Origin of the sequence: Nesterenkonia haasae (assembly GCF_010119385.1) — a bacterium.
GTDB classification, from domain to species: domain Bacteria; phylum Actinomycetota; class Actinomycetes; order Actinomycetales; family Micrococcaceae; genus Nesterenkonia; species Nesterenkonia haasae.
Map to the genome: position 1 here is coordinate 1 of NZ_VFIE01000023.1, position 115343 is coordinate 115343.

The following is a 115343-nucleotide window of genomic DNA, read 5'->3' on the forward strand; positions in this document are numbered from 1 at the left end:
GTCGGTCGGATCAGTGCGGATCTGTCCAGCTCAACCGTGCGGACCCTGCACTGCCGCGGACTCAGGCCCTCGTGCGGTGCGCTTCTGGGGCGGCGGCGTGGTCATGCGACTATCTCCTCAGGCTTCGCTAAGGGTTAAGCGCAGCGTCCCAAGCGTCCGCGGTACCGCCACCCAGATCAGCAGACCCATCCCAGCTTGCCAGGGCTTCAGCGTCGGACCGTGTTGAACTCACTAGCATCCGGGTTGACGACGTTATCCACCAGATTCATGTATTGAACCCACAGGGTGTCTGCCCACGCGGCACCATCAGTGACCTCGTAGTAGAGGATTGAGGACACCATCTGCATCACGAACATGATGACTGGCAGAACAACGATGCCGCCTGCCGAGCTGCGCAGCACCACACCCAAGCCGAAGCCCAGCAGCGCCGTGAGTGCCACCGTGGCCCAGTTGGCGATGTACATTGCAGCGATCTCGCCGTCGAACATGTCTGCCGGACTCAATAGCACACCAATGATGCTAGTGAGCAAGTGGCCGATCAGGATCAAAGCCGCCGCCACCACTGCAGCCCATACCACTAGCGCCAAGGCATTGGCGCGGAGCAGCAGAAATCTCTGCGGCACAGCGGTGAGGTTGGAACGAATAACCCCGGTGGAGCCTTCCGTAGTAATCGCAATCACACCAAGAGAGCCCAGAAGAATCATGGCGAAGTAACTGCCGGGCACCTGCGAGCATCCTCCGTTCTAGCACCCGACTCCCGTTCCAACGGTTGCTCCACCTGGGGACGGCCCTGAGCGAACCGAAGACATGCGGAGAAATCTGTGCCGGCTGCGCCCGCAGCTTTCAAACCTGGTACTCAATGGTGTCAATGAGCTTTTCCCGAAGAGCAGCCCGTGCTGCAGCCAAAGGATGCTCATGCGCGGGCCAACGGGTTCGACCGTACTACGGTAGGCGCCACGCCAGTGATGGTGGCGGACTTTCATTAAGTCCTCTCTCCGTAGCATTGCTCAAATGGCAATAGGCGCATCAACCTGCCGGAGCCCGTCGCGGTGCTCCTGCGGGGTTAAAGATTTGCCCCTAGGCTCGCAAAACAGATTGACTCAGTAAGAGCGGGGCATCCCGAGGACTTTAGTGGCAACAAACGCTTTAATGAGGTTGTTGTTGACCGGAGCGACTTGGTACATTCGGGTCTCGCGAAACTTCCGCTCCACATCGTACTGGTCCACGAAGCCATAGCCGCCGTAAGTATTTAGACAAACGTTTGCAGCTTCCCAACTGGCGTCAGACGCCAGGTGTTTGGCCATATTAGCCTCAGCCCCGCAGGGCTGTCCAGCGTCAAAGAGGCGGGCCGCCTCCTTACGCATCATGTCGGCTGCCCGGACTTTCATATAGGCGTCTGTGATGGGAAATTGCACGCCCTGATTGATGCCGATCTGGCGACCGAACACCTCACGTTGGTTGGCGTAGGCCACAGCGCGGTCAGTGAACCAGTACCCGTCACCAATAGCTTCAGATGCAAGGAGAATCCGTTCGGCGTTCCAGCCGTCGATGACGTAGCGGAACCCGTTACCCACTTGGCCCACCACCGCTGATTCTGGCACGCGCAGGCCGTGGTAATAGAGTTGGTTAGTGGCGTAGTTGAACATGGTGCGGACCTTGACGGCCTCCAACGCTTCGGGTTGTTCAGCGCGCACCTGGCGTAGGTCCACGAGGAACAGAGTCAGGCCCCCGCTTCGAGCGGCCTCGTCCTTGCCAGCGGTGCGAGTTAGCACCAACAGCAGGTCGGATTCGTCGATGCGACTGGTCCAGCTTTTGTGGCCGGTAATCAGCCATTCGTCGCCGTCCTTGACTGCTCGAGTCTGAATACTCGAGGTGTCGGACCCGGCGGCGTCCTCGGTGATAGAAAAGGCTTGCAGACGCAGTGAACCGTCAGCGATACCGGGCAGGTACTGCTGTTTCTGCCAAGCGGAGCCGTGGTTCAGGACGGCCTTCATTGTGTACAACTGGGCGTGACAGGCCGCGGAGTGGCCGCCTGACTTGTTAATCTCTTCCATGATCACCGATGCCTCGGTCAGCCCCACGCCCAGTCCGCCGTACTGGGTGGGGATCAAGGCCGAAAGCAGTCTCGCCTTCGTGAGAGTGTCGACGAATTCCTGGGGGTACTCACGCTTGAGGTCCAGTTCCCGCCAGTACTCGCCTGGGAACTCCGCGCACAGCCGACGCGTCTGCTCCCGCAACTGCTCTGCGGTTGGGACTGGGACGTGAATGTCGCTGCGTTCGGGCAACTGAGTGGGCAAGGTGACTCCTCTGAAGAAGGTGCAAAAAGCTGGTAATCTCCGAGCTTACGAATATATTGGCTCATTCACAAGAGCCTTCGTTTTTGGATGATACGCCGGGAACCCTTGTATATCAGGCTTAGAAGGGTCAAACTAGTGAATATATTTAGCATTAGCTCCGAATGGCCTCCGGGTCACTAACACAGAAGGGTTCCACGATGACGGAGACTGGTTCAGAGGCAGCACCGAGTCGAGAGGTCGCAGGTTGGAACGGGCGACTATTCGAAGATTTCAACGTAGGGGACGTGTATTACCACCCGTTCGGCAAAACGGTCACCCAGTCGGACAACCATCAATTCACACTAATGACGCAGAATGTAGCTAAGACGCACGTAGATGCGCACTTTGCCGCGGGAAGCGAGTTCGGCCGCCCGCTAGTGAACTCCACGCTCACCCTTGCCCTTGTGACCGGCCAATCCACCATCGATCTGTCCATGAACGTGTTCGCGAACATGGGCTGGGACGAGGTGAGGATGCCGGCCCCCGTGTTCGAGGGAGACACTATCTACTCCCGCTCCAAGGTGCTGGCCGTGCGGGGGGCCAATTCCCGTCCGAACCTTGGCCTCGTGACTGTGGCGACCGAGGGGTACAACCAGGACGGCGTCGTGGTTATCAGCTACCGTCGGACATTCATGGTCTATCGCCAAGGAGAACTTCCCTCTGTAACGCACTCCCGTCCGGACGAGTCGAGCCTGCCAGCCGTACCGGAGAAGGCATGAGCACCCCGGGTGTGAGCCCTGCTGCGCATACCGGGGAGATAGGCACGGTCCGCCCATCGGCTCCGCAAGCAGTCGCCGGTGCCCTGACAGCCATATTCGTGCCCGGTGATCGTCCCGAGCGCTTTGTTAAGGCAGCCACCTCGGGGGCCGACGTCGTCGTCATCGATCTCGAAGACGCCGTCGCAAAGGGGGACAAGCAGCAAGCACTTGAGCACGTCGTGCGGGCCCTATCTCCCGGTGGCAACGATGGGCTCAACGCTGTGGTGCGGACCAACGGGCTGGCCACGACCTGGTTCGAGGCTGAGGTCGAGGCCCTAGTTGAGATCGCCTCGGCAGCCGGCCACGGGGTGCTAGGGCTCATGTTACCCAAAGCCGAGGACGCCACCGCGGTTGCGGCCATAGGACAGCGACTCCCCGACAACTTCGCTTTCGTGCCCCTCATCGAGAGCGCCGTGGGGATCGTCAACGCGGTGGAGATCGCGCGTGTGCCGGAAGTCAACCGTCTGGCGTTCGGCGCTGTCGATTTCGCCCTGGACATTGACGTCGGCGCGGACTCCCCTACTGTGGACCGCGCACGCTCCATGGTGGTGCTGGCCTCCCGCGCGGCAGGAATTGCTGCGCCGCTGGATGCGCCCTCTACAGCTATCAGGGACCTCGAGCACGTCGCCACCTACGCGGCCCGGGGCCGGTCCTTGGGTTTCGGCGGGAGCCTATGCATCCATCCGGTGCAAGTAGCGCTGGTCCGGGACGCCCACCTACCCACGCAGAAAGAAATCCAGTGGGCGCAGAAGATTATGGCCGTCGCCGACGCAGGCGCGAGCCAAGTAGATGGCGCGATGATCGACCGCCCCGTGATCGATCATGCGCGGCGCGTGATTGCCCGGTCCGGAAAGGTGAAGACATGAGCGCACTTCCTCTTGAGGGGATCACGGTCGTCTCCTCGGAACAAGCGGTTGCCGCCCCGTTCGCGAGTCGCCAATTCGCCAACCTCGGCGCCCGAGTGCTCAAGGTCGAACGGGACACGGGTGACTTAGCCCGCGGCTATGATGAGTCGGTACACGGCATATCCAGCTACTTTTGTCTGGCTCAACCGCGGCAAAGAATCCGTGGTCCTGGATGTGAAGTCCGAGGACGGTATCGCCACCTTGAAGGGAATTGCGGCAGAGGCCGATGTATTCCTCCTGAACCTGGCCCCTGGCGCCGCGGAGCGTCTCGGCTTGGGCCCATGCGAAGCGTTAGAGCTTAACCCCTCCCTGGTCCACGTCTCTGTCTCGGGCTAACGCCGCGGCGGGAGCTACGAGGCGAATAAGGCCTACGACCTTCTCGTACAGTGTGAGGCGGGTCTGCTCTCAGTGACCGGGGCGCCGGATGAACATACAAAGGTCGGCATCTCCATCGCCGACATCAGCGCCGGAATGTACACCTACTCGGACATCCTGACGCCCCTCTACCAACGCCGGGACTCCAGCCGCGGCGATGTCCTGGAGATCTCGATGCTCGAAGCCCAGCACGTCACGAGCGCCCCTTATGGACCCTTTGATGCCGCCGATGGGACCGTGTTCTTCGGCATTCAGAACGAGCGGGAATGGGTTGTCTTCTGCAGCACGGTCCCCGGGCGACCGCAGTGGGCCCGGGAGAAACGATTCCTCAACAACACCCAACGGGTCGCCCAGCGCGAAGAATTGCACGCCGAGATCAACACGGTTCTCCCCACTCTTTCCGTGCAGCAGGTGCTGGTCCGCCTGGACGACGCGGGTCTTGCCAACGCCCGCATGCGGAACCTCCAGGAACTGTCGGCTCATCCGCAGTTGGCGGCGCGGGGCCGGTGGCGCGACGTCAACTCACCGGTCGGTCCGCTGCGGAGCCTCGTTCCTCCGGTCACCTCCCGCCAGGCCGGAATCCTGATGGCTCCGGTGCTTGGGCTCGGCGAGCACACCGGGCGCGTCCTGGCCGAGTTCGCCCGTTGAGTCCCGCGCATCGCTAAGGTGGGGTAGGCTCCATTCCCCCGACGACGGAGGAGAAATGACATCGCAGCGAAAGCCCCAGCTCAGTGCGGAGGCAGCCGCCCACGTGCGCGCTCTGGTGATCTCCGGGCAACTACCGCCGGGGACACAGGTTCGACCGGAGGTGGTCGGCAAGGAGCTGGGCATCTCCACGACCCCGGCGCGGGAAGGGTTGCAATCCCTGCGCGTGGAAGGCTTCCTTGAACTCGTCCCTCGCAGGGGGTTCCAGGTCGCCCCCTTAACCGGAGATGACATCCGTGACCTGTTTTGCGCCCAGGCTCTGCTGGCCGGCGAGCTGGCCGCCCGGGCCGCGTCCAACCGCGGAGCCGAGGATTTGGCCGAGCTCGAGGCATTGCACCATGAACTCCTAGCGGCGGCGGCACGGAAGGATACCGACCTTCTCGAGGAGAAGAACCACGCATTCCACCGCCAGATTAACCACCTGGCCCGGTCCCGGAGAATGCTGTGGGTACTCGGGTTGACCACCCGGTATGTGCCACGGCGCTTCTATGCCAGCATCGAAGGGTGGCCCGAGGCGACGGCCGCTGACCATGCTCAGATCATCTCCGGCATCAGAACCGGAGACCCGGACGCCACGCGCCGGGCGGTACAAGACCACGTGGTCCACGCCGGCGAGCTACTTGCGGAGCACTTCGACGCCCGGGCGACGGATGTCCCGGAACGAACTGCGTAGGGGTTGTTGTGGTGCCCCGTGGCATTCAATTTCTGCTTCAGGAGGCGAATGTGCCGGGTCCCGGCACATTCGGTAGGTCTCACGTCGGTAGGGGTCTGCAGATGGCCCAGCGTGCGCGGCAGAATCCAATGCTCTGGTAACAAGATGCAGGCACTTCAGTGTGTCTGCCTCGTTCGGGAAGTGCCCTCGGGCTTTGACTGCTCTGCGGTAGCGGGCGTTCATTGACTCAATCGCGTTGGTCGAACAGATCACCCGGCGGATCTCAGCGTCCATATTCTAGGGAGGGCACGAACTCGTTCCAGGCGTTGGCGCAGAGCTTACTTATCGCTGGGTACTGCTTACCCCAGGTGGCGTCGCATTTAGCGAGCCGTTCGGTGGTACCGCTTCCGAAGGCGCAAAGGTGTCAGATCAATAATCACGGTGACCTGTTGGTACCCGTTGCCATCTTCTTAGCCCCTTCTTAAGGATAAGATGCGGGAGTGCTGGCCGGAAGGCCCCGGCATGATTACTACCCTCCCCCAGTTACTCATGAGCCGGGGGTGATGTCACCGGGGCCTGAAGGTGCCGGAGACACCGCTACTAGGAGTCGGGCAGAAGTAGTTCAGGCCCTTCAAAACGTAGATGCCCAGCTCTGACACCGCTGCTGGGCCAGCACGTTGGAGCCCGCTTCTTACACTAGATAAACAGCTATGATCAGCAACCACCAAGAGGTCGATGTTTTCCTCGGGATCGACGAGGGCAAGAGCGAACACCGCACAGTTGCGCTGGACCGGACGGGACAGAAACTTGACAACACGGCCTTGCCCAGCGACGTGACCAAAATGCGGGCCGTCATTTCCGCCCTGGCCCGACACGGCAAAGTCTTGTTCGTGGTGGACTAGCCGGTCATCATCGGCTCACTGCCGTTCGCGGTCGTCCAGGCCTGTTGGGTCCCGGTACGCTACCTGCCGGGGTTGGCGATGCGCCGAATCGCGGACCTGCCCCCGGGCGAGGCCACGACCGATGCCAGAGATGCCGTGATCATCGCCGAAGCCGCTCGCACCATGCCGCACACCCTGCGTTCGATCGAGGTGACCGAGGAACTGGTCGCCGAGCTCTCGACGCTCTGCGGTTTGGTGGCCCATCGTAATTTGGAGTGTAGATGGGCTCTGAATCGTCCGGTGTCTAGCAGCGATCTGGTGACGTAGTGGGTGAGGTTTCGGAAGCCCAGAGCGGTACCGCGTAGATGTTCGAGGCGACCATTTATCGCTTCAGTGGGGCCATTGGATGTGCCGGGCCAGTCGGAATAGGCCAGGATGTCCGCCGCGCGGCTTGAAGGTCCGCCCCAGGCTGATCAGCTCGGTGAGCTGCTTTGGGACTGCGCGGCTGAGCGAGGTGATGACTTCCCGCAGTTGTTTCCTGCCCTCCGTTTTGGAGGGGCTGCGGTAGGCGGCGGCGATCTTCTGATAGATCCTCCAGGTTGCTTCGACTTCGACGTGGTCGTCGCTGGTGAAGACCTTCTCCAGCCGGTGTTGCTGCCGATCAGTGAGAAGATCAGCGCTAGTTCGCAGGGTTCTTCGTGCCCGGTAGAGGGGATCGCACGAACGGCCGCGATGGCCGAGAGTCTCGCGCTGGATCCGTTGTCGAGCACGGTCCAGTGCGTCACCGGCGATGGCGACGACGTGGAGTGTGGATCCATCACCGCAACAGCTTCTGGGAGTTCTTCGGCGGTGACTGTTTTGAAGCCGGTGAATCCGTACATGGCCACCGTCCTCGACCATATCCAGCAGTCGAGAGGGCCCGGTCCCATTGCGCACTGGGGGAGGTCGATGATCACCGTGACGTCGTGACTGCCCACCCCGATGTGACGCCAACAATGTTTGTCAACCCCGATGACGTCGACGCCATTGAAACGATGGGGGTCGTGGATCAGCAGTTGCCAGCCTGCCTCGAGTACTGCAGTTTTGACCGTGTGCCAAGAGGCCGCCAGAGATTCGGCGATCCGGGCGATGGAGAGCTGGTCGATCACCACCGATTTCAGCGCCCACAACACTGCGTGCCGAGACAACTTTGCCTTCGGTGCCGCGGCACCGATGGTGTCTTCACGCCATACTCGGGCGCAGTCGGTGCAGCTGTAGCGACGGACCCTGACCCACAAGGTGGTCGGCCGCCGGCCCAGCGGCACATGGGCCAGCTTTCGCAGCAGCGTGTCTCACGGCAGGGCCTCGGCGCCACCCTCACGGCACCATGGATCAGGTTCTCGGACGCGGCACTCCAACACCGCCCGGTCTGGTTCCAAGCGTTGGCCGACCGCCGTCAATCTCAGCTGGTCCATCAGGCAGCAGCTATCAAGGCCAGCGGCAGCGAAGGTAGCATCGACGCCTTTTACCTCATCGCCACGCTGTAAACCACTACACCCCCAATTACGAAGAGCCAGCTAAGGCCGCGTCAGAATAGGCGCCTAGGGAGGGAGCCAACATGGCTGAGGTGCGAAGGCACTACAACCCGAACAACAAGGATGAGGTCTTTTCCGTTCTGCGCAGAGAGATCAGTGCTGCTCGTCTGAAGGTCGCACTGGATCGGGCGCTGAGGCGTCCGACGTCTGAGATTGTGCCGAGATCGGCGAACATGGCTATGCCACCTGTTGGGAGAAGCTCGTTCAGATCCGGTTCCCGTCCCTGCCACGAGTCGAAATGTCACTGCACCTGCATGAAAGCGCAAGTAAGGTGACATCTGGTCGGAAGTGACGAGAGCCAGCTGAGAAACCGTAGGACCCATCTTCCCGCACGAGCACCTCTTCGGTGCCCCATGAGCTCGTCGCACAGAGAGTCCGTTCTGCAGCGCACCTGGGGGCACAGCCAGCAAAATGGCCAAAACACGATCCGCATGTTTCCGGGGATCCTAAGGCGCACCGAAACCAACACGAATTGATACCCAATGCTATTTTGGCGCTATCAATGATAGTTTCACAACGTTTGACCGCCAGAAACGAAAGAGCCCTTCTCCTGTTCAGGAGAGAGGCTTTGACCTGGGGTTTCTCTTATTTCTGGTACTTTCGCCGGCTCTCGACCGGCTATTCCAACAGTGGAGCGGCTGACGGGAATCGAACCCGCGTCGTCTGCTTGGGAAGCAGAAGCTTTGCCATTAAGCTACAGCCGCTGGACCGCCGCCATGAGTGCGAGTGATCCCACCGTGGCGGCGTGCTGATCAGTCTACATCGCCACGAATAGACTCTGTGCACATGACGAATACAGCATCAGCTTCCGAGATCACGTTTGTCCCTCTTCGCCCTGAAGATGACGACGACGCCGCAGCACTGACCGATTTCCTCACCACCCAGAGATATCCGTTCCACGTTCGGACTGCACTGAACGCAGCCCACGTCCGCGAAGCCATCAACGACGGCCGGTACGGGTACAACCCGGAGCACTACGCCACCGCAGCAGCGGCCGACACAGACCACAGGGGCTGGTGGATCTGGGCAGGGGCGGTGCGTCTGGGCGTCGTCGTTCTCGAAGACCTCACTGAAGGTGCGCCTCTCTTTGATCTCCGGCTGGCAGATGATCACCGGGGCCGCGGGCTTGGCGTGGCGGTGCTGCGCGGCCTGACGTGCTTGGTGTTCGACACCTACCCTGAGGTTGATCGGCTCGAGGGGCAGACTCGCGAGGACAACATCGCAATGCGAAAAGTGTTCCTGAGGGCAGGGTTCATCAAGGAGGCGCACTACCGGAGGGGATGGCCAGTGGAGGGACGCGAGCCGGTGGCGTCAGTGGCGTACGCGATCCTCCGGCAGGACTGGGTCTCTGGGCGGACGACCACCTTTGAGTGGGAAGACCTCCGGGTCTGATCGGCGGCGGCAGGAGGCAGTGGGTGCGGAACTGCATTGCCGGAGCCCGCTGCCTCCTAGGGCTACCGCGCCAAGAACGGAATCAGAGCCGCGTTGAACTCGGTGGCGTGGCTGACGTTGAGCCCGTGGGGTGCACCTTTGATGAGGGCCAGTTCGGAGTCCGCGAGCGCTTGGTGAGTTCGTTCGCCGGATCCTTCGAATGGGACCGTGGCATCGCTGTCCCCATGGATCACCAACGCCGGGACCGTCACCTGGTCAAGGTCTGACCTGAAATCAGTGGTGGCCCAGGCGTCCATGCAGGCCAGAGCCGCAGTCTGGTCGGATAGGCGCGCCATTTGCATGGCCTCTTGCCGCTGCTGTTCGCTGACCACCAGCTCATCCCCGACGGAGAAGAACCCGGTGGTGAAATCCTCAAAGAATCCCTCACGGTCCTTCTCCAGGGAACTGCGAAGACCCTGGAATGTCTCATCATCCAGCGGGCCATCAGGGTTGTCGCTGCTCTGCTTGAGGAATGGTGGCACCGCCGCTGCGAAGACGACTGAGTGGACCCGATCCAACCCGTGACGGGAGGCGTAGCGTGCGACCTCTCCGCCGCCCATGGAGAATCCCACTAGGGTGACATCCTTCAAGTCGAGTGAGTTGATGACCTCGGCGAGATCATCAGCCAGAGAGTCATAGTCGTAACCGTCGTCGGGCTTTTCAGATTGCCCGAACCCGCGCCGGTCGTAACTGATCACGCGGTGCCCTGCGTCCTGCAACGGCCCCGTCTGCTCGGACCATGAATCTGCGGCAAGGGGCCAGCCGTGGATGAGGACCACTGGCCTGCCGGAACCGCCGGTGTCATCAATGTGGAGTTTGACTCTTTCAGCGCTCATTGTTTCCTCTCACACAGGGTGTAGGGGGCGAAAGACCGGTGTCTCCACCCCGGGGATATTCACTCTATTAGTGGTTCCCGAATACCGGGTGAACGTCGGTTGAACAGGGAAGATCACCTCACTCCAGAAGGTGCCGGAGGTAGCGTTCAGGCGCTTCTAAGAACCGGCGGTGGGACTGCACGACCTCGAGCTGGTCCCACGTGGTCTCCCGGATGCCCCATGGGCCCAGCTCCAGGATGGTGGCGCCCGGGAGTGCTGCGAGGATCGGAGAGTGGGTGGCGCAGATGACCTGGGTTCCCCGCGATTGCATCCGGTCCAGTGCGGCCAACCAGCTGAGCATGGAGGTGAAGGACAGCGCGGCCTCGGGCTCGTCTAAACACACCAGTCCTTGGACGAACTGCTCATGGTCCAGGTGTGATTCCAGAAGACTGTTGAACGACTCCCCGTGGCTCATACGGTGCAGATCCGGACCCGGACCGCCGATATCCTGCCGCCAGGTGTAGTAGTTGTGCATGGTCTCGGAGCGGAGGAAGAACCCGAATCGCGGTGCCCCCGGCCCACGGATGATCCGGAGCCACTGGCCTAGTGGGGACTCCGTCCTCCGGGTGCTGGCTCCGCCGTGGGGCGTGCCGCCCTCTGCCGGGAGACCGAAGGCCTCCGCGATGCCCTCCACCAGAGTGGACTTCCCGGACCCGTTCTCTCCCACCAGAAAGGTCACACCGGCTTGGAAGTCGAACCCGTCGGAGCCTGCGTGGCATTGGTCCAGAAAACTGGCGACGGCGGGCACTGTGGCAGGCCAGGCGGTGTGCTCTATATCCGCATCACTGAACACGCGGATGCCGCGGATGGGACGTTCGTCATATAGCCAGCTCGTGGTGGTCACGACATCAGCCTAAGTGGAGCCACCGACCCGGGAGCGGTCAGCTGCGCATGATCTTCTCCATCGCTTTGCCCCGGGCGAGTTCGTCGATCAACTTGTCGAGGTAGCGGATCTCCTGCATGGTCGGCTCTTCGATTTCCTCGACCCGGATTCCGCAGATGACCCCGGTGATTTTTCGTCTCTGAGGGTTGAGCTCCGGAGCCTCAGCGAAGAACGTCTCAAAGTCCTTTTCAGCTTCAAGCAGCGCCTCGAGCTGTTCCTGGGTGTACCCGGTTAACCAACGGATGATGTGGTCGACCTCGTCCTTGGTTCGGCCTTTACGCTCAGCCTTGTTCACGTAGTGCGGATAGACCTGCGCCACACTCATCGTGTAGATCCGGTGCTTGGCCATCATCCGTTCCTCTCCCTGGTGGGTCAGGTGGCAACCGGGGTGGTGCTGGCGTCGTCGTCATCAGTCTGGGGCGCCTTGGGGCGGCGTGATCCCCAGAATGAGGCCAACAGGCCTCCGGAAATGTTGTGCCATACCGAGAATATCGCACCCGGCAGGGCGGCCTCGGCTGAGAAATGGGTGCCGGCCAGGCCCGCGGCGAGCCCGGAATTCTGCATGCCAACTTCCACCGAGACCGCACGCCGGGTGGGGATGGGCGCTTTGGTGAGCATGGCGGCGCTGTAACCGATGGCGTACCCCAGCAGGTTGTGCAGGATCACGCCGACAAGCAGCAGAGCTCCGGCGGAGGCGAGCACATCCTGGGAACCCGCCACGACCGCCAGCACCACGTAAGTGATGCCCAGTACCGAAATCCAGGGCAGGGCCGGTTGGATGCCCTGAACGATTCTGGGCAGCAGCAGCCGGAGGACCAGACCAGCGACCACTGGGATCAGCACGATCTGGACAATGTCCCAGGCCATAGCTCCGGCGGGGACGGGGAGGTACTGGCCGGCCAGCCAGAGCGCCAGCAGCGGGGTCAGGAGCGGGGAGAGCAGGGTGGAGATCGAGGTCATGGTGACAGAGAGGGCGACGTCGCCCCGGGCCAGATACGTGACCACATTGGAGCTGGTGCCCCCGGGCACTGAGCCGACCAGGATCAGCCCAGCTGCCAGCGCTGGAGGCAGCTGCAGGGCCCATGCAATGCCGAAAGCCAGTAGCGGCATGAAGCCGAACTGGAAGGCCACACCTGCCAATACAGGCAGTGGCCGCTTAATGACGAGCAAGAAGTCCGGGATGGTCAGGGTCAGGCCCATGCCGAACATGATGATCATCAGGGCATAGGTGATTCCGACGCCCAGAGGCGCGAAGGCGCCAGGCGTCAGTAGTGCGAGACCTGCGCCGGCAACGATGAGCAGGGGAAAAACCGTGACAGCAAGTTTTGCGCTGCGCGGTGACTGATCGGCCGGGGTGGACGGCTGAGTCTGAGGTGCGGATGCGTGGGCCATAGTGCTCATGCTCTGGGCCGTCTGTTCGACAAGGAAAGCCGACTGGCAGCGGTCTTAGCATGTGGACCTCAGCCTCCTCGACGTCATACCCAAAGATGTGATAGGGCAACACGAAAGTGGGAGTTAGCCTTAAGTTAACTTAAAGAAACCTGGACACGACCGCCTGGTTGGTGAATACTGTGTGGGGTGTTTGTGGCTCACAACACAATTCCAAGCGGAACCTCATGGGGGAGGATGTTTGCCAGTATGGGCTCAACGTTGACTGAACACTCGGGGGCTGCGCCCCCTCCGAAGAAGCGCGCGAGGAGCATATTTCGCAAAACACTAACTTTGACTGGGATCGCCGCTCTGTTATCCGGGGCGCTGTTCGGCGCGGACGCGGTGACCAGCTCGACACCCGCCTCGGCCGCTCCCGGGGACCCCTTCCCGGCGAATGAACCGGTAGTTTTCATCTCTCAGGGCTTGGGGGAAACCACTCTCTACCAAGCCACGTTGGCTCCGGATGGGTCCGAATGGCAGTTCACAGCTGACGGCACCTCTGACGTCGAGTACAACGGCATCGGTTGGAACCCTGCGGACGGTTACCTCTACGGGTTCGTCACCGAGACTGGCGGCCCGATTCCACAGCACAACGTGGTGCGCATAGGCCAAGAGGGCGCCGTAGAAGACACCGGCATTGCGGGAGTCCACGACTCAACGGCATGGTCGGGGGACTTCAATACTGACAATGGTCTGCTCTACGCCATCAATGCTGCGGGAACCAGCATGACCACCTATGACGTAGACAGTGGTGAGAGTAACCACATCACCGTCACAGGGGTACCGGACGCGCTGAACATATTCGACTTCGCGTACAGTGACGGCTACTTCTGGGCACTTCACGACGGCACTATCGTGCGTATTGATCCGAACTCCGGGCAAGCCTCCACCTTCGACGCAGGTTTCGACACCTCGGGAACCATCGGTGCTGCCTGGCGATTCGGCAATGGAAACCTCGGGTTCGGCGCTAATTCTGGCACTATGTTCCAGGTTTCGGTGGAGAATCCCGGTGGGGCTTCTCCTACTTTCGAACTCATTACCACTCAGACCACCCCAGACCATGCGCGCAACGATGGAGCAAGCGTCCCGGGTGCTCCCACCGATTTGAGTATGGAAAAGACCGGTGACACCAACTTCGTCCCTGGTGAGGAATTCGAGTACCAGCTGACCGTGACCAATAACGGGCCTGGTGTCTCCAGCGGCTGGACCATTACCGACGAACTTCCCGACGGCATCACCTTGGTGAATGTCGAAGGGGCGCAGCCAGCCAGCGAGGCCACGCAGGGAATCGTTTCGATGTACGGCGGCCGACTGGCAGTGGGAGACCAGAGGGTCATCACCCTCACAGTCCGGGCAGATGATGTCACTGACACATGCGTCACGAACTTCGCGACCGTACTCGGCAACGAAGAAGAGGGAAATTCGGACAATATCTCCGACACCACAGAGTCCTGTATGTCGCAGCTCGATATCGAGAAATCTTCCACTGCCACTGCAGAAGCTCGGGTCGGCGACACGATCGAGTACACCGTCACCGGGACCAACAGCGGGGAGGCTGACTTCACCGAAGAGACCCCCGCAGTCCTCTTTGACGACCTCGCTGGTGTTCTGGACGATGCCTCCTACAATAATGACGCCGTGGTCACCATCAATGGCGAAACGGTCGAGGGGCTGGGGTACGAACAGCCACTGCTCAGCTGGGCTGGGCCTCTGGCCGCAGGCGCATCGGTGGAGCTGACCTACTCCGTCACCCTTGAATCGGGTGGAGACGGACAGGTCCGCAATGTGGCCTGGCAGCCAGATGACCCGGAGGACACACAATCCCCCGAGTGCGACCCCGCAACTGAGGAAGGACTGGACCCGGTCACAGGTGAGCCCTGCGCCACTGTTCAGTACGAACTTCCACGCTCCAGTGTCTCCAAGTCAGTCGACCGACTTGACCTGCCAGCTGAGGGCGAAGATGTCACCTTTACGGTGACTATCACGGGTGAGGGGCCAGGTTCCTTTACTGAAGACAACCCCGCGACCTTCACCGACTCACTGACTGACGTGTTGGATGACAGCGACTTGGTGGAAGGCTCACTTACCTGGACCAGCGGGTCTGCGGAGTTCGACGCAGATGCTGAGGAGATCCAGTGGAGCGGCGCGCTCCCGGCCGGTGAGACGGCCACCGTGGAATACACGCTGAGCTACACCGGACAAGGCAATCAGCAACTCCGTAACTTGGTGTGCATCCCCGAGGATGATGGGGTCCCAGGCGACAACCTCTGTGACTTCGTCGAAGTCCCCGGCTCAGGCCTTGAACAGTGGAAGAGCGTGGAGACCGATGATGACCCTGTGGTCGCTGGCTCCGAGCTGACGTACACCCTGTTCTTCTCCAACTCCGGTCAGTCCGAAGCCACAGTCAATGCGGTCGATTACCTGGAGCATGTGTTGGACGCGGCAAGCGTGACGACCGAGCCCAGCTCGACAGTCCTTGACACGCAACGGGACGGCGACCGCATTGACATCACGGGTACTGTACAGCCGGGAGACACCGCTACGGTGAGCTACCAGGTCACGGTCGCTCCAGATGAGGACCGGACCAGTGACGTCGCGGCGAACTTCCTTCTCGACCCCTCAGAGGATCCTCCTGAGGAGCCGGTCTGCGAGCCCGAAGATGGCGAGTTCCCTGACTGCACCTCCACCCCTGTGGGTGCCATCGGCTACGCCAAGTCGGTTGAAGCATCGGATAGCCCGGTCGAGGCTGGCTCTGTACTGACGTACACCGTCACGGTGGACAACACCGGTGGTACGAGCATGGACGTCGGACGAGAGGACGTCCTCACTGACGTTCTCGACGATGCGACCATCCTCGACGCACCCACCTCTGACACAGAATCAGTTGTGGTCAGCGAAATCGTTGATGAACGTTTCAGTATCACCGGTGAACTGGCGGCCGGTGAGACGGCTACCGTGACATACACGGTGGTCGTCAACGATGAGGACGATCGGGGCAACAACTCCGCCAACAACTTCCTCGTCGAAGAACCGGGTGGCCCGCCACCGGAGGAGTGCCCGGAAGACGACCCATCATGCACCGAGACCTCAATGCCTCAGATCGGGGCGGCGAAGTCTTCGGACCCAGAGTCCGGTGCTGTTGTCGAAGCTGGTGACGATGTCACCTACACCCTCACCTTCACCAACGAAGGTCAGGCAACGGGGGAGATCGACTTCACCGACCACCTCGAGAATGTGCTGGACGACGCATCACTGAGCGCTGCACCGACGTCGGATACGGATTCGGTCACCGCGGAACTCAGCTCTGATGAGACTCTCCAGGTCTCAGGCACGTTGGGCGCAGGTGAAACGGCCCAGGTGACGTACACGGTGACTGTCCTGCCGGACGAGCAGCGTGGCGGGGAGTCCAACAACAGCCTGGGCAATGTGGTGACACGCACGGGCGAAGACCCTGCAGAGGAGTGCGAAGAGGACGACCCGCTCTGCACTGAGCATTCAGTTCCACTGATCGATTCGTGGAAGAGTGTCGAGGCTGATTCCACTCCCATTCAAGAGGGAACCGTGCTGAGCTACACACTGTTCTTCGAGAACTCGGGGCAGGGCAGCGGTGAGGTCGCCTACGTTGATGACCTCACACATGTCCTCGACGATGCGACGGTGACCTCAGAGCCCTCCGCCGATGAAGAACTCACTGTTGCACGAGACGGGCAGCGGATCTTCATCGACGGTTCAGTACCAGCAGGCGAAACCGTGCAAGTGACCTACGAGGTCACCATCAGCCCGGATGGAGAGCGCGGAGACGACATTGCCGCGAACTTCCTGTTGGAGAACCCTCCAGGAGATATCCCACCACCTCCGGAAGAGCCAGTCTGTCAGCCTGAGGATGGGGAACGCCCCGACTGCACAGTCACTCCCATCGGGCAGCTGTTGCTTTCAAAGAGTGTCTCTGCGGATTCAGATCCGGTCGAACCCGGGACTGAACTGACCTACACCATCACCTTGGACAACCAGGGCGAGGGGGCGGCGTCCGTTGACCATGAGGATGTTCTCAGCGATGTACTGAACTCCACCGTCGTAGCAGATGAGCCGGTCTCTGACACAGAGTCAGTGGTGGTCAGTGAGATCACAGATGAGCGGTTCACCATCACCGGTGAGCTAGCTGCGGGAGAGACGGCGACGGTGACGTACGTCGTTGTCGTCGGCGAGGAAGCTGATCGTTCGAGCAACACGGCGACCAACTTCGTGGTTCGCAGCGGTGAGGACCCGCCCGAGGAGTGCCTCGAGACGGATCCGCTGTGCACCTCGACTCTCTTGCCGGATGTTGCGGTGGAGAAGTCCTCCGACCCTGAGTCCGGTTCAGAGCTGGCGGCAGGCGAGGACGTCACCTACACCCTCTCCTTCACCAACACCGGTGAAGACGTGGGGTCGGTCGACTTCACCGATGATCTTGAGGGAGTGCTGGATGACGCCTCAGTGACGGACTCTCCGGTCAGCAGTGACCCTGAGGCCCTTGCTGTGACCTCAGGTGCTGATGGACTCGTGCGCGTCACTGGAAACCTTGAGGCAGGTCAGACGGTGACGGTTTCATACACTGTCACGGTCAACGACGACGGCGATCGCGGTGACAACGTACTCGGCAACGTCGTGGCCAAGACTGGTGATGAGGATCCGGATTGCGATGATGAGTATGTCTCCTGCACCGCGCACGTCCTGGGCGAGTTGGAGTCATGGAAGTCTGTGGATCCGGCATCAGGATCAACTCTGATGGCGGGCGACGAGGCAACCTACACGCTCCACTTCGAGAACACCGGTGAAGCGCCAGTGGGAGTCTCCCACGATGACGTCCTCACTGATGTCCTTGACGACGCTGAGGTCACCTCGGCTCCTGAGGCTTCGAGCGATTTGCTCTCAGTCTCGGAGATTTCTGACGACCGATTCACCGTCACCGGTGAGCTGGACGCTGGAACTTCCGCCACAGTCAGTTACACCGTCACGGTGCGGGAAGATGGTGAACGCGGTGACGACCGTCTCGGGAACTTCGTCGTCAACAGCGGTGAGGAACCGCCGGAGGAGTGCGTACCGTCCTCGGACGAACGTGCGGACTGCACTGTGAACCATGTTTCTGATGTGGCTGCTGTGAAGTCCAGCGATCCGGAGTCGGGCAGCGTGGTGAACCCGGGAGACGAGGTCACCTACTCGCTCACCTTCACCAACAGGTCCTCAAACGAGGACGCCGACCCGGCTGCCATCGACTACACCGACGTGATGTCGGAAGTGCTCGATGATGCGGAACTGACCGGCGGACCGGAAGCATCCTCGGAGAATCTGGAGGTCTCGTTCGCAGATGAGACGCTTCGGGTCACCGGTCAGGTGCCTAGCGGTGAGTCCTACACGGTGACCTACACCGTGACGGTGCTGGATTACAGTGACTTGTCCGACGGGCAACTGGCGAATGTTCTCACCGTCACTGGTGAGGAGCCGGTCTGCCCTGAGGGCTCGCAGCTGTGCACGTCTCATGACGTTCCACCAGAGCCGTCCGATCCTCCGGTATCACCGGAAGAGGATGAGGATGAGCCAGAGTCGACTCCCCCGGGCCTGCCTGTCACAGGCGCTCAGGTCGGGATGATCGCTCTCGTGGCCGCAGTCCTGGTCATGATCGGTTTGGCGCTGATAATCGCCAACCGTCGCCGCGCTTCTGCTGTGGCTCAAGGGGGAATTGAATAGTCGGAAAGTATCACTAACAGTGAGGGCGTCGGTTTGGACTGCATGCAGTCGGAACCGACGCCCTCCGTTTGTGTAGGACTCGCAGCGTCACTACGTCAGTTGGCCTGCTCTACGCCTATTATCGCGAGTGACCTGCCACCAGGTGGCTGCCCCTGCGGTGAGCGCCATAGCAACCCGCGGGGCGGGAATACGCAGCTTGCGGACCACATTCTCTGCAGCAGTATCTGACCAGAACGAAAGCCGCCAGCTGGCGTACATTGCGGCCCCCGCACCGATCGCCAGTGCTGTTCGAGCCATCGGGGTGATCTCCGGAAGCTGCACCGCGGCGGGATCCTGGCCCTGCCACGTGCGGAGCTTACGCAGTTCAGAAGTAGGAGCCCCTGGAGTCGCGATGATTGCGACGACGCCCGCCGTCGGTCCCCACACCAGCGCTCGTTTCAGCCAGGCCGGATATTTCCGCGCCGGGATAAGTGTCAGCGCGCTGACAAGAGCAGCCTGCCCCCACGGATCCGCAGATAAACGGTAACCAGCACTGCCCTGAGAATCATAGTTTTTTACCATGCATTCAACTTAGGGAGCACGACGCCGTCACGCATCACCCCTGGGGATGACCGAGGAGACCAGCGGTGCCCGCGCTCGGCTCAAGCAGGCGCGGGGGTTCTGTCCGCGACCGGATCCACGGTGCGCTTTCTCCCCCGCCAGCGCGGAGTGCGCCATTGCACGATCCCCACACCGATCAAGCAGATAGCGCCACCAATGATCGCCAGTACCGGCGGAACTTCGGACAGGAAGACCCAGGCCATCACCACCACAATGGCGGGGACGCTCAGCGTACTGGCCGCCACCCGCCCGGCGGGGAAGTGCATCATTGCGTAACCCCAGAGGATGAAGGCAATTGCGGTGGGACCGATCCCCATATACACCGCCCCGACAATGCTGCCGACCGAGGCGTCACCTATTTCCCCCACGGTCTGGGGGATGAACGGCAATAGGGCCACCACGCCCGCGGCACAGGCAATCCACGTGGCAGTCAGCGGGTCCGTGTGCCGAAGTGTCAGCTTCTGCACCATCATGCCCACCGCGTAGAGCACGGCTGCTGCTAATGCAATGAGCAGGCCAGCAAGTGAGAGGCGGCCGGTGGTGCCAGCGAATGTGATCAGTCCGATCCCCGCCAGTGAGACTGCCATACCTGCGAACAGCTGGCGTGGAAAGCCCTCCCCGAAGAATAGTCCACCGCCCAGGGCGATCAACAGCGGTGCCAAATTGACCAGCATTGCGATGGTTCCAGCATCCAAAAAGTGTCCGGCCCAGTTGAACACCAATGTGTAGACGGCGAACCACACCACCCCGAAAACCGCACCCAGCAGCAGGCCGCGGCGCCCCGGCAGCCGCAGTTTGCCACGGTGCAGCCACAACAGCAGAGCAGACAGGGTGACCACTCCGGAGAGCAGACGCAGTACCGCCAGAGGGCCGGGTGACAGGTCCTCCGCGAAGGCCCGGATCACAACGAACGACGAGGCCCACATCACCACGGTGGCGACAATCGCGCCTACGGCCAGTTTCTTCTCCACATTGGTGGAACCTCAGCAGTGCGCAGTATGTTCCCAGTCACTCCAAGGATCCGGGACACGGATATCAAGCAAACATGGAGGTTATGTCCCCGGCAGGTTGAGCTGACCCTCCTAGATTGTCCACGAAACGAATGTTGCACCCGTTCACTCAAGGAGGACTCACGATGGCTGACACTTCCATTCCTGGAACCAAGATTGCACTGCTGACAACGAAGGGTGTGGAGCAGCCAGAGCTGACTGAGCCGATCGCTGCTATCGAAGCCGCCAATGCGACTCCCGTGATCGTCTCTCCTGATGAGAAGCAGATCCAGGCGATGAAGGGTGACTGGGAGCATGCGGATCACTTTGATGTGGACGTGCACCTCCCGTCCGCGAACCCTGAGGACTATGCGGGTCTGATTCTGCCTGGTGGCACTCTCAATGCAGATACTCTGCGCATTGATGAGGACGCCCAGCGGTTCGTGAAGGCATTCTTCGATGCGGGCAAGCCAGTGGCGGCCATCTGCCACGGTCCTTGGATCCTCACCGAAATTGGTGTTCTCTCGGGTCGCACCGTTACCAGTTTCCCATCGTTGAAGACCGATCTCACCAACGCAGGGGCCAACTGGATCGACGACGCCGCTGTGGTCTCCGATGGTCTGGTCACCTCTCGCAACCCCAATGACCTCGACGACTTCAACCGTGCATTCCTGGCTCTTGTCGCCGACTCTGTGGAGTCCTGAATAGCAGCATGTAAGCCCGCGGTGTGGGAGCCTCTAGGATGTCCAACGGGGGCTGAGGGAAAGGTCCTCTCAATTCGATCGCCCTGACATCTTCGAGGACCTTGCATGCGCACCTGGCCGACCACTCCGCGGATTCCCGCGTCACAGCGAGGCGAGAGTTTCGGACCGCGAAACAGAATCGGGCGGCAACCGCACCGGCCTATCGTTGCGGCGGTTGGCCCCTTTTGGGTGACCCTGCTGGTCTCCAGCGCAAGGACCGCAGCTTTAGCACTGGCCTTTCCATGGCTAGCGCTGCAAGAGACAGGGAGCCCGACGCTCATCGGCGCTCTCGGTGCCGTGACGCTCATCGGTAGCGCCTTGGTCGCGCCGCTTTTCGGCCCTCTGATTGACATGATCGGACGCTGGCGGGTGGCTGTATGCAGCGATGCGCTCCTTCTGATTCTGTGCGTGTTGGCCGCTGGCTTGGCTTTCAGTGGTGTGCTGGGCATCTCAGTGATGCTGGTCCTCGCGCCGCTGATGGCCTTAGCCCGGGGCATCAGCTCGAGCTCACGGAAGGGAATCGTTCCGGACCTGGCAGAAGACCTCGGAATCCGCTATGCGACAGTCTCGAATGGGCGGGAAGCCACAATAGTGGCAGGGTTCATTGCCGGACCGCTGATTGGCGGATTCCTGCTTCGTGATGGCGCTGACGGCTCGTTAGTGTTCCTGCTCGGTGCTGGTCTCTCCGTTGTCGGTCTCGTTGGGATGTTGTCCCTCCCGCAGGGTGTGCGGCGTCCTCGCGAAAATGCGGTGTCCTCAACAGAGGATGAGGCCGCCATCCTGGCGGTAGCGGGCAGTCGATTGCGCCGGATCCGGAGCATCGTGCCTCACCACCCCGAGTTGCGCAGGGCGGTGTTGATGACTGCTGCCATCGCCGGGGTTGTCACGGTCTTTCAGAACGTCGCGGCTCCCGTAATCGCCGAGCAAGCCGGTGACGCTGAACAGTTGGGTTACGCGGTCGCGGGTTACGCCGTCGGTGGGGTGACCGGAGTCCTTATTCACGTCTTGCTGTCCCGCAAACTCAGCCGCGCTCAGATCGTCCGCCTCAGCATAGGTGTGGCGGCGGTGGGCTTCGTCGCGGTCCCGTTCCTGATCGCACACTCCTCGTTGTTCTTCCTCGGCACTCTCGTGGGTCTCGCACTCGGACTGACAAACCCAATCTGGGCTGCGGTCACCGCGGAGTATTCCCCCTACCGTGTCAGGGCTTCGATTACTTCTGCTCAAGCTCTGTTGAGTTCGTTCGTTGGTGGAGGCCTGAGCCTTCTGGCGGGACTTATGACCGAGCATATGGGGCCAGTGCCGGTAGTCCTCGGGGTCGGGATCTTCTGGGGTTCTTGTTCTCTCCTCTGGCTTTGGCGTGCCAACGGAGAGAAAAAGCCCGTACCGGTGCGAAGGGGGAGGACGCACCGGTACGGGTAGTTGGGAGGGACCCATTGCTGGGACCGACGGAGGGCCCAAGCTCAGGTGGAACCCGAGCCCTCCGTTATTCAGCGCTCAGACTCAGCTGTCCAGTTCTGAGATCTGGCGACGGGAGCTCCATGTGCGGAACATAAGCCCCGAGCCCAGGAGTGCCAAGGCCGCCAGCACCGCCAATCCAACTGAGACACCGGTTGTGGCGAGCGTCTTGCCACTCGCAGGGTTTCCGTTGCCGGAATTCCCCTGGCCGGGGTGCTCACCGGCTTCATCTGAATCTGATGACTCAGGTTCAGAAGTTTCGGGGTCAGTCGGCTCCGAAGGTTCCGGATCAACAGGCTCCGATGGCTCGGGCTCAGCAGGCTCCGACGGTGCTGGTTCCGACGGCTCCGGGTCAGCAGGCTCCGATGGCTCGGGCTCAGCAGGCTCCGACGGTGCTGGTTCCGACGGCTCCGGGTCAGCAGGCTCCGAAGGTTCCGGATCAGCAGGCTCCGGGTCAGCAGGCTCCGATGGCTCCGGGTCAGCAGGCTCCGATGGCTCGGGCTCAGTCGGCTCCGATGGCTCCGGGTCAGCAGGCTCCGATGGCTCGGGCTCAGTTGGTTCCGATGGTTCCGGATCTGCCGGTTCCGACGGCTCGGGCTCAGTCGGCTCAGAAGGTTCCGGATCTGCCGGTTCCGAAGGTTCGGGCTCAGTCGGTTCCGATGGCTCCGGGTCAGCAGGCTCCGAAGGTTCCGGATCAACAGGCTCCGATGGCTCGGGCTCAGTCGGCTCAGAAGGTTCCGGATCTGCCGGTTCCGATGGCTCGGGCTCAGCAGGCTCAGAAGGTTCCGGGTCAGCAGGCTCCGACGGCTCGGGCTCAGTTGGTTCCGATGGCTCCGGATCAGCAGGCTCGGTTGGCTCAGGCTCGTCTGGTTCACGGAGGATCACACCGGCATCCCATGTGGGGTCGATACCTTCGCTGGCCTGGAAGTCCTGGAACTCATAGTCCCGGGTCAGGTGAGGATTGTCGTCCCCCAACCTGAACCGGATGGTCAGCCCGTTTGTGGTGTCAGCGTCAGAGTCGCCAGTCGAATCCTCATCGGAGTTCTGCACAGTGAACTCGTAGATCTCCGCCTGCTCCTCAGTGAGCTCGAAGCGAATCTGGTACACACCTTCGGGCAGCTCGTCGAAGATGTAGCGTCCGTTCTCATCAGTTGTAGTCCGGTCGAGTTCTTCGCCGTCGCCGTCGAGCAACACCACAGTGACGCCTTCGAGGGGGTCCTCGTCCTCGTCCTGGATACCATCACGGTTGGTGTCGATCCACACGTAGTCACCCACCGCGTATGTGGGGGTCTCTTCCTCAACTTCCTCTGGGTAGTTGAGGATTGTCACGGTCTCGGTCTCGCCGTTCTCACCGACATGGACGAGGATCTCTTCTTCAGAGAGCTCGTAACCTTCCGGTGCGACCACTTCACGTACCGAGTAGGTCCCTGGTTCCGGCACGAGAGCGCTTCTGCCATGGCCCTCCTCGTCAAGCACGCGCAGGAATCCGTTCTCCACATAGGCGTTGCCAACGATGACGTTACCGTCCATGTCGCGGATTTCGAAGACTGAGTCGCGGTCGTCAATCACCACGTTCTCATCGGTAGCGTTTGTCTTTGCGATCGACAGTGGGTAACCGTCCGAAGGTGTCAGCCCTGCGCTGGCGTCGCCGATGACATTCATAATCGGCGTGTTCAACTCAAAGTCGGTGATGCGCACCAGCACGTTAGCGCTGATGTTGTTCTCCTTAGTGAGTAATTTGCCCTCCTGGCTGGAGATCGTCACCCGGTGGTTTTCTGCATCGTACGACGCTTCCAGGTTGCCTCCGATATCCACCGGACCGTCGACTGCGCCGTCACCGGAATCAACGTTGTCGTGAGAGACGAAACCGAGGAACTCAACCTCTGCGGGTAAGTCATCAATGACCGGGATGATGGTCAGACCGTGGTAGTTGCCGTGGGGAATGAACTCGATGTTGTACACGTACTCGTCTTGGACAAGCTCGCCGTCTTCATCTACTTCCGCGCGCAGGTGCGTGGTCCACTCTTGGGCACCAGAGTCGCGAATCCATTTGCGAACCTGTGCCTCATCACCGTACGACGTGGCCTCGCTGCGCACTTCGGACCAGTAGGTCGCTTCTTCGTCCTCGCCGAGAATGCTGGCGCGGTTAGTGATACTCACTGTCTGCCGGGCGGCATCAAAGGGATGCGTAGTCAACGCCACATTGATCTCGAGGCGGTCAGTGGGGCTGTCCTTCACAAGCTCGATACCAGCCTCGCTCAGCCGGATGATGAGATTGTCATCATCATCTACTGTGACGTTGAAATGCGTGGAATCTAGATCCCTCCAGTGCTGGTACTTTCCGGTGATGCTCTCAGCGACCGCGTCGAGGTCGGATAGGTCGAAGATTCGGGAATCGACATAATCAACGATGTGGCTCTTTGTCAGGTCAAGACCACTGACGAGGAATCCGTATTCGACAGTCGCAGATTCACCAGGAGCTACCGCAATCCTTGTGTCAGTGAGGGTGGTCTTGTTGAACTTGTCCGGGTCATAGCGACCATCGTCATTGCTCTCCCAAACTATGACGTCCACGCGTGCCTCCCGTTGATGCGGAGCAGCGTCCGAATAGGTGAATTCAGCCACGTTGGAGACCGGGTAGTGGAAGGAACTGTTGTTGGGGTTCTTCCACTCGTAGAGATCAGCAATGCTCGTGATCTGCGCCTTGACCTTGAACGTCGCGGATGTCTCAGCGTTCTTTCCCACGTTGATCAACAGGGTCTGTCCGAGCACGGCATACTGTCCGACGTACTCGTCGGCAGCGAACTGTTCGGCCGTTCCTGAGAACGTTGCCGCATGTGTCAGTTCCAGCCCCTCTGAGGTGAGGAAAGCGGCGTCGTTGGTGTTCCACTGCGCCTGTGCTGGCAGTTCGTCGGAGACCACGACGTTGCGGTTCAGTGTGTGGTGCTCGTCGCGACCATCCCACTGCGAGAGGTTGGTGCGCAGGGTGTACGTGATGTCTGCGGGGGGAGTAATCGTGCCGTCTTCGTCAACGGAGACGTCCTTACGGTCCCAATCTGCAGTCTTGCTGAAGGCTGAGTTCAGGTTGGGCAGGACAACACCTGGGGCACCTTGGATGGTGCCTCCAATGCGGAAATTCGCCGTACGTTCGGCCTGTCCCAGCTGGGCGGTGTTGGTGAGTGTCACCCTGAATTCGCCTGTGCGGTCCTCGCTGACCAATTGGTCGTAGCGCTCCTGCAGCTGAGCCTCGAGCGCGGCTCGGGCGTCTTCGTCACGGATCTGTGCGTCGTACGTGATCCGCAGCTGGGAGGGAGATGGCAGGTCCATGGTGGCACTGAAGCTGGTGTTGTCTCCGGAGAATGTGGCAGGAACCTCTACTGTGGAGGTTTGCCGGTTCCGCCCGTGCTCATCCCATGTGGTCAGCTCAGCGGTAAAGGACTCTTGGTTATAGACCATGTGTTCAGGCAGCTGATCTGAAATGGCGAATCCGTCACGGGACTGATCCCGGGCGGTGTCCACCACCAGTGCGTAGCGAATGTTCCGTCCGATCACTGATTCGCGCAACGAGACGTTTCCGGCCTCGTCTACGGTCACGATGTTTCCCCAGCCCGGGTTGTTGACGCCTTTGGCTAGACGGTCGTTGACGTTCTCAAACTGGTCACCCGGCGCGCGGACAATGAGGTCCACGGAACGCTCTTCGCCATCGACGCGCCATGTGACTGTGCGGCTCTCACTGCGTTCAATTTCCTGGACCGTGTAGTCAAGGGCCCAGACTCCTTGATGCACGTCATCTGGGAAGGGGTCGGCGAAGGTGATGAAGATGCTGCCGTTGGACTCAGTGACGCTGTCGATGGCGGTGTTACCGGAGGGTACGACAAGAGACTGAGGGTCGATTGACGTAGGGAGTCCTCCGAGTTCAACCTCTACAGTCGATCCAGGAATCACGTCCCCTGTGTACTGGATGTTGACACGGAGTGCATCGCCGGGATTAACGACGGCACCAGGGGCGGCAGCCTGACCGTTGAGTAAGAGGGTGGTGCTGACTCCTGGTGTTTGCGCGTGAGCGGCGGGGGTGAGCGCTACGACCCCAGTAAACGCGATAATAGCGGCGAGGAATATTGATAAGAGGCGGGCCACTGGCGTGCGCCTTTCTCGTTCCCCCTGTGCGGTTTTTTTCATAAAGGTCCCATCCCTGAACATGCGAATGCAGGTTGTGCACTTTCAAGTGCGAAGAAATGCAGCCCTCAGAGAAGTTTCGGAGTGGGGCTGCCTGTGATGAACAGTCCAACCGTACGGATCGGTCTGGGAGCACGGCCATCCAGGAGAGGGTGAAAATAGACTTTAACCCTCAGTTAGCCTCCTGATTGCACCTAGTCAGAGGCCAAACAGGTATGGGAAGTGCCAGCGGCAGCGGAAACGTTCAGTACCCTTCCGAGTGCTCCTGATCACTGTTTCTTTCCAGCATGTGATGTGAGTAGGCGAACTCGAGTGCGGCATCACGAGAGTGCACACCAAACTTCTTATACAGGCGATTCAAATGGCTTTTGATTGTATTGACCGATAGGTAGAGCCTATGGGCGATCACTACGCGGGAGCCCGTGTGAGCGAGTTCTTCAAGGACTCGTATTTCTGCATCCGATAGTTCTGGCACCGTCGGTTGGTGCGCCGACGCCTCACGTTCTCGCCCGGCGGCCGCGAGACGTTCATCAATGGCGGTGAGGAGGTCTCTCCGATCCGGTGCGTAATCCTGTAGCAGCGACCGGGTTAGGGATGGACTGTAGATGAGCACCTCATATGGTGTGCCGCACTCGTTGGCCAGCGCCAGTGCGGCGCGCAGCTGATCACCGGCCACCAAAGGGCTCGCCTGTGTGTCTCCGTCCTGTCTCAGCAGGGCGTATTCAGCGAGCGCCCAACTCAGACGGAGCGTCATTTCTTGATGAGGGGTCAGGTTTCGGCTTTGCAGCAGCGCTTCTGACCGCTGCCTCGCGCTCGCAAAGCGTTCGGAGCAGACCTCGACCATAATCTCGTGCTGTTCCAGGGTCGCGCTACGTCGTGTCGGGTAGTCGATTTCACGGGCTTGGTGAAGGTAGCGCTCTGCCGTCGGCGTCATCCCTGCCGCCGCCGCGGTCGTTGCCATGCGGCTGAGCAACGTCACCTGCACATATCGGCTTGTCGGCGGGCGATCATGGCGCGACTCTAATTCCGTCGCGAGGAATCCGACTTCTCCATGTTTTGGAAAGTGCATGGCTATCTGGGCTCTGAGTTCCAGGATAAAGCCCCAGAGGTCAATTGTGGGGTGGTTTAGCCACACTTTGTCCAGCTCGGCGCGTGCGGTTTCTGGGCGCCCATCAGCCAGCGCGACTCGTGCTTGGGCAATGACGGCCGGCGCCCCCGCATACGCCTGGTCCCAGCCGGGTGGGAGGTCGAAGCTCTGAATCCATTCCAAAACCCTTCGTGCCTGGATGATGTTCCCGCTGTGGGCGAGAATCATCGCCTTCAGACCGCAAGCGAAGAGCTTTCGCCAGTTGAAAACCCCGTGCACATCAACTGGAGAGACCACCATCGGCTCGATCAGGCGCAGCGCAGAGGCGGTATCACCGAGGAACATTTTGGTAGAGGCTGCATAGGTACGCAGAGCTCTTGCGATCCAACCGCGCAGGGCAGTAACAAGTACCTTCTGCTCTGGGGGGAGGAACTCGACGTCGCCACCTACCAGTCCCTGGAGTTGCTCGACGGCGGGCAGCAACGTTTCAAGGAGCGTCTCAGCTTTTTGGTACTCGCCGAGCACCCGGTACGTCGCGAACGTGACGGCCATGTTGACCAGTTTCGTCAAGCCTTCAGCCTCAGGATCGAGGGCCGCGATAATTTCTGCGGCGGCTGACTCCATGGCAGGTCGGGTCGCCACTCCGAACATGAAGAGCATGCGGTACCAGCCCAGATGTGGATGTCGGCGCATCACGTCGGCTGGCACTTGGCTGAGCATGTGGCGAAATGCGGATTGAGCGCTTCGCGGGAAGGTGGTCACATCGAGGAGCACAATCTTCGCGACCCGCTCCCAGTCGCCGGCCCTCTCAGCGTGGAGAGCTGCCTCCCACGGCCGTTCATTCTGTAGGAACCAGTCTGAAATGACACCGTGAGCGCGCTGGAGGTGCTCAAGAGTGAGTCGCTCTTGAGCAAGTTCTTTAAGCCCTGAAGCGAGCGTGGATTCTAATCGAAAAATGTCCCCGTCGTCGTGGGTGCCGATGCCCAATTGCTCAAGATGCTGCAGCATGGTGCAGGACTGCTCGGCGGTGAACCCGAGGAGTGGCGTCAGCAGACTTGGTGTTGCTATTCCGACCAGCCCGATCAGCAGCATGGCCTCTCCGTCGGCGCCCAACACCGCGTTGGCGAGCACACGTCGCGTGGATTGTGCGCGTAAATCTGTGCTGAGCTGCTCAGCCTGCGCGGCCGTGACCTGGTTTTGATCTGCGCGCCGGGCGTAGCTAATCAATGAGCGAACCATCAGCGGTGAGGTCACGCTTGCCATCACAGACTCATCATCTGTGGTCAGGCCAGCAGCTCCGAGCGCTTGTTCAACCTCGTCGCCCGTGAGCTGGAGCTCCTCTGCGGGGAGGACCTGCGCGTCGAGCCTCGCCTTCGCAGTTGAAACGAAGGAGGGGTCGAGGTGGGTCGCCAGGATCAGGAACCTGACGTGGGGGCAGCGTTCTGCGATGGCCGCGATGAGTCTCAGGCTACTTTGGGATAGGTGTTCTGCCTGGTCCACGATGATATCTACGGGGAGCTTTCTACGGTTCAGGACTCGGGAGAGAACAGTTCCCATTCTGCGCAGGGGGCGGGGTTCTTGGCGGTCGCCGACGGAGTCGGAGAAGTCGACGTCCAAGACGTGCTCAAGTTCTTCGATGAGATCCGTAAAGAAACTCCAACTGTCGCCCTCAGAGTCTTCGCCATCAAGCCAGAGGACTGGACCAGGGGGCCACTCGCGGGACCATTGTGCAGCCGCTGTAGTTTTCCCTGCTCCGGAGGGTGCGAGAATCACCGCGAATCCCGAAATGGCCACATGAGCCTCGATGTGTCTGGTCAGTCGGGGACGGTGCGGGATATCTGGGGCTAACGCTGGGATATGGAACGTCAAGTTCTGGCGTTGACCTGCGAGGTCGTTGCTCGGCTCTTTGGGTGAAGGAGCCTCTACAGCCGATGCTGTGTCCATACCGTGTGAGTGACCTCCCTGACATAGCCGGAGGGCCCTGGATTTTCACCCTTTGGAAACTCCGGCGGACTCTCGCCTAGTCTCATCATGAACTTTTGGCGCGTCAATGTCCGGGCTTCTGTTTTGGACCCCTCAATAGTCCCTCCAGCATATAGTGGCGCGCATCGCACCCACATGAAGACGAAGCCCGTACCGGCGCTGTTCTGGGGGAGCCGGTACGGGCTTCGATCAGGGTGATCTCCTCCTGCGTGTGGTGGTCGGTATGCACCTGCAGGAAAAGGTCTGACCCAATTGTCACCCGTTCGACGCCGTGACGCTGACTGGGACTGTGTGATTGGTCCGTGTTCTGGTCCCTACTTGTGGGAAGACAGAAGTGGCCCGGCGTTCCGGAGCTGCGCTCCAGAGCCCGCCGGGCCACATCCTTTATTCAGTTATGTCAGAACTTCATCCAGCTGGTTCGCTCATCTCACTCGAGGTTGGCGAGTTCCCGCCGGTGACGGCTGATCATGTAGATCGCGCCCCCGATGACCAACAAGCCCAGAGCTGCGGCAAGCAGGCCGAGGATAGTAGCACCGGTGATTGCGAGGCTTCCTCCAGGTTTACCGGGTTCAACCGGTTCACCCGGAGTACCTGGCTCGCTGGGATCAGCAGGAGGCGCTGGCGGCGGATCGGACACAGTGGTGCTGGTGCACTGAGTGTTGGTCTCATCGCAGCTTGGCGGTGGGCCATAGCCCTCCGGAACCACGTAGTTGACCAGCTGGGAGTCGCCAAGGTCAGCGTAGTCATTGATCTGAACCTTGTATGACACCTTGCCAGTAGCACCTGCCTCAAGCTCACCTGAGATCAGCAGTTGATCTTCCAGCGGCCCAGCAACGCTGAGTCCACCAGTTGCTTCAACTCCACCGATCCAGGTGGCGTCATCGAGTACATCAGCCATGTAGTCCACGAAGGAGACCTCCGCTGTACCTGCGCCAGTGTTCTCAAACTCCAGCGTGTAGGTCAGGACATCTCCGGGATCCACGGTGTCATCTTCGGAGACGCTCTTCTCCACCACAATGTCACCGATGGGGTTGCATGTCCCGTGAGCAGAGGTCTCTTCACATGGTCCTGTGGGATCCTCGGGTACTTCTTCACCCGGGTTGAGCACGAAGTTCGCGATGACGTCGTCGCCACGATCCCCGTCCTTGACTACCACTGTGTAGGACACTGTGGCGCTCTCTCCTGCTGCGAGGTCACCGGTAATACTGATCCGGGCCCCGTCACGAGTCACTTCGAGACCACCTGTTGCGGTGGGCTCGACCACAAGATCAGCGTCGTCGAGAACGTGGGTCAAATCATCAACCCTGTTCACGGTGCCCGTTGCTTCACCGGTGTTTTCGAACTCGATGGTGTACTCCAGTTCCTGGCCCGGTGTCACCGGGGTCCCGGAAGCGGGATTCACCGATTTAGCGTCCACCAATTCAGGAATCAGCGTTGAGGTGTTGCAGTCAAGATCCTCACCAGGATGCGGAATCCACACCCCTCCATCACCAGGGACTTCTGGGTCATGCGGTTTCACCACAGCGTTGGCGAGTTCGTTATCGCCACGCTGACCCTCGGGAAGGACCTCCACCGTGTATTCGATGAACGCCTCGTCACCGGCACCTAGCTCACCAGTAATCAGCAGAACACCATCAACGATCTCGGCCAGCACACCTTCACTATCGGTGACAGTAGGCCCATCAACGAGCTCGGCATCATCAAGGACACCGGAGAGATCATCAGCGAAGAACACTGATCCTGTTGCCTCACCAGTATTGATTACACCGATCCGGTAGGTGACCTGATCGCCAGTTTCAACAACACCAGCATCTTCGACTTCACCGTCGATGATGGCTTGCTTACCAGCAGCAATATTCGGCAGATCAGTTTTGGTGCACTCCTCACAATCCTCATCCTCACCCGGAGGTGGTGGTGTGTCACCAGGGGTGACCAGGAAGTTCGCAGCACTGTTGTTGCCACGCTCAGTTTCAGCGTTGACCACCACGGTGTAAGTCACCGTCGCAGTCTCACCTGCTGCGAGTTCACCGGAGATGGAGAACCTCTCATCCTCTACCTCACCCACCAACACAGACTCTGTGTCAGAGACAGGAGCTACAGTCAGTGCCGCGTCATCGAGGACATCGGTCAGGACATCCTCTCGGGCCACCACACCGGTAGCAGCACCAGAGTTGGTGATCGTCACCGTGTACGCCAGCTCCGTACCAGCCTCAATCGGAGAAGTGCTGGCTTCAACGGACTTTTCGTATGAGATTTCGGATACTGGGTTACATGTGGAGGTTTCTGTGTCCTCACATGGGTCTTCCGGGTTCGGTGGCGGTGGGAACTCCGGATCCTCAGGATCCTCAGGTGCTTCCAGCACATGGTTGACGAGTCGGTCATCGCTGCGGTCATCAGCACCACGGACCTGAACCTGATACGTCACCTCACGGGACTCACCTTCAGGAATAGAACCAGTAATCAACAACTGGTCCCCCTCACGAACAGCAGTGAGGCCCTCACCTACAGAAAGAGAATCTTCCAAGAAATCAGCATCATCAAGCACATACGCAAGATAATCCAGGTGATCAACATCAGCAGCAGCCTCACCGATGCTGTCAAAGGTGAGCGTGTACTCAACGATCGAACCAGTCACCAAAGGCGAATCTGATGGCGAAGATGACTTACTGAAATCCAGCAGAGCAGCCGGAACCGTGCTACTGGCACAATTCTCATCCTCTACCGCAGGATCCGGAATGCATGCCACATTGATCAGCATCTGATCACCATCACCGGTGTATTCCACCGTGTAAGTGATCTCCGCTGATTCACCAGCAGCCAACACACCAGACCATGAGAGCTCCTCACCATCAATGCTTGCCTCACCCACAGTGGCAGAAAGCGAACCATCCACCACCACAGCATCATCAAGCACATCAGAGAGATCATCACTCATCGTCGCTGGGGCATCAGCAGTGTAGTCACCAGGACCCACGTTAGTGACTGTCACCGTGTAAGAAAGTTCCTCACCCACAGCAGGCAACTCAGTAGAACTAGCTGCCTTCTCCACAGTCAGACCAGGAAGATCAAACTCTTCACAAACAGCCCCATCCTCACCACAAGGAGGAGTCGGCGGCGGATCATCAGGAGTATCACCAGGGAAGGCCACGTTACGGACCTCACGGTCACCACCAGCAGCCAACTCCACCTCATACGTGATTACTACAGTCTCACCCGAAGCCAACGGCCCAGACCATGCCAATAGATCACCGATCAGCGACGGAGCCTCAACTGCTTCCCCATCAACCGTAGCCACCCACGACCCATCAACCAGTGCACCATCATCAAGAACACCGGAAAGATCATCGAAAACTACGGCAGGATATTCATCAGTAAAGTTGCCTGTACCGGTATTAGAACCTTCAACAGTGTACGTCACTGTATCGCCGAAACGAGTATTTGTCGTAGCATCTGAAGTTTTTACAAGCTCAAGAATTCGGGGTTTGACCGTGTTTGTTATGACGCAACGAATCGCGTCACCGGTGTTCACAACTTCTACGCCAGCTTCGTAGCCGACCCCTCCTTGAGGTAAGTTCGGATCCACTGTTCCGTTGCGGGTGCATTCCCACGAGGCATCATAGGCATCAAGGTTGGCGCCTTCCTCAGCAAAGACGAATTCACCACCTTCGAGTATGTTTCTGGGTCCAGTCGTCACTGAATCATTTTCAGGTCCGGTGCTCACCGCCGCCGCAGATCGTCCTGTAGGAGTCGTAATAGACAGGTCAAACGAATCGTCAGCCGAGGCTCGGGAATCAACTGCTTTGACAAATTCATATGAAGATGTCATGACACCAAAAGCAAACCCAGACCTCTGCTGCTGCCGAAAACCTGTCAAAGTCTGAGATACCCACGTTGGAGAATCAGCGCCAACGATCAAGTGGCCTCCCGAACCCTCATTGTCCTCCCCATCCGGACCTGAGGGTGTCTCACAAACCAAAGTCGTGGTCCCAAACCCTACAGCGGTGTCACCACATCCGAACGCTAAATCAGGCGAAGGCTGGTCCACCAACTCGATCGGTGCGCTAGCCTCCCAGGCTAGTATTTCTCCATTGTTAACGTTCTGGGTATCTACCATTACAAACTTGTAATCGTCTATTGGATGCCCGTCGGAGGAAGTAACTACAATATCTTGAAGCGTAACTTGAATACCAGGATTCGGGATACCTAACTCATACTGAAATAGGTTCGGATTCCCGCCTATGCCGGTGTAGTTGTCACCACCAAAATGCTGAGCAGCCGTCGGAACGGGCTCAGCACGAACGTCTTTACGGTTAAATCCAGGAACGTCGTTCGTCACTACGTTGTATGTAATGACATACCCACCTGGCAAGGTAATGTTCATGGGCTGCCCGCCGGGTTGACGCGCGAGGTCATTATCGTACTCAGTCATGTCTAGCCAGCAGATGGTCTCAGCGTAGAGCCCTGAGCCAGCGTCAGCGTAGTCACAGCCTTCGGGGTCGCCATCAGCAAGGGTTGCGATGTCGCCGTTAGCTACCGGAGCAGCGTACGCGCTGTCTACATCCGCAGCCAGCGCCGCGCCCATGAAGGTGCTGACCAGAACAGCAGCAGTCGCAGCCAGTGCAGTCAATTTTCGTAGCGTGTGTCTACCCGCTCTAGCTCCGCCTCGCTTACCGCGTGGCGGCGGAAACTCGGGGTGGTGAATGAACGCTCTAGGCACGCTCCACTCCTTCTTTTGTTTGATATGGGTGGGCCCCGAGATCTCCGACAGCAGGTATGTGACGAGAAATACGAGTCCACTGCCAATCCTTGGTACAGCCTGTGAGAACTGCTAGTGGGAGCTGGATCTATGGGCCTCTGAATGGTCCCCCTGCCGCTTCACCGCATCGATACAGCTCTACCCGTTGAGAAGACCTAGTTCGTGAGCTTTTTGAAGAGCCGCCTCACGGGAATTCACCCCGAGCTTGCGGTAGGCCGCCTGAGCCTGTTTCTTCACCGTGGAGAGTGCCCGGCATTCCGCCGCTGCGATCTGCTGCATCGAACAGTTGCTCCTCAGACTCTTGAGGACTTCCATCTCCCGGGACGTCAGGTCGACCATGGTGGCCTGAGACGGGAAGACCGACCGTGCGCCGAGCACACGTTGACGTAATTCCTCCGCGGTCAAACTCCCGCGCGGGTCGCGCGATGCTATTTCCTCCCAGAAAGGATGCTCCGCCAGGATGCGTAATGCCTCGCGGCGGTACCTGTCGGGGAGCAACGCTAGGGGCAGCACGGTTCCTACCGCTGCACAAATCTCGGCGCCGGCAGCAAAGTCTCGCTCTGCTTGTTTGTGATCGGATCCTTCGGCCCAGCGTGCGGCGGCGGCGAGCAGTCTGAAGTGTGCCCGGGCTCTCACGGGCATCTGCATGTCGTAGGTGTACTTTTCGGCTACATCTATGGCTCGTCCAAACTCCCCTGCCATAAGCCAGATCCTGGCCTCTACCAGCTCTATCCCCCCGAGACCCGCACCCCCCTCAGTCACAAGTGCCTTCGCCTGCTGAAGTCGACCTCGTGAGAGCAGGAGCTCACCGTGCATATAGCGGGTCGCCTGGTGGCCCAAGCCCTTACCGCGCAAATGCGAGGTGCGTTGCCGTTGAAGGTCTGTAAATCGCCGATTCCACCATCGGTCATCCACCTTGAGCAGTGAGATCCAATGCTCGATCACCACCATCAACGGCCACAGCGAGGTCACCGTCACAGAATCCTCGAAGGGTGCGATACAACGTTCTGCCTCATCGGTTTCGAGCAGGTCCAAACTCCGCAACGCCCGCAGGTATCCTCCCGCGGCTGTCACTGGTGGCTGCAGAGATTCCCTACGGACGGTCCGGTCTCCGCTCATCAGCCCCCATATAAGGGCTTCATAGTCCGCAGCCAGCTGCGGAACCGTTGGACGCTTTGCGGAGAGGTCCGGCGCGGATACCAGATCGAATTGTTCAGCACCTGCGGTGAGACTCCCTCCCAGGCACAAGGCAACCCCTCGGTGGAAACGGAAGAAATCGTCCGCTTGTTTGCTCAGCTGATTGTCCTGCGATGCCAGCACACTCAACCTGCGTTGGGCCTCATGCCCTAAATCCACTGCCTCTTTAAAGCGCCCCTGGGCACAGTAGGCGAACATCATGTACCCGGCAGTGACTGCGGCCTCATTGCTTGTGCTGAGCTTAATAAGGAAGTCCGGTCTAAGGGACTGAACACCCATCACCATTTCCGCGGCCACTGCCGGTAATCCCTGGATCGTTGCAGGTCTCGTTGCGGAGACTCGTGGCTGGGCATGAGACCGGAACAAGTAGGAAATGTGTAACCGGATGAATCTCAGGAGTGGTGCCTGCTGTTCCACGCTGCGCGGCAGCCGGTCCAGCGCCACGAGTGCCTGAGGGCGGAAGTCTGTCAGGACCTCGTGATATCGGCTGGCCACGAGTTCCACCAAGTACTCCCACCGAGCCGCTCGGCGCGCCTGGATCAGCTGCTCACCCAAGAGATCCCTCCGATCCGCCAGACAAGCCAGCAAGGCGGCTCGGTACTTTCGATAGCCAAAACCTGCAGGGAAGTGCAGCTTCAGACCTTCAGCGATCGCCTGAGGCACCCGCCAACCCTCTCCAGGAATATGAGAGAACCCCTTCGGCGGCTCAACAGGAACCAGAATCCCCAGCCCTAACAGCTCCAGAACGAGTTGTTGGGGGTCAGCTTTCGCGGCGCCACTGGGCGTCTGGTCTCCAACAGTAAAAGCCTGGAGTGCGGCAGCTAACGCGGAGGGGGTGACGGTGTGCAAAGTCGAAGCGCATAGTGCGGCCTGCTGTAACTGCTCAGTACCGAGACGGTCCCACCAGCGTGTTATCTCCCGCCCCAAAGCCGCGGTCACGGCCCTGCCGCTCACCAGGTCACGCAACCCGTGAGGCCCGGTCACGTTTAAGATTGTTCGCGCAAGACTGAGATATCCGCAGGTGAAGGAAAACAGAAAAGACTGTGCCTCCTCTGTAAGCTCCCACTTCTCCTCCGCGAGCGTGGTCAGGAACGGCTCCCGAGGCAAACGGCGAAATCTACTGCGTGGACCTTCCACCGGGAAAGGATCGAGACCCAGCGGGCCCTCAAGGTCGAAGAGCCCTGCTCTGCTGTGTTTGTCCTTCACCCAATCATCTGCTCTTGAAAACCACGTCATATATCGCGCTTGTCCCCTCGGTGAGCGAGCAAAAGCCTGCTTTCACCCTCCCCCGGGCCAAGCAGTGCCTCTGACAATAAGTCCAGCGGCCGTTCACAGGCTCTGAGTGACAGAAGAAATGGTCCGCTGAATGGGTCCTCTTCTGGACCCGCATCACCACTCTCTACGGACCGCTAGAGCGATTCCGAGCGCAGAGGGGGTGAAACTGACAATTCACCCCCGTCAGCCGATAGTCTGAATGCATGACCACCAGCACACCGGAACCCACTCACCTGGGTCAGCTGCGCCGGGAGCGCCTGCTGTCCTCGCGGCTCTATATATGCACTGACCTGCAGCGATTCATTTCCTACCCCGGCGCCGGACCGGTCGAGGAACTCGGTCTGGAGGCTCTCCGCACGTTTTACGCGGACGCTTTCGCGGGCGGAGTGGACATCATCCAGGTGCGGGACAAGAGCGTCTCCGTCCAGACTGAGATCGCGGCCTTGACTCTGTTGAAGGAGGTCGCCGATGAGTACGGCGGGCTGGCCGCTGCTAATGATCGGGCGGACCTGGCGGCGGTCACCGGGGTGGATATTTTCCACGTGGGCCAAGAGGATCTCTCCCCCGAACAGGCCCGTTCAATCCTGGGCGACGACGTGCTCATCGGGCTCTCCTGCCGCACTTTTGACCAGGTCCGCGAGGCCGATTCGGACATCGGGATCGATTACTACTGCACTGGTCCGGTGTGGGAGACCCCCACCAAACCAGGGCGCGCGGCTGTAGGTACCGAGCTGGTGACGCAGGCGGCCGGGCTGGAGACGGCTAAGCCGTTCTTCGCCATCGGTGGCATTAACGTAAACAACATCGGCGAGGTCACGGCCGCCGGCGCTGACCGTGTGGTCGTCGTCCGGGCGGTCACCGAAGCAGAGGACACTACGGCTGCGGCCCACGCCCTGCGGGAGAAACTCCCGGCTTAGCCAGTCAGCGACGCCGCGGTTTCCGCGTCCGGCCCGGTTTCGCGGCGCGTGCCGGGGGCCGCGACCGCGTCTTCTGCTCTGGGGCTTTGCGCTTCGGGCTCGGGGAGGACTTCTGCAGGGAGGACGCGGTCCGGGGGGATCCGGCTTTGCGTCCCCGGGCAATTCCGATGAACTCCTGGATCAGCTCGGAGTCCTGCTCCCGCAGCCAGGCGAGCCCGGTTTCATACCCTGCAGTTCCCGTGATGCTGCGGATGACAACATCTTTGCGGCTGAGCATCCGCGCCACCGAGTTCGGCAGTACGACGACGCCTGCACCGCTGGCAGCCACCTCAAGGGCCATTCGTTCAGCGCCTGCTACATCTGCGCTGCCGGCAGCCCAATCCTGGAGCATCTGCGCTGAGTCCAGGAACGTTTCACCGGCGAGTTCGGCGGCGTCGACGGATTCCTCGGCCGCAGCGATCCAGTGATCCGCGGCGGCACACACCACCGGATCCTCCCGGTACAGCAGCACCCGGTGGTAAACGTCGGTGTCTACCTCCACCTCATGCTCCCGGAAGCGGACGTAGCCGATATTCACCGTGCCTTCGCTGATCCGGGTGAGTTGTCCGGCGTCGTCGTAATACTTCACCTCGAGGGCGTGGTCGGGGAACCGTTCACGCCACCGCGCTGCCCACTTGTCCGGGGTGGCTCCCGGTATCGCGCCTAGAATCACGGTCAGGCGACCTTCTTGCGCAGAAAGTCCACGCTGCGGCCCCAGGCAAGCTCCGCCTTCTCTTGGTCGTAGGTCCCGATCCGGTTCTCGTCATTATGGAAGGCGTGGCCTGCCTCGTAGTAGAAGAACTCGACCTCCGCGCCGGACTCTTCGCGGATCTGGGCCTCCTGACGGCGGGCGTCAGCCTCCGGGTACATCGCATCCTGGGTGGCGTAGTGGCCTTGGATGCTGGCCGTCACACCGGAATAGGTCTCCGGCACTGCCTGCCCGACCCCGTAGAACGGCACTGCTGCGGAGACTTTATCCCCCTGCTGCGCGGCCAGTGCGAGCACGAAACCTCCGCCCATGCAGAATCCGATGGCTCCGACTGTCCGGGAGGTGACATCATCATGGGCCAGCAGAAAGTCGGTAGCCCCTGCCAGCTGACGTGCGCCCTCCTCGGCGGGCAGCTTCGACTTCATCTCACGGGCTTCCTCCCCGTCGTGGGCGACCCACCCCCCGTAGAGGTCTGGCGCCAGAGCCACAAAGCCCTGGGCGGCCAACCGGTCGGTGACCTCTTTGATGTGGTCAGTCAGGCCCCACCACTCTTGGATGACGATCACTGCCGGTCCTGATCCGCTGGGCGGGGTGGCGAGATATCCGTGCCCAGTGTCTGTCACCTCTGCCTGTGGAAGCGGGAACGTGATGTTCTGATGCGGGGTTTTTTCAGCCATGCGATCCTCCCTAAAAGACGTCGGCCCTCCCCAGCGTACTGAAGACCAGCGTGCTGAGGAGGGCCGACGCCGTCAAAGCGAGGTGATCAGCCCTCGATCTCGTCTGCCAGGTCAGTTTCGTAGAGGGACTCAAACTCTGATTCCACCCGTTCCATCTCCTCGCGCACGTCATCGCCGGAGGTCAGCAGGCTCTGCAGGGTGGTGGCCAGCTCGAGGTCAGCACCGGGCAGGAATACTCGGGCGAAGTCCTGGACCCGTGCGCGCTCCAGCTGGTCGACTGCGGTCTCAAACTGCGGGGTCTCCTCGTACACCTGTGACATGTCCGAATCCTGGTGGGAGGGGACGTACCCTGTTTCCTCTGAGAATCTCGCCTGGGTTTCGGCCGAGGTCATGTGGCCGACGAACATGGCCGATGCCAGCTGCTCCTCAGGTGAGGAAGCGGAGGCGAGCATCAGACCTGCACCACCAGTGGGGGTTTCACCTTCGGCCACGGGCCCGTCCGGAAGGAACGCGGTGCCGACCTCGAAGTCTGCTGTGTCCATGATCCCGCCGAGGGATCCGGTGGACTGGATGGTCTGGGAGGCGACGCCTGAGGAGAAGTCATCGGTCTGGGAGGTGGCAGCGACGTTGGCCCACCCGTCTTCGACGCCGGACTGGGCGAACTCGAGCGCTTCCACGGTCTCGTCGGAGGAGACTGTGGAGAAATCCCATTCGTCAGACCAGGCTCCGCCGTAACCCCAGACGAGGTTCGCCATGCCCCAGGCTGGGTACTCATCTGACGGTGGGAAGGCGTAGCCGAACTGTGCGACGTCTTCGTCGACGATGGTCTGGGAGATTTCGGCGACTTCCTCCCAGGTCTCGGGGGGACCGTCGATTCCGGCTTCGTCGTAGTGTTCCACGTTGTAGTAGAACAGCGGGGTGGACCGGGCGTAGGGGACGCCGTAGTGGTTGCCTTCGTAGAGGTAGTCCTCGTAGAGAGCTTCCACATAGCCGCTGACGTCGATGTCGGCGGCTTCGAGCACATCGTCTACGGGGATCAGGGCGTCATTGAGGTAGTTCGGGAACCAGGTGGCGTCGGAGAGCACGACGACATCGGCGTTGGAGCCGCCGCCGGTCTGGAACCACTGGGAGGTCTCCTCATAGTTGGCCCCGGAGGTGATGACCTCCACCTCGATGCCGGTCTCTTCGGTGAACTCGTCGATGAAGTCGGCCTCAATATCCTCTGAGCCGCCGGGGTGGTTGGTGGCGAAGACGATGGAGTCGGCGGGCTCCACATCTGCCCAGTCGGTGTCCTCTGCCTCCTCAGCGGCGTCGCCTCCATTGGTGTCGGGGCCGCAGGCGGTGACTGCTAGGGCGGCCACGCTGAAGGCAGCGACGCCCTTCCAGCTGAGGCTGATGGTGGACTGTTTCATCATGGTGCTCCTTTGTGGGTGATTCGCGTGATTCTGGGCAGATAGGTCTGGAGTGTGGGCCTCGGCAGGACTCACTTCACCGCGCCCTGGGTCAGACCAGAGACGATGTAGCGCTGCAGCATGGCGAAAATGATGAGCATGGGCACGATCACCAGCACGGCGCCGGCCATGAGAATCCCGTAACTGGAGACCTGGTCCTCCACACTGCGCAGCTGGTTCAGCGCCACCGGCAGGGTCATCCGGTCCCGGCTGTCGGTGATGATCAGCGGCCACAGGAAGCTGTTCCACTCGTTGACGATGGTCACCAGGGATACCGTGGAGATCGCCGGCAGGGAGACGGGAACCGCGATCTGGAAGAGCTTCCGGAAGTGCCCGGCGCCGTCGAGTTCGGCGGCTTCGAAGAGTTCCTTGGGCAGTGATTTGAAGTGCTGCCTCAGCAGGAACGTCCCGAACGCGGTGCCCAGCCCGGGCAGGATGATCCCCCAGAGCGTATTGCGCCCGCCGAGGGCCTCAATGGTCATGAAGTTCGGCAGCATCGACACCTCAGGCGGGACCATGAGTGCGACCAGGATGCCGAGGAAGATCAGGTTGGCGCCGGGGACGCGGATGAAGACCAGGGCGTAGGCCGTGGTGATGGCCAGCAGCACTTTGATGATCGAACCCACGGAGGTGACGATCACGCTGTTCTGCAGCACGGTCATCAGCGGGATCCGGCGGTCCACCGTGACGTAGTTTTCCGTTGTGGCATCCTGCGGGAGCAGCTGCGGAGTCAGGGTGACGATCTCATTGACCGGTTTGAAGCTGGAGGAGACCATCCACACCAGGGGAAGCACAATAATGATCAGTGCGATCAGAATCGGCAGGTAGCCCGTGAGCATGGTGTCGGCGAGGTTCCGCGGGCTGAAAGCCTTGGTCCACTCCGGTGAGCTGCGGCGCTTGGCGCGGCGGGCCGGCTTGGGGTCCGCCCAGGGTTGTGGCGGCGTCGTCGTGGTGCTCACTGGTAATGCACCTTCCTCTCCACGAAGCGGAGTTGGACGGCGGTGATGATGAACAGGGTGAAGAACAGCACGACCGCGATAGCTGCGGAGTACCCGGCCCGGTTGAACTGGCCGAAGGACTGCAGGTAGATCTCGAAGATGATGGTGTTGGTTCCGTTGCCGGTGGGGGTCATGACCCGCAGGATGTCGAACGCGTTGGTCATGGAGAAGATGATGTTGGTGACCAGCAGGAAGAACACTGTGGGTGTCAGCAGCGGCAGCACGATGGAGAAGAATCGGCGCACTGGCCCGGCCCGGTCGATGGTGGCCGATTCCAGCAGGTCTTTGGGGATCGACTGCAGCCCGGCCAGGAAGACCACTGCACAGTAGCCGAGGTTCTTCCAGACGTAGACGATGATCACCATCAGCAGGTTCGCGTCCGGGTCCAGGAACCATTGGGGTGCTTCGATCCCGAAGCGGTCCAGGATGAACATCAGGGCACCGCGCTGCGGGTCAAAGATGAACATCCACACCAGCGCCACACCGACCCCGGAGAGGACATAGGGGCTGAACACGGCGGTGCGGGCAAAGGTCCGGCCCGGGATCTTCTTGTTCAGCACCAGGGCGATCAGCAGCCCCAGGATCATGGAGCCCAGCACCGCGCCTGCGGTGAAGATACCGGTGACCCGCCACACCTCCAGGCCGGACGGTGAGGTGAAGAACCGTTCGTAGTTGGCCAGACCCACCGGGTCCGCGCGGGGCGCTCCGAGCCGCCAGTCCAAACTGGAGAAGTACATGTTCATGGCCAGCGGGTAGTAGATGAAGGCCAGAATCAGCAGAATGTTAGGACCGGCGAAGAGGAGGAACAGCGACCAGTTCTTGGAGTTTTTGCGCCGGTGGGCTTTCTTCCGGGCTGCTGCCAGCTGCGCGTCGTCCGGAGGGGCGGAAGCCTCAGGCCGATCCTGCACCACATGCGCAGGACGCGATTCGGTGGTCGTCAAGCTTCCCCCTCAAGGTGTCTCATATGCCGTACCGCCCACACCATCGTGGGCTTCCCTCCCGACTCGCAGGTGTACTCCAGGTGAACCGCAGTTGAATCTCTCCTGTGACGCACGGCACAACTGGAACGCTCCACATATCGTACCTGTCAGGGGGTCCCTTCTTCGGGGAATGTGCAGGTGAGGCTGGGAAGTTACCCGTAGGGGCCACACTTACTGCACCATGAGACTCTGCGACTATGAGACCGAGCCGATGAGGAGGGCCGTGCATGGACCAGGTGATGATCGCTGTCGCCGCCACCTGCCTGATCGTGCTCCTGCTGAACATCGGCATCGCCGTTTTCGCGTTTGTGCGCCAAGGGTTCAATGAGAACTGGCTGCTGGTGGTCCTGCTCGCCGGCACCACAGGTGCAGCAGTGGTGGCCCTGCTCATAGTCCTGGCACCGCTCATAGGGGACACTGCCGAACCGCCGTTGCGACTGATGGATGTCGCGGTGATCCTCACCGGCACGGCCGCACTCACCGCCGCAGTGCGCGCGGCTGCCGGGGCCAGAACTCGCGACGATGCTCGCGCCGGTCACGATGTCAGCGGTACTGCCACTCCCAGGGGTGACCAGAGGTGAGCCTGACTTTGGACATCATCGCTGCTGTGCTGATGATCGCCGGCGCGTTCTTCTTCTCCGTCGGGACCCTGGGTCTGGTCAGGTTCCCCGAGGTCCGTTCCCGCCTCCATGCGCTGACCAAGGCGGATAACCTCGGACTCGGCCTCATTCTCAGCGGCGCGGCCCTCTGGTTGGCCGACTGGGCGGTGGCGGCGCTGATGCTGCTGTGCTGGCTGTTCGCCCTGGCCGGTGCCTCCGTGTCAGCCCACGTGATCGCCGGCCTGGAGGCGGATCACGCGGAGCGACGCGAGCCGGTCCACCACACCGGAGAGCACCCTGTGGTGGGTAACACTGGCGAGGACGACGCCGCGGCCACCCCCGGAGCGGATGGTCGCCCGTGATCTCACTTATTGACGTTGTGCTGGGCCTGGGGGTGTTGGCGGTGACCGGACTCAGCCTGATTCCGCGCTCACGTCTGGTGATGACCCTGGGCTTCCTGGTGCTGGGGGTGCTCATCGCCCTGGTGTGGCTGCGCCTGGATTCCCTGGATGTGGCGCTGGCAGAGGCGGCGATCGGCACCGGACTGCTCTCCGGTCTCATGGTGTGGCTCGCAGTGCGCAGCCCTCTGCCGCCGGGGGCCGGTGCCATGGAGACCAGCCCGCGCATTCCGTGGTTGCGGCCGGTGGTGGGCACCGCCGCGGGTGTGTCCCTGACCCTTGTGCTCGCTGCGGTGTGGCTGCGGGCCGAACACCGACTCCCTGAATGGCGCGACGCCGCTGAGGCGCAGCTGCCGGACACCGGCGTGGAGCACCAGATCACCGGGGTGCTGTTGGCCTTCCGCGCCTACGACACCCTGTTGGAGTCGGGGATCCTGATGCTCACCGCGGCGGCCGTGCTGGCACTGTCCCGCGACGGCGGGCTGTCCGCTGAGGGGTCTCACCGGCTCGGTGTCCACCAGATCGCAGCACCGATGCCGCCTGTGCCCTCGGCGCTGAGCTGGGCTGCGCGCCTGCTCGCCCCGGCCCTGGTGCTGTTGGGACTCTGGTTGCTGTTCGCCGGGTCCACCGATTCTGGTGGCGCGTTCCAGTCCGGTGCGGTGCTGGCGGCTGCGCTTATTCTCTTGCGGGCCTCCCAGGTGGATCTCAGCGGTTTCACCGCCTATTGGCTGCGGCCACTGCTGGTGGTCGGCGTCGTCGTGTTTATCTGTGCTGGTCTGATAGGTCCGGTGCTTGGCCTGCCCTGGCTGTCCTGGGAGCCGGAATGGGCGTTCGCTGCGGTGCTCTCCGTTGAGGTTCTGCTGACTGCGGGCATCACCGCCGGGCTGTACACCCTGTTCCTGGCTCTGGAGAACCCAGAGGGGGTGCGCTGATGGACTTCGGCATGGACACCATCACCTGGTACCTGCTGATCGCTGCGGTGATGGTCATCTTCGGGATGGTGCGCCTGCTGCTGGTGAGGGATCTGCTGGCCCGGCTGATCGCCTTGGATGTGACCGGCATCGGTGTGCTGCTGACCCTGGTCGCGCTGGCGGCCCGGTCAGATGCCACCGACCCGGTGCTGCAGGCGCTGGTGATCACCGGATTGGTGATTGCGGTGGCGTTCACCGGGCTGGGGGCGGTGCTCATCCGCAGGATTGAGGGCCAGCAGGATGACCCTCCAGGCGGTGACGCGCCGTGACTTTCCCCCAATTCGCTCTGGGCGCGTTGACGCTGCTGCCGCTGCTGGGCGCCGCCGCGGCCGTGGTGCTCCCCCACCCTGCGCGGCGCATCACCGGGGTGGTCACAGCCGTGGTGATCGCTCTGCTGACCGTGCCGGTGCTGGTCACAGTCACCTCTGGGGAGCTTCCGGAACTGGTGCTGGGCGGGTTCGATGCCCCGCTGGGGATTCATCTGCGCGGTGACGGTCTGGCGGCGGTGTTTTTGGGGGTGACCTCTCTGGTGGGACTGATCCTCACCGGCTACGCAGCCATCCTGCCGAAGTCCACCGGCACCTTTCTGAGCGCGACCGCGTGGGTGCCGGGACACCCGGGGTTCTGGCCGCTGTGGCTGGGCTGCTGGTCAGGGCTGAACGCGGTGTATCTCTCCGGAGACCTGTTCAACCTCTATGTGGCCCTGGAACTGGTCGGCCTGACGGCGGTCGCACTAGTGGCCCTCGGGGGGCGGAAGTCCTGGGAACCGGCACTGCGGTATTTGTTCGTGGCGGTGCTGGGTTCGCTGCTGTTTCTGGCCGGGGTGGGGCTGCTGGCCTCAGTGACCGGAACCCTGGACCTGCAGCAGACCCGTGAGGCCCTGGGGGGGTTGGAGGACCCGACCCCTGCGCTGCTGGCGCTGACCCTGATGACCATTGGTCTGGGTATGAAGGTCGCCCTGCTGCCGATGCACCGCTGGTTGGTGCCCGCGCATTCTTCGGCCCCGAGCGTGGTCTCCCCCATCTTGTCCGGTTTGGTGCTCAAGGCCGCGCTGGTGGTGCTGCTGCGCTGCTGGCTCTGGGCGGTCCCGGTGCTGGCAGGTGCCGAGTGGCTGACCTGGCTGCTGGGTGGCTTGGGGACCGCCGCGGTGCTGGCCGGTTCGGTGCTGGCGCTGCGGCAGGACAGGTTGAAGCCCCTGGTGGCGTATTCGACCATCGCGCAGATCGGTTACTGGTTCCTGGCGTTCCCGCTGCTGCTTCCGGGTGAGAACGACGACGCCGAACTCGCCTCAGGTGCCTACGGTGCTGTGGTCGCGTTGGCCGCCGGGCACGCGATCGCCAAAGCCGGACTCTTCACCGCCGCAGGATTCCTGAAGGACCGCTGCGGCACCGATGAGATTGCCGCGCTGCGCGGGGCCGGAGCCCACCACCCCACCCTGATTCTGGCGATGGGCCTGTGCGCTGTGGGGCTGCTGGGGCTGCCGATCAGCTTGGGGTTCACCGGCAAATGGCAGCTGGCCACGGCCGCGGTGGGGGCCGAGCACTGGTGGCTGTTCCTGGTGCTCGCCGCGGGCACACTGCTTTCGGCCGGGTACCTACTCCGCGGAATCGCCCCGCTGCTGATGCAGGCTGAGGTGGATGACAACACCCCGGCGGCGAACCCAGTGACCGTCCGCGAGCGCACCGGGGAGCTGGCCGTGCTGCTACTGGGTGTGGCGACCCTGGCCACAGGCCTGCTGGGCGCGTGGGTGAGCACCATGCTGGAGGTGGGCTCATGGTGGTGAACGACCTGATTCCGCTGGGACTCGTGCTGCTCTCGGTCGTGGTGGCCGCCATTATCTTCCCGCTGCCGCAGCGTGTGGCGCGGCTGCGCAGCACAGTCAACCTGGTCGGCGCGGTGACCAAGCTGGTGTTGGTGGTGCTGCTGGTGCCACCTGTGGTGGCCGAGGGTGCCCGCCCAGAGTTCTCAGTGCCGTTTCTGCCCACCGGCGGTGGGGAGGCGATTTCGCTGGTGCTGCGGGTGGATCCGCTGGCCCTGTTCTTCGCCGGGCTCTCTGCGGTGCTGTGGCTGCTGACCACGATCTACGCGATCGGGTACCTGAAGGGCACCGCGTATCAGAGCCGGTTCTTCGGGTTCTTCAGCCTGTGTGTGGCGGCGACGGTGGGCATCAGCTTCTCCGGGAACCTGATCACGTTTTTGGTGTTCTACGAGCTGTTGACCCTGGTGACCTACCCGCTGGTGGCGCACTGGGGAGATGAGAAGTCCCTGAAGGCAGCCAGGCTGTATATGCGCTACGCGCTCGGCGGCGGCGTCGCTGTGCTGGTCGGTGTGGTGTGGCTGACCATGGAGGCCGGGCCAGCCGACTTCGCTGAGGGCGGCGCGGCTGATGTGGCCGATTTCGCCGCCGGCTCCCCCACTGTGGCGGTGATCATTTTCGCCCTGCTGGTCGGCGGACTGGGGGTGAAGTCTGCCCTGGTGCCGCTGCATTCCTGGCTGCCGGCGGCTATGGTCGCCCCTGCTCCGGTCTCTGCCCTGCTGCATGCGGTCGCGGTGGTGAAGGCTGGCGTGTTCGGCATTGTCCGGGTGGTCGATGATGTCTACGGCATTGAGGTCGCCTGGGAGCTGGGGGGGCTCACTCCGCTGCTGATTCTGGCCAGCATCACCATCATTTACGGGTCCTATCAGGCGCTGCGCCAGACGGAGATCAAGCGCCGCCTGGCGTTCTCCACGGTCTCCCAGGTCAGTTACGTGGTGCTGGGGGTAACCATGTTCTCCATGGCGGGCACCGCCGGCGGGGTGGTGCACCTGGTGCATCAGGGCATCATGAAGATCACCCTGTTCTTCTGCGCCGGACTGTTCGCCGAATCCATGGGTGCACATAAGATCTCTGACCTGCGCGGGGCCGGCCGTCGCATGCCCTGGACCTCTGCGGCGTTCACGGTGGGCGCGTTCGGGATGATCGGCCTGCCACCAACGGCGGGGTTTATCTCTAAATGGCAGTTGGGGCTCGGCGCTCTGGACTCCCCGCACCCGTGGGTGCTGGTGGTGCTGGTGGTCTCCTCACTGCTCAACGCCGCATACTTCCTGCCTGTGGTCTACAGCCTGTGGTTCGGCCAGAAGGAGGATGAGCAGGACAGTGAGCAGGAGTACGACGGCGCCGACGCACCCGAGCCTGGCACAGCGCGGACCGGTGATGATGCGCGGGTTCATGAGCCGGCGCTGCTTCTCATACCTGCCCTGTGCACTGCCGGGTTCACGCTGATAGTGGGCCTGGCGGCGTCGTTACCGTTCTCTCCGCTGGAAATCTCGCGGTTCATCGCCGAGGGGGTGTTCAGCTGAGGTGCGTACCCCTGAGATCCTCATAGCGCTGAGCCTGCTTATCCCCCTGGTGGTGACCGCGGTGATTGCCCTGGCCGGAACGCTGGGGCTGGCCCGTGCCCGCCGGGTGCGCCGGGCGGCTGCGATGTTCTCGCCGCTGACGGTGCTGCCCGCGGTGTTGCTGACCCTGGTGGGTCCGGAGGCGGAGCTTGAGGTGCCGTGGCTGCTGCTGGGCACCGCGTTCAGCATGGATGCTGCGGCACGTGCGCTGACGCTGATTGCCGCACTGCTCTATGGGGCCGCACTGATGGCGGTCACCTGGGTGAAACTCCGGGATGCCGAGAGTGGGTCCGGGGCGCTGAGCGCGTTCCTGATGGTCTGCTTTGCGGGCAATATCGGCACCTACCTGGCCGCCGATGCGGTGAGCTTCTACCTGGCGTTCGCGATCATGAGCTTCTCCGCTGCCGGGCTGGTCATCCACTACCGGCACCAGGCGGCTCGCCGGGCCACAAGGATTTACCTGGTGATGTCAGTGATCAGTGAGACGGCGATCCTGGCGGGCCTGATTCTCACTGCGAGCGCAGGCGGGTACCTGATCGCGGATGCTCCTGCCGCGGTGGCCGCCTCGGACCACACGGGCCTGATAGTGGTGCTGCTACTGATCGGATTCGGGGTCAAAGCCGGAACGGTGCCGCTGCATGTGTGGCTTCCGTTGGCGCACCCGGCTGCTCCCCCGGCGGCCTCGGCGGTGCTCTCCGGGGCGATGGTCAAGGCCGGGCTGATGGGCTGGATCCGGTTCCTTCCACTGGGCGACCCGGCCATCCCGGCTGCGGCGGGCCAGACCCTGTTGGCACTGGCGCTTATCGGCGCGTTCGCCGCGGTGGTGGCAGGTGTTCTGCAGAGTGACCCGAAGGTGGTGCTGGCCTATTCGACGATCTCGCAGATGGGGTTCATCACCGCCCTGGTGGCGGTGGCGATGCTCGTGCCCGAGGTGACCGGTGCGGCTACTGCGGCCGCGGTGCTCTACGCCGTCCATCATGGGCTGGCGAAGGGTGCGTTGTTCCTAGGCGTGCCCGTGGTCAAGCACTATGCCGGTGGTCGGACCGGGATCCTGGTCGCCATCGGCATGGCCGGTGCGGCCCTAGCTGTGGCGGGCGCCCCCCTGACCTCGGGCGCCTACGGCAAGTATGTCTCCAAGGAGGCAGTCGAAGGCATCACCGTGCTGGGTCTGGGACTTGATCAGATCCTGCCGCTGGTGGCTACCGGCTCCACCCTGCTGCTGATGCGCTTCGGCTGGGTGATCACCCGGGCCGAACGAGCCCCGCGCCGGAGGCCCGATGGTGAACTGTTTTCCTGGCTGGGCGTGTGTGCAGCCGGAGTGGCAGTGCCGTGGATAATCGGCCTCCGGTGGATCCCTCAGGCCGGGGACTTCAGCTGGACGGCGAGCGCACTGTGGGACGCCACCTGGCCCATCCTGCTCGGTGTCGGCTTGGGTGCTGCCATCGCGTTCGCGGCGCGGCGGGACCTGCTGCCGCAGTGGCTGAGCGCAGATGGCCAGACTGTGCCACCAGGCGACATTGTGGTCGCGGAAGAATCTCTCTTGGTCCGTGGTGGACGTAGCACCTCCGCTGGACTGGACGCCGCCCATGGCGTGACTGCGCGTGTGCGCTCACGTGGTGCAAGCGGTGGGCACCGTTTGGCTGAATGGACCCGCCGTGGTGCTTCCCGTGCTGAAGCTGCCGTGGGCAGCTGGGAGGGTTCAGGTGTGGTCATTGTGGCGCTGACTGCGGTCACTGTCGTGCTGGTGATGTGGGCAGGAGGTCTGTGGTGATGAGCAGCGTGGTGATGCGTTGGATAGTGGGTGCGGTCCTGCGCGCTGTCATCCTAGGTGTGCTGTGGGCGGGGTTCACTTCCGCTTCTATGGACTACGCGGTCTATGGGCTGGTGTCCGTGCTTGCGTGCACGGCGCTGAGTCTGCTGCTGATGCCGCCGGAGTCTCCGGTGCGGCTTGCACGGTGGCCACGGCGAATTTGGTTCGCTGGCGCGCTGTGCCTGTGGTTCCTGTGGCAGTCAGTGCTCGGCGGGGTGGATGTGGCGGTGCGCTCGCTGCGCCGCCCGGTGCGGATTGACCCGACCGTGGTGCGCGCCCCGATCGACCTTCCGGAGGGTCACGCCCGCCAGCTGGCAATGGTGCTGATGAATCTGATGCCGGGCTCCATGATCCAGCGCACCACTGATAGTGAGGGCGCCACAGCGCTCGTCACCACGGACCCAGACGCGGCGGCAGCGTGCGCGGAACCCCAGCAGGTGGAGCTCCACACATTGGCCCCCGAGCTAGACCCCGCCCGCCAGTGGAGACACCTCCAACACCGCGTCTCCCGCGCCTTCGACTGATCTCCTTGCTCTGCTGGGAAGCAATTCGTCCCACGCTGGTCGACCCGAAACTAGGAGACCTAATTCAAGGGATCACCCCGCCCTGGAAGAAGCACCTCTTCTATCGCTCCCACGCTTGCTGACGCTCGCACTCGAAGTGTGGGGACGTATCTTGCGCGGTAATCATTGCCGTATATGGGGTCCGAGTCGTCCCATTCATGGGCTACTACGCGCAGGGTGTTGGTCAACCGTCCGATGAGAAGCGCAAGGGGGAACGGGCACCGCAGCAGGAGGTGCACCTCGGCGTTGGAGTTGTCGTTCGACAGGGCACGGATATGCGCGGCGAGGTCGGCGGCGATCAGGCCCGCGTCAGCGGGGTCGAGGAGCGTGCCGCTCGCACTTGTGAGATGACGCCAGGCCGCGAGAAACGGCCTATGGTCTTCGATATAGCGGGTGAAGGCGGTGTCGCTGCGTTGGGGCAGGAGATCGACATATACCGCTACGGAGGGGCGCCCGGCTGTGATCGCAGACGGATTGCCCCCTTCATCTGCGATTTGCACTTGCGGTTGCGTGACGAACCGCGCTTCGCCATCGCTCGCCCAGGTGGCGCCCTGTTGGTCGATCACGTCCATGTGTCCGATTCGAGACGAAGGCAAGGCCGCCCCGACTGCGAAGGCCACCGAGAGATGAGCGCCGCCAGCGACACGGAGCCGATGGGCCCCGGAACGGGTCACGGCATCGGGGAGGAGACCGATGGTGTCCTTGAGGTCTCGGAGCCCGTCGGCGCTCGGAAGTCGTTCGTGATCGGAGGGTCTGAGGCGGATGTCCAGTTCGTCACCGGTTCGGTCATAGACCTGTGGCGTGTTCCTGGTCTGGAGGCTTAGGCGGAACGTCTGGTCGGTTGCCTCGATTCGCTTGCGAAGAGACGCGATTCTGTGCCAGACCACACCGCGGATCAATGCCAGCAGACCATCGCGCTCGGCGGAGTGCTGGTCTACACCGCTTAAGGTGCCGGGTCGAATCTCTAGGAGCCGGTCGGGAGCGTCGTAATCTGTTCCGTCGTCTTTTGTCTTCACTGAGTTGATGATTCCGAGTGCAAACACGTCGTAGTCGCGGTGTAGCTGGAGGAGATGGGGGGCTTCCAGCGTCTTCACGACTCTGCTGTTCACCACGTCCGGTGTTGTCACGAGAACGCCGCCGGAGATGCCGGCCTCTATCGCTTGCTTGAGTCGGGCCTCGGTGTCACCTGGTGGCAGATCGTCTCGGTCCCGCCAGACAGGGATGCCGGCGGCACGGAGGAGCCAGGCGAGTTCGGCAGCAACACCCGTACCGTCCTTCTGGCGATACGAGATGAAGACAGGGTCTGCTGGGTCAGGAGTGGCGGAATCGGATGTCATGGCGTCTCCTTGTGTTCTTCAGCTATGGAGGCGGCGTGCTTCACCGCGTCACTGGCGTATGGACTGTCTCCAGCAGGCGCAATAGGCAGCCTCTCGGGTACCACCGCCCAGATTCGGTCCCGTTCTACGAGCCAAGTTGCAACGACTACACGTGCCGATGAATCGAAACCAGCGATGATCGCGACGAACTTGTCGAACCCCAGTTCAGGGTCGTGCAGATGGCGCATGTAGGAGTGGAGATCAACCTCGCTCGGGGAGAGCCCTCCGGTCGGGTGGGTGTGCCATTCGCCTATCCACTGACTACGGTCCTCCGACCAGGCCGAGTCCGCGAGACGCCGGGCATGGTCGAGGTCTCGCATAAAGGTGCGTTCGCCGCGGGTGGCGTTGGGTCCAGGTCCGCCGGCGTGTCGGATGTCGAGTCCATCAGTCGCGTCCTCCCCGAGCAAGATGCCGCCAGTTTCGAGTCCATCGACGGACCGCAACGCCTCGCGCTCGATCGCGCTGAGTGCGACGTCAGTGATCGTCACCGGAGGCACCTCTCTCCAAGCTGTCATCCTGGCGAACAGGTCGGGCACGATGCGCGAGGTCTGGGGATAGACGACCACCGAACATCGCCGGCTTGGCTGAGGTCGAAAGGGGCCGCGAGATCACCTGCTGGTCTGAGACCGATGATGGCGTGCTCGCCGGGAACCTGCTGGGTGTGGTCACCGTGAAGCGATTCCAGCAGTGTCGCGATCGCCACTTTTGCGGCGAACATGCCGACGTATCGGAGATCAGGCGGCACAGCCGTCATAGGCTGATGGACGCGCCCGGTGCCGTAATCCAACTCCTGATCCGCCTCAGCATCCATCGCCCCCTGATCCGCAAGCTGCTGCCGTAGACAGAGGAGACATCCGAACCGGGGCGTGGGACGCAGCCGGATGACCTCTCCGATCGAGCCATTGTCGAGCACGCACGCCAAGACCGCCGCCTTCCGTGCGCGCCTGGAGAGGTGGCTGACGACGCGTCTGGGAGCAATACCGTCTGCGGCACAGAGCACCAGATCGACGCGGTCGACGAGGGGCCGAATGTAGTGGGCCTCGGCAACCACGTCACGTCTGTGAGCCACCACTGTCTGCTGCGGCCAGTGCTGGGCGAGGTGATCCTTCATCGCCGCCACCTTGAATCGCCCAACGCTTTCGGGTCCGAGAGCGTGGCGGAGCATGTTGTGCCAGAGGAATCGGTCCGGGTCGACAAGTTCCACACTTCCGAGTCCGTATCCTGCGAGCGCCTCTGCCGCGGCGCTCCCGATGCTGCCGCAGCCCACAACCATGACGCTATTGGCGGCGAGCTGTTCGATCGGCCATCTCCCCGTCAGTTGAGCCAAGCCGACGACCGCCGGTTCAGCTTCGATCGCGATGGCACGAACGCCCGTGCGGTGTACGAGCCATCCGGCGAATTCAGCGGCGCCCGCTTCCGTGGCTTCGGATGGAATCTGCGGATCGTGGGTGATGAGGAGTCCAAGCTTGCCGCCGGGGTCTGAGACGCCTGGGAGCATCTTCCGGAAATCGTCGAATGGAATGCTCGCGCCTGGACGTCGCAACAGCATTAGGTGGTTTAGGTTGATGTGTTCCGTTGTCGGACGCATCCACTGTGCGCTGTACAGCGGGTCGCCCCAATGCAATGCGGTGTACTTGCGGGGTATTTCCACCTGTAGGCGAATGTCTCTAGCGGTCTCGACGGTGGTAACCACGTAAAGGTCTTCCGACGGGACGTGACGTATGTTCAGCGAACCGAGGGACAACTTTGACTCGGCCATCTTGGCCGCCCCTTCGAGTGTGAGCACGATGTACGGGTCACTGGATCGCATCGGCTTCTGTTTTCTTTTCGGCGCGCACGTCCTTCTTCGCGCGTTCAGCTGCCTCGGAGATGAGGTGGTCATATGAAGGGTCAGAGACGATGCCATTGACCGACATCTCATCGATGACGCCAGCCTTCATCAGGGCGTACTCGATCCGCCATCCCGATGCCTTAGCCAGAAGCTCGGTGAGGCTTGCTTCGGGCTGCCAGCCGCCATCGCTCTGGAGCAGACAGAGCGATCCTCCTGGGGCTACGTGCCATGCGGACTGCGTCTGTTCCCAGATCGACGGCTCCGGATCAAGGGAGTAGATGGTCGGCGGAACCATCGGGTGCGCCGCGGAGTAGATGACGAGCACTCGCAGTTCCTGGTCCCCGAGCAGCTCATCGAGAGCTTCGGGCTGGGGCCGCTCGAACGGCCAGCGGGGGAGTAAACCGATCCATCCGCCGTGCGGCATGCCGTCGTCTGTGGGGCTCTGGTATTCGAGCAATGGCGCGTACGCCTGGACCTCATTCTGATCGCGCCTCAGTCGCACGGGTTCACGCTCAGTCCAGAGGACGGGGTTGAGCGCCGTGGTGCCCGCGCCGCGATCTGGCCCTGTTGCGCGAGTCATCCTTGCGGAGTGTCCTTCACCGGCCGGGGCACAGCGGGCACGACCGCGGGCGCCGGGTTGCCAGTGGAGGCAGGAGGCTTCGGGAAGTCGTCCCCAAAGACCTCACCCCAGTGCTTGATCGCAGCCGCAGTGTCATTGTTCGCCTGTGCCTGGAACGCCTTGATGGCGTTGTTTCGTGCGGTCCGCAGGGTGTCGGCGAACGCCTCGTAGTCGATGTCGGGCTGAATCGGTCCGCAGAGTCCAGCGGGATCGGCGACGTCGTTCCCGCCCTCGATGTGGTAGCAGGCGCTCACGAAGAACTGCTTGATCGCAGCGGGTTGGTTGACGTCCGTCGGCAGGAAGTCGAGCGCGAGGACCTCCATGACGAGAGACTTGATCTTGGTGTCTTGCTCGGCAGCCCACCACTTGAGCATCCGAACAGTGCTGGCGAACTTGTTCCACAGGGCGTGCCTCTCCGCAACCTTGGCGATTAGGAACTCGGGGTCGCAAGTCACCCAATCTTCCGAGGCCGCTTCCGGAATAAGGAGCCGCCCATCGCGGCGAATCGCTGGCATGGCATCAACGGTGAACGCGTCAGGATCGTCTGGGTCATCCAGGAAGCACTTGACGGCATGGTTGCGCCACCGCGCCAGCCGGACGGCGTGATTATAAGTGCCATTCGTCGCCCCGAGCAGCGTGTTGACACGCTCGCGCGTGTAATCGAGAGCGTCCGCGGCGGAACCTCCCGGCGCGCCCCAATCCGGATGCTCGTCCTGATCGAAGACGACGATCACATCGACGTCATGGATCGGATCCTTATGCGTCCCTCGCGCTAGCGATCCAGACGCGACAACTTCCTCCACATCGTCCTCGGCAACGAAGGCCCCTTTAAAGAGATCGCGGCGAGCACGGGCTTCTCGGACTTGAATAATGTCGGCATTCACGACGTCCTGAAAGGTCTTGAAGGCGTCAGTCAAGCTCATGATCATTCTCCTCCTTGGTTGGGCTGTTCAATTCAGCGTAACCGCCACCACCGACATTGCTGTTTAGGCCGGGGCCCCGAAGAGGGCATGATCCGCCGAGTGATAGCAGGTTCAGATTGTGTCGTTCCGACAAAGTGGCCTACATGGGGCACTGCGCCTGATCCGGTGCGTACGGGAAGTCTCATCCCCTGCCCCGGCGGACCACTCGAAGTCGCGAATGAGACTTTTCATCCCGCCATTACCGACTACTGGCTGCTGCACTTTCCTCTTGTGATCGCTGGCAAGCTCGAGGCAACGTTGCCCGTGCCTTCGACTGATCAACTTGTTCTGGCCTCCACCGACTTGTCCCTCGTGGTAAACGCAAGACGATTGATACCACCCCAAGACGAATGCTGAACCTACCAGGGCACTGCGAATCACCCGACCTGGCCACCCAATCGCCCTGGCGCTCTTCATTGGGTTTGTTCTTCCTGATGCTGGCACTGCCGGGCATCAAGAAGAACAAACCCCGCGACTCACATAACGAGTGGACCTACTCCCGGCGGCACACCAGCTGCATCGCTGTAGCCACTCAGTTGCAATCTGGGTCCGTTTCTCAAGGGACATTTTCTTCTTGGGTGGAATGCGTGGTGGTTCATGTGGCGTGTTCGGAGTTCCTACCACGGTCTCTTAGTCCTCTGGTGGTCAGTAGAGTCTTACTGATCTCGAGCTTGGAATGTGACCTGACCAGCTACGGCCGGGCAAACCATTGTCGACCAGTGCTATCGGGCCATCCGACACTATGGTCGACATAGCAGAGCTGTTATTACGTACGAGTCGTGGTCTCGCGCCCGAAAGAGCCACGGCGACTAATCCGGTCCGTCTTCATAATGGGCGTCGAAGGACCACGCCTGGACTCCGTTTTCATTGAGCCCTGCAGCGCCAAACACGTTTAGGCGGTTGCCGGTCGGCTCTCCGCCCCTCCACGTGATCTTCTCGCCCAACACCCATGACCACCAAGTTAGCCCCACCCGCTCGAGCGATTCGTGGAGGACTGAGGCCCGGACGTAAAGTGCCGTTGGAGCACCCCATTCAGGTCCCCCAGTAGCAAACATGACGATACCCTCGGCGTTACTCCAACTGAACTCTCTCTCAAACCCGCCGAGTTTGAGAGCGGGCTCGGAGTTAAACCCCTGAGCAGACGTGTGCGACGCCCCCAAAATTTGGAGCAGCATGGGTGAGGGGAGGACACCGGAGGACAGGTCCTTGCTCGACATGTCGTTTTCGGATGTCGTATTACTCCCGAAAGTAGCCAGTGCCTGAGGGTATGCAGGGAACTCGTGGTCCGTCGGCTGATACCACCCGTCAGAGACTCGGAACAGTTGCGTCTCCGCCGGGGCGTTCTCGCCTTGCCAGCCTGACGTGTGTTCGCGTTGGATTTCCTGGAACCAGCTTGCCCACGGTTCGGTGTGCGGATATTGCCGGTAGAACCCTTCACCGTGGTCGGGTGGGGTTCGCATCCACAGGCCCATCCAGTTCTTGCCTTTGGACCACGCCCGGACATCCTGGATCGACTCTGTGCTAGTCAAGTAGGACTGGGTTCTGAACCACATGTCTCGTCGGTCTTGCCGAAAACTCTCAACAGGGCCGTCATTATTAATTTGCCATTCCACGTGACACTCCAAGGCGACCCACTCGTCCCCTGCGGGGTCCGTTGCCGCCAACATGCGACTCACGAGCGGTAAGTCTGTCGTGGACTGCAGCCAAGCGTCACCGTTCGTGGCCTCGGTGTCAAGTGGTGATGCGAAACCGCGCAGCCACCAAGCCTCATGAAGTTCATTGGCGCGGAGTCGTTGGCGCATTCGCGAACTTGCGGACTCAAGCGGAGGACGGTCGCCGAATAGAGCAATCGTCGGGTCGATGTCCACGCTATTCCGAAGCTGCCACACTGACTGGTATGGCGACGGTTCGTCGGATGACCATACCAAGACTTCACAGTGTTGCGTGAGTCCTGCCTGTAGTTCTCGGAGGGCAATCCAAAGGTACTTCTTTCCCAGGCGCTCGATCTTGTCCTCAGCACCTTCAAGCTGGCGGTTTATCAGATGGTTGTACTTCTCACCCGGACTGTTTGGTGTCCAGCCGAGGTCGAGCACGCGATTCACTAGCCATCGTTCGATCACGTCCATCGATGGTCCGATGCTCTTGGGCAACCTTAGGTTTGTTTCTGCTTGGCTGATACGGCTGGTCTCGGCGGGGTACTTGGTACGAAGGCGCTCCCCTTCGGTCTGGGCCGGGATTGCGCCATCCTGCTTCGCCTCTGAAGCATCTGCACTTCGCCTTGTACGGGGCGCTCGATAGCTCGCGATGATCTCTTCGAGTGATCGGTTGTCTCGCGGCTCGTCGAGCAGGTCTGCAATGTACTCGAGTGTCGTTGCCTCTGCTTTGGCAATCTTCGTGAGAGCTCGGCGTCGACGCTGGTGGGAGTTTCTTCGAGCACGTCTCTGGAGATTCATCTGGTTCGGTAGCGCAAAATTCTTCACAACGCCGCGCTCGAGTGTGTATGTGTGGAAGTCGTACCCTATGGGTGATTTGCCGAGAAACCTGTGGTCGGTTTCGTCGCCGAGCCGGACGGCGAGGTCAACCCGCGACGGTGGGTCGAATGGCCACGAACACTCGGGTTCTTGATAGGACCGGAGATCTAAGCCGGGTAGTCGCACCGTCAATTCGCGAGTCAACTCGCGCATGTAGTGGGTGAGTAGGATGCTTGGCATATCTGCTTGCGATGCCATCTCTACGGCCAGGACGTGGACAGCTACGGCATCATCGCGCTGTTGGGCGTCTCGGAGGGTGAAGGGCAGACGTGCCGCGTAGCCGAAGGCAACGGCCGCGAGACGTTCCCTGATGTATGGGTCGTCGACGCTTTCCATTTGCTGGAGCACGTGGAGTAGCCCGTCGGGAGTCCGGTCGGTGAGCTTGACTAGAACCTTTGTGGCAAGATCTCGCAGGCGGCGACTGTTGCTGGACAGGAACCAAGATAGAACGAGCATGGAGTCGCGACGGGCTTGTGGCAACAAGGTCTCATCGTTGCTGGCGAGCCAGTCGAGTATTCGGGCTATCGAACTTTCCGATTCGAGCCAGATGTCTTGAACAGGCAAAGTCCAGACGTGGTCGCGTTCAATCATTGAACGGTCGACGAGTCTTTCGTGAAGGTACCTCACTCCGAGGGGGTGGTCAGGGATGCATGCGAGACCCAAGAGGGTGGATAGCCAATCGTTGAATTCGATGATCTCATCGTCGATTAACTCATTAGCCAGCGCCGACGTTCGCTCTGTCACCGTTGCCGGCGGCCGCCACGGAAGACTGTCGAAGAATGCTTGACCCAGGGTGTACTTCGCACGATCAACCCAGGAGTCTCCGTTCACGATGTCTAGCAGTTCGAGGCCGTACCTGACGGGCACCATAGAGGACAACGATTCCAGGAGGCCGCTGTCAACCCAACCGCGATGCTCGTGAGACTCGAGAAGCTTTGTTTGAACACCGGCGGGATCGTCGCAGCCGTCGAGGAACGTGCGCGTTCGATAATGGTCCGACATACGTTGGTAGGTGAACCGGACTACCTCGCCCTGGGCGTCGTTCCTGGGTTCTCGGAGGAGGATCCCTTCGCGCTCGAGAACGCTGACGAGTCGTCGGCTCTCTCGGCCTCCGTCCGGCAGGATGGTGTTTCCGATGTCTGCTGCGATGTGACGTGGCAGAGTCTCGGACTTCGCATCTACCATCGCTGAGGCCAGAGCGCGAATGCCTTTCTGGACAACCTGGTCCGCTGGGTCGAGGTCGAATTCGTTGATGTCGGAGATCTTGTCGTTCACCGCTTTCAGGAGCCCGTCGAAGATCCAATCTTCTCCCATCGAAGTGTCCGGGATGGTCATGAGGCCTTGGGCTTTCGCGGACCGACACATCGACCGGAGCAGGAGAGGGTTGCTGAATTCAGGGTTCAAAGCTGGCACGTGCGGTGCCAATAACCCTGCCTCCTGCGCATACAAGTGAACCGCTTCGCTTTCGTGCCCTGCCAACCCCCGATGCACATGTTGGACCAATGCCTCTTCGGCTGCGGGACTTACGATGCTCGACTTGTAGCTGTCACGAACGGATAGGACCAACCCAATCTGCGGTGCTCTAGCAAGTTCACTCAACAGGCCTGGGAGGCGCTCCCTCCACAGTTCGCGCCCCGGACCTTCGTTGATAGCGTCAATGGCGATAAGGGCTTTGCCCTGACCAGAGAGCCGAGCTGCGACCTGCATCCCGGCTATGAGTTCGTCCCAGGAGCCAAGTCCGACGAAGCGCGATAGCTCATCGGTCAAAGATGTGTTCAGTAACAGATGATTGCCAAGGACTAGCAACGTGGGAGCCCCTACTTTGGTTCTAGAGACAGCAACGTCAGCGAGGCTGTGACTCTTACCGATGCCCGCTGCCCCGACCACCAACAGTGACGCGTCACCGGAAAGCCGGAGTGCTTTATCGCTGAGCAGAGCGCCAAGGTCGAGGAGTGCTCTGTGTGCTTCATCAAACTCTCGGTGCGGGTTAGGGACCCTGCGGTCGTTCTTTCTCGCGCTGGTTCTTTCAAAATTGGTCCAGTCTGCGAGCACCGCATCCTGGCCTTTTCCTGCGGCAGTCCCAAGCGCCTTCAGGGCCGTCCCGTCGTCGGTTGCAAGAAATTCCTCACAGCGCACTCGAGCGGCAGCGAACGTCCTGGCAGCTGCAGCCGCGTTCGGAGCCGTTCCGTTAGGCCGGGTGGTGAGCGCGTGAAGAAGGCGCTCGAGGGCTAGGTCGGCTTTAGCGGAGAGATCGCGAACTTGAGCCTTGAAGGACGGAGTCAGGCAAAGTGCGTCAATGACTGAAGGGAACTCCGTCTCCACGTTAGTTGTAGGCAGGTACCGGTCGCCCAGGTTCTTCGCGGACCGTTCGACCTGATGGGCGAAGCTGTTCGGCGTAAGGAAGGTTGAGTCGAAGAAGTAGCGAAGCGCACCGACATGTTGGGGCTGTACTATCGCTTCGAGAACTGCCGAGTGACCGTGGTACTCGAAGAAGACCGTGACGCCTTTCTGGGCGGCTTGGTTGGTCCAGTCTCCGACCTTTTTGTCCCACTTCTTCATTGCGCTAGTACCTCGCGCTCCCGCTGGCCGGTCAATGGGAAGAATGAATGTATACCGGCTGAGGTCGGGCAGGTTGGCCAGAGCGCTTTCGAAACTTTCGGTCATTTGGTCGAGGGCACTCTTCGAGAGCTCGAACAAGTACTTAGCCTGCCAAGCCCAAACTCCCTCGCCTGAGGGCGCATCGCAGTGGAACTCAATGCCGCCGTCAGGGGTGCCTCGACGAACAAGTTTGGATTCTTCAGGTAGGCGGTCGAGGGTCGGTGTCAGGATGAACGCGAGTTCTTCCCAGGCCCTGTGTTGAGATCCGGAGTGCTCGCGAATATTTTCGAATTTGACCCTGTTGAGCCCGACTGCGTTCACTGAGAAGTCCTCTCAAAGGGGTTTGTAACGGTGATTCTAGTCGAGCAGAAATTCCACCGTGGTCGAAGGGGAGTTGACCTGGACGAAAGAGAATAGTCTCCGGGACGGTCCGGCGTCTGCACAACCACTTGCCGGGAGCAGGGGTTCATCCGCTCATCTGCCAACCGGCCCGTGTGCCTTCATGATGTTCTTCTGGAGAGAACCTTTGAGCCTCTGGTAGAGCCTAAATTCCAAAGAAATGCAGATACTTCTAGGACCTCGTCGGTAGATTTCTGGTTCACGGGAAGTTCGCCGAATTTGAACCAAGGCTCGAGTGGGCTCCCCCAGCGACAGAAGTTCCGAAGGCTTGCCTCGGGGAATTCAGTTCCCACCGACTTGCAGCTCGTAAGCGCGTCGCAGTCGATTGACCCTCGATGAGGTCGCGTGTCCAGTGTTCAATGTCGTCTCCATTCGCCAACGTCTAGGACCCCTTTATCCGTCGCCGCTTCGATTAGTGGTCCGGCAACGGTATCGCCGATCGCCCCTCTTATCGCCTCGACCAGTTCCCGCACGCGGCGAGTCATCATGTAGTCCGAAACGGTCGTGCTCCGGACGCGCTCGGCGAAGAAAGCAACGAGCTCGGGGCCATGGGAGGTGAGAACGCCATCCGCAAACTTCCGATGCAAGAACCGCTCGCCGAGGCCGATGCCGTGTCCACTGAGAAGCATCGCTGCGGCAGGGACGAACTTACCGACGAGAGGGACGACGTCCGCCCAGCGCGCAAGCTCTTCGACGGATGCAACACGCGGCTGCCCGTTGATGCGGCGTTCCAGATGCTTGCCGAGCCACCGGTGCCAAACCTCGGCCCCGTCTATGCCGTCCTCACGGAGAAATCGGGCCACTGTTTCAGCGAAGTCGGCGGCATGCGAACCGTCTGACGCGAGCACCGTCTGATGAAGGAGGCGCCTCCGGTCGGTACTCGTGATGCCCGCGTATGACACCACAGAGGCGACGAACCCCAGGAAGATGAGATGCTGCTGGCGACCTGGCAAATCGCGGAGACGGCTAAGCTCGGCAACCATGCTGCCTAAGAGGCCCGCTGCGAGAAGCCGGTCGTTCCACCTGGGACGGTGCAGGAAAGGACCCCAGCTAAAGACATGCCGCTTTGGGTCGTTGAAAAGCGGAAGCAGGTGCGCTGCCGCGAAGTTTTCATCTGCGGCGAAATAGAAGAACAGCTTGCCAGCAATCCCAGGCTGAGTAGCATCCAACGCATCCTTGTTGTCGTTGAGTAGCCCGATGAGCGCATCCGACTCCTCGTCACTCAGGCCAGCCCATTCCTCACGCGAGTGCCGCCAGCGACGATCAACCTCACTGGCCCAATACTGGGCCAAGAGACCCGGCCACGAATTGAGGTGCGCCGCCGCGAACGACACGGGGCTCGCGTCTGCACGCCGGGTGAAGCCTGAACCCTGTGCGTGCCATAGCACACTCGCCAACTCGCGCATGGATGCGAGCATCGGCGATTCATCCACATCGAGCTGCTGTTGAACCTGATCAAGCAGGAAACGCCCGACCGAATAGGCGGACTCCTTGTCCTCCCGAAGTGCGTAGAGGCGCTCGACAACTACGAGCCCCGCATCTCCAAGGGCCGCCTTTCCCCACCCTTCGGCAATCGCACGCCACAGATCGACCTGCTTCTCGTCGAGGTCGTCACGGCCAAGGATCGCGTCCCAGAGCTGAACCCCAAGGTCCGGGCGTCGCTCAGCAGCCTGCTGCACTATTCCGAGTGCATCTCGCCATTCGGGTTGATCGAAGTGACGTTCGGAGTAGTCGTGGGACAACAGGGCCTCGAGTGCAGCGTCCACGTTCTGAGCGAGCGTCTGAATGAATTCCTCGATATCTATTGGTGGCTTTCCGCCCCAGGTTCCGCTCGTCATCCACGTGTCGAAGTCAGGGTGCTCTCGGACTTCAAAACTGGGGTTCTCAGACTGGACCGCGTCGAACGTGATTCGTGCCTCAGCCCAGTCAGGATCGGCCTGCTTCAGCCATGCCAGCAGGTTGTACTTCAAGTACGCTATGTGTCCATCACGATCGGGAATCTCTTCGAAGTAGTCGGGTCCGATAGCGGCCGCGTCCAGGACTCGCCGCTTGAGCGATGGCGACGCGGTGCTGGTTGCGGAGGCGAGTAACTGATACGTCTCATGCTTCAAATTGTCGGCATAGAGCCCGGCGCGACCGAGGAGCCACGAGAGCTTTTCGTCCGCACTTCGTGCCGGATCGTTAGCCACCAGATGCAGCGCGAGGCGTTGCGTGAGCGCTCGGTCGAGACTCCACCAGCGCTCGGGAAGTCCCGGCCATACGTGCAGCGCCTTGATCCCGTAATCTCTGAGACCGTCGATGACCGCATCGAACGGCTCGCGGAATTCATCCTGGGCGTGTGCCTCGATCGCGAACCGTTGATGCGCGAGCAGGTCCCATTCTCGCTCGCCGTGATACGCGTCAAACAGGTCGTATGCCGCCATTATGACGTCCTCCAGGAGTCCGCCAAGAGAACGATCTCCAGGGTCGGATGCCTGCACCACGAGTCGAACCTGCTGGGTCAGCGCGTAGTCCTCCGCGTGCCAGGTGACCTTCGCATTGGGATGGGTCGTGCGCACGGCGGACTCCTCGACGAACCAGCGTCGTTCCAGCTTTAGAAAAGGCCGCAACGCCGTCCGCAGCACCGCCATGCTGAGTGGCGTCGAATTGTCCAGGAACGGCATGAGGAGGTCGGTTTCGAGCGGTGCCGACTGTCCATAGATCGAGGTGGCGAGGAACGCCTGCCACCGCTTTCCTGCAGACGTATCCTGCTCACTTAAAGCGTTGGCGAACCAGGTGGCAGTCCGGTAGAGCGAAGTGGTCATGGACTGACCGAGTCGTTGCGCGGTCTGGAGCGCTGCAGCGTTCAGAGTCGCCGACCCGATGAAGGTCTTTGCGAACCAGTTGCCTAGGATTGCCGTCGCTTCTGAAACATTCGATGGCGAGAACAGGGCTTTGAACTCGGGGAATTCCTCCAACCAGGTCAGCCACTCGAGTTTGTCATCGTCGGGAAGCGACCCAGTCGCAGCCGCAAAGTCGCGGGCGCCGTCGGTAGTCCGGAGACGAGCATGGAGATAGTCGCGGTCGGGCCATGGCAAAGCGGTTCCGCCGCCAACAATCACCCGTAAGCGCGACTGGTGGTCGGTCTGTCCCATTTTGGCGCGATCGCCCCACTCGCTGAGTGCCGCCAAAAGGGCTCGATGATCGCGCCCGAAGACCGGGTAGGCGATTGGTCGGATCCCCAGGTATCCCCACTTGCTGTTCAACGGGTCGGTCGTGAACGCGAACCGTTTAGGGGCCGAGACCTTGCCGCTCGAGGGCAGCCCGAGCGCGAGGTATCGCATGATCGCGTCATCGTGGCTGTAGCCGATGAACACCACGGTGAATCGATCGAACATTGGGAGGAGAAACCGTGCGGCCCACGCGTCGGTGATGTATGCGCGACCGAAATCGCGGTCGGTGAGGATCATCTCCTCCTTCGGGCGACGTACTGAACCGTGCAGGTGTACGAGCCCAGTGAAGTCACGACCGAGTGGCAACGCCGGGGCGTACCAGGTGTTCGGGATCGGGATCGACCCGCTGCTTGCAGCAGAGGCGAGATGATCGTCGTAGTTGGTCGTCACCACACGAAACGTTCCCCCGATTCCCGCGAGGTCTACGATCGCACCGTGGAGCGGATTGAATTTCGACTTCGGATTGGAAATCAGGGTATGTGCGTGGTGGTGCGCGTCAAACCCCTGTGGTAACGACTCCAATTGCCCAATAAAGAAGTCCAGTCCGCCGCGCTTCGAGAATGGGTGCGACGCCTGTCGCGCGAGCTTCTTCGCGAGGCTGTCGAATAAGGGCAGGTTCGAAGGCTTGCCCAGCGAAGCGCCTGCACCGACGAAGAACACGAGTTCACCGCGCTCGTGAGCGTCGAGGATTTCATCGGGAAGCTCCACATCCCCGGTAACCCACATCAGTCCACGACCCCAATAGCGCCACTCAGTTCGTTCACCTACGTGCCCCCGTCCGCGCCTCTCCGTGACGCCTGCGCACCAATGTCTTGCGGAGACCAAGATCCAGTATAAGACAGCACCCAAATGGCGAGAATCCCTGCCAAACGCTTTCGACGGCCCGCAGCCTTATCGACACGCTTGACGCCCTTGAAGGCTAAATCGCACTGGCTGCACTTGAGATCGGTGCTCTTGGATTCCCACACATGTGGCGCTACCCGAGATAACGAGAAAAGCCGTCACGACATGTCTGGTGACGGTTCGGTTGGCTTCCCCACTGTCAGGAAGTGAGTAAGGGTAGTCCTGGTCCGAGCACCTCGTCTGCGGAGTCCAAGGCCTCTGCGTCGAGCTGATGGTTCTGGGATAACGAAATACATGTCCATGGAAACCTGGGTATCACGACGTCCTCCTTATAACAGTGGCTGCACAAGAGCCGTGCACGCATCCAGGGATTCGTCGTTGTGCAGAACATTGCAGAGCTGGCCAAGCAACCGAAGATGTTGAATAGCCCCGAGAACCCGAGCAAGCACGCAAGGTGCTGCTACGCACAACCTACCTGTGGCTGGCGAATCCAAAGATCGGGTGGGACCCAGGTCATCGTAAGTCGGTCGTGAACCCGCGCCGGCCAGGTGCGGCCTGACGGTCAGTGGACACTCGGAAACACGGTCTACAAGATGGCCGGCAATCCGTGCCCCTGCGGTTTCTCGACGTCGTGGCAGGAGACCTCGTGAGCGAGGGGGTGACCTTGCTGCGCGAAGGTGGCAGGTGGGTGATCGCCGGTGCGCTCGGTGGGCACACTGTAGGTTTCGACGTGCGTCGGCTCTATCTCCACAATGCCCAAATTATTGGCTCCAGCATGCACACCCCGTCCCACTTTGGACTGCTGATGGACATCGCTCGACAGGCACAGGTCCGTCCAGTCATCGCGAAAGCCTACCCGCTTCATGAGGCCTCCCAAGCGCAGGAAAAACTCGGCCGACGTCGCCATGTGGGCAAGATCGTCCTGCATCCTCAGCCGCTCGACCCCGAGGAGACCGTAGCGCCCGAGCGTGACCTGGGCTCCGTCGCTGGAGGCAACATCACGCGGCACGGGGGTAACTAGACTCGAGCGCGTGACGAAGAGCGGATACGACGAGCCACGTGTTGCCCAGGTCTATGACGCCGAGAACAGCGGGCGCTGGGACTTCGACTTCTACCTCGCTCTTGCCGAGGAGCTGAGTGAGGGGGTTGACGACTTCGCGGTCCTCGACATCGGTTGTGGCACCGGGGCGCTCGGTGTCGAACTCGCCCAGGCCGGATATCAGGTGACCGGGGTCGACCCGGCTGAAGCGATGCTTGTGACCGCCCGCACACGGCCGGGAGGTCACCTGGCAACCTGGATCCACGGGTACGCCAACGATGTTCCCGATGCCATCGCCGACCTGGTGATCATGACCGGGCACGTTGCCCAGTACTTCATCACCGATGACGCGTGGGATGAGGTTCTACAGCACGCTCACCGGGCACTTCGACCCGGCGGCCGGATCGCTTTCGAGAGCCGCAACCCGGGCAACCGCGCCTGGGAGCGCTGGACTCGCGACAACACCTTTGGCACATACCCCCACCCCGACGGTGGTGAGTTCACCAGCTGGGTCGAGTCGCTTCAGGTCAACGAAGAGGCACCTGAAGGTGTCATCGAGACACACCGTGGCATCACTGTGTACCCGGACGGCACGCGCTCCGGCGACGAGACCTCCGAGACGCTCATCTTCCGCCCAATGGATCGCCTGACCAGCAGCCTTGACACCGCCGGCTTCACGATCGAGCACTCTTACGGCGACTGGTCACGCGGTCCTGTCACTGAGGCTAGTGTCGAGCACATCCTCATCGCCCGCCGCGACTAGCCTAAGGGGACAACTCAAACCTCAGCCCGGCTGCGTGCAGATTGAGACTGAGGATGGCCGAACGTGCCCCATTCGGAACAGGTTTTGACTACGGGATCGTCGGCGTGTCGACGGCCGAACCGCAGGCACGGCTGCGTGGTCAAAAGCGACCGTTATTGATTACTTCACACCCCGAAAGCGGTCGCGTACTTAATTTCACCGGATGGCGTGTCTTGGTTGGGATCAAGGGCCAGGGCGAGGAAAGAATCATCAGGGACTTCGAAAGGTGCAGTAACCCCAAACCCCGAGGCCGCCGTGAAGCCGAATCGTGGATAGAAGTCGGCATGTCCCAGAACCACAACTAAGTTCTCTCCGCGCTGCTTGGCCGCGTCGAGACCCGCTCGAATTGCTGCACTTCCAGCGCCGGTGCCCTGGTAGCCCGGTAAGACAGCACAGGGGGCCAAAGCTAGCGCAGCTTCTCCGCCGACACTGCAGCGGGTAAGGAGAGCATGACCGACCACAGCGCCGCTGGCATCAGTGGCAACAATTGAGAGCCCATCGACCCACGCCTGTGGGTCCGACCGAAGGGCCTCAACTAGGTCCGCTTCGTCTTCACCAGGAAACGCTGCAACGTTGACTGCCCGAATCTCTGCAATATCTCCATGCTGCTCCGGACGAGTAATCCAAGTGAACAATTCAATGACCTCTTCGGGAAAAACGGAACACGACGTTTCGTACGGTGACATTATACGACGACTCATTGAGCCCGATTAATGACTACTGTCAGAAATTACCGATCCTGAGACTCCGCGGTGATATATGTGATCTATGATCCGAAGCGCCCGACCCCGTGACCTCAACGATTTACGGGAGATTGAACGAGCTGCTGGCTTGGCATTCTACGACCTTGGTATGGACAGCATCGCGGAAGACGAACCACCAACACTTGAAGAACTTGCAGTGTTTCAAGAAGCTGAACGGGCATGGGTAGCGGTTGATGAAGATGACCGGCCAACGGCGTATCTACTGTTAGACACCGTGGATGGCAATGCGCACATTGAACAGGTCACAGTGCATCCCGACCACGCCCGGCAGGGAATAGTGAAGAGCGCTTATAGAATCCGCCGCCGACTGGGCGCGGGGCCACAACCAGAACGGACTAACCCTGACTAGCTTCGCGGACGTCCCATGGAACGCGCCGTACTACGAAAGAATTGGATTCAAAGTGCTTGAAGAGCACCAACTGACAAAGGGATTGCGTGCAATCCGGGAGCACGAGTCCGCCCTTGGGTTAGACCGGTGGCCCCGCATAGTGATGCGCCGGGACATCACCTGAACGTAAGGCATCAGCCCCCACAACGCCCCCATTCAACGGAGCTCAGGCCCTCTGCACACCATCAGTCAATCCAGCCACCCCTGAACTCCAGAAGGAACTCAGCAGGCTCTCTGCCCGCAGCCGCGAGGAGCCTAGCTGGTGTCGTCGAAGGAAGAACGGCCATGAACTCGACCGCTGGATCACCCCGCCGCTGCGACCGGCCACCGCACAGCGAGAACATTCCCGACCCACCTGCCCATAGGCCCGCAGAGACCGGTCAAAGTATCCAGAAGCCCCGGTGCCTAGCAGGTGAGATCTATGTGTATCCCTACTGCGGCAGCCACCTCGACCAGCCAGTCCCGGTCGCGTTGCAGCAGCGTGAAATGGCGCCGCGGCGGCCATCCTTGCTGGGCTTTCAGCGATTGGCCGCTCGTGGTTCCGAAAAAGCAATATGAAGCTGCTTGATTGAAATTTTTACACATGTACACCACACCGTCGGCGCCATGTTTCCACGCGGCCTCTGCCCACTTCACGGTGTGCTGAGGGCGCTGTTCATTGGAACAGCACACCTACCCCAGGTGTTGCTCTGCCGGTGCTGCTGCGGAGTCCTTTCCACCGTGTGGAGGTCACTCAATGCCGGATAGCCCCCCATCTGACTGCTACCTATTGATTTCGCCCTCCAATGGCTGCTACCGTCGTTTAGCAACATTCGATAAGTGAAGACGATTGTTGTATATAGAAAGAAATGATTATTCGTGTTGCAAACCGATCAATAGGCGCTTTATCAGGTGCAGTGCTCATTGGAATGCTAGCCCTCCCGAATGCGGTTGCTTCAGATGAAGAGCTTGAAGTAACTGAGGTGAATGATGTTGTTCAGGGCGACGGTTATGTTGTCGTATATCCTGAGACTGATGCGCCACCTGCAGCAGAAGAGGCAGATCTTATAGACGTCGGCCCTGTCGACGATGATGAAATCGTCATCATCGCCGACAGCGAAGGTAATCTTCCCCAAGGGCTGACGCCTGAAGCAATCGTTGAACAAAGCAATCAAGCGGACGACACCGCCGTCTACACAGAAAGTTACGGAGAAGCAGGTGTCGGGAATGAACCAATGTCAGCATGCAGCACCCCTGGAAATGAAACATACGTGGCCGGTGTGGGCGCGTGGGGGCCAGAATCGGATAGCGACACCGCCTTGATAGGCGATCATGGAGTAACCACTACCTATCGGTTCACCCCGCTGCCGCAAACGAATGCAATCGTTTCTGGTCAAGGGCTAGGGTTCCTGCAGGTCGGTGCCAACTTATATGAACGCCGGTGGTACCACATTGGATCGGGTTACGGTGGCGAGACACAGATAAGGTCCGGGGTCCCATGGGGCAACGTGGCCGGTAATCCTCAGCTTCGCGCACAAAGCACGTCTTCTAGCGTTGGCCAGTGGTGCCACGGACTAAGGTAAGGCTTTAAATTGGATAGGACAGCCAAGAAGTGCATATATTGGGCCGTTTTTTGCTATATTGTAGGAGCGCTGGCACTTACTCTGACTCCTCGTCTATTTGCGGGAATCTCGGGAAGGCTTCGCCCTGACGAAAATGCTTTCTTGGTCCTCGCAGAACCAATTATTCTCATCGTGCAATGGGGGCTATTCCCTACCGGTTCCGCCCTAATCGGTGCAGCTATCGTCATTCAATGGATGCGGTCGACTCTTACTGTCAGAACAAGAACACTCAATTAAGAACTAAACCTCAATCCACCGATCCGACAAAAATGGCACGAGTCGAGTAGGTTAAGTCCGCAAAGGTCACCGCTGAGTGGCCCCTCACGATCAAGTGCGGGGCTGCTCAGTCCTTTGTTAACGCAGTGCGCGCCAGACGCTTGACCGACTCACGCCCAGGGAATGGCTGATGTCAGTGAGGCTGACTCCCTGCGCCTGGAGGGTCCGGGCGGCGCGTAGCCGCTCTGGCGTCATTACCGTAGGTCTTCCGCCGACGCGTCCCTGGGCGCGTGCGTAGGCGAGCCCTCGGGTGGTGTTGTCCCTGATGGTGTCAACACGCAGCCGCATGAAGACAGCGACGATGCCCAGCATCGCTCGGACCATCGGTGTACTGGTGTCGATATCGGGCTCTGTCAGGGATTTGAGGCCGATGCCCCTCTCCCCCAGGTCGTGCACGATGTGCAGCGCCATTGTCTCGCTGCCTGCCAGACGATCCAGTCCACGCACCAGAAGGGTCTCACCGGAACGTAGGTAGGTCTGGCATTCGGTCCACTGCGGCCGGTCTTTCACACGGCTGGATTCACCATGATCGGTGAAGACCTGTTCAGCTCCGGCTGCGCGCAGCGCCTCAACCTGAGTTGGTGGATTGGCCGGGGGTGCTGACTCGTGCGTAGCCGATGATCGCCATGTGCGGCTCCGTGGGTAGGTCCGGTGGTGTCACAAACGGTACGCGCTGCGTTGTGACACTCCCCTGGTTTCGGAACAGGTTGTGACTACGGCCGGGTCGGCGTGTCGGCGTCAGCCGATGCGCCTCGGACGGCGTGGTCAAAAACGACCGTTTGTGGCTTGTCGCCGCTATGGTCGCGCATACGTTCCTCACCAGTCTTGATGAGCTTCTGCACTCGCTGCTTGGCGAATCGGACGTGTCGGCCGATTCCACCGTGCGTCCATCCGAGGTCTGGTAAGCGCACGATATAGCCAGTGGGGTTGTATGGCGCCGCAGAGAGACCGTTGGAGTAGTAGATGAAGGCTTCATCGAGGAGCGCGGCGCGCGCTTCGGCCTGCTCCTCCGTTACCCTCTCCGGGCCGGAAAGGGCCGCGACGTGTTGGACGCCAGAGCACACCCGCTCAAGATCCCCCGGTGCCCAGCCGTACCCATCTAAACGGCCTGTAGCCGGCTTCAGCACTTAGCTCTCATCCACAACTACCCACATGTCGCAAGGGCAGGTATCGGCGAACGCGTGGGACGCGTCTACCACCGGCCGTTGCGGGGCCGCGGTTGGCAGACCGGGCACCAGTAGGAGGAACGGCCCATGAACTTCGCCCGCTGGATCACCCCAGCGCTGCGACCGGCTACCGCGCAGCGGGAGCATTCCCGGCCGGCCTGCCCATAGGCCTGCAGCGACCGGTCAAAGTAACCAGACGCTCCGTTGACGTTGACGTAGAGCGCATCAAAACTCGTACCCCCAGCCTCCAACGCCGCGGCCATCACCTCCTGCAGCGCGCTCAGCAGCCGGGCCGCCTCCGCCCGGGTGACCGTCTCAGCCCTGCGCGCGTAATGCATGCGAGCGCGCCACAACGCCTCATCAGCGTAAATATTGCCCACCCCGGAGATCACCGTCTGATCCAGCAGCGCCCGCTTAATCCCAGTACGACGACGCCGCAGCGCAGTAAAAATCCATTCTGCGGTGACAGCCGGCTCCAGCGGGTCCGGAGCAATATGCGTTGCCGACTGCGGGATCATCCGCTGGGAGGTGCGAGTCACCACATCAGGGATCAACGGGCTCAGGTGCATGCCGCCGAAGATCCGCTGGTCCACAAACCGCAACTGGTTCGGAGGGGCGTGACCCTCTTCCGCGGCGTCGGCCCGTGGCCTGTCCCCCAGTGCCAGGGTGATTTTGAGGTGTTTCTCTGCCGGGGCGTCGTCGTGCTCCATGAGCACCTGCCCACTCATGCCCAAATGAATGACCAGCGCGGTCGGCTGTGGTGTGTGCTGACTGGTAAGCGGGATCCACAGGAACTTACCGCGCCGCAGCGGGGCACCCAGTGTGCCGCCGGTCAGCTGGTCGCGGAAAGCCTGTGGACCTTCTGCATAGCGGCGAAGGCTGCGTTCGTCATGGACGGTGACCTGCTCCACGGTCCGGTGCGCAGCCCACCGGTCCACCCCGCGGCGGACCACCTCAACCTCTGGCAACTCAGGCATAGCACCTCAGTGTGCCAGAACCATCTCCGGCCGGAGGATCAGCCCGCGATACTGTTCAGTTCATTGAGGTAGGACTCCGAGAGTTCTACGCCGGCTCCGGTGATGTTCTCCCGAAGGTGCGCGGCAGAGGATGTGCCCGCAATGAGGAGAATATTCGGCGACCGGCGCAGTAACCACGCCAGTGCGACCGACATGGGCGTAGACCCGAGCCGCGCTACGACCGACGACAGGGCCGCCGACTGCAGCGGGGTGAACCCGCCGAGCGGGAAGAACGGGATGTAGGCCACACCCTCGGCTGCAAGCTGGTCGATCAACTGGTCGTCATGGCGAGTGGCGAGGTTGTACATGTTCTGCACGGAGACGATCGGCGCGATCGACTGCGCTTCGCTGACCTGCGCGGCAGTAGCGTTGCTGACGCCCAGGTGCCGGATCACACCCTGATCCTGCAGGTCCACCAGCGTCTGGAAGGCCTCACTGATACGTTCCGGGACAGGTCCGTTCGCGTCACCAAGGCGCAGATGCACCAGGTCCAGGGCCTCCACTCCGAGGGTTTCTAGGTTGTCCTGGATCTGCTGGCGCAGTTCATCAGGTTTCCGGGCACTGGGCCAGCCGCCGTTGGCGTCACGACGACCACCGACCTTGGTCGCAATCAAGAGTGTCTCTCCGTAAGGGTGCAGGGCCTCGCGGATGAGATTGTTGGCCACACGCGGACCGTACGTCTCAGCAGTATCGATGTGGTTGATGCCGTGCGAGACCGCTTCCCTCAGCACAGCGAGAGCACCGGCACGATCAGCGGGTTCTCCGAGGACCCACGGGCCGGTAAGTTGCATGGCCCCATATCCGAAGCGAGCGACAGGGGTATCACCGAGGGTCCAGGTGCCGCCGGGGAGGGTGAGTGTTGAGGTGGTCATGTGTACCTTTCGATGGCTTGTGGGTCAGGTTGCCCTCCACCACTCTGAACCGTGCGCTACCTTTAAGGAAGTAGTTACCGAAAAGTGCGTTGATATCCCGGGAGTGAGATTGGCGACCAAGACCGCGGCCCAGAAGAGAGCCGAAGCGAAGACGCAGTACAACGCGTTTCTGGCGGCGTGCCCGAGCCAGCAGCTGCTTGCACGTGTGTCAGGCAAGTGGGTGACCCTGGTGATGTCAGCACTGGGGAGCGGACCCGACTGCACGGGTGAGCCCCGCCCCATGCGGTACTCCGAGCTAGCCCGAGTGCTGGCAGGCATCAGTCCGAAGATGTTGTCCCAGACCCTCAGATCGCTGGAAAGAGACGGACTTATTGACCGGACAGCCACCGCCACAGTCCCGGTGACCGTCTCCTATGAACTCACCGGCCTGGGCCTCTCCCTGCACCACACCATGCGTCAGATCAAGCTCTGGTCAGAAGCGCACCGGGATGAGGTCGCCGAGAATCAGGCCTTCTTCGACAGTGCACACTGACCTACGGTAGGGCCTGCGCACTCTGGCCCGCGAGCTGAGAAACTACTGCGGACCGCGGACCATGCGGATCTCCACGATCCCTCTGAGAGCGCCGGAACCTTCATCCTCGCCCAGGTCGATTTCCTCACCGTCTGGTTCGAATCCGTGTTTGCGGTAGAAGGCCTGCGCCCGCGGGTTGTCTTTGAGTACCCAGAGAGAAGCGGATTTGTTGTTGAGGAGCTCCTCCAGCATGGCGGAGGAAGCTCCACTGCCCTGGTGTTCGGCCAACAGGTACATCATGTAGAGCTCATGCTCGACATCCACATCCTCCTCATGCGGAGGACCGATCTGGGCCATACCCACAATGGTGCCGTCTACTTCGGTGACCCTGGTGCGCGCTCGGTGGGCCTGGTCGGCGAGCATCTGCCGCCAGGAGTTAAGCCTGCGCTGGTACGACTCCTCGTTCCAGAACTGCTCAGGGAAAATACCTGAGTAGGCTTCCTCCCACGCTTTGACATGCACGCTGGCGATACCTTCAGCCTCATGTAACTTGGGGTGCCGGACTGTGAAGTCAGGGCTCATGTAAGTGCTCACTTTCGCTCGAGAGCTGCCTATGAGCCTGACCCCGGCTCGCTCCACCCTCTACTGTAGGCGGCGTCTCCGTATGAGGGGGTCCAGACCATGCGGATCTTGGGGAGGTTCGCGATGTTCGGCAGGTGCTGAACCGCGCCGTCAGGGAGGTACCCGCGCTTTCGGTAAAAGGCGATCGCCCGGGTGTTCTCCTCCATCACCCAGAGGTAGTGCGCGGTGTTTCCGGGGACGAGCTCCGTCAGCAGCCGATCAGAGAGTCCGGTGCCATAGGCGGCAGAAAGCACATAGAGCCGGTGCAGTTCCAGAGGCAGCGGGGCGTCGTGGTCCCGGGCGGTGCCGAAAATTCCGAAACCGACCACCTGCTCACCGGCTTCAGCAATCAGCACCCTGCGCTGGTGACCCTCAGGGAGGGGTTCGGCGAGCAGTTCGGTCCACTGTTCGGTCCGTTTGCTGGGAGTGTTGCGCCGGAGCATCCAATCGTGCGGAAAGTAATACCCGTAGGCCTCATCCGCGGCGATGGAATGTGCCAACCCGATCCGGGCGGCGTCGTGGAGCTGCGGCTGCCTGATCACAATCTGTTCCAGCACTCACTTAGGATATGTGGTCCCGCGTTGTGGTGTGTCAGGCCCTAGACCTAGGGAACGTTCAGGTTAGCGACGGCGCAGCAGCCCCCGTATAGTCGGCGACTGTGAACGCCTTCCGTGAAGATGTCAGAGGTGGCGAGGAGGAACCTCGCCGCAACTCCCCCGCGCCTAGTGCTGAGAAGCCTCCACGACCGTCAGTTCCGCAGACGCTGGCGGGGATGCTGACTGCCATCACCGTGACCTACCTGATGTCCTTCCTTGGGGTCGCTGGCACGGTCATCGGCGTCGGATTGGTCAGTGTTCTCACCGTCCTGGGCAACTTCATGTACTCCTCAGCGATCTACAGCGCTAAGGAAAAGGTGAAGCTTGCGCCACCGAAAGTCAGGCGCCGGGGTCAACCTTCCGAGCCACTGGATAACAGTGTGACCGAATTCGGATATTCCACCGCGGATCGCTCCGACGCCGCGTCTGATGGCCCTGAGTCATTTAGCTCTGGTGCCGGCGACTCTGCCACTGCCGAACCGGTGCGGGAGGAATCCGAGACGGCCTATTCGGAAAGCCCAGCGCAGTCATCACCTGGTCGTTTGCGCCAAGCCTGGACGGCCATGATGGAACGCTACGGACCCAAGAGGATCTTCGGGTCGATCGCGCTGGTCTTCGTGCTGCTAGCAGGGACGGTCACGGTGATCGAGCTCTCGGCGGGTCAGCCGCTGTCTGACATCGTTCGCAATGAGGAAAGCAGCGGCACCTCATTCTTCGGCGGGGCAGGCGGAGCGGGTGGCGAGGGGGACGACCCGGAGATCGAAGACGATGATTCCGGTGAAGTCCCCCCACCTGAGCAGGACGACATCCAGGAGGAGCCCCCAGCGCCTGAGGCTCCCCCGGAGGAAGAAGCCCCAGCCGAAGAACCTCAACAGGAAGAACAGCCAGCACCTGAAGAGGGCGCCCCCGAGGGATAAACTGCGGTGCCTCACTGGGCGAGGTCAACCCAGAGTGTGGATCTTGAGCGAGCAGGCGGCGTCGTACTCCTCTTGGAAGTTCCTACTGGGCGGAGAGTCCGGCCGCAGGTGGGATGCGGGACAGGGCGCGTGCCGGAAGGAATGAGGCCAGAGCAGCAGCCACAAGCGTCGCAGCCCAAATCAGGCTCATCCGGCCCCACGGGACCCCTAATGCCACCGTGAGGTTGTCTTGTGCTACTAGGGAGCGCACGCCACCCCAGGCGAAGAACGCCCCCAGAGCGCTGCCCAAGACCAGGGCCACACCCGCCATCAGCAATGCCTCCAACGTGACCAGTGCGCCGACGGATCCGCGCGTCATGCCCATGGCACGCAACAGTGCGGCCTCACGGCGACGCTCCAGAACAGACAGGGCCAGGGTGTTGCTCACACCCACCACAGCCACCAGGACTGAGGCGGCGAGCAGCACGAGGACGACAACCAAGACGGTATCGATGATCTGGGCGTAACTCGCTCGTTCTGTCGCAGCACCCAGGAAGGTCTCCCCTGAGATGGCCTCCGCTTCATTGCCGAACCGAGTGAGGTCACCCATGCTGGCTGATTCGGCGGTGCGTATGACCGTGATGCCCGCATTGTTTTCGAAGGTCCACTGCTCAGCATTTTCGAGCAAGTCCTCAGGGAGCACCACGGTGTTCGCGGGCACCCACGACGCCGGGACGGCCTGAACAGTGGTGCCCGCCTCCGCTCCGCTCGCGGCACTCCCAAGGGGTGTGAGGGTGACCTCCGCGGACTCTGTGGTTCTGTCCTGCATCATTTCCGTCGAGACCACAGCGACGGGTCCCGCGCCGTGCTGGTTCTGGAACACCGAATCGCTGCGGGCGATCTCACTGATCACCGAATCTTCCGCGAAGACGACCCGACCCTCCAAGGAATTTCCATCAAGCTCTGCCGCCTCGATGGTCGCTTCAGCACCGGGAAGCTCCTGGTGCCTTTCCACGATGGATGAGTCCTCCGCCATCTGCTCCACCGCTTCCGAAGTGGTGTCCAGACTCGCGTCGATGGGGTTCCGCTCAGCCAGTTCCTCACTGAGGGAATGCTGCGCGGTCATCGCCCCCATGGTCATCGTGGACACCAGAGTGACCCCGATGAGCAATGCAGCGGTGGTGACTGCGGTACGGGCTGGCATGGCACGAGCATTCTGGCCGGCCAACCGTCCCGTCACCTTCAAACCCGGCACCCGGGAGGCAAGCTGCCCCAGGAGGGCAACGGCACGTGGAACCAGGAACCGGCCCATCAGCAGTACCCCGGTGAATCCGATGACTGCACCGGCGGCACCCAACAGCGGCTCATGGATAAGCGCCGACAGTAGGACCCCACCGAGGCCACCGGCGGCCAGAAGGACACCCAAAACGGTGCGCACCCAGGGGATCCGTTTGAGACCAGCGGCGATCTCCACCGGGCGCAGTGCCTCCATGGGGGAGGTCCGTCCGGCCTTCAGCGCAGGCATCACCGCCGCCAGCACGGTCACCGCAACACCGAGTACCAGTCCGGTGACGACGGCAAGCACACTGAGTTGCGCTGAGGAGAAGCTCTCCAACCAGAACCGCTGCGCGATAGTGGCGATGCCCACCGCGGCCGACCACCCCAGCAGGACGCCGAGCACGCCACCGCCCACACCAAGCAGCGCACCTTCGGCCACAGTGGCTCGGCGGAGCTGACCCGCCGTGGCCCCCACAGCCCTCAGCAGGGCCATAGTCCGGGAGCGGGAAGCGACCAGCACCTGGAACGTATTGGAGATGACGAGACTGGCGACGAACACTGCGATCGCGCCGAAACCCAGTCCAATACTCAACAGCGCCGTCGACTGTCCTGTCAGATCAGCGATCCAGGCGTCGATGATCTGCTGCTGGGTGTGGATCTCAACCCCAGCGACGACGAGGCTGCCGTCGGGCTGGGTAAAGATCTGGGCGGCGTCGTCATCATCACCACTATCAGCTGGGAGTTCGCCGTTGCTGATCATGGCCGCAATGACTTCAGCGATCTGCTGCTGCAGCTCCTCCTGTGCTTGCATATCACCGTGACCCTCACCTGTCATCGCGACCCGGAGGGAGGACGGGGTCTGGTCGGCATCTAGAGCCTCAAGACCTTCGGAGCTCATGTAGCCACTGACTGTCCGGTGGTAGCCGGATGCGAGGCCCGAGACCGTGAGCTCTGCGGAGCCCTCTTCCACATTGCCTGATTCTGCGTTGAAACGCTCAGTGCTGACCTGCATGGTGTCCCCGACGCCGAGGGTGTTCGCTTCGGCGAAGTCTTTGACCAGGAGGATCTGGTCATCCTGCTCGGGTAGGGACCCTTCGGCGAGGTCCATGGTGCGCGTTTCCGGCAGATCACCGGCGAGCAGCATGGTGTCCACGCCGGAGCTTTCGCCCTGGAGGAACACAAAGCTGAGCGCCTCGGCCTCGGCCACGCCATCAAGCTCACTGACGGCCTCTGCCAGCTGCTGGTCAGGCCGATCATCAGAGGAGGTGTCAGATGTGCCAGATTCTTCTGCCGCGTTCTGCGCCCTGACAAGCGTCTCGGCGTTGATCACGAGGTCGGCGCCCGCGGCGTCGGACACTGCCTGCGCCTCCATGGTGCGGTTGAATGAGCCGAGCAGAATCAGGGCAGTGACCACGAAGGCCACGGAGATGACGACGGCGGCGCCTGCGGCCCACATCCGCTTTCCGCCAGAGCGCAGATTGGTGCGTAGTACTGCATTCCCGGTCATCAGCGGGCACCGCCGTCTGGGGCCTGGACTGGTGTTTTCGCTATCGTCATGCCCTCCACGCTACGAACGCGGAACAGGACAGACATCGGATCAGAGGATGGTTCTCAGCTCCTCCCAGAGGACGAGGGTGGAGCTGCGGGCACAGGGGACGCATAGGCACTGCCCGCGCTGAGCGGTGCCGGTGGTCCTGGGCAGCAGAAAACCCCGGCGCGAATGCTGGTGCGCCGGGGTTCTCTCTTACCTGTCAGCTCAGAGGCGAGCTGGCGGCGTCGTGCTCCGGGGAATTACTCGCCCTGGTGGACGAAGGCAATATCGAGGTCGATGTTGACCTTGTCGCTGACCAGCACACCGCCGGCTTCGAGGGCGGCGTTCCAGGTCAGACCAAACTCTTTCCGGGAGAGGGAGGTGGTGGCCGAGAAGCCAGCGCGGGTCATGCCGAAGGGGTCCACAGCCTGGCCGCCGAACTCGACCTCGAAGGTCACGTTCTTGGACACCCCGCGGATGGTCAGCTCACCGGTGAGGTCGAACACCTCGCCGGAGGGCTTGACGCTGGACGCCACGAAAGTCAGCTCGGGGTACTTCTCAGCGTGCAGGAAGTCTTCACCCTTGACGTGACCGTCGCGGTTTTCGTCCTTGGAGTTGAAGGAGTCAGCGCGGACCACGGCGTTGACGTCAGCTGAGCCATCCTCGTTGACCTGCAGAGTGCCGGTGGACTCTTCGAAAACAGCGCGCACGCGGGAGATTCCGGCGTGGCGGACGCTGGCGCTAATCTCAGAGTGGGAACCGTCCAGGGTCCAGGTTCCAGGGGTCAAAGTAATTGCCATGGTGTTGCTCTCCTTCTTCAGATTTTTGGGTGACGAATGCTCACGCGGAGCTGCCCGCAAGTGCTGCGCGGTTCGATGAGTCACAACTCACCCTACTCCGGATTTATTTCAAAATTGAAAAAGTTTACGAGAAGTTCACGTCCCGGACCTCTCACGAAGGTCGGCGCTCGCTGCCCAAACAAGGGGATAGAGCGTCTCTAGATGTGGGAAATGAGGCGCTTTCGCGGCGTCGTTTCCCACATCCCGAGACATGCTGCGTGAAAGGGGGCCGCTGGGGGCCCGAAGGGGCGGGTGACCACGCCACCCGGAGGCTGAGCCGGTGACCACGCCACCCGGAGGCTGGGCGAGTGACACGCCACCCGGAGGCTGAGCCGGTGACCACGCGATCTAGAGGCTGAGCGGGCGACGAGCCGGACGCGGGGAGCGGGGCGGGAACTACGCCGAATCGCGGGGAACAAGCTCGGTGGGGAGGATGACATGCTCCACCTGTCCGCCGCCGAGGAGCGTCAACAGCATCTCCACGGCGGCACCTGCCATACCCGTGGTGGTGCTCAAAACCGTGGTCAGCGGCGGCCGGGTCAGTTTGGCCATCTGCGAATCATCGAAGCCCACCACCGCCACATCCTCCGGCACGGTGATGCCGGATCCCTGGAGCTCCTGGATGACAGAGACTGCCATCAGGTCGCTGGCGGCAAAGACTCCATCAAGGTTCGGTTCGCGCTCCAGCAGCCGCAGCATCCCCTCACCACCACTGGCCGCAGTGAAGTCTCCGTACTCCACCAAATCATCAGCAAGCCCGGCCTGAGCCATGGCCCGGCGCCACCCGGTGAGCCGGTCGAATCCGGAGGCCATATCCTGCGGACCAGCGACCGTCCCGATCCGGCGCCGGCCACCGTCAATCAACCGCTGGGCGGCCAGCATGCCGCCGGTCTCATTGTCCACATCCACATAGGGCAGACCCACATCCCCCGCATGGGGACGGCCGATATAGACCGCCGGAAGCTGGATCTCACGCAGCACATCAGAGATGCCGTCATCGCGGTGGTGAGAGACCACAATGGCCCCATCGGTGTACCCACCGCGCAGGTACCGGTCGATCTTGTCGCGCTTGCCTGGAGGCGCCACGGCCAGCAGCACCTGCACTGGAGAGTCCGCCAACTTGGTGTAGATCGCGCCCAGAATGGCGGAGAAGAACGGGTCTGAGAACACCCGCTCCTCCGCCTCCGGGACGACGACGGCAATCGAGTCAGCATCCGGGCGCACCAGTGACCGAGCCGCACGGTTGGGCCGGTAACCCAGCTGGCGGATCGCTGCTTGGACTGACTCCCGCGCAGACCGCCCCACCCGCGGATCCGCATTGACGACCCGCGACGCCGTAGCCCGCGAAACCCCTGCACGGGCGGCAACATCCTCCAGAGTGGGCAGGCGCTTAGCGGGCACAGTTTCCTTTCCGGCGGCGCGCACATCCCGCACTCGCCTCTCGGCCGGCTAGTGCCGACCTTCACACCTCAAGGCCCTAGTCCACCACACCGGTTCGGGCAACGCCTGCATACCAGTGCGCCGATGCTTTGAGTGTCCGCTCCAGGGACTCGTAGTCGACCCGCACAATCCCGAAACGCTTGGCGTAGCCGAAGGCCCACTCAAAGTTGTCCAACAGGGACCACACGAAGTATCCGCGCACATCAGCCCCAGATTCCATGGCCTCATGGACTGCGTGCAGGTGCTGGCGGATGTAGTCCGTCCGCTCCGTGTCCTGGATGGACCCGTCGGATTCGACGACGTCGTCATAGGCCGCTCCGTTTTCGGTCACGTAGAGCGCCACCCCGGCTTCAGCGGTGTAGTCAGTGTGGAGGCGCAGCAGCAGGTCGCGCAGTGCCTGCGGGTACACCTCCCAGCCCATCGCTGTCTGTGGGAGCCCGCGGGGAACTGAGGAGACATGCTCAGACCCCACATTCGGATTCGGCTCGCCCTGTGCCCGCGCGGCGGCCGCGGCCTGCGGAGCCTCAGCCGGATCCGCTCCGGTGAGCAGCTCCCCGGTGTAGAAGTTCACTCCAAGAACATCAATAGGGGTCGAAATCACGTCCAGGTCCCCGGCGCGGACCAGATCCTCCGGCCAGAGTCCCGCCTGATCGTCCAATACATCTTGGGGGTAGGTGCCCCGGAAGATGGGGTCTGCGAAGAACCGGTTGAACGATCCGTCCAAACGGCGGGCAGCGTCGACGTCGCCGGGCAGGTTCGGATCCGCCGGACGGTAGTCGGTGAAGTTCAGCGTGAGTCCCAGCTCCAGCTCTGGGTCGCGTTCGCGCAGGCTGCGCACCGCGAGCCCATGGCCCAGCAGCAGATGGTGTGCCGCGGCCAGCGCGGCCGAAGGCTCAGTGCGTCCCGGAGCGTGATGACCGTTGGCGTAACCCAGGAACGCTGAGCACCAAGGCTCGTTCAGCGTGGTCCACTGCCGGACCCTGTCCCCCAGAGCATCATGGAGGACCACTGCGTATTTCTCGAACGCATAGGCCGTCTCCCGATTGGCCCAGCCCCCGGCATCCTCCAGCACCTGAGGCAGATCCCAGTGATACTGCGTCAGCCAGGGGACAATCCCGGCTGCCAGCAGCTCATCGACCAGCTCGGTGTAGAACCGTAAACCCTCGGGGTTGACATTGACACCATCGGGCATCACCCGCGACCAGCTCACCGAGAACCGGTAGACCTTCAGGTTGAGCCGTTTCATCAGGGCGACATCCTCACGGAAGCGGTGATAGTGATCGCAGGCCACATCCCCGGTCTCCCCCGCGTGAACCTTGCCTGGGGTCTTGGAAAAGGTGTCCCAAATACTGGGCGCCCTTCCGGCGGAATCGAACCCGCCCTCCACCTGGTAGGCAGCCGTGGCGGAGCCCCACAGGAAAGTAGGGGGGAAAGTCACGGAAGCTCCGGTGGAAACAGCCTCGGACGGGGTAACGATGGTCATGCTTTAACAGCTCCTTGCATAATTCCGGACACCAATTGGCGCCCAGCGAAGACGAAGAGGATCAACAGCGGCACAGTCGCCAGGGTGGCCCCGGTGAGCACCAGTGAATAGTCCACAAAGTGGGCAGCTTGGAGCTGCTGCAGAGCCACCGGGAGGGTGGGATTCTGCGGACCGAGCACAATGAACGGCCAGAAGAAGTTCGTCCAGTTCAGAACGAACGTGAACAGGAACAACATGGCTGCCGCGGGCCGGGCTGCCGGCAGACAGACGTGATAGAAGGTGCGGATCATAGAGCAGCCGTCCACAGTGGCAGCCTCGATCAGCTCATCCGGTATGGCCTGGCGCAGATACTGCGTCATCCAGAACACGCCGAAGGCCGTCACCAATGCCGGGACGATGACCGCCGCCAACTCTCCTGTCCAGCCCAATGCGGCCATCACCTGGTACAGCGGGACGACGCCGAGCTGGGTGGGCACTGCCATGGTGGCAATGACGAACACCAGCAGCGGAGCTGCCCCTTTGAATCTCAGTTTGGCGAAGGCATAACCGGCCAAAGTGGAGAAGAACACCACGGAGAATGCGGTGGTGGTGGAGACGATGATCGAATTCATCGTCGCCCGCCAGAACGGCACCGTGTCCATCACCGTGGCGGCGTTGGCAAGGAAGTTCCCGCCTGGCCACCACGGGAAGCTGGTCCGCGACAGGATCGTCGAGTCGTGTGAGCCGATCAGGAAGCTCCACCACAGAGGGAACATCCCGCCCACCACCACGGCCGCCAGGCAGCCGTAGACAATGAAACCCGGCCTACGGTTCTGACCCCCCGGGGCAGAACGACGACGCCGCCCTAAGGTTCGGCTCGAATCAGCGTGGGAATCCACAGGCGCTAGTGGGGCACTGGTGGTCATAACGTGGCTCCCTTCTTGAGGCGACGCCGCGACGTCGAGCTCTTGCGTCCCTCACCGTTGGCGATCCGCCGAGTGATGGTGAAGTTGATGATGCCGATCGCCACGATCAGCAGGAACAGCAGCACTGCCACTGCAGAGGCCATACCGAAGTCCGAACGGGTCCAGCCGAGTTCGTAGAGGTAGATGGTCATGGTCTGCCACTGACCGTCGGTCCCGCCGCGTCCGTACTGGTCGTACAGGCGAGGCTCATCGAAGATCTGCAGGCCACCGATGGTGGAGGTGATCACCACAAAGATGATGGTGGGCCGCAGCATAGGCACGGTGACGGAGATGAATTGCCGGACCTTACCGGCTCCGTCTATCTCCGCCTGTTCGTAGAGGTCGCGGGGTACCGCCTGCATGGCGGCCAAGAAGATCAGTGCGTTGTAGCCAGTCCAACGGAAGTTCACCATGGAAGCGATTGCCAGGTGGCTGGGCAGAACTTCGGACTGCCAGCCGATGGGATCGATGCCAATGGTGTCCAGCACCGAGTTCACCAGGCCGAAGCGCTGGGAGAAGAGGTTGGAGAAGATGAGCGCCACAGCCACCGGAGTCACCACATAGGGAAGCAGCACACCCATCCGCCAAAAGGTTCTGGCCCGCAGGTGGCTGTCGAGCATGTAGGCGATGATGATCGCTGCGACCACCTGGGGACCCGTGGAGAGGATGAAGATGCTCAGCGTGTTCCGCAGGGCAATCCAGAAGGCCCTTTGGCCCACGACATGGGCGAAGTTGTCGAGTCCGACGAACTCCCCCTGCCCCATGATGAGGTCCCAGTCGTGTGCGGCCACCCAGGCGGTGTACACCAGCGGGAACAGACCGACAATGGCGAAGAGGATGAAGAACGGGCTGATGTAGAGGTAGGGCGAATACTTCCGGTCCCAGGCCGAAGCCCGGGACCGGAGGTGGTTGCGTGAAGGCATGGGTTACTTCATAGCCTCTACGTCGTTGACGAACTTCTCCCAGGAATCATCCGCGTCATCGATGCCGTCAACATCGACGCGGTTGAGTGCGTCTTGGATGGCGACATTGATCAGCAGATAGTTAGGACCTTTGAACGGCTGAACCTCGATGGCTTCAGCCCGGTTGGCGAGAGTCTCACCCACGGGGGCGTCATTGAAGAACTCGTCGGTGGCCGACTGGATCTCCTCTGACTCCAAAGCCTCCACAGTGGAGGGGAAGGCACCGATGGCCTCGAATGCTTTGATCTGCTGTTCGGGAGCAGTCAGCCATGCTGCCAGCTCCTTAGCGGCGTCGATGTTCTCACCTTGGGTTGGCACTGTGAGGTAGGAACCACCCCAGTTGCCGCCTCCGCCTGGGAAGACGTCGGCAACGTCCCAGCCGTCCACGCCGTCGGCGTTGCCTTCAATGACTCCGAGCATCCAGCCTGGGCAGAGCATGGTCGCGAAGCCGTCGCGTTGGAAGGCATCCGACCAGTCACCGGACCACTGGGAGAGGCCTGCGGAGAGTTCATCCTCGACACTGGCTTCGAGGAGCTCATCGTAGAGATCCTTCACCTCAGGGTTGGTGTCGGCGATGATTTCGCCGTCTTCAGTTTCGAAGGGAACCTCAACCTGGTTGATCATGCCCTGCCAGATGTTGTCTGAACCTGAGTACCAGGCGGACTCTGAGCTTGAAACGAACTCACGCCCGGTGTCGAAGTAGTTGCCCCAATCGCCATCAAGAAGATCGGCGACCTCTTCGCGATCAGTAGGCAGGCCCGCCTCTTCGAAGAGATCAGCCCGGTAGCACAAGGCTTGTGGGCCGATGTCGGTTCCGTAGCCGATCTGGCGGCCTTCTTCGTCAACGGCGTCTTCATATTTCCAGTCCAGCCAGCGGCCTTCGACCTCTGGGGCAGAGAGGTCCTCGAACCGGTCGGAGTACTGCATGAACTCCACCAGCCAGTCCAGCTCCACGGCCTCAATATCGGAAGCTCCGGAGCCAGCCCCTAGGCTGTTGCGCAGCGAGTCGCGTGCGTTCTCAGCAGTGTCCACCTTGTTGTGCTCGATGCGGATGCCGGTCTGTTCTTCATACTCTTCGAACAGCTCCTCGTAACCGAACTCGTTGAAGGTCGTCACGCTGAGGCTATCTGGTGCAGCGGCCTCACTGTCGCCGTTATCGGACCCGGCCTCGGCGTCAGCGTCTGCTCCGCAGGCGGAGAGAGCCAGGGTCGCTGCAGCGCCCAGGGCTACTGCCTGGGCCAGTCGGCGACGCCGGGGGTGTGTGAAATCTGTAGTGCTCACAATTCCTCCTCAAGGTGTCTGATGCGAGCAGTGGAGCGGGGGTTCCACTACGTGTCGAAGATGCTCTCTCGTCTGTGAGAGCGCTCTCACGATGTGATGACAGTAACACTGTGACTCCTCAAGTGACAAGACTCACGGATCAACTGCTTCCCAGAACCGTCCAATGAGTGCGTTCGGGTCCTTACAAAAGCGCACGGGTCAACAGGCGACTCACCTGGGCTGACGCTGACCGGGAGCGGTGTGGATATGACAAGGATCACGCACTTTCTCTATGGGCTTGAGGGTTTGGGTGCGCTTCATCAAGGGTGAGACAGTAGACTCTGCGCCAGACTGCCCACCGTGTGTCCGCCTGCAATGAGGAGGACACACCTGAGACCAAAACCCTGTAGGAGGTGCCTGTGGGACTGCTCGACACATTAGAACGCAGTATCGAGAAAGTCGTCCGCGGCGCCTTCTCCGGACGCGGAGGGAGCGTCGGGCCCGTGGAGATCGCTACAGCAGTACGCCGCCACATGGATCGCGAGTCGTCCACCCCGCAACGTGGGGTCGCGCTGGTGCCCAACCTGTACAAGATCCGCCTCTCGGAGCACGACTTCACCGAGGCGAAGAAATACGGCACGGCCCTGGCCGAGGAGTTGTGCGAGGAGATCATTCGGCATGCAGAGTCCCAGGGCTACACGCTTCAGGGGCCGGTGAAAGCGACGTTCGTCAAGAACACCGAACTCCGGCGCGGGCAGATGAGTATCGAGACTCAGACTGACACCACCGTCAACTCATCCCCTGCAGGCTCACAGTCGGGGGTCCCGCGGCCACCGCATGCCCCGGCTGCCGGTCCGGCAGCGACGGCTGCACTACCCGCCAGGATGCACCGCAACTCCTCCGCACCACCGCGCAAGACTGTGGGCACACTGGAGCACGATGGCCGCGCATACACGCTGGAGGACCGCTCCACCGTGATCGGCCGCTCCTCCTCAGCAGACATCACCATCTCTGACACCGGGGTTTCCCGCAAGCACCTGGAAGTCGCGCAGTCCGGTACCCGCTGGATCGCCCGCGATCTTGGGTCCACCAATGGCGCTTTCGTTGACGGTCAGGAGCTGCGCAGCACTGAGGCCGAACTCTATGACGGCGCAGTCATCACCCTGGGCAATGCGCGAATGCGCTTCCGGCTCGGCTGAAGGCGGCTCCCCCTATGAGCGAACTCGCCATCACCGTCCTCCAATTCGGCCTGCTGCTGCTGCTGTGGATCCTGATTCTCTCCATCATTGCCGCCCAGGGGCGCGACATGATGGTCTCCAAACGGGCCCGCACCCGTGCCCCGCGGAATGAGGCCCCCGCTTCCGCCCCTGAGGCTGAGAGCACACCGGCCACTGTCCACCATTCCGGTAAGACTCCCCGCCCACGCCCTAGGCGGCTGGTGATCTCCGAGGGTCCGCTGGTGGGCACTGAGATCGAACTCGGCTCCATCCCGATCATGCTCGGCCGGGCCCAGGAGTGCACCGTAGTGCTGGACGACGACTACTCCTCAGGGAAACACGCCCGCCTCTTCCCCCAGGGTTCGCGCTGGTTCCTGGAAGACCTCGGATCCACCAATGGCACCTGGTTGGGCGATGAACAGCTCACTCGCGCTTCCACCGTAGAGCCCGGAGACCGTATCCGGATCGGCAAGACCGTCCTAGAACTGAGGACATGAGACTGCGATGAGCTTGGTCTTCCGCTTCGCAGCCCGCTCTGACGCCGGCACCGTCCGCAGTAAGAACGACGACTCCGGATACGCCGGGCGTTACTTTGCCGTGGTTGCCGACGGAATGGGGGGCCACGCCGGCGGCGATGTAGCCTCAGCGTCCACCGTTCTGGACCTGGCCCACTTGGATACCCGTGGGTTCGCAGAGCCGGATACTGTGCTCCCGGATGAGATTCAGACCGCGAACGCCTTCCTCAACAAACTGGTGAAGACCAACCCCAAGCTCTCCGGTATGGGCACCACCATCACCGCCTGCCTGGTCACCGAGGACAAGCTGCAGTTCGCTCATATTGGCGACTCCCGCGCATACCGGCTGAAGAAACGGCGTTTCCGTCAGGTCAGCCACGACCACACCTTCGTCCAGCGTTTGGTGGATGAGGGTCGGCTTGACCCCGCGGCCGCGGAATACCACCCCCATAAGAATGTCCTGATGCGCGTGCTCGGCGATGTGGACGCCTCCCCCGAGCTGGACATCACGAGCTTTCCCCTCGAAGCGGGCGAACGCTGGCTGCTGTGCTCTGACGGGCTCAACGCCGTGGTTTCGGACCGGCTCATCGAACAGAAGATGCGCAGCTCAGACTCTCTGGAGAAGATCGTCGATGACCTGGTCAACCTCACGTTGGAGGGCGGGGCCCCGGACAATGTGACGGTCATCGCCCTGGACGTGGTCAAGGCTGAGGAAGAGCACCTGGCCAGTTCCGACTCGGTCCCGCTGAGTGCGCAGGCGGTGGCATCTGCCGACCAGTTCGGCGACGAGGGTCAGCACACCATGGAGCTCGACGTCATACCCGTGGTCAACCGTGACGCCCTGGAGGGTCTCTCCTCCAAGGAAGGCGAACTGTCACCACTGTCCGCCGCCATGGTCGAACGCACCCTGGGTGTGCGGCCGCACACGCTGGTCGGAGCAGCTGTCGCTGCCGCCGAAACCGGGACTATCCCTGTGGTGCCCCGCAACGTCGACGAACACCCCATGGCCGCCCTGCTGACAGGCCAGCCACTGAAACCGGTGCGCCACACCTATTCGGAGATGCTTGGCGAGCCCCCGGCAGAACAACCACATCAGCACGACGCCGCTGCAGCAGATATCACCAAACCGGCGCCTGAGACGTCCACGGACCACGTCCCCGAAGTCGACGAGGGCGAGGAATACGTGCTCGACGATGACGATATTGCCGCTGTCCAGGCGACGCGGCGTCGTCGTCGGTGGTTCTTGCCCACTTTTGTGGCGCTTCTCGTGGTGCTCATCGGTATTGTCACCTTCTTGGGATACGTCTGGACCCAGACGCAGTACTTCGTGGGTGAAGACGACGGTGAGGTAGCAATTTTCACCGGGGTCTCACAGTCCCTGGGGCCCATCACACTCGCCGAGGTCGATGAGCATATGGGGATCAGCGTGGAGAACCTGCCCCGCTATGACCGCAATCGGGTGGAATCAGGCATCTTCGCCGAAAACCGCACCCATGCTGAACAGATCGTGGAGAACTTGGAGCAGAGCACCGGGGGTGATCAGTGAAGTCGCAAGATCATGACGCGCATCCCAAGCCACGGCGCAATATTGAACTTCTGCTGCTGCTGATCGCGCTGACCATCGGTATCGGTGCGCAGGTCCTGGTGGGCCTGAACCTGGAGGACACGATTGACCAACGCTACTGGACCGAAGGCGGAGTCCAGGTCGCACTAGCACTGGCCTTCCACATTGCCCTGCGGCTCAGAGCAAAGTACGCCGATCCGTTCATACTGCCGATCGTGGTGACCCTCAACGGTCTGGGCATCGCCATGATTCACCGGTTGGATTTCACGAACCAGTACGACGGCGTCGCCGACCGACAACTGATGTGGACCGCCGTATCCATGGTGGCGGCTATAGCCCTGCTGGTCCTGCTGAGGGATCACCGCCGACTGCGGCAACTGACGTACATCTCTCTGGCAGTGAGCGTTCTACTGCTGTTCCTGCCCATTGTTCCCGGGCTGGGCCAAGACATCCAGGGCGCTCAAGTCTGGGTCACTATCGGCGGCATGAGCTTCCAGCCAGGTGAGTTGGCCAAGATTACGCTCGGCATCTTCTTTGCCGGCTTCCTGGCCAATAACCGTGATCTCATCCTGCTCGCCGGCCGGAAAGTCGGTCCGCTGACATTCCCCCGGCTGCAGGACCTCGGACCGCTCTTCCTGGCCTGGCTGATCGCCTTGGGCGTGCTCATCGTCCAAAACGATCTCGGCAACGCGCTGATGTTCTTCGGCCTATTCGTAGCAGTGATCTATGTGGCGACGTCCCGCATCTCCTGGGTCGCCATTGGTGTCGCCTTCGTCGCTGTCGGTGCTGTGCTGGCTTATCAGTTCGTCTGGCACGCCAGAAATCGGTTCGATATTTGGCTCCACCCTTTCGACGATGAGATCTACGACCAGCTCTACGGTTCTCACCAGTTGGTCCAAGGGCTCTTCGGCCTGGCACACGGCGGACTCACCGGGACAGGGCTGGGCTCGGGCTCGCCGCAGATCGTGGCCCTGGCCAACTCGGACATGATCATCGTCGCCTTCGGTGAAGAACTCGGCTTCCTCGGTCTCTCGGCCATGCTGGTGCTCTACCTGATCCTCTTCTCACGCTATATGCGCGCAGGCCTCGGCACACGAGACCACTTCGGCAAACTCCTTGCGGTAGGCCTAGCTATGGTCCTGGTGCTGCAGGTCTTCGTGGTCGTGGGCGGCATCACCAGAGTGATCCCGATGTCTGGACTGGTCAGTCCCTTCTTAGCGGCTGGAGGCTCTGCACTGCTGGCCAACTGGCTGATCGTGGCCATTGTGCTGCTCATCAGTCACGCCGCTCGCCGTCCCATCGTCGTCGGCCCCATGCTCAACACCACTGGGGAGGGAGCCTCAGGCACAGAGGACCCCCTGCGCGGGCGCAACACGGGTGAACAGGACCCTGTGAACGAGTCCCAGGGCTCAGCTACGGCACCGGCGCTGAAGGAGGGGGAGTCCTTCCGTGAATAACGCCATCCGTCACACCTGGGTCGTCTCCGTAGCCCTGTTTGTGTCACTCTTCGCGGCGCTGTCCCTGATCCAGGTCGTCTTCTCCGACGAGCTCGACTCGGACCCGCGAAACTCACGCCAGATCATCGCTGACGCCGGTGCACCTCGCGGGCCCATCACGGTCGAGGGAACCCCCATCGCCGAATCAGTGCCCAGCGACCATAGCCAGTACGACTACCAGAGGGTCTACAACGAGCCTGAACTGTACAGTCACGTGACAGGGTTCTTCTCCGTGATGTCAGGCCCCTCCCCGGCCGGCATCGAAAGCGCACTGAACGAGGAGATCTCCGGACACTCCGACTCTCAGTTCTTTGACCGGATCACTGCCCTCTTCACCGGCGAGACGGTGATGGGGGCCCAGGTGGAGCTCACTCTGGATCCCGAGCTGCAGCGACTGGCCTATGACCAGATCCCCAATGATCAGCGCGGCACCATCATTGTCACGGATCTGCGCACCGGGGACATCAAGGCCATGATGTCCAAACCCAGCTATGACACCAATGAGCTCGCGGTTCACTCCGGCACTGCATTCCAGGAGAACAGAGAGCGGCTCGAGGAGGAGGGCGTCCACCTCAACTACAACGTTGCCGTGAACCGGCCCATCTTCCCCGGATCTTCTTTCAAGCTGGTCACCGCCCTGGCCATGTTGGAATCAGGTGAATATGAGCCCGACACAGAGCTGGAGAACCCCTCCAGCATCGACCTGCCGCAATCTGACCGGACCCTGCCGAACTTCGCTGCGGGCAACTGTGCCCAACGTGGTCAGGCCGAACTGAACTGGATATTCGCTCAGTCCTGCAACACTCCCTTCGCTGAAGCAGCGATGGAATTGGGCGAGGACTCGCTCCAGGAGGCCGCCGAGGCCTACGGTTGGAATGAAGCGATGCGCATCCCTGTCTACGTTGACGCCTCGCGTTTCCCCGAGACCACCTCCGATGCTGAACTCGCCCTGTCTTCGATCGGGCAGGCGAGCGTGACGGCGACCCCACTGCAGATGAACATGGCCGCAGCAGCAATCGGCAACGGCGGCACGCTGATGAAACCTCAGCTCGTGGACACGGTGCGGGGCTCCGATCTGCAGATCCTCTCCAATCCCGAACCAGAAGTGCTCAACGAGGTGATGGATGAGTCCACCGCCGATGAGCTCAACGAGATGATGGTCGGCGTCGTCGAAGAAGGAACCGGGTGGCGCGCTGACTCCGGACGTTTCCAGGTCGCCGCCAAGACCGGCACCGCTGAACGCGGCGACGACACCGGCACCTACAACTCCTGGATCACCGGCTTCGCTCCGGCCGATGATCCCCAGTACGCAGTCACCGTCGTCTATGAGGGAATTGACCTCGGCGCGGGCACCGAACTCACCGGACGTCAGATGCTTACTATGCTGGAGGCGGTGATTGACGAATGAGACCCGCGGTCGGACTCACGATGGGTGACCGCTATAAACTCACCGAACGTATCGCGATCGGCGGTATGGGAGAGGTGTGGAAGGCCGATGACATAGTCCTCGGCCGCACAGTCGCGATCAAAATTCTCAAGGAAGAGTACACCGGCGACGAGGCCTTCCTCCGCCGTTTCCGGGCCGAAGCCCGCCACACCGCCCTGCTGAACCACCCAGGCATCGCCGATATCTACGACTACGGCGAACAGGCTGGATCGGGTTACCTGGTGATGGAGTTGGTACCAGGCCGGCCGTTGAGCGTGATTCTGGAGAGAGACAAGACACTCCCTTGGGAGAAGGTCCTCTCCATCATGGCGCAGACCGGACGGGCACTCCAGGTCGCCCACGATCAGGGTCTGGTCCACCGGGACGTCAAACCGGGGAATCTGCTGGTCACACCGACTCGTCGAGTTAAGATCACCGATTTCGGTATTGCACGGCTCGCCGATCAGGTGCCGCTCACGGCGACCGGCCAGGTGATGGGAACCGTCCAGTATCTCTCCCCCGAACAGGCCACTGGCCAACATGCCACCGGCTCATCAGATATCTATGCCCTCGGTGTGATCGGTTACGAGGCGCTGGTCGGACACCGGCCCTTCACGGGTGAGTCGCAGATCGCGATTGCGCTGAAGCAGGTCAACGATCCGCCTCCGCCACTGCCCGATGATGTCCCAGCCCAGGTGCGCGCGCTGATCATGTGCATGCTGGCCAAGGACACCGACCAGCGCCCCCCCAACGCCAGCAAGATGGCGGATGCTGCAGAGGCTCTGCTGCGCCGCGACACCGCAGCAGCCTTGGCTGCGGTTCCTGCTATGAAGAACCACCTTCGTGGCACGGGAGACGACGACGACACCCAACTGCTTCCCACTGCCGGTACCAGTGGTGGGGTCCAGCCTCCCGACGAGGAGGTCACGACAACCCTCTCCGCTACCACCCCTGAGCAACCTGTCCCAGCTCAGACCTCCCTCCCGGCCACCGCACAGGCCCAGGCTGCAGGCTTGCCCAGTCCACCGACTCAGCAGGAACCTGCAGCTAAGCAGAAGGAGTCCACCGTAGGGTCTCGGTGGCGCTGGCCCACCGTTACCCTGATCATCCTGGTGCTCCTGGCTGTGTTCGGCGCGTGGGTGCTGCCGTTGATGGCCGCCAATGACGACGACTCTGAGGGCGAGTCCGACGCGACCCCCACCCACTATGTCACCGAGTACGCGACGGAAACCGCCACAGCGGAACCGGAGCTCGTTACCGTAAACGAGGACGAGCTGCTTGGTCGAAACGTCGATGCGGTTCAAGCTCTTCTCGAGGAAGAGGGCCTCCAAGTGGAGACCGAGCAGGTCACATCCACGCTTGAGGCTCGCACCGTCACCGGCGTCACACCCGCCGGCAGTCTTCCGGTCGGCGCCACAGTGACGCTGTTCTACTCGGCCGGACCTCCCCCGCCTGCCACCACCGAGGCGCCACCGCCGCCGCCTGCGACCACCGAGGCGCCACCGCCGCCACCGCCCAGCCCCACCCCTACTGAGGTGGAAACCACTGAGCCCGAGCCGGAGCCAGAACCTGAACCCGAGCCGGAGCCGGAACCGGAACCCACGCCGAGTCCTGAACCCGAGCCGGAGCCAGAACCCACGGACAATGACACGGATGCGGCCGGGACCCCGGCCAGCCCCAGGGACCTTCCGACGTCGACCAGCACTGAATCCAGCTCAACGACCACCACGCTGATCGGGCATTCCCCGGCTAGCACTCAGCAGTCAAGTGCGGCTAGACCGTCACCTGACAACTCTTTCGCCTCAGGAGGTGAGCGATGACCGAGCGAGTGCTCAACGGCCGCTATCGGATCGAGGCGCTAATTGGACGCGGTGGTATGGCAGATGTCTACCGCAGCTACGATTTGTCTCTGGAGCGAGATGTCGCAGTGAAGATGCTGCGGCCGGATCTGGCCCGTGACCCGATGTTCCAGACCCGGTTCAAACGGGAAGCCCAATCCTCCGCTTCTTTGAATCATCCGAATGTTGTGGGGGTCTACGACACCGGATCCACGCACGTCAGTGAAAACGGTGGGGACACCAAAACTCCCTATATCGTCATGGAGTTCGTCAGGGGCGTGACCCTGCGCCATATCTTGCACGGCAGCCGCGGAGAAGCGTCCCAGGAGGACACCGACTCCCCACCGCAGCCTCCGAAACCTACAGAGTCCACAGGAGGAGCCAACCGCACCGACTCTGATGTGCTGGGTGTCACCGACCCCGACGCCACCCAGGTCGTCACCCAGGTCACCCAGCCGCTCGATAAGAAGATCGACACCGCCCTGAACCGGCCCCTGAGCGACCAGGAGGCCGCCAGGTACATGTCCGGGATTCTGGCTGCACTGAGCTACTCCCATACACGGGGCATTGTGCACCGGGACATCAAACCGTCCAATGTGATGGTCTCCCACAGCGGTGACGTGAAGGTGATGGACTTCGGCATTGCGCGCGCCCTGGCGGACTCGGCGCAGACCATGACCCAGACCTCCGCTGTGGTCGGCACCGCTCAGTATCTGTCCCCCGAACAGGCCCGCGGAGAGGTGGTCGATCACCGCAGCGATCTCTATTCTGCAGGCTGCGTGCTGTTTGAGCTGCTGACCAACCGTCCGCCGTTCACCGGTGAATCCCCGGTATCGGTCGCCTACCAGCATGTCCGGGAGCAGCCCCCAGCGGTCTCTGACTTCAACCCGCACGTGTCCCCCGCCATGGAATCAGTGGTGTCGAAGGCGCTGATCAAGGACCCGGCGCTGCGATTCCAGACCGCCGATGAATTCGAAGCCGCCGTGGCCGACGCCCTGCAGGGCATTCCCGTAGATGAGGGCGCCACCACCCAGCTTTCCGCAGTGGGCGCGGCCGGATTCGATGACGTGGTCTCACCCGCCGGGTCCGTTCCGATGTCAGCCCGCACACCGGAAGACCCGGACTACGACGACTACCAGGAATATGGACAGCCCAGGAGACGGCCCAACCGCACCGGGCTCTACATCCTGCTGGTCATTCTGGCGCTGGCACTGCTGGCCGGCACCACCTTTGTGCTGTCGCAGATGTTCGGCGACGCTGACGGCGTGGAGGGGGAGATGGTCACGGTGCCAGCTGTGGCCGGCCTGCCGGAAGAGGAGGCGGTGGAGGAACTCTCCGACGCCGGACTCACACCGGAGACCGTCACCGAGGCCAGTTCAGATGTTGAACCTGATATTGCCATCCGCACTGATCCCGCCTCCGGAACCGAGGTCGAAAGCGGCAGCGACATTACGCTCTATGTCTCCGAAGGTGCGGGCGAAGTCGAAGTCCCCGAAGGCCTGGTGGGCCAGCCGGAGGATACTGTTCGCGACATTCTGGAAGAAGCCGGTCTCGAAGTTGGAACGGTGACCGAAGAGGACCACGAGGAAGCCTCACAGGGACTGGTGCTCAGCACCGATCCAGAATCTGGCACCTCCGTAGAAACCGGCTCAGCGGTCAACCTGGTCATTTCTACCGGAGAGGTCCGGCTCCCCACCGGACTCGAGGGATACGTCGGCCAGCACCGCAGCTTCGGTGAGGAGTTCCTCGTTTCGGAGGGATTCCAATTGACCCCGCAGCCACGGTGGGTGGAGACGACTCAGATCGACGGCAGCGGAGAGCTTCTCGGTTACGAGGTCAACGGCCAGGCGGTCTCCAGCGGCGACTCCATCCCCAATGACGCCATCATCCAGATTGTCGCTGGAACCCTCCCGGCCACCCAGGAGAACGATGACCCCCCTGCCAATGAGGACGACGATGACGACGACGGCGGTCCACCTCCTGGGAACAACGACGATGAGGACGAAGAAGAAGATGAGGACGACGACTCCGACGAGGAGGAAGAGGACGAGTCCCCCGGGAATGGGAACGGGAACGATAACGGCGGCAATGGCAACGGAAACAACGGAAACGGCAACGGGAACCAGGACGAGGAAGAGGACGAGGAGTAGTCTTTGGCGATGATCCGTCTGCGCCCACCCCGCCCCGCGACAATTGCTCTGGGCAAGGCAGCCCGTGCGCTCACCAGACTGCGCGGCGGCTCAGGCTCCGCGTTCCCCGGTCTCGTCGTAGAGCGCCTCGACCCCGGTTTTCTGGCTGATGTGCTGGCCCAGTTGCCCCGCGGCGTCGTCGTGGTCACTGGGACCAATGGAAAGACGACCACCACCAAGATGGTGGTTGAGTTGCTGCGCGGTCAAGGACTGCGGGTCTTCACTAACCGTTCAGGCTCCAACTTCACCCGCGGGGTCGTTGCGTCCATGCTCGGAGAGATCGGCCCCACCGGCAAACTCAACGCAGATATTGCTGTCCTGGAACTCGATGAAGCCCATGCGGTGCACTTCGTCCGGGCCGTCAATCCGCAGTTCTCTCTGCTGTTGAACGTGATGCGCGATCAGCTCGACCGGTTCGGTGAAATCGACACCACCGCCCGGCTACTACGCACCATCGCGGAACACACCACCGAAGGTGTGGTGCTCAACCGTGAGGATTCCCGAGTCGCGGCGATCGCAGATTCGCTCGGCACCCAGCAGGTCCGCTACTTCGGTCTGGCTCCGGAGCTGCGTTCCCACTTCCCCTCCGACGATGATCTTCACGGCGCAGGTGCCGCCGCAGAAGGCGTACAGCCTGAGGCTGATGTGCTGCTGACCGGGCTGGGCACCCAACAGGGAACTTTCCGGATGGGCACTGAAGAGATCACCAGTGACCTCACCGTCAACGGCGCCTACAACATTTACAACGCGGCTGCCGCACTGGCCCTGGTGCGGCTCGTGCTGGGCGAGGCCACCGACCGTGATGCGCTCCTGGGTTCGCTACGGAGAGCCTCCCCAGCTTTCGGTCGCGGAGAATCGCTCACCGTGGGCGGTCAGCCGTTGGACCTGATCCTTGTCAAGAACCCCTCGGGTTTCCGGTTGGGGCTGACGAGCTTCTCAGCTGACGGGGTGGCAACCATGATCGCCATCAATGACAACTATGCCGACGGACGCGATATGAGCTGGCTATGGGATGTCGGTTTCGACTCCCTGGTGCAGCAGGGTGTCGCCATGGTCTCCGGTGTGCGGACCTATGACATGGCGCTGCGGCTGAGCTACGACGGAGTCAGCATCGCCGCCCACGAGCCAGACCTCGGCAAGGCCCTGGACGACTTCCTATCGGCGCATCCCGATGTTCCCAAGCGTATATTCTGCACCTACACCGCCATGCTCGCCCTGCGTAAGCGCCTGGGCACCTACACCGAGGTGGAGGCCTTCAACTGATGACTGTGCCAGTTCCCGCTGACTCTTCGTCCACCGATAAGCAGATTCGGGTCCTGCAGCTGTATCCGCGGGATATGAACATCTACGGTGACTACGGCAACGCCCTGGTCCTGATGCGGCGCATCCAGTGGTACGGCTACACGCCGGTCATGCTCTCCTACAACCCGGGTGACGAGTTTCCGGCGGATCCGGACATCCTCATTGGAGGTGGAGGCCAGGATTCCGGGCAGGACCGGATACAGCAGGACCTTCTGGGTATCGGCGACCGCCTGCGCGCCTTGGCGGAGCAGGACACTCCTATGCTGATGATCTGTGGGCTCTACCAGCTGTTCGGGCACTTCTTCGAAACGCGGGACGGCTCCCGGATCTCAGGGATCGGTGTGCTCGATGTCGAAACCTATGGGACTGACAACCGGCTCATCGGCAACCTGGTTGCTGAATCCTCAGATTTCGGTCAGATCATCGGCTATGAGAATCACTCCGGTCAGACGTATCTGGGACCCACGGTGACACCATTGGCCAAGGTCGTTGTCGGCGAAGGAAACAACCAGCGGGACCCCCACGAAGGCGCCCGGTACCGCAATGTGCTGGGCAGTTACCTGCACGGAGCTCTCTTGCCCAAGAACCCAGCTATCGCCGATTTCTTGATCAGCAATGCGGTGCAGCAGAAGTTCGCACAGGAGCTTCCTGCACTCGATGCGCCACAGTCAGCGCCGGCGAGCCTGCAGGAGCTGACTGAGCACGCCCGTGAGGCTGCTGCCGCCAGGCCCCGCTGATCAGCGGATGGGATTGAGGTCAGCAGCCTTCACGGCTGCTCCGCTCATTCCCAGGGACTCCAACCAGTTGCCCAACATCCGGTAGCCACCCTCGGTCAGCACCGATTCTGGGTGGTACTGCAGTCCCCACAGGGGTGCGCTGCGGTGCGCCAGGGCCATAATCACGCCGTCGGCGGTGGTGGCGGTGACTTCCAGGACATCGGGGACCGTATCCGGCTGCACAGCCAGTGAGTGATACCGCGTAGCCTCGAACGTCTCCGGAAGCCCTGTGAAGGACTCATGCCCGGTGTGGGTCACCGGCGACGTCTTGCCATGCATCAGCTGATCAGCGCGCGTCACTGTGGCACCAAAAGCTTCACCAAGGCCCTGATGCCCCAAACAGACGCCCAGCATCGGAGACCGGGCTCCTTCACACCAGCGGATCAAGTCCACGGAGATTCCTGCATTTGCCGGGGTGCCCGGACCCGGGGAGATCAGCACACCATCGTGTTCCGCGGCGAGGTTGGTCACTTCCTCCAAGGTGAGGTCATCATTTCGGATCACTGTGGTCTCAGCGCCGAGCTCACGCAAGTACCCCACCAGCGTGTAGACAAAACTGTCATAGTTGTCGACCACAAGAATACGAGTCATAGCGCTCAATTATCCGTCATCAAGAGTCACATCGCCCAATGGGCTGTATTCACTCACCCAAGGGAAGACAAATTCCATCAGGCCGTAGACAGCTGCCGCCAAAAGCACCAGGGTGGTGAGGAGCCGAATCCAGAGGGGACCCGGGAGAACATCGTTGAAGAACCAGGCGTACATCAGTCCATCCCTCCGGCGTAGAACATGTCCGAGATCGGCTCATGGTGCACCAGGTCCTGTGGTGCCTCACCACCCGGTGGCACATAGTCCACTATCTCAGCGTGGTGGATCAGCCGCTCCCGATTGGAGTACAACGGGTGGCAGGTTGTGAAGGTGAGGACCCCGAACTCAGCCTCTGAGTCGGGTTGACTCGGCACAGCTGCCAGAACTTCAGTCTGGCTGGGCAGAACAACCTGCCGTTCCTGCACCTCGTAGATGTAGATGCCGTCGTAGGAGACCACATAGATCGGGTCGCCTATCTGCAGGTTGTCCTGATTGCCGAGCATGGAGGCGTTCGTGTTGCGGTGCCCCGCCAACGCAAAGTTCCCGGGCTCATCGGGCCACTGGGTCTCTGTGTAGTGCCCTACGCCTCCGCGGTCGATCTGCGCAGCGCTGGTACCGTGCCTGATCGGTGCCGCCCACTGGTCACCCAAGCGCGGGGCGTAGACGGTGCCCATGATGTCCTCTGACCCGGTCTGGGTGCGCATGTGATCGGCACAGCCAATCTCGGTTCCGTCCTCCAGGGTGTAGCAGACGTCGAAATCTGCCGGAGACGGACCGCCGTCATCATCGGCGTCACCACCAGCCGCAGCTGCGGGGCCTTCCGGCATCCCGGCGTAGAACTCATTGAGCGAGTCCTGCCGGTCCGACTCCGCCTCAATTCCGGTCCACCACAGCTCCCACACGACGAAAAGCAGACCCAGAACGCCGAACGTGATGAGGATTTCTCCGAACCAGCCGATCATCCGGGACCCGAGGGAACGGCGACGCCGCCGCGGTGCTTTAGTCACTCGAGCCGCCCGTTGTGCCGGGTCGGCATGCCGAGGTGGTGTTAGCGTCATCGTGGTCAGGTGCTCGCTTTGCGTAGAATGGCGCGGAGGAAGTCAGACGACCATAGAATACCCAATATTCAGGAGTCACCCGTGCCAGAGTCCCGACGCCGGAAGAACCGCAATGCCGGCGATCAGCAGCAAAATGAGCCGAAATCGCCGCTAAGCAGTGCTGAGCAGTTCAGCATGGACGGTCTGGACGGAGAGGATGAGTCTCTCCCCGCGTGGTACCGGGTGACCATGTTTGGGCTGATGATCATCGGGCTGCTGTGGCTGATCACCTGGTATGTCACCTCGGGGTCACTGCCACTGGGCACCCTCGGAGGCTGGAACATCATCGTCGGATTCTCCATCGCGATGGTCGGCTTCTTCATGACCATGCGCTGGAAATAGGGCTCAGAGCCTGACTTTCGGGTCGGGAAGGTCCGGAGGCGATGCTGCCGGTGTGTTCTTCAGCCGGGTGAATGCCTCCTCGATTGCCCGATCCAGCTGAGGATCATCTGCCCGGAACAGTTGTCCCGGCTGATGAATCACCTCAATGTCGGGATCCACGCCGTAGTTCTCCACGCCCCAGTCTTTGCCTTCGATCCAGAAGGCGTACTTCGGCTGAGTCACCGTAGTGCCGTCGATCAGGTCGAACCGGCCATCGATGCCGATAACCCCACCCCAGGTGCGAGTACCAATCACAGGACCAACTTTCAGCGCCTGGGCCACAGCATTGACGATATCGCCGTCGGAACCGGAGTTTTCGTTGGCCACCAGCACCACGGGCCCACGCGGCGCGCCGTGGGGATACGGCATTGACTCCTCTTCGTGCCGTGCGGTTGCCCATGCCACAACGCGCTGGGCCAGTCGCGCGATCACCAGCTGAGAGGTATGGCCACCGCCGTTGTAGCGGACATCCGCGATGAGCCCTTCGGCCTGTGTCGCCAACCTGAGGTCCCGGTGCAGCTGAGCCCACCCGGTGGCGACCATATCCGGCACGTGCAGATACCCCAGCCGCCCTTTGGACTTTTCTGCAACGTAGTCACGGCGGGAGCGCACCCAATCCTGGTAGCGCAGCTCAGCCTCATCTGCCAGGGGCAGCACCACGACCCGTCGACTGCTGTCAGCACGCTTCAGGGTCAGCTCCACCGGTTTGTCGGCCGAGCCGGTGAGGTGCCGCGCCGGGCCGATTATCGGGTCCACAGGTTGTCCGTCGACAGCGGTGATGAGGTCACCAGGCTGAGCGTCGACACCCGCGGCATGAAGCGGCGAGCGCGCTTGGGGCTCTGAGGATTCGGTCGGCAGGATTCGGTCGATCCGCCAGCCGTGCTCGGCCGGTGAAAGGTCCGCTCCCAGCAGGCCCAGCTTCTGGTCCTCCCCCGGAGCCGCACCCTGGTCGATCACATAGGAGTGGGAGGTGTTGAGTTCGCCGACGGTCTCCCACAGGATGTCCACCAGGTCATCCTTGCTGCGTGCGGTCTCGATCAGAGAGCGGTAACGTGCCACCACCGCATCCCAGTCGACACCGTCCATATCCGGCCGCCAGAACTGCTGGGACATCAGGCGACACGTCTCGTCGAACATCTGCGTCCATTCGGCCTGCTGGTCCAGCTGGAAACGGAGGCGAGTGAGATCTACGGTCACTTTCTCGGCGTCGTCGTCTTCAACCTTCTTGGTGGAGGGCTGCACGGTGACGGTGTCCTGGTACCGGACCACTATCCGTTCGCCGTCTCCCGAGACCGCATAGTCAGTGAGTTTGTCCACAATGACGGTGCTCTTGCGCTGCTCGAAGTCCCAGCGAACCAACTGTTCGGCCGGCTGGTCCCCAGGAACGCCTGCCCGGCGGGCTCCCAGTTCGCCGGTTTCCTGCGGGACGGTGACCCACAGCAACGCTCCCTTGGCCGCTCGTAGTTCCCGGTAGTCAGCCGAGGGGACGGGGAACGCCACAATCCGCTCTTCAGCGCGCGCAGCGTCCACATCTGGGCAGGCCGGGGTCTTCTTCGCAGCAGCGGCCTCTGTGGTGTCATCGGGGGTCTCCTTGACCGGGGAGAGCCGCCAGCCTTCCGCGCTGGGCCCGAACGGTGGCGGCTCGGCAGCTGCCAGTGGGAGCAGCCATGGCCGGGTCGCTCCGGAGAAGGAGAGGGCGAATTCATGGGTGTCGTAGTGCGGGTCAAAGGTACGGTTCGACAGGAAGGCGATGTACTTGCCGTCACTGGTGAATGTGGGAGAGAAATCGTGGAACCGGTTGTCGGTCAGGGCCACCGGCTCGTGGTCTCCGTGGGTGTCCAGCACCATCAGCTGGTGGATCTGGCCCTCCCCTGCGGTTGGATGTGACCACAGCATGTAGCGTCCGTCTGGGGAGAAGGACGGCGATTGCGGCTCACCGCAGGTCGACCGAATGATGCTGCGCACTTTCGGAGCGGGTGCGCGAAGGGTGCGCTTGGAACTAAGGGTGACCAGGCGGACCCACCCGTCGTGGGAGAGAACGGCGAGCCTTTCACCGGCGGGGTCTGCGGCCAGGTGCAGCACGCGGCCCAATTCGCCGGTCAGGAGTCGCTCCGGAGACGCTGAACCGTCCAGGGTGTGGATCTCCAGACTGTCCTCACCCTCAGCGTCAGTGACTAGGGCGGCTAGGCCTCTATTGCCCAGTAGGACCGGTTCGCGGGTGCGTACTCCGGAATCTGCGGCCAGGACCCGGCCCGGGCCTTCTCGGTGCGTCAGCCAGAAGGTTTTGCCCCGCCAGGAGACCAGGCTTGCATCAGCGCCCTGATCGGGGACCAAGCGGTCCAGGTTGTCGGTGGCCTTCAGAGTCAGCGGCGCAGGAGCCGTTCCGGGCAGGGTGACTTCAAGGCGCCGGGCCGGGGAGCCAACACTGTCCTTGATCCAAATGTCGCCGCGGCTGTGCCAGGTGATGCGGGCGCCGTCGCTGGTGGCGTCACGGACATACCCCGTGCTCTCGTCCTGGAACGTGAGCTGTTTGAGGCTCTTCTGCTTGTTAGAGGCAGGTTTTTCCCAGATCCAGAGGTTGGCTTGCTCGTTCGCTTTCTTGGGGAAGCTGGCTGAGCGGTCGGAGACAAAGAGGAGGGCGTCGCCGATCCACATGGGGTCGACTATTGCGGCGGTCTCATCTGTGAGCAGCTGTGTCCAGTTGCCCTTGCCCTTGGCGTCCAACCACAGCTTCGGCGCCGTTCCGCCGCGATACCGCTTCCAGTGCGCAGGCGTGCGGTACTCGGGGGTGGTCAGGGCTGCAGCCCCGGAGGAGCTGACAGCCAGGCCGGTGGCCGATCCGTAGTGCAGCCGTTCCCACTGTCCGTTCAGGGACAGCGCCCGCACTACCTGGTCGCGATGGACTTCCCCCGCGTTGGTGGACACCAGGAGGCGGCCGTCGTGGGCCCATCCCAGGATGGCGGTGCGTCGGTTGCCCCACCAGGTGAGTCGACGGACCTCGCCGGAATCGATCCCAACTGCGTAGACCTCATGGTGGCCGTCACGAGTAGAGATGAACGCGACTTCGGTGCCGTCGGGGGATATACGCGGGTGCTTCACTGGGGCGGCGTCGCGGGTCAATCGCCACGCCCGGCCCCCTGCAGCCGGTGCCAGCCAGACGTCATCGGCGGCAGTGAATGTGATGTGGTCACCATGCAGATGCGGGTATCGCAGATACGCTCCGGAGTTCATCTACTTACCCTACACATTTTGGCCCTTTTCGACCCCCCTGAAAAATGTCAGGGCGCTGTTGAGAGATCAGGCTCTTATAGGCACCTGATATCCCGATTGAGACCTGATAAACCAGCTCAGAGGAGCCCGGCACGGCGGAATCGAGCGTTGAGCACCCGCGGATCCCGGAGCGCGTCCTTGCCCCAGCGCAGAACCCGCCAACCCTGTCCTTCCAGCGCCTCCCGGCGTTGCTTCTCCCGGTAGTGCAGTTCTGCAGGCTCCATGCCATTCACGTACTGCTGGTTGAAGTACTTCACTTTCCCATCCACCTCGCCCACAACTCGTTCGCGCTCCCAGCAGAAGTCTGTACGGAAGTCCCCTGTGGGGGTACGAATCACTTTCTGCAGAGTCGGGGCCGGGCAGTTGAGGCGGTCCATCACCACACGCGATTCGGACTCCAGGGCTGACTCCGCTCGCCCGTCCGCGAACTCCCAGGCCCGGTACCAGCGTGCACGCTGGCGTTGGGAGCGAAGGTAGGGCAGCCAACTGTCCACATCGACGTCGTTCCTGGCTTTGACCGCGTCCAAGACCACGACCGCCTCAGCGAACGACATTCGGCTGACAGTGTCGATCACCGCCAGACCAAGCGGCTCACTGCGATAGCCCGTACTGGGGCCCATCACGTGGTGGAGGCTGCCGGCACCGAGTCGGACCTCCGGGAAGCGAAATGTACCGTCACGGATCCGCCCGCGCAGTTCGGAGCGCGAGGTATTAGCGGGGCAGGCGGCTTCCACCAGTTTGACGGGAAAGCTGCTCAATCTGGCCGGCTTCAGCGGCGCCTCATCAGGATGGGCGGCGTCATAGCGCCGTCGGAACTGCTGGGGCGGCACTTTGCCGGTCATGCCAGGCGGTGGAAGCTGTTTGGCTGAACCCGGATCTGAGGTTCGCGCATACACGGCACGTGGAGTCTTCAGCAGGGGAAGGCCATACAGCGTGAGCGTCGTTTCACGGCAGAACAGAGGCGCCCGACTCATCGCGACACCTGCAATGGTGATCTCATACCGCGTCCAGGGAGGGGCTTCAACCCACTGTTGGGCTGGCACATAGATTCCTCGGCGGAGCCGGAGGAGCTGCCCCCGGCGGAGCAGTTCTACGAGCCGCTCGCTGGTGTGGGAACCATCTGGCTGGCGTTCGGCACGCAACAACTCGATCCGCGCCTCTGGTGTGCTGTGCATACATCCAGCCTGATGTCCTGGCTCCGCAGGCACCAGGTGCAGCCCGCACCTGTGGATAGACGGCGTGTCACTGCACGCTTATCGCCTACCTCCAGCACTTTTTCAGGGTGTTGTTGAGAGTTCAGCTTCCTAGAGGATGCTGATAACCCAACAACGCCCTGAAATCCCACACCGCCGCGTGGTGGAGAGCCGCAGCACCCCCCGCCGCACCCCGCCACCCCGACTGGCCGCACACACGAAAGAGGGCCCCACACCGATATGGTGCAGGGCCCTCCAACAGAGGTAAATCTGTAAAGCCTTAGGCGGCTGGCTTAGGTGATGGAACCTCAGCGCCTGCCGGCTTCGCATCCGTGTTGGTCTCAGCCTGAGCCGCCGGCTTGGGCGAGTCAGCTGGGACCTTGGATGAGGAGACCGGCTCTGGCTTCTTCCAGGGGTCTTCCACCGGCTTCGACGCCCGCCAGGCGGCCACACCGGCCGTCACACCTGCGGCGACTACGCCGAAGACCAGAAGACCCTTCTTGCGGGACTTCGCCTTCTGGTGCTTCTTCAACTCCTTGGCCGCAGCTTTGGCGGCCTTCTCGGAGTTCTTCCGCAGCTTCTTGACGATCTTCTTGTCCCCGGTGGCCTTGATGAGCGCCGATTCCACCCGCGGGTCCACCTGAGCCTTATGGATCAGCTTCGCGGTCTGATCCGCATAGCCTCCCAGTTTGGCTGAGGCTGCGGGCAGGGTGTTCTTGGTGAAGTCACTCTTAGCGCCGTCGTACTTGGCGACAACCTTCTGGACCTCTTTCTTGGCCTTGGGCGGCAGCTTGTCATACTGAGCAGCGATACCGTCACCGGCCTGGGATGAAAATTGCTTGATTTTGGAACCAGCCACAGCCGCACCGTCATTCACCGCGTGAAGAGCTTTTGCCGAGGCATCCTGTACCTTCGGAGCACTCTTGCGGTAGGTGTCTTCTGCCCAGTCAGCAGCCGTACCAACTTTAGGTCCGGCCCATTCCTGGGCAGTTTCGAGTCCGGCGAGCACAGTGTGCCCCCAGGTGTGGCTCGGTTTCTTTTTCTTACCGAACATGCATGTCCTCCGAATCAGGATCGGTTGCTCTACTTAGCCTACATGGAACAATAGCCCTTATGACTGAAATAGCTACCCATAAAGCGACCATCAAGACCAACGCCGGCAACATTGTTGTCGAACTCTTCGGTCACCATGCTCCGGTGACTGTGGAGAACTTCGTGGGGCTGGCCACCGGTGATAAGCCGTGGAAGCACCCAGAGACCGGTGAAGACAAGACTGGCACCCCACTGTACGACGGTACGGTATTCCACCGGATCATCAAAGACTTCATGATCCAGGGCGGTGACCCGTTGGGCCTGGGAGTGGGGGGACCTGGCTACCAGTTCGACGACGAGATCCACCCCGAGCTGGACTTCACTGAGCCGTACAAACTGGCTATGGCTAACGCCGGAATTCAGAACGGCAAGGGCACCAACGGCTCACAGTTCTTCATCACCTCAGTGGCCACCACGTGGCTGCAGGGCAAGCACAGCATCTTCGGCGAGGTCCGTGACGCTGAGAGCCGAAAGATTGTGGATGACCTCAACGCTGTCTCCACCGATATGCGCGACCGCCCTAAAGAGGACGTCGTGATCGAGTCCATCGAAGTAGCAAAACTCTGAACACCTGTTTTCAGCATCAGGGCAAAGAGGCCTATGTGCAGTGCCAGCGCTGCGATAGGCCTCTTTGTTCTGCGTGCATGGTGGAGGCCCCAGTGGGATTCCAGTGCCCGGTCTGTATTGATGAGGCACGACGCCGCCTGCCCACCCAAAGAACAGCGTTCGGGGCTCGTGCCGGGTCGGAGAGACCTACAGTCACTTACTCTGTGATCGCTGTCTGCGTGGTGGTCTACATCGTGCAGATCCTGCCGGTCTCTGCCGGTCAACTGCTCAGTCCGCTCCCTGATCTCACAGAGCTCTGGGCCTACGCACCGGCGTACACCGCAGCGTGGTATCCAGTATTTGAGCCGTGGCGGATGCTCACCTCGGCCGTCCTGCATCACCCCGGCAACGCTATGCACATTGCATTCAATATGCTTGCCCTGTGGTTTGTGGGCAGAGCGATGGAGCCCGAGATTGGCCGGACGCGTTTCATTGCCCTGCTGGTACTCTCCGCCTGGGGTGGTTCCCTCGCGATTCTCCTGAGTTCAGTTCTCGGTCTGTCCAGCCCGTTTGGGCCAACGGTGGGTGCCTCAGGCGCGGTGTTCGGCCTCTTCGGGGCTCTGTTCATTCTGATGCGCTCCTCAGGCTCCGAAACCGGGGGGATCGTCGCGCTGGTCGTCATCAATATGGCGGTGAGTTTCCTGGTGCCGAACATCTCCTGGCAGGGTCATCTCGGTGGACTCATCACCGGCGTGCTGGTGGCCCTCATCATCGCTAAAGCGCCTCGTCGCAACCGCGTCCTATGGACCTCGGTGGGGCTTTCTGGTCTGGCAGTTGGGCTGTTGGTGCTCACTGCCGTGGGTATCCAATTAGTGCCCATCCCCTGAGCCGTGCCTGAACTGTCCGTCGCGGGGTTAGCTCCTTCCCCAGATTCCACAGGATCCTGTGGATAACCTCTGCTTCGGCGTACTCGGATTCGATGTGCCCTTTCGTGGGGCGGAAGTTCCTATACGCAGTGCTTAGAGTTACACGCTTGTATTTTATCCACACTGTGGATAACTGCTGTGGATAACCCGTTCAGAGTCACGGTCTAGTCTTTAACCATGTCTCCGGTCCAGTCCCCGCACAGTTCGCCGATGCCCTCCCGCAATCACCGTGTTTTGCTGGCCGGGTGTGGTGATTTAGGTGCCCACGTGGGCCGACTGCTGCACCAGGCCGGCCACAAGGTCACCGGGGTCCGACGGAACGCGGACGCTGTCAATGTTCCGTTTCCGGTCCTCGGTATGGATCTTGCCGACCCTGGGACAACACAGCTGCCTGAGGCGGACGCAGTGGTGATTGCGCTGACTGCTGACAGCTATGACGCCGCGGGCTATGAGCGGGCGTACCGCAGCACACTTCGGGGATTGGCTAAAGCCCTCCCCACGGCGCCGGATCGCGTTGTGCTTGTCTCGTCCACAGGTGCGCTTGGCGAACATGAAGGGGAGCTCATCACCGAAGAGTCCGAGCCGCTTCCAGACCGGGAGACCGGCAAGGTGCTTCTCGCCTCAGAGCAGGATGCGCAGGAGCTCTTCGACTCAGTGACCGTTCTGCGGGCGGCCGGGATCTATGGGCCGGGGCGGACTCGAACGATTGACCAGGTGCTGCGCGGCAAGCCGGTGGACCATGGGCGCATCACGAACCGTATTCACCGCGACGACCTCTCTGCTGCCATACCGCGACTGCTTGGCGCGGAAAATCCTCCCGCTCTGCTCCATGGTGTGGACAGAGAACCCGCACCGCTGGGCCGCGTGGTGGAGTTCGTGGCGGGTCTGCTGAATGTGCCCGTACCGGAAGATTCAGGTTCCGGAGCACTGCACGGCAAGACCCTCGACGGCACTGCACTGCACCGGTTCATGGGGGAATCCGGTCTGCAGTATCCAACATTCCGTGAGGGGTACAGCGCGTTGGTGGAGGACCGCGGCTGAGAAGCTCGCCCCCCGGCGTCTTCAGTCGCTTTTCCCTGTGATGGTGGCGTAGTCGGCGAGCGCATTGCGCCGAGTCTCTTTCAGGTCCACTAGCGGATCAGGGTATTTCTCAGTTCCGTATTCGGACACCCAGCTGGTGACGTAGCGCAGTTCGGGGTCGAACCGCTCCTGCTGGCGCTCGGGGTTGAAGATCCTGAAATAGGGTGCTGCATCGGCGCCGCATCCTGCTACCCACTGCCAGTTGACGGGATTGGACGCCGCATCGGCGTCGACGAGGGTGTCCCAGAACCAGGCTTCGCCCGCACGCCAGTCGATGCCCAGATTCTTCACCAGCAGGCTTGCGGTGACCATACGGACCCGGTTGTGCATGTGCCCGGTGCTCCAGAGTTCGCGCATCCCGGCGTCCACGAGCGGAAAGCCTGTCCGTCCTGCCGTCCATGCCCGGAAGGATTCCGGGTCGTCTTTAGCTGACTTCCACGGGTAGTGATCGAACTCGGGGCGCATGTTGGTCTCAGGTATGTGCGGAAAGTGGTAGAGCAGATGCCAACTGAAGTCTCTCCAGCCGAGCTCGGTGCGGAACCGTGTCTTGCTTTCGGCGTGGTCAATGCTGCCAGCGGCGGCCCAGACCTGCTGGGGACTTAACTGCCCGAATCGCAGGAACGGTGATACTCGCGACGTCGCGGCCGCGCCCGGTTGCTGCCCCTGAGCGTGATACCCATTGGCCTCCTCCTCAACGAACGCCTGCAATCGCTCGTGGCCACCTGACTCGGTGGGGTCCCATATTCGGTGCCACTCTTTCGCCCAGTTCGGCGCCGTAGGCAGCAAGTCCAGAGTTTCCAAGTCGCCAAGCGGGATGTCGCGCTCCGCCAGGCTGGCGGAGGCACCTCTGACGTCCCCCAACGGTGTGGGTGCGTCTTCTGGTGAGGTGATGTCTCGGTCACTGAGAGCTCGCCAGAAGGGTGTGAAGACTTTATAGGGGCCGCCGGTGGTGGTCTGGATTTTCCAGGGCTCTTGAAGCACTGATGCTGCGAAGCTCTCAACTGTGACCCCCTGGTCTGACAGGTGTGTCTTCAGCGCCGCATCGAGATTCCTCTCGGCACCTCCGTAGCGGCGCGACCAGTGCACGCGGTGTGTGTGGCTCGCAGCTACGAGTTCGGGAAGCACCTCTTTCGGGTCACCGCTGCGGATCAGCAGTGGGATGCCGAGGTCGTTGAGATTTTCCTGGAGCGATTCGAGGGCGTGGTGCAGCCACCATTTGGCGGCTCCCCCGAGGGGCCGGATTCCTGGGGTGTGTTCGTCGAGTATGTAGAGACCGATGATGTCGCCGGGTTCTTCGGCGTGCTCTCGGGCTGAGAGGAGGGAGGGGTTGTCCTCTACCCTGAGGTCGTCCCGGAACCAGTGGAGGGTCCTGCTCATCGAACTCCTGCCGAGTCTGCGGAGGTCTCGTTCTGCTCGCTGAGGCGGGCCGTTTCGATGATGTTCTCCAACATGGTGGGGAAGATTGACCGGTGGAAGGGTGCCATGGACATCCAGTAGACGGATCCGCGGATGCTCTTGGCGTAGAACAGCGCCCGCTGCTTGAGTTGGACAGTGCCGCCTTCGAGTTCGTCGACGCTGAACTCCAGCCAGGCGTAGCCGGAGACCTTCATCTCGGCCCGGAGCAGGAGTCGGTGGCCTGGTTCCATTTTCTCCACGCGCCACCAGTCGACGGGATCACCAACTCTGAGGGTGTCGGGTAGGCGGCGTCCACGGTTGAGGCCGGCTCCACCAACCAACTTGTCCCAGACACCGCGGACTTTCCACGCCAAGGGCCAAGAGTGCCACCCATTGGTGCCCCCGATTGCCTCGATGACTTCCCAGACGGCGCGGCTGCTGACCTTGTCAGTCTCTATGGTTCGGACGTCTTCGTACCGGCGCAGCCCGGCCCAGTCTGGGTCGGAGGGCAGAGCCCCTGCTGAGTGCTCCAGCGGACCTATATCGGCGTCCCAGGTGGTGTCGATCGAACCTTCTTCTTCCCGTTTCAGGGCCAGGGAGACGGCTTCGCTGTAGTTCAACAGGCCCGCTGGTGGTCGTGGGAAGTAGTCGTCGACGTCACTGTTGTTGGTTACGGCGTCGTTCTGCAGGGATCGGACGAGTGGAATGGTGAGTGTCATGGGTAAGGGTGTCACCAAGCCCACCCAGATTCCGGAGAGGGTTGCTGCTGGCAGCGGCAGCGGCAGCACCTTGCGTGGTTTGAGGCCCGCCATGGAGGAGAACTCCTCCATGACCTTTGAATATGACATGACGTCGCCGGAGCCGATATCGAGTATGCGGTTGATCTGTCCGGAGTATTCGGTCGCCGCCAACAGGTAGTGCAGGACATCGCGGATAGCCAGTGGTTCGACGTTGTTTTGCACCCAGTCTGGTGCTGGCATGAGCCGGAGCTTCAGGGCGAGGTGGCGGATCATTTCGAAGGATGCGGAACCTGATCCGATGATGATTCCCGCTTGGAAGGCCACGGTGTCCACAGGGCTTTCCACGAGAATTCTGGCTACTTCAGCGCGCGAGCGCATGTGGGGGGAAAGTCTCACACCTTCCGGGTGCAGCCCGCCGAGGTAGATGATGCGTGAAACGCCTTCGCGTTCGGCTGTCGCTGCGATCCGACGGGCGGATTCGGCTTCGCGTTCTTCGAAGTCGCCTCCGCCACCCATGGCGTGGACGAGGAGGTAAACCACATCGACGCCGCGCATAGCTTCGTCCAAGCCCTCATTGTCTTCGAGGTCTACATGGTGGATCTCTACTTGGTCCCGCCAGGGCGCGTTTTCCAGCTTTGTCACTGAGCGAGCAGCGGCGCGGACGTGATGTCCAGCCTGCAGCAACCGCGGCACAAGGCGCCCACCGATGTAACCGGTAGCTCCCAGTACCAAGATTTCCTTTGGGTGTTCACTGGGTTCGATCTTTTCGCGTGCTAACCGGTCTTGATGTGCGTTATCCGGTGACGATTCGTCCACTGCGAGCCTCCAACACGTTGGTGCCCGTAGGTTCCAAGCGCCACCGCATTGGTGGAGCTGTGAGCCGGTTCAAGAAACGTTTCGAGCCTACGGACCAGGGGTTTTATGGTCTCACAGCGATCTGGGTCGTCCCTGGTGGTCACAGACTCACGAGCGCGCAGGACTGATAGGCTCCTGCGTTTTGACCGTAATCGCGGGCAGCAGTGTGATTACGGCTGCGACAATCATCGCCACACTGGTGAGAGCCAGCAAGACGATGCCCACACCGAGCGAGACCATGGGTTCTCTGCCGAGTGCACTTATCGTTCCGAAACCGTTGACGCTGCCCAGTAAGCCGGCAAGGATTCCCAGCACGGCGGCAGTGATGCGCGCCCAGGTCACTCGCAGCAGTACAGCGCTCACCCCAGCAGCAATCACCAGGATGAAGAGGATCATCATGAGGGCACCTTCACCACTGGGAGCCTCTGCATGGAGGTAATTGAAGCTCTCGGAGTAACCAAACATTGAGACCGTGGCGATCGGCAAGAAGAGTGCCAAGATGGCGAAAAAAGCGAGCGCCGGCAAGGCGACTTGGGCCCAAAGTCGCCACAGCGGCTGACGCTGGGATTGTGGCCCAGGCTGGGTCACGGCAGGCGGTGGGGTCTCGCCGCGCTGTTGGCGGATGAACGTAGCTAATGCCGGGTAGCAATTCGGATGTGCGAGCACATCGTCCCAGAGATCGGGGCGAGTCGAAGCGACCTGACGCAGAACCTCCGGCTGAACAGATTGGTAGGTGAGGTCTTCAGCGGTGTAACTCGCCGGATCGCGCTGGGTCATGTTTGGCTTCGTCCCGTTCCATGTGTTGGTGTGATCTGCCCGAACGCACAACCCGATAAGCGCGGGTACACGTCGACTGCCAATATATGTCAGACGCGTTCACCATTCTGGGAGGCTCCAGGCAATTCTCATTCCAGTACCTCAGCCACGGCCTCTTCCATGGTTCCCAGCAACAGGGGCAAATGTTCCTCACGGAGGGCCAGTGGAGGACGGATCTTCAACACTGAGCTCGTCGGGCCAATCTTGCTCAACAACACCCCCCGTGCCTTGATCGCTTCGACAAGTGCTCTAGTCGTGTGCGCGTCCGGTTGCAGATGCTCCGCGTCGGCAAAAACTGAGAAACCGAAGAACAACCCCGACCCCTTGGGGACGCCTAACCTAGGATGAGCAGCCACAAGTTGCTCCAAGCGGTGATGAATCACTTCACCGAGAGCAGCTGAGTTGGCGACAAGGGCCTCGTCGTCGACGATCTTCAACACCTCATGACCGACCGCCGCGGACACCGGGGTACCTGCGAAGGTATTGAAGTACTCATTGCGGGAGCCGAACTCCTCCAATAGGGCGGCAGTGGTGACCACTCCTGCGAGGGGGTGTCCATTGCCCAGGGGTTTCCCCATGGTGACAAAATCCGGAATGAGGCCATGTTGCTGGTAGCCCCAAAAGTGGCTTCCCACGCGCCCAAGCCCGGCTTGGACCTCATCTGCTATGACCATGCCACCTGCCTGGCGGACCAGTTGAGCGACTTCGACCACGTAGCGATCCGGGACCCGGGGTAGTCCCTCAGTAGAAAATAGAGTCTCGAGAATCACAGCCGATACCCCGTGCCCATTTCTCACCAGGTCACTGATTCCAGCCTGCACTTCAGTCAAAGCAGCGGTGAGAACTTCTTCCTCACTACGCCCCTGATGTGCCGCATCGTCGAGATCGGGGACGTGGAAGGTGCGCACATGGTCGCCGAGCGGTTCGTGATTCTTAAGCCCGGTGGTGATGCCGGCCAGCAGGGAGGTGTGGCCGTGGTAACTGTGATCGGTGACGAGCACGCCGCGGGCACCGGTGTGCTGATGGCTCATTCGCAAGGCGAGGTCATTGGCCTCAGAACCGCTGTTGCTGAATAACACCCGGTCCAACGACGGTTCAAACCGGCTGAGCAGGTCCTCCGCATAGTCCACCACACGGTCATTGAGGTAGCGAGTGTGGACGTTCAGGGAGCTCGCTTGTGATCTCATCGCTTCGACGATGCGGGGATGAGCATGACCCACGTGGGGGACATTGTTGTAGGCGTCCAGGTAACGCCTCCCGTTGACATCGGTCAGCCACACACCTTCGCCTGTGACCAGGTGCAGCGGTTCTTCATAAAAGAGTGGGGAGTGGCGACCGATAGTGGCGAACCGCCTGACAAGTAGAGAATCTGTCACAGTGTCATATCCTTCTCAGACTGGGCTTCTAAGGAGTATGGGGCGGGTGCACTGTCGAGGTAAGCCCTGGCGATCCTCAGCACCCAAGGAACCACCTGTTGTTCGATGAACACAGAGGCATCATCTCCAGGGCGTTCAGCGGCCCATCCCAGATAACTCAGTCCGCGGCCCAACATCAGTGCGTCCCATGCTTGGCGCTCGACGGCTGTGAGTGGGCGCACGCTTTGGTAGCCATCCAGCAGAGCCTGCTCCAGAACCGAGTACTGCGAGCTAGGTGTGTAGAAAAACAGGGCGGTGACAAGGTCAAACAGATACCAGCCGGTCCCGAAGTCATCGAAGTCGATGAGCATCAGTCCTTCAGACGTGTTGAGCACGTTCTCCGGAGTGGAGTCACCGTGGACCATCCCGTAGATTCCCGGCCGCGTGCCGAGCCTGGTGAGGTGTATTCGTAGTCTGAGCATCGCCTGTTGTACCAGCGAGCGCTCGTCATGAGTGAGCGTACTCAGCGCGAGCGGGGTGCCCCACAGGGGGGCGTGCCCCGCCAGGCCATCTGCATCCCAGGCACCACGCTGAAATTCATGAATGGTCTCCATAGAGTCACTTACCTGGTGCAGCTGCCCTAGCAGTTCACCCATTGCGGTGAAGGCCTCAGGGCTGGCGTTCTCCTCACCGCTAAAGGCCGCGCCGACATCTCCACTGGGTTTCGCGTCGTGGATCCACTTCGCCATGGAGACGCGACGAGTGTGCCGATCGAAAGTGCTGACGGTGAAGAGTTCACCGTCACAGGTGCTCAGCGGCTCGGGGACGGCGATACCGTGCCCGCGGAGTGCTTTGAGAAAGCGCAGCTCGGTCACGAGTTCGGCGTCAGTGCGGTACCCCTGCCTGTGCAGCTTGAGGGCGAAGGACTCACCGAGTGGCGAGTCGATCCGGTAGACGTGGTTCTCTCTGAACTTCACGAAAGTGATCGTGGAATTCGCCGGGAGGCCGAAGGCGGCCAGCGCCTTCCTCGCAAGTTCGCTTGCCGCTCTGAGTTCCATGGCATCCTCTCGCCGCACGGTGCCTCCATGACTAGCTTCAGTCTGCCGGGATGGTAGGCGGCGAAGTTTGGCTGCCGATGCATGCTCCTTGCGCATTCGTGCGCCGGATACGCCTTAAGTTGTCGACGTCAGGCTCTGGTCGGGAATGCCTGGTTCATGGTCAACTAAGAGTCCGCGCCACTGCTTTCAGTGCTTGGTGTCGCTGCTCGGGCTTTGTCGGGGCTCTTATCGCCCGGATCAGATATGGACTCCCCGATAGCGGAGCCATGGACTCTCGCTTGCAGGATTGACCCTAGATCGATGCCGGTGGCGGCTTCGACCCGTTTGAACACGCCGGCCAGGGCCACGGAGGACTCACCGTCGAAGTGCTTCGAGGCATCTGAGTCTCCGGCCCCTCCGATGAGTGTCATCGAGCCAATATTGGAGTAGCCAGCAGCGAAGGAGTCCATCAGCTGCGGCAGTATGGCCAGCGCCTCGCGGGCTAGCACGGCTTCCTGGTTCTCGCGCAGTGCTTCTGCTTCTGCACGGATGGCTGCAGCTTTGGCCTCGCCCTGTTCACGGATCGCGGTGGCCTCAGCCTCAGACCGCTGCAGCCGTGCTCGGGCCTCGGACTCGGCGACCAGTGCTTCCGCCTCAGCTGCCTTGGTTCGCCGGTACGCCTCCGCATCAGCATGCTTCTGCTGCTTGTAGAGATCAGCATCGGCAACACGCTTGACATCGGCGTCGAGTTCAGCTTGACGGTTCTCAGCTCGCTGGCCGAGCACTTCCTGCCTTGCCTTCTCTCCAGCCAGAGCTTCGGCCTGCTCAGCCTGGGCCCGTGCTTGTCCTACTCGGGAGGTAGCAGCGGCCTGGTTCGAGTCGTACTCAGTTTCCTCGATCAGGTTCTGCTCATTGTTGGCGATGCGCTCTTTGGCGATGGCACGTTCGGCGTTGGTTGCTGCAATCTCAGCGGCTTGGCGTTTAGCCTCGATCTCGGGAGCACCCAAGGACGCGATGTACCCGGAATCATCAGTGATCTCACGAATTTGGAAAGAGTCCAGAAGGAGCCCCTGAGTCAGCAGCTCTGGAGAGATCGACTCGGAGATTTCATCGGAAAATTTCTGCCGATCCCGCATGAGCTGGATGACCGTCTGCTGGGCCATGAGTCCGCGCAGTGCGCCCTCGAGCTGGTCCTGGGTGTATTCGACGACGGCATCGTCTTGGGAGGCGAAACGCTCGGAGGCCGCCTTAACGTCTTCTACGTCACTTCCGATCTTCACCAGCGCGACGGCCTCGGCGTTGATCGTCACATTGTCGTGGCTCTGCGCAGTCACCGTCATCAGAACCTGGCGGGAGCGAAGAGAGATAATCTCATGGCGCTGCCGGATCGGGTTGACCATCGCCCGACCGTTGACGATGACCTGTTTCGGCCGGGCACCCGGGGTGTCAGACCGCGAGGACTTACCTGTGACCACTAACGCCTCATCGGCGCGGGCCACCTTAGTCCATGCCCGCATGATGATCAGTCCAATGATCCCCGCGAGCAGAGCAACAGCGACCAGCACTATGACGACAGCTACTGTGCCGCCTGTTGTCAGAATGTCCATGCGGGAATGCCTCCACTTACCTATACGCCTGCGTACAATTCACACACCAGTTCAGAACTATGCTTGTCAGCCTACCCATAAGCGGCTAGCACCGCGCGCCGACAG

At 61.5% G+C, this 115343-nt stretch carries 85 protein-coding genes, 1 tRNA gene and 5 pseudogenes; 38 read left to right on the forward strand and 53 right to left on the reverse strand.

The genetic code is table 11. From position 1 onward, the window contains the following. Positions 1-206 precede the first annotated feature (206 nt). Both FH975_RS11305 and FH975_RS11310 read right to left on the reverse strand, forming a co-directional pair. Positions 207-725 carry a hypothetical protein gene (locus FH975_RS11305; protein WP_162321420.1) on the reverse strand — a complete coding sequence of 173 codons (519 nt, stop codon included), beginning with the start codon at positions 723-725 and terminating at the stop codon, positions 207-209. A gap of 375 nt (positions 726-1100) precedes the next feature. Then, positions 1101-2297, reverse strand: a complete 1197-nt coding sequence (locus FH975_RS11310) for an acyl-CoA dehydrogenase family protein (RefSeq protein WP_235928683.1) — start codon at positions 2295-2297, stop codon at positions 1101-1103. A 197-nt stretch (positions 2298-2494) separates the two neighbouring features. Between FH975_RS11310 and FH975_RS11315 the strand changes: the two genes are divergently transcribed. The 5 genes and pseudogenes from FH975_RS11315 to FH975_RS11330 all read left to right on the forward strand — a co-directional run bounded on the left by FH975_RS11315 (position 2495) and on the right by FH975_RS11330 (position 5752). Further along, complete coding sequence (locus FH975_RS11315) at positions 2495-3055, forward strand: MaoC family dehydratase (protein ID WP_162321421.1); 561 nt, start codon at positions 2495-2497, stop codon at positions 3053-3055. Then, positions 3052-3960 (forward strand): HpcH/HpaI aldolase/citrate lyase family protein, encoded by a 909-nt coding sequence (locus FH975_RS11320; RefSeq protein ID WP_162321422.1) that lies wholly within the window; start codon positions 3052-3054, stop codon positions 3958-3960. The genes FH975_RS11315 and FH975_RS11320 overlap by 4 nt, the downstream gene beginning before the upstream one ends. Continuing rightward, positions 3957-4055 (forward strand): annotated as a pseudogene (locus FH975_RS16795) (hypothetical protein); the annotation flags it as partial. The gene FH975_RS11320 and the pseudogene FH975_RS16795, both read left to right, overlap by 4 nt. Before the next feature lie 46 nt (positions 4056-4101). Further along, positions 4102-5022: pseudogene (locus FH975_RS11325) on the forward strand (CaiB/BaiF CoA transferase family protein). Positions 5023-5077: 55 nt separating this feature from the next. Continuing rightward, a complete protein-coding gene (locus FH975_RS11330) occupies positions 5078-5752 on the forward strand; it encodes a GntR family transcriptional regulator (RefSeq protein ID WP_162321423.1) in 675 nt (224 codons plus the stop codon). 123 nt (positions 5753-5875) lie between these two features. Here FH975_RS11330 and FH975_RS11335 read toward each other — a convergent pair. Continuing rightward, positions 5876-6098: pseudogene (locus FH975_RS11335) on the reverse strand (transposase); the annotation flags it as partial. Between the two features lie 343 nt (positions 6099-6441). Here FH975_RS11335 and FH975_RS16650 point away from each other — a divergent pair. Continuing rightward, positions 6442-6864: pseudogene (locus FH975_RS16650) on the forward strand (IS110 family transposase); the annotation flags it as partial. Positions 6865-6878: 14 nt separating this feature from the next. On the opposite strand, the pseudogene FH975_RS11350 reads toward FH975_RS16650, so the two are convergent. Beyond that, positions 6879-8066, reverse strand: a pseudogene (locus FH975_RS11350) (ISL3 family transposase); the annotation flags it as partial. A gap of 750 nt (positions 8067-8816) precedes the next feature. Further along, a tRNA-Gly gene (locus tag FH975_RS11355) sits at positions 8817-8890 on the reverse strand. Between the two features lie 82 nt (positions 8891-8972). Between FH975_RS11355 and FH975_RS11360 the strand changes: the two genes are divergently transcribed. Then, positions 8973-9578 carry a GNAT family N-acetyltransferase gene (locus FH975_RS11360; protein ID WP_162321425.1) on the forward strand — a complete coding sequence of 202 codons (606 nt, stop codon included), beginning with the start codon at positions 8973-8975 and terminating at the stop codon, positions 9576-9578. 62 nt (positions 9579-9640) lie between these two features. Here FH975_RS11360 and FH975_RS11365 read toward each other — a convergent pair whose 3' ends face one another. The 4 genes from FH975_RS11365 to FH975_RS11380 all read right to left on the reverse strand — a co-directional run bounded on the left by FH975_RS11365 (position 9641) and on the right by FH975_RS11380 (position 12767). Then, the gene (locus FH975_RS11365; RefSeq protein WP_162321426.1) at positions 9641-10453 is read right to left on the reverse strand and encodes an alpha/beta fold hydrolase; all 813 of its coding nucleotides are present in this window, start codon (positions 10451-10453) and stop codon (positions 9641-9643) included. A gap of 118 nt (positions 10454-10571) precedes the next feature. Further along, complete coding sequence (locus tag FH975_RS11370) at positions 10572-11336, reverse strand: AAA family ATPase (RefSeq protein WP_162321427.1); 765 nt, start codon at positions 11334-11336, stop codon at positions 10572-10574. A 37-nt stretch (positions 11337-11373) separates the two neighbouring features. Then, positions 11374-11724 (reverse strand): DUF2200 domain-containing protein, encoded by a 351-nt coding sequence (locus FH975_RS11375; RefSeq protein ID WP_162321513.1) that lies wholly within the window; start codon positions 11722-11724, stop codon positions 11374-11376. A 23-nt stretch (positions 11725-11747) separates the two neighbouring features. After that, complete coding sequence (locus FH975_RS11380) at positions 11748-12767, reverse strand: bile acid:sodium symporter family protein (RefSeq protein ID WP_202923210.1); 1020 nt, start codon at positions 12765-12767, stop codon at positions 11748-11750. A 330-nt stretch (positions 12768-13097) separates the two neighbouring features. Between FH975_RS11380 and FH975_RS11385 the strand changes: the two genes are divergently transcribed. Further along, positions 13098-18530: a DUF7927 domain-containing protein gene (locus FH975_RS11385; protein ID WP_162321429.1), complete on the forward strand. Its 5433-nt coding sequence runs from the start codon at positions 13098-13100 to the stop codon at positions 18528-18530. Positions 18531-18620: 90 nt separating this feature from the next. Here the strand turns inward: FH975_RS11385 and FH975_RS11390 are convergent, their stop codons facing one another. Further along, on the reverse strand, positions 18621-19091 hold the full coding sequence (locus tag FH975_RS11390) for a hypothetical protein (RefSeq protein ID WP_162321430.1): 471 nt from the start codon (positions 19089-19091) through the stop codon (positions 18621-18623). Positions 19092-19171: 80 nt separating this feature from the next. Continuing rightward, the gene (locus FH975_RS11395; RefSeq protein WP_162321431.1) at positions 19172-20101 is read right to left on the reverse strand and encodes a DMT family transporter; all 930 of its coding nucleotides are present in this window, start codon (positions 20099-20101) and stop codon (positions 19172-19174) included. Positions 20102-20265: 164 nt separating this feature from the next. On the opposite strand from FH975_RS11395, the gene FH975_RS11400 reads away from it, so the two are divergent. Both FH975_RS11400 and FH975_RS11405 read left to right on the forward strand, forming a co-directional pair. Further along, a complete protein-coding gene (locus tag FH975_RS11400; protein WP_162321432.1) occupies positions 20266-20823 on the forward strand; it encodes a type 1 glutamine amidotransferase domain-containing protein in 558 nt (185 codons plus the stop codon). Positions 20824-20928: 105 nt separating this feature from the next. Next, the gene (locus FH975_RS11405; protein WP_162321433.1) at positions 20929-22281 is read left to right on the forward strand and encodes an MFS transporter; all 1353 of its coding nucleotides are present in this window, start codon (positions 20929-20931) and stop codon (positions 22279-22281) included. Positions 22282-22362: 81 nt separating this feature from the next. Here the strand turns inward: FH975_RS11405 and FH975_RS11410 are convergent, their stop codons facing one another. The 4 genes from FH975_RS11410 to FH975_RS16965 all read right to left on the reverse strand — a co-directional run bounded on the left by FH975_RS11410 (position 22363) and on the right by FH975_RS16965 (position 36500). Further along, positions 22363-26496, reverse strand: coding sequence for an SdrD B-like domain-containing protein (locus tag FH975_RS11410; protein WP_162321434.1), 4134 nt, complete (start codon positions 26494-26496; stop codon positions 22363-22365). 241 nt (positions 26497-26737) lie between these two features. Next, positions 26738-29524, reverse strand: a complete 2787-nt coding sequence (locus FH975_RS11415; protein ID WP_162321435.1) for a LuxR C-terminal-related transcriptional regulator — start codon at positions 29522-29524, stop codon at positions 26738-26740. Between the two features lie 466 nt (positions 29525-29990). Further along, entirely contained in the window at positions 29991-34190 is a 4200-nt protein-coding gene (locus tag FH975_RS11420; protein ID WP_162321436.1) for a DUF7927 domain-containing protein, read from the reverse strand. Positions 34191-34457: 267 nt separating this feature from the next. Then, a complete protein-coding gene (locus FH975_RS16965) occupies positions 34458-36500 on the reverse strand; it encodes a helix-turn-helix transcriptional regulator (protein WP_162321437.1) in 2043 nt (680 codons plus the stop codon). 494 nt (positions 36501-36994) lie between these two features. Between FH975_RS16965 and thiE the strand changes: the two genes are divergently transcribed. After that, complete coding sequence (thiE, locus tag FH975_RS11430; protein ID WP_162321438.1) at positions 36995-37708, forward strand: thiamine phosphate synthase; 714 nt, start codon at positions 36995-36997, stop codon at positions 37706-37708. A gap of 4 nt (positions 37709-37712) precedes the next feature. Here the strand turns inward: thiE and FH975_RS11435 are convergent, their stop codons facing one another. The 5 genes from FH975_RS11435 to FH975_RS11455 all read right to left on the reverse strand — a co-directional run bounded on the left by FH975_RS11435 (position 37713) and on the right by FH975_RS11455 (position 42523). After that, entirely contained in the window at positions 37713-38420 is a 708-nt protein-coding gene (locus tag FH975_RS11435) for a LysR substrate-binding domain-containing protein (RefSeq protein ID WP_162321439.1), read from the reverse strand. Between the two features lie 2 nt (positions 38421-38422). Continuing rightward, the gene (locus FH975_RS11440) at positions 38423-39133 is read right to left on the reverse strand and encodes a dienelactone hydrolase family protein (protein ID WP_162321440.1); all 711 of its coding nucleotides are present in this window, start codon (positions 39131-39133) and stop codon (positions 38423-38425) included. Between the two features lie 86 nt (positions 39134-39219). Continuing rightward, positions 39220-40548, reverse strand: a complete 1329-nt coding sequence (locus FH975_RS11445) for an ABC transporter substrate-binding protein (protein WP_162321441.1) — start codon at positions 40546-40548, stop codon at positions 39220-39222. A gap of 68 nt (positions 40549-40616) precedes the next feature. Beyond that, positions 40617-41543, reverse strand: a complete 927-nt coding sequence (locus tag FH975_RS11450) for a carbohydrate ABC transporter permease (RefSeq protein ID WP_407938632.1) — start codon at positions 41541-41543, stop codon at positions 40617-40619. Then, positions 41540-42523 carry a carbohydrate ABC transporter permease gene (locus tag FH975_RS11455; protein ID WP_162321442.1) on the reverse strand — a complete coding sequence of 328 codons (984 nt, stop codon included), beginning with the start codon at positions 42521-42523 and terminating at the stop codon, positions 41540-41542. Before FH975_RS11455 ends, FH975_RS11450 begins: the two co-directional genes overlap by 4 nt. A gap of 266 nt (positions 42524-42789) precedes the next feature. Here FH975_RS11455 and FH975_RS11460 point away from each other — a divergent pair, with 266 nt between their 5' ends. The 8 genes from FH975_RS11460 to FH975_RS11495 are packed head-to-tail and all read left to right on the forward strand — an operon-like array spanning position 42790 to position 50242. Beyond that, positions 42790-43143 (forward strand): hypothetical protein, encoded by a 354-nt coding sequence (locus FH975_RS11460; protein ID WP_153077706.1) that lies wholly within the window; start codon positions 42790-42792, stop codon positions 43141-43143. Further along, positions 43140-43523, forward strand: coding sequence for a cation:proton antiporter (locus FH975_RS11465; RefSeq protein ID WP_202923211.1), 384 nt, complete (start codon positions 43140-43142; stop codon positions 43521-43523). Before FH975_RS11460 ends, FH975_RS11465 begins: the two co-directional genes overlap by 4 nt. Next, positions 43520-44491, forward strand: coding sequence for an MnhB domain-containing protein (locus FH975_RS11470; RefSeq protein WP_162321443.1), 972 nt, complete (start codon positions 43520-43522; stop codon positions 44489-44491). Before FH975_RS11465 ends, FH975_RS11470 begins: the two co-directional genes overlap by 4 nt. Continuing rightward, positions 44491-44799: an NADH-quinone oxidoreductase subunit K gene (locus tag FH975_RS11475; RefSeq protein ID WP_153077708.1), complete on the forward strand. Its 309-nt coding sequence runs from the start codon at positions 44491-44493 to the stop codon at positions 44797-44799. Before FH975_RS11470 ends, FH975_RS11475 begins: the two co-directional genes overlap by 1 nt. Next, the gene (locus tag FH975_RS11480; RefSeq protein ID WP_162321444.1) at positions 44796-46313 is read left to right on the forward strand and encodes a complex I subunit 5 family protein; all 1518 of its coding nucleotides are present in this window, start codon (positions 44796-44798) and stop codon (positions 46311-46313) included. The genes FH975_RS11475 and FH975_RS11480 overlap by 4 nt, the downstream gene beginning before the upstream one ends. Beyond that, positions 46304-47869 (forward strand): complex I subunit 5 family protein, encoded by a 1566-nt coding sequence (locus tag FH975_RS11485; RefSeq protein ID WP_162321445.1) that lies wholly within the window; start codon positions 46304-46306, stop codon positions 47867-47869. Before FH975_RS11480 ends, FH975_RS11485 begins: the two co-directional genes overlap by 10 nt. 1 nt (position 47870) lies before the next feature. Further along, positions 47871-49679, forward strand: a complete 1809-nt coding sequence (locus FH975_RS11490) for a proton-conducting transporter transmembrane domain-containing protein (RefSeq protein ID WP_202923213.1) — start codon at positions 47871-47873, stop codon at positions 49677-49679. Continuing rightward, positions 49679-50242 (forward strand): Na+/H+ antiporter subunit E, encoded by a 564-nt coding sequence (locus tag FH975_RS11495; protein WP_162321446.1) that lies wholly within the window; start codon positions 49679-49681, stop codon positions 50240-50242. Before FH975_RS11490 ends, FH975_RS11495 begins: the two co-directional genes overlap by 1 nt. A 59-nt stretch (positions 50243-50301) precedes the next feature. On the opposite strand, the gene FH975_RS11500 is transcribed toward FH975_RS11495, so the two are convergent. From FH975_RS11500 to FH975_RS11530, 7 genes are all read right to left on the reverse strand, one after another. Further along, on the reverse strand, positions 50302-51618 hold the full coding sequence (locus tag FH975_RS11500) for an SAVED domain-containing protein (protein WP_162321447.1): 1317 nt from the start codon (positions 51616-51618) through the stop codon (positions 50302-50304). After that, positions 51615-52145 carry a Mov34/MPN/PAD-1 family protein gene (locus tag FH975_RS11505; protein WP_162321448.1) on the reverse strand — a complete coding sequence of 177 codons (531 nt, stop codon included), beginning with the start codon at positions 52143-52145 and terminating at the stop codon, positions 51615-51617. The genes FH975_RS11500 and FH975_RS11505 overlap by 4 nt, the downstream gene beginning before the upstream one ends. A 23-nt stretch (positions 52146-52168) precedes the next feature. Then, complete coding sequence (locus FH975_RS11510) at positions 52169-53467, reverse strand: HesA/MoeB/ThiF family protein (RefSeq protein WP_162321449.1); 1299 nt, start codon at positions 53465-53467, stop codon at positions 52169-52171. Next, positions 53454-54068 (reverse strand): ubiquitin-conjugating enzyme family protein, encoded by a 615-nt coding sequence (locus FH975_RS11515; RefSeq protein WP_162321450.1) that lies wholly within the window; start codon positions 54066-54068, stop codon positions 53454-53456. The genes FH975_RS11510 and FH975_RS11515 overlap by 14 nt, the downstream gene beginning before the upstream one ends. Further along, on the reverse strand, positions 54065-55030 hold the full coding sequence (locus FH975_RS11520) for an SMODS domain-containing nucleotidyltransferase (protein ID WP_162321451.1): 966 nt from the start codon (positions 55028-55030) through the stop codon (positions 54065-54067). Before FH975_RS11520 ends, FH975_RS11515 begins: the two co-directional genes overlap by 4 nt. 848 nt (positions 55031-55878) lie before the next feature. Continuing rightward, positions 55879-60519: a hypothetical protein gene (locus FH975_RS11525; protein ID WP_162321452.1), complete on the reverse strand. Its 4641-nt coding sequence runs from the start codon at positions 60517-60519 to the stop codon at positions 55879-55881. 434 nt (positions 60520-60953) lie between these two features. After that, positions 60954-64535: an SIR2 family protein gene (locus FH975_RS11530; RefSeq protein WP_162321453.1), complete on the reverse strand. Its 3582-nt coding sequence runs from the start codon at positions 64533-64535 to the stop codon at positions 60954-60956. Positions 64536-65283: 748 nt separating this feature from the next. Between FH975_RS11530 and FH975_RS11535 the strand changes: the two genes are divergently transcribed. Both FH975_RS11535 and FH975_RS11540 read left to right on the forward strand, forming a co-directional pair. After that, complete coding sequence (locus FH975_RS11535; RefSeq protein WP_328821874.1) at positions 65284-65673, forward strand: zinc-binding dehydrogenase; 390 nt, start codon at positions 65284-65286, stop codon at positions 65671-65673. Positions 65674-65683: 10 nt separating this feature from the next. Continuing rightward, on the forward strand, positions 65684-66454 hold the full coding sequence (locus tag FH975_RS11540) for a class I SAM-dependent methyltransferase (protein ID WP_162321455.1): 771 nt from the start codon (positions 65684-65686) through the stop codon (positions 66452-66454). A 164-nt stretch (positions 66455-66618) separates the two neighbouring features. Here the strand turns inward: FH975_RS11540 and FH975_RS11545 are convergent, their stop codons facing one another. Continuing rightward, a complete protein-coding gene (locus FH975_RS11545; RefSeq protein ID WP_162321456.1) occupies positions 66619-67179 on the reverse strand; it encodes a GNAT family N-acetyltransferase in 561 nt (186 codons plus the stop codon). An 82-nt stretch (positions 67180-67261) separates the two neighbouring features. On the opposite strand from FH975_RS11545, the gene FH975_RS11550 reads away from it, so the two are divergent. Together FH975_RS11550 and FH975_RS11555 are read left to right on the forward strand one after the other, a co-directional pair. Next, on the forward strand, positions 67262-67606 hold the full coding sequence (locus FH975_RS11550) for a GNAT family N-acetyltransferase (protein WP_235928684.1): 345 nt from the start codon (positions 67262-67264) through the stop codon (positions 67604-67606). 887 nt (positions 67607-68493) lie between these two features. Next, positions 68494-69207: a hypothetical protein gene (locus FH975_RS11555; RefSeq protein WP_162321457.1), complete on the forward strand. Its 714-nt coding sequence runs from the start codon at positions 68494-68496 to the stop codon at positions 69205-69207. A 393-nt stretch (positions 69208-69600) separates the two neighbouring features. Here FH975_RS11555 and FH975_RS11560 read toward each other — a convergent pair whose 3' ends face one another. From FH975_RS11560 to FH975_RS11575, 4 genes are all read right to left on the reverse strand, one after another. Beyond that, the gene (locus FH975_RS11560; protein ID WP_235928700.1) at positions 69601-70086 is read right to left on the reverse strand and encodes a recombinase family protein; all 486 of its coding nucleotides are present in this window, start codon (positions 70084-70086) and stop codon (positions 69601-69603) included. Between the two features lie 149 nt (positions 70087-70235). Continuing rightward, complete coding sequence (locus FH975_RS11565) at positions 70236-70649, reverse strand: hypothetical protein (protein WP_162321458.1); 414 nt, start codon at positions 70647-70649, stop codon at positions 70236-70238. Between the two features lie 65 nt (positions 70650-70714). Then, the gene (gene mutM, locus FH975_RS11570; protein ID WP_162321459.1) at positions 70715-71665 is read right to left on the reverse strand and encodes a bifunctional DNA-formamidopyrimidine glycosylase/DNA-(apurinic or apyrimidinic site) lyase; all 951 of its coding nucleotides are present in this window, start codon (positions 71663-71665) and stop codon (positions 70715-70717) included. A gap of 38 nt (positions 71666-71703) precedes the next feature. Continuing rightward, complete coding sequence (locus FH975_RS11575; RefSeq protein ID WP_162321460.1) at positions 71704-72576, reverse strand: oxidoreductase; 873 nt, start codon at positions 72574-72576, stop codon at positions 71704-71706. A gap of 103 nt (positions 72577-72679) precedes the next feature. Here FH975_RS11575 and FH975_RS11580 point away from each other — a divergent pair, with 103 nt between their 5' ends. Beyond that, positions 72680-73108, forward strand: a complete 429-nt coding sequence (locus FH975_RS11580; protein WP_328821869.1) for a winged helix-turn-helix transcriptional regulator — start codon at positions 72680-72682, stop codon at positions 73106-73108. Positions 73109-73150: 42 nt separating this feature from the next. Here the strand turns inward: FH975_RS11580 and FH975_RS11585 are convergent, their stop codons facing one another. Next, positions 73151-73669: a GNAT family N-acetyltransferase gene (locus FH975_RS11585; protein WP_153077719.1), complete on the reverse strand. Its 519-nt coding sequence runs from the start codon at positions 73667-73669 to the stop codon at positions 73151-73153. A 29-nt stretch (positions 73670-73698) separates the two neighbouring features. Continuing rightward, positions 73699-74265 (reverse strand): GNAT family N-acetyltransferase, encoded by a 567-nt coding sequence (locus FH975_RS11590; protein WP_162321461.1) that lies wholly within the window; start codon positions 74263-74265, stop codon positions 73699-73701. Between the two features lie 101 nt (positions 74266-74366). Here FH975_RS11590 and FH975_RS11595 point away from each other — a divergent pair, with 101 nt between their 5' ends. After that, on the forward strand, positions 74367-75221 hold the full coding sequence (locus tag FH975_RS11595; RefSeq protein WP_162321462.1) for a hypothetical protein: 855 nt from the start codon (positions 74367-74369) through the stop codon (positions 75219-75221). Between the two features lie 82 nt (positions 75222-75303). Here the strand turns inward: FH975_RS11595 and FH975_RS11600 are convergent, their stop codons facing one another. The 7 genes from FH975_RS11600 to FH975_RS11630 all read right to left on the reverse strand — a co-directional run bounded on the left by FH975_RS11600 (position 75304) and on the right by FH975_RS11630 (position 84958). Then, positions 75304-77985 (reverse strand): FtsX-like permease family protein, encoded by a 2682-nt coding sequence (locus tag FH975_RS11600; protein ID WP_162321463.1) that lies wholly within the window; start codon positions 77983-77985, stop codon positions 75304-75306. A 284-nt stretch (positions 77986-78269) separates the two neighbouring features. Next, positions 78270-78809, reverse strand: a complete 540-nt coding sequence (locus tag FH975_RS11605; protein ID WP_162321464.1) for a YceI family protein — start codon at positions 78807-78809, stop codon at positions 78270-78272. A 435-nt stretch (positions 78810-79244) separates the two neighbouring features. After that, positions 79245-80249: a LacI family DNA-binding transcriptional regulator gene (locus FH975_RS11610; RefSeq protein WP_328821870.1), complete on the reverse strand. Its 1005-nt coding sequence runs from the start codon at positions 80247-80249 to the stop codon at positions 79245-79247. Positions 80250-80325: 76 nt separating this feature from the next. Further along, entirely contained in the window at positions 80326-81771 is a 1446-nt protein-coding gene (locus tag FH975_RS11615) for a GH1 family beta-glucosidase (protein ID WP_162321466.1), read from the reverse strand. Next, positions 81768-82676, reverse strand: a complete 909-nt coding sequence (locus tag FH975_RS11620) for a carbohydrate ABC transporter permease (RefSeq protein WP_162321467.1) — start codon at positions 82674-82676, stop codon at positions 81768-81770. The genes FH975_RS11615 and FH975_RS11620 overlap by 4 nt, the downstream gene beginning before the upstream one ends. Further along, the gene (locus FH975_RS11625; RefSeq protein ID WP_162321468.1) at positions 82673-83638 is read right to left on the reverse strand and encodes a carbohydrate ABC transporter permease; all 966 of its coding nucleotides are present in this window, start codon (positions 83636-83638) and stop codon (positions 82673-82675) included. Before FH975_RS11625 ends, FH975_RS11620 begins: the two co-directional genes overlap by 4 nt. A gap of 3 nt (positions 83639-83641) precedes the next feature. Then, positions 83642-84958, reverse strand: coding sequence for an ABC transporter substrate-binding protein (locus tag FH975_RS11630; RefSeq protein ID WP_328821871.1), 1317 nt, complete (start codon positions 84956-84958; stop codon positions 83642-83644). Positions 84959-85356: 398 nt separating this feature from the next. Here FH975_RS11630 and FH975_RS11635 point away from each other — a divergent pair, with 398 nt between their 5' ends. Genes FH975_RS11635 through FH975_RS11675 form a run of 9 tightly spaced genes read left to right on the forward strand, consistent with a single transcriptional unit; the run spans position 85357 to position 97221 of the window. Next, positions 85357-86136, forward strand: a complete 780-nt coding sequence (locus FH975_RS11635) for an FhaA domain-containing protein (RefSeq protein WP_162321469.1) — start codon at positions 85357-85359, stop codon at positions 86134-86136. Positions 86137-86150: 14 nt separating this feature from the next. Continuing rightward, positions 86151-86651 (forward strand): FHA domain-containing protein FhaB/FipA, encoded by a 501-nt coding sequence (locus tag FH975_RS11640; RefSeq protein ID WP_162321470.1) that lies wholly within the window; start codon positions 86151-86153, stop codon positions 86649-86651. A gap of 7 nt (positions 86652-86658) precedes the next feature. Next, positions 86659-88215 (forward strand): PP2C family protein-serine/threonine phosphatase, encoded by a 1557-nt coding sequence (locus tag FH975_RS11645; protein WP_153077731.1) that lies wholly within the window; start codon positions 86659-86661, stop codon positions 88213-88215. Then, complete coding sequence (locus tag FH975_RS11650; RefSeq protein WP_162321471.1) at positions 88212-89690, forward strand: FtsW/RodA/SpoVE family cell cycle protein; 1479 nt, start codon at positions 88212-88214, stop codon at positions 89688-89690. The genes FH975_RS11645 and FH975_RS11650 overlap by 4 nt, the downstream gene beginning before the upstream one ends. Next, a complete protein-coding gene (locus tag FH975_RS11655; RefSeq protein ID WP_162321472.1) occupies positions 89683-91137 on the forward strand; it encodes a penicillin-binding transpeptidase domain-containing protein in 1455 nt (484 codons plus the stop codon). Before FH975_RS11650 ends, FH975_RS11655 begins: the two co-directional genes overlap by 8 nt. After that, positions 91134-92975 (forward strand): protein kinase domain-containing protein, encoded by a 1842-nt coding sequence (locus tag FH975_RS11660; RefSeq protein ID WP_162321473.1) that lies wholly within the window; start codon positions 91134-91136, stop codon positions 92973-92975. The genes FH975_RS11655 and FH975_RS11660 overlap by 4 nt, the downstream gene beginning before the upstream one ends. Next, a complete protein-coding gene (locus FH975_RS11665; protein WP_162321474.1) occupies positions 92972-95143 on the forward strand; it encodes a protein kinase domain-containing protein in 2172 nt (723 codons plus the stop codon). The genes FH975_RS11660 and FH975_RS11665 overlap by 4 nt, the downstream gene beginning before the upstream one ends. Before the next feature lie 9 nt (positions 95144-95152). Next, on the forward strand, positions 95153-96445 hold the full coding sequence (locus FH975_RS11670) for a Mur ligase family protein (protein WP_162321475.1): 1293 nt from the start codon (positions 95153-95155) through the stop codon (positions 96443-96445). Further along, positions 96445-97221 (forward strand): type 1 glutamine amidotransferase, encoded by a 777-nt coding sequence (locus tag FH975_RS11675; RefSeq protein WP_162321476.1) that lies wholly within the window; start codon positions 96445-96447, stop codon positions 97219-97221. Before FH975_RS11670 ends, FH975_RS11675 begins: the two co-directional genes overlap by 1 nt. On the opposite strand, the gene FH975_RS11680 is transcribed toward FH975_RS11675, so the two are convergent. From FH975_RS11680 to FH975_RS11685, 3 genes are read right to left on the reverse strand one after another with little or no spacing between them, the layout of a single operon-like run. Next, the gene (locus tag FH975_RS11680; RefSeq protein ID WP_162321477.1) at positions 97222-97851 is read right to left on the reverse strand and encodes an anthranilate synthase component II; all 630 of its coding nucleotides are present in this window, start codon (positions 97849-97851) and stop codon (positions 97222-97224) included. A 9-nt stretch (positions 97852-97860) separates the two neighbouring features. After that, a complete protein-coding gene (locus FH975_RS16330; protein WP_194251018.1) occupies positions 97861-98025 on the reverse strand; it encodes a hypothetical protein in 165 nt (54 codons plus the stop codon). Continuing rightward, complete coding sequence (locus tag FH975_RS11685) at positions 98025-98906, reverse strand: class E sortase (RefSeq protein ID WP_162321478.1); 882 nt, start codon at positions 98904-98906, stop codon at positions 98025-98027. Before FH975_RS11685 ends, FH975_RS16330 begins: the two co-directional genes overlap by 1 nt. A gap of 81 nt (positions 98907-98987) precedes the next feature. Here FH975_RS11685 and FH975_RS11690 point away from each other — a divergent pair, with 81 nt between their 5' ends. Beyond that, positions 98988-99287 (forward strand): cell division protein CrgA, encoded by a 300-nt coding sequence (locus FH975_RS11690; protein WP_328821872.1) that lies wholly within the window; start codon positions 98988-98990, stop codon positions 99285-99287. A 3-nt stretch (positions 99288-99290) separates the two neighbouring features. On the opposite strand, the gene FH975_RS11695 is transcribed toward FH975_RS11690, so the two are convergent. The 3 genes from FH975_RS11695 to FH975_RS11705 all read right to left on the reverse strand — a co-directional run bounded on the left by FH975_RS11695 (position 99291) and on the right by FH975_RS11705 (position 104843). Further along, entirely contained in the window at positions 99291-102557 is a 3267-nt protein-coding gene (locus FH975_RS11695) for a S41 family peptidase (RefSeq protein ID WP_162321479.1), read from the reverse strand. 116 nt (positions 102558-102673) lie between these two features. Beyond that, the gene (locus tag FH975_RS11700) at positions 102674-103771 is read right to left on the reverse strand and encodes a hypothetical protein (protein WP_162321480.1); all 1098 of its coding nucleotides are present in this window, start codon (positions 103769-103771) and stop codon (positions 102674-102676) included. A 298-nt stretch (positions 103772-104069) separates the two neighbouring features. Beyond that, positions 104070-104843, reverse strand: coding sequence for a hypothetical protein (locus FH975_RS11705; RefSeq protein WP_153077743.1), 774 nt, complete (start codon positions 104841-104843; stop codon positions 104070-104072). 59 nt (positions 104844-104902) lie between these two features. Between FH975_RS11705 and FH975_RS11710 the strand changes: the two genes are divergently transcribed. From FH975_RS11710 to FH975_RS11720, 3 genes are all read left to right on the forward strand, one after another. Then, entirely contained in the window at positions 104903-105448 is a 546-nt protein-coding gene (locus FH975_RS11710) for a peptidylprolyl isomerase (protein ID WP_153077744.1), read from the forward strand. Between the two features lie 203 nt (positions 105449-105651). Beyond that, the gene (locus FH975_RS11715) at positions 105652-106314 is read left to right on the forward strand and encodes a rhomboid family intramembrane serine protease (RefSeq protein ID WP_328821873.1); all 663 of its coding nucleotides are present in this window, start codon (positions 105652-105654) and stop codon (positions 106312-106314) included. Between the two features lie 216 nt (positions 106315-106530). Next, positions 106531-107394 (forward strand): NAD-dependent epimerase/dehydratase family protein, encoded by an 864-nt coding sequence (locus FH975_RS11720; RefSeq protein WP_235928685.1) that lies wholly within the window; start codon positions 106531-106533, stop codon positions 107392-107394. Positions 107395-107415: 21 nt separating this feature from the next. Here the strand turns inward: FH975_RS11720 and FH975_RS11725 are convergent, their stop codons facing one another. From FH975_RS11725 to FH975_RS11750, 6 genes are all read right to left on the reverse strand, one after another. Beyond that, positions 107416-108810: a cryptochrome/photolyase family protein gene (locus FH975_RS11725; RefSeq protein ID WP_162321482.1), complete on the reverse strand. Its 1395-nt coding sequence runs from the start codon at positions 108808-108810 to the stop codon at positions 107416-107418. Beyond that, positions 108807-110384, reverse strand: a complete 1578-nt coding sequence (locus tag FH975_RS11730) for an SDR family oxidoreductase (RefSeq protein ID WP_162321483.1) — start codon at positions 110382-110384, stop codon at positions 108807-108809. The genes FH975_RS11725 and FH975_RS11730 overlap by 4 nt, the downstream gene beginning before the upstream one ends. Before the next feature lie 147 nt (positions 110385-110531). Further along, positions 110532-111200, reverse strand: coding sequence for a variant leucine-rich repeat-containing protein (locus tag FH975_RS11735; RefSeq protein WP_162321484.1), 669 nt, complete (start codon positions 111198-111200; stop codon positions 110532-110534). Between the two features lie 128 nt (positions 111201-111328). Further along, positions 111329-112615: an aspartate aminotransferase family protein gene (locus FH975_RS11740; RefSeq protein WP_162321485.1), complete on the reverse strand. Its 1287-nt coding sequence runs from the start codon at positions 112613-112615 to the stop codon at positions 111329-111331. Beyond that, positions 112612-113670, reverse strand: coding sequence for a phosphotransferase enzyme family protein (locus tag FH975_RS11745; protein WP_162321486.1), 1059 nt, complete (start codon positions 113668-113670; stop codon positions 112612-112614). Before FH975_RS11745 ends, FH975_RS11740 begins: the two co-directional genes overlap by 4 nt. Positions 113671-113816: 146 nt before the next feature. Next, a complete protein-coding gene (locus FH975_RS11750; RefSeq protein WP_162321487.1) occupies positions 113817-115238 on the reverse strand; it encodes an SPFH domain-containing protein in 1422 nt (473 codons plus the stop codon). Positions 115239-115343: the final 105 nt, after the last annotated feature.

Bases quoted from the DNA above. Each gene is read 5' to 3' on its own strand.
- FH975_RS11660 (WP_162321473.1), top strand. From the start codon at position 91,134: ATGAGACCCGCGGTCGGACTCACGATGGGTGACCGCTATAAACTCACC.
- FH975_RS11390 (WP_162321430.1), bottom strand. From the start codon at position 19,091: ATGGTAAAAAACTATGATTCTCAGGGCAGTGCTGGTTACCGTTTATCT.
- FH975_RS11380 (WP_202923210.1), bottom strand. From the start codon at position 12,767: ATGGCCCACGCATCCGCACCTCAGACTCAGCCGTCCACCCCGGCCGAT.
- FH975_RS11405 (WP_162321433.1), top strand. From the start codon at position 20,929: ATGCGCACCTGGCCGACCACTCCGCGGATTCCCGCGTCACAGCGAGGC.
- FH975_RS11700 (WP_162321480.1), bottom strand. From the start codon at position 103,771: ATGCACAGCACACCAGAGGCGCGGATCGAGTTGTTGCGTGCCGAACGC.
- FH975_RS11685 (WP_162321478.1), bottom strand. From the start codon at position 98,906: ATGACGCTAACACCACCTCGGCATGCCGACCCGGCACAACGGGCGGCT.
- FH975_RS11550 (WP_235928684.1), top strand. From the start codon at position 67,262: ATGATCCGAAGCGCCCGACCCCGTGACCTCAACGATTTACGGGAGATT.
- FH975_RS11315 (WP_162321421.1), top strand. From the start codon at position 2,495: ATGACGGAGACTGGTTCAGAGGCAGCACCGAGTCGAGAGGTCGCAGGT.
- FH975_RS11675 (WP_162321476.1), top strand. From the start codon at position 96,445: ATGACTGTGCCAGTTCCCGCTGACTCTTCGTCCACCGATAAGCAGATT.
- FH975_RS11625 (WP_162321468.1), bottom strand. From the start codon at position 83,638: ATGCCTTCACGCAACCACCTCCGGTCCCGGGCTTCGGCCTGGGACCGG.
- FH975_RS11575 (WP_162321460.1), bottom strand. From the start codon at position 72,576: ATGACCACCTCAACACTCACCCTCCCCGGCGGCACCTGGACCCTCGGT.
- FH975_RS11460 (WP_153077706.1), top strand. From the start codon at position 42,790: ATGGACCAGGTGATGATCGCTGTCGCCGCCACCTGCCTGATCGTGCTC.
- FH975_RS11475 (WP_153077708.1), top strand. From the start codon at position 44,491: ATGGACTTCGGCATGGACACCATCACCTGGTACCTGCTGATCGCTGCG.
- FH975_RS11640 (WP_162321470.1), top strand. From the start codon at position 86,151: ATGAGCGAACTCGCCATCACCGTCCTCCAATTCGGCCTGCTGCTGCTG.
- FH975_RS11495 (WP_162321446.1), top strand. From the start codon at position 49,679: ATGAGCAGCGTGGTGATGCGTTGGATAGTGGGTGCGGTCCTGCGCGCT.
- FH975_RS11605 (WP_162321464.1), bottom strand. From the start codon at position 78,809: ATGGCAATTACTTTGACCCCTGGAACCTGGACCCTGGACGGTTCCCAC.
- FH975_RS11710 (WP_153077744.1), top strand. From the start codon at position 104,903: ATGACTGAAATAGCTACCCATAAAGCGACCATCAAGACCAACGCCGGC.
- FH975_RS11330 (WP_162321423.1), top strand. From the start codon at position 5,078: ATGACATCGCAGCGAAAGCCCCAGCTCAGTGCGGAGGCAGCCGCCCAC.
- FH975_RS11670 (WP_162321475.1), top strand. From the start codon at position 95,153: ATGATCCGTCTGCGCCCACCCCGCCCCGCGACAATTGCTCTGGGCAAG.
- FH975_RS11695 (WP_162321479.1), bottom strand. From the start codon at position 102,557: ATGAACTCCGGAGCGTATCTGCGATACCCGCATCTGCATGGTGACCAC.
- FH975_RS11530 (WP_162321453.1), bottom strand. From the start codon at position 64,535: ATGTGGGTTACCGGGGATGTGGAGCTTCCCGATGAAATCCTCGACGCT.
- FH975_RS11585 (WP_153077719.1), bottom strand. From the start codon at position 73,669: ATGAGCCCTGACTTCACAGTCCGGCACCCCAAGTTACATGAGGCTGAA.
- FH975_RS11445 (WP_162321441.1), bottom strand. From the start codon at position 40,548: ATGATGAAACAGTCCACCATCAGCCTCAGCTGGAAGGGCGTCGCTGCC.
- FH975_RS11600 (WP_162321463.1), bottom strand. From the start codon at position 77,985: ATGACCGGGAATGCAGTACTACGCACCAATCTGCGCTCTGGCGGAAAG.
- FH975_RS11520 (WP_162321451.1), bottom strand. From the start codon at position 55,030: ATGAGCTTGACTGACGCCTTCAAGACCTTTCAGGACGTCGTGAATGCC.
- FH975_RS11545 (WP_162321456.1), bottom strand. From the start codon at position 67,179: ATGTCACCGTACGAAACGTCGTGTTCCGTTTTTCCCGAAGAGGTCATT.
- FH975_RS11665 (WP_162321474.1), top strand. From the start codon at position 92,972: ATGACCGAGCGAGTGCTCAACGGCCGCTATCGGATCGAGGCGCTAATT.
- FH975_RS11365 (WP_162321426.1), bottom strand. From the start codon at position 10,453: ATGAGCGCTGAAAGAGTCAAACTCCACATTGATGACACCGGCGGTTCC.
- FH975_RS11485 (WP_162321445.1), top strand. From the start codon at position 46,304: ATGGTGGTGAACGACCTGATTCCGCTGGGACTCGTGCTGCTCTCGGTC.
- FH975_RS11555 (WP_162321457.1), top strand. From the start codon at position 68,494: ATGATTATTCGTGTTGCAAACCGATCAATAGGCGCTTTATCAGGTGCA.
- FH975_RS11320 (WP_162321422.1), top strand. From the start codon at position 3,052: ATGAGCACCCCGGGTGTGAGCCCTGCTGCGCATACCGGGGAGATAGGC.
- FH975_RS11645 (WP_153077731.1), top strand. From the start codon at position 86,659: ATGAGCTTGGTCTTCCGCTTCGCAGCCCGCTCTGACGCCGGCACCGTC.
- FH975_RS11510 (WP_162321449.1), bottom strand. From the start codon at position 53,467: ATGCGATCCAGTGACCCGTACATCGTGCTCACACTCGAAGGGGCGGCC.
- FH975_RS11375 (WP_162321513.1), bottom strand. From the start codon at position 11,724: ATGGCCAAGCACCGGATCTACACGATGAGTGTGGCGCAGGTCTATCCG.
- FH975_RS11680 (WP_162321477.1), bottom strand. From the start codon at position 97,851: ATGACTCGTATTCTTGTGGTCGACAACTATGACAGTTTTGTCTACACG.
- FH975_RS11410 (WP_162321434.1), bottom strand. From the start codon at position 26,496: ATGAAAAAAACCGCACAGGGGGAACGAGAAAGGCGCACGCCAGTGGCC.
- FH975_RS11750 (WP_162321487.1), bottom strand. From the start codon at position 115,238: ATGGACATTCTGACAACAGGCGGCACAGTAGCTGTCGTCATAGTGCTG.
- FH975_RS11735 (WP_162321484.1), bottom strand. From the start codon at position 111,200: ATGACCCAGCGCGATCCGGCGAGTTACACCGCTGAAGACCTCACCTAC.
- thiE (WP_162321438.1), top strand. From the start codon at position 36,995: ATGACCACCAGCACACCGGAACCCACTCACCTGGGTCAGCTGCGCCGG.
- FH975_RS11725 (WP_162321482.1), bottom strand. From the start codon at position 108,810: ATGAGCAGGACCCTCCACTGGTTCCGGGACGACCTCAGGGTAGAGGAC.
- FH975_RS16330 (WP_194251018.1), bottom strand. From the start codon at position 98,025: ATGTACGCCTGGTTCTTCAACGATGTTCTCCCGGGTCCCCTCTGGATT.
- FH975_RS11615 (WP_162321466.1), bottom strand. From the start codon at position 81,771: ATGACCATCGTTACCCCGTCCGAGGCTGTTTCCACCGGAGCTTCCGTG.
- FH975_RS11440 (WP_162321440.1), bottom strand. From the start codon at position 39,133: ATGGCTGAAAAAACCCCGCATCAGAACATCACGTTCCCGCTTCCACAG.
- FH975_RS11415 (WP_162321435.1), bottom strand. From the start codon at position 29,524: ATGGACACAGCATCGGCTGTAGAGGCTCCTTCACCCAAAGAGCCGAGC.
- FH975_RS11500 (WP_162321447.1), bottom strand. From the start codon at position 51,618: ATGACATCCGATTCCGCCACTCCTGACCCAGCAGACCCTGTCTTCATC.
- FH975_RS11620 (WP_162321467.1), bottom strand. From the start codon at position 82,676: ATGACCACCAGTGCCCCACTAGCGCCTGTGGATTCCCACGCTGATTCG.
- FH975_RS11400 (WP_162321432.1), top strand. From the start codon at position 20,266: ATGGCTGACACTTCCATTCCTGGAACCAAGATTGCACTGCTGACAACG.
- FH975_RS11720 (WP_235928685.1), top strand. From the start codon at position 106,531: ATGTCTCCGGTCCAGTCCCCGCACAGTTCGCCGATGCCCTCCCGCAAT.
- FH975_RS11705 (WP_153077743.1), bottom strand. From the start codon at position 104,843: ATGTTCGGTAAGAAAAAGAAACCGAGCCACACCTGGGGGCACACTGTG.
- FH975_RS11360 (WP_162321425.1), top strand. From the start codon at position 8,973: ATGACGAATACAGCATCAGCTTCCGAGATCACGTTTGTCCCTCTTCGC.
- mutM (WP_162321459.1), bottom strand. From the start codon at position 71,665: ATGCCTGAGTTGCCAGAGGTTGAGGTGGTCCGCCGCGGGGTGGACCGG.
- FH975_RS11515 (WP_162321450.1), bottom strand. From the start codon at position 54,068: ATGACTCGCGCAACAGGGCCAGATCGCGGCGCGGGCACCACGGCGCTC.